The organism is Hymenobacter sp. BT491, from assembly GCF_014349165.1.
Lineage (GTDB): Bacteria > Bacteroidota > Bacteroidia > Cytophagales > Hymenobacteraceae > Hymenobacter > Hymenobacter jejuensis.
Genome location: NZ_JACSJJ010000004.1, coordinates 114,131 through 229,473 on the forward strand (window position 1 = coordinate 114,131; position 115,343 = coordinate 229,473).

Consider the following 115,343-nt stretch of genomic DNA (forward strand, 5'->3'; position numbering starts at 1 on the left):
GCGATGGCACGAGCACCGGTTCCGGCCCCAAGCCCAAAGGCGAAAGAGTGGGCGCGGTTGAACACTTCGAGGAAACCAAGGAATCGACTAAGAAACACGGCACCGAAGATCTGAAGCCCGCTTCCAGCTCGGTTTCCAATACCGATTCTGGCATTTCGTCCCCCGACAGCAGCAATCCCAACCCCAGCCTGACCGGCCCCACCGACCCGGATCCTAACCCCAATGCAAAGATTCACTCGGACGCCGCCTACAATACTGATGGCAGCCGTACCCCCAACAACGGGCCTAATGACACGGGTGGCAATGTGAGATAATTATCTCATAATCAATTAATTACAAAAAAGCCCGTTCCTCATGAGGAACGGGCTTTTTTATTGGCCTATTCTGCCGTGCATGCCAGAGAACCGCGAGGCTGAAAACGCAAACAGTTGTGAGGCCTTATTGCTGAACCAGGGTCTCACAACCGTTTGGGGTTAAGCGGCACGTTCGGCTTCGGGCGTGTGCGTAGCCACGTACGTCACGAAATCGCCGACGGTAGCCAACGGCACCTCATCGGGAATGGTGATGTGAAAGCTGCGCTCCAGTTCCAGAATAATATCCACCACGTCGACGGTGTCGAAGCCCAGCTCGCGGCTCAGGCTGCTTCCGATACGCAGGCGACGGGGCTTAATAGCCTTGCGCTTGCTGATGATGCGCAACACTTGCTGCTCGATGGATTTGGGGGCGGAGGTCGTTGAGGTGATCATAAGGGTAACGACGTTGAACGGATAAGGAAGGGTAAGCAATCGAAAATCGCTGGGCGCTAGCTGTCTTTTGTTAATAACTTGGCTATCAAAGCCTTGTAATTACCCAAAAGACAGCCAGCACTTCAGTATTCATTAGTATTCGGCCAAAATCGGCGGCTGCGCAGCTTCTACTTCTTCAGCGTCGGCAATGGCTTCATCGGTTGTATCGTCGGCGCGGCGGCCGGTGATTTTCTCACGGATGCGCTCGTTGAGCAGGTACATCACGGGCACTACCAGCAGCGTAATCATGGTGGCGAACACCAAGCCGAAGATGATGGTCCAGGCCAGCGGGCCCCAGAACGTTACCGATTCGCCCCCGATGAAGAAGTGCGGCTCAAACGAGTTGAACAGCTCGTAGAAGTCGATGTTCAGGCCAATGGCCAGCGGAATCAGACCCAGCGTGGCAGCCGTAGCCGTCAGGATTACCGGGTTCAGACGCGTGCGGCCGGCCATCACGATGGCCTCTTTCAGCGGCATGCCCTGTGAACGAAGCATGTCGGTGAATTCGACGAGCAGAATACCGTTTTTCACCACGATACCTGCCAGCGCAATGATCCCCACACCGGTCATCACGATGCTGACGTTCATGCCCGTAATGGCCAAGCCCAACAGCACCCCAATAACCGAGAAGATGATTTCGGTGAGGATGATGAGCGGCTTGCTCACGGAGTTAAACTGGGTCACGAGCACCAAGAAAATCAGGGCAATGGCCCCCAGAGCAGCTACGCCGAGGAAGGAGCTGGTTTCCTGCTGGTCTTCCTGGGCGCCCCCCATCCGGATGCTATAGCCGGGCGGTGTGGGGTACGCTTTCAGCGCCGTCTCGATCTGGCGAACCACATCGGGACCGGTGAAACCGGTCAACACATTCGACGAAATCGTGATCACGCGCTTCACGTCTTTGCGCTTAATGCCGCCGTAAGTCGTGCCGTAGTTTACGCTGGCGACCGACGAGATCGGTACCTGACGAATGGCGCCGGTGGCGTCGCGGAAGGTCAAGGGCGAATTCAGAATGGCGTCGATATCATCGCGATACGGTTTGGCGTAGCGCACCTGAATTGGATAATCGTCGTCGGCCGTCTTGAATTTGCTGGCTTCGTAGCCGTAGATGGCCGTGCGCACTTCTAAGCCAATTTGGCCGGTGCTGAGTCCTTCGCGGTTGGCCCGCGTCCGGTCGATGTTGACCGCAATTTCGGGGTTACGGTCTTCCAGATTCGAGCGCAGGTCTTCGATGCCGCCGATTTTCAGCGAGTCGACGTAGCGCTCTACTTTCTTCGAGAGTTTCGCCAACTGCTGGTAATCGTCACCAACCACCTCAATGGCAATCTCTTTGCCCGTGGGCGGACCGCTGGCCTCTTGGTCAACCGAAATCTCGGCGCCGGGGATACCTTTTACGGCTTCCCGAATCTTGTCTAGGTAGGTGCTGGTAGCCGGACCGGTGCGCTCACTGGTTTCTTTGAACGCCACGGCCACTTTTGCCAAGTTCGACTGCGACGTACCCGAAGCCGAAGCTTCGCTGGGGTCGGAAGCGCCGATGGCCACGTTGCTGATCACCGATTCCACGTCGTGGTTGTTGCGGCCGACCACGTTGTAGACGCGCTTTTCCAATTCGCGTGCTACCGAATCGGTTACTTCTACCCGCGTGCCCACAGGCATTTTCAGGTAGGTATAGATGAACTTCGGATCGCCTTTCGGGAAGAAATCAACCTTTGGCTGACGGGCCACTACGGCGAAGATGGACACCACAAACAGCACCACCATGCTCAGCATCACCAACACCGGGTTGCTGATGGCCCAGTTGACCAAGCGCGCGTAGCCGTTCTGGAAGCGCGGCAACAGCTTGGTCTGGAAGCTGGCGATACCTTTGTTAAATACAAATATGTTCAACCAGATAAAGGCTGCTATAAATAGCAGTAGGTTACCAATGAAGTGACCGTGCTCTTTGAAGAACCCTGGAGATTCAGTACTAACCCCAGCTGAGACGCCAGGCGCTACAGCCACGCTGGCTCCTGCAGAACCATTCATACCAATTAGATTGAACAGTACGCCCAACCCAACCAATGCTGCCGTCCAGATCAGCAGGTTACGCGTCACTTTGGGCTTCTCGCCACTGTGATGGTCTTCGCGCTGCATGAACGACACGGCAAACACCGGATTCATGATGAACGCCACCAGCAGCGAGGCCATAAGAGTAACTATCAGTGTTACAGGTAGATAGAACATAAAGCTACCCACGATGCCCGGCCAGAACAGCAGCGGCACGAAGGGCGCAACCGTCGTCAGGGTACCGGCCAATACCGGCACGAATACTTCACCCGCCGCGTACTTAGCGGCTTGCGCCGTTGTCAGGTTGGGATGCTCGTGCAGCAAGCGGTGGGTGTTTTCGATGACCACAATGGCGTCGTCGACCACAATGCCCAAGGCGAGCAGGAAGGCGAACAGTACAATCATGTTCAGCGAGAAATCTAGCACCGGCAACATCAGGAAAGCCAGGAACATCGAGATCGGCACGGACAAGCCCACGAACAGCGCGTTGGTGGTGCCCATGAAGAACATCAGGATCAGCGTCACGAGGATGAAGCCGATGATGATCGTGTTGATCAGGTCGTGGAGCGTTACGCGCGTGTCGTTGGAGGTGTCGCCGGTCACGGTGATGGTCAACTCCTTCGGCAGGGTCTGCTTCGAGTCTTTGATGATTTGCTGAATCTTATCGGAAGCGTCGATCAGGTTTTCGCCCTGGCGCTTAATTACGTTCAGGGTGATGGCCTGCTTGCCGTCGAGGCGAGCGTACGATTCGCGGTCCTTAAAGGCATCTTCCACGGTGGCAATGTCGCCGAGGCGCACGGCCGAGCCGTTGAGGTTTTTCACCTGAATATCAGCGATGTCGGCAGCCCGCACATACTGGCCGGCCACGCGCACGGCGCGTTTTTGGTCACCTACGTCAATGGAGCCACCCGAAACGGTGATGTTCTCGCTCTGGATGGCGCGCTCGATATCCGAGAAGCCCAGGCGCGAAGCCCGTAGCTTGTTCAGGTCCACGTCCACGTTTACTTGCTGCTCCAAGGCCCCAATGATATCGACGCGGGTGATTTCGGGCAGGGCTTCAATCTTGTCCTGGAAGTCGTCGGCGAACTTCTTCAGCTGGGTAATCGGCAGATTACCAGCCAAGTTGATGTTCATGATCGGCATCTCCGACAGGTTTACTTCCTGCACGGTAGGCGGCGTGGGCAAGTCGTTGGGCAGCTCGTTGCCGGCTTTGTCTACGGCATCCTTAATGAGCTGCTTGGCATACTGCACGTCGACGCCCGAGTCAAACTCCACGTCCACGATGCAGTAGTCTTGGTTGGAAGTGGAGTTGATTTTCTTCACTCCGTTCACCGACTTGATCTCTTTTTCAAGCTGGCGGGTCACCAAGTTTTCGATGTCGGTCGGCGACGTGCCCGGATACACCGTAGCCACGATAATACGCGGGATAACGATATCCGGGAATTTCTCTTTGCCCAGCTTGATGTAGGCAAATATCCCCGACACGCACAACAGCAGCGTAATAATATATATGCTGGTCTTGTTATCAATCGACCAGCTGGTCGGCTTGAATTCTTTTTCTATGTCTTGCATGCTGATTTGGGTCGTAGGAACGGCTCACCGCCGCCCGTTATTTAGTCCACAATCATCAGGTTGAAATCGCTCGAAGGGCTTAGGCAAGCAGCCCAGCCAGTCGCTTTACAGCGATACGACCTGCCCTTCATTAACATTCTGATAACCAGCTGAAATCACCTGATCATCCAGTTTCAATCCCTGCGTTACCTCTACTTTCCCGTTGTAAGTAGCCCCGGTCTGGATAATGCGCTTGGTGGCCACCTTCCGATCGCCCTTCTGCTCCACCACGTACACATAACTGTTCTGCTCGTCTTTCTGCACCAGATCAACGGGTAAAACGGTCGCGTTCGGGCGGTCGTAGTTCTCAATGCGCACCGTAGCCACCATGTTGGGGCGCAGCTGCGCGGCTTCTTTGCTGTTCACGCGTATTTCCACGGTGAACGTGCGACTGGTTTGGTTGATCGTGCGGCCTACTACCCGCACCGTCGAAGGCACTTCCTGCGCCCCCAAGTCCGGGATGGTCACCAGGGCTTTATCGCCCGCTTTGATGCGGTTGGCATACGCTTCCGATACGTCGGCCAGAATCTTGCCGCCGCTGCCGCTTACCACACGGGCTACCGGCGTGCCCGGCGACACGGCTTCGCCGAGCTTGGGCAGCACATCGTCGACGGTGCCGCCGAAGGGAGCTACCACGTTGTACATGCTGCGCTGTTGGTTGAGCGTGGCGAGGTTACGTTGCAGGGCTTCGTAGTTATTCTTGGCTTGCAGGTACTGAATTTCGGTGCCAATCTGCTGCTTCCAGAGGCGGCTCTGCTTTTCATAGACGACGCGCGCCAAGTCCATGCGCGTGCGCAGCTCCGCAATGCTGGCATCCAGAATAGAGGCATCGATGGTAGCCAGCACCTGGCCTTTGCCGACGCGGTCGCCGCGCTGCACCCGGATGCTGGTGAGCGTACCGGCAGCGCGGGCCGCTACGTTGGCCGACTGGTCGAAATCGACGCGGCCCTGCACTTCGAGGTAGCTCTTAAAGGTTTCGGGCTGCACCTTGATCACCGATACGTTTACGGCGTTCGGAGCGGCCGCCGCGGTTTTCGTACCCGTTTTGGCTTCCAACTCGGCTATTTTGGCTTGGTTAGCAGCCTGCTCCTTTTTCAGGTTGGCAAGTTCGGCGGCCGGGTCTTTCTGACCGCAAGCAGCCAAGAGAGACAATGCCAACAGAGCCGCGGAAGTAGTGTATTTCATGGGGAAAAAGCTGTTCGCTTTTAAGGAAGAACGGTACATAAGAAAGGGGGCGCGTGCCACTTATTACTTGGAAGTGTAGAGAGTGCCGGCCGCTTTGTCGAAATCGACTTTTGCCACCAGTGCGTCATAAATAGCTGAGTAATAATTAGTTTGCGCTTGGCGCAAATCCGTCTCAGCAGTAATCACTTCGAGGTTGGAGCCTACGCCCTCCTGAAATTTGATTTTGGCTACGCGGGCCACGTTGGTGGCAAGGTCGAGGTTAGCTTTCTGGTTGGCCAAGATGTCCAGCGAGTTTTGCAAGCTGGTTTCGCCCTGGCGGCGCTGGAGGTCAATGCTTTGCTGAAGCGTGGTAAAACCTTTGTTTGCTTGTTCGAGCGCGAGTTTTCCCTGCTGAATCGAGTACTTCTTGCGGAAGCCATCGAACACCGGAATCTGGAGTTGCAAGCCGTAGTTGCCGAAGCCAAACCAGTTTTCGTTGAGAATAGACCGGCCGCTGGGCGACTGATACGTTGAGTTAGGACCACGAAACTCCAACAGGCCGCCGAGCCGGGGGTCCGAACCAATAAAGCCGTAATTCGCCACAAAGTTTAAGGTCGGGAGGTAGCCGGCCTTGCGGTTGCGGATGTCGAGCACCGCCAGATCGCGTTGGGTTTCAAGCACCGAATACTCTATGCGCTTGCTATAGTCGAACTCGTCGCCGGCGCTTTTGAGCTTGTCGCTTGCGGCCTCTACCAACGCCGCATCGAGGCGGTCGGTGAGTTGCACGGGCTGGCGCTGGTCGAGGCCCATCTGAAACTTGAGCAAGGCCACGCTCAGGTCGATCAGGCGCCGGGCGTTTTGCTCTTCAATTTTGAGGTTATTGACCTGCACCTGCAAGCGGTCCACGTCGAGTTTTTCCACAAACCCCTGTTTGAAAGTCTGTTGGGTCTGGTAGAGCAGCGTATCGAGCCGGCGCACGTTGCGGGCAAGCAACTCCAAGCGTTCGCCGGCCACTAATGTGCTGTAGTAGGCTTTCGAAACCTGCTCCACTACGTCAATCTCCGTCTGCTTGGTTTGCCGCACCGACAGTTGCTCGTAGGTTTTGGCAGCCTTTAAGCCAATCAGGTACGAGCCGTTGAACAGCTGCTGCGAAAACGAAGCCGAAGCATTGCCCTGGTAGCGCAAGCCAAACGCCAACGGCGTAGGGCCACTCGATTCGACTTTGGTATAATCGGGCGACAAAATCACCGTTTTGCCGCTGTTTACGTCGGACAGCTGCTGGGGCGTGAGCGTGGCGCCGTTGAGCGTACCGGGCCCGCCGGTGAAGGCACCGAAATCGACCAGCGACTTCTGCAATTTGTAATTGTCTGTAATTGAGCTATTTACATTCAATTGCGGCAAGCCCGAGGCCCGAATCTCACCGACGCGGGCTTCAGCCACCTGCTCATTGATACGCTGGGATTGTAGCGTCGATTTGTTTTGCAGAGCGTAGTCAATGGCCTGTTGGAGGCTCAGTGCCATGGGGGCACCGGTTGCCACCGGCTGACCGGTGGCGGGCGTCTGGGCAAGCAACTGGTGCAGACCTAGAAATCCCAGCACGCCAAGAAGCAGCAGGAAGCGGAGCGAATTTTTCATAAACGACAAAAACGGTAAGCGAAAAGAAGCAAGGAAGGTCATTTGGCCTCCGCCAGGTGGCGGTACTGGGTAATCAGGTTATATCCTTCTAACGTAACCAATCCTAACATAAAGTGCTCAGCATGAATCAGTTGCACCCTACGCGGCTCAAACTGGCTGGCTGGATAAACCTCCGGGTTGAAAGCCAGCTCGATCTCCGCCAAGCGAAGGCGCGCCAATACATCCACGTCGAGGTCGGGGCGGTATAGGCCTTCGCTGATGCCCCGTTGCAGGTTGCTTTCTATCTGATTGAGAATGAACTGGTTCTTAAACCTGAGCCACATCTGCCAGGTAGCAGGGTGGTATTTCTGCAGATCGTAGAAGATGCTGGGATGCACGTCGGCAAATTGCTTTTTCATCCATCCCATCATCACGAAGAGCTCTTCAATGGCCGACGAAGCGCGCTGGCTGAGCACGTCGCACTCGCGTTTGTTGAGCAGAAGGTGATGCTCCATTACACCATATACAATCTGGTCTTTGTTCTCAAACCATTTATACAGCGTCTTCTTGGACATCGCTAGGTGCGAAGCAATGTCGTCCATCGACACACTTTTGATGCCGTTGCGCATGAACAGCCCTTGTGCCGATTGTAAAATGCGGTCTTTGATTTCCATGATTCCGAGGCAAAGATACGGTGGAAACTTTTATTGATCCCAAAGTTTCCATAATCTTTTTACTATCTATTTTCGCCTCGGAATAGTTCCTTATTGCTATAGACGCACAAGCCGCCGCTTTACCCTACGCTCCAGCAATTTTTTCTGAAAAATTTTCGGTGGCAGCGCCGGGCCGTACCTTGTCGGGCAATAGTTGAGTATTCGTCCCCTAGTTCTTCCCGTATGAAAATCCGCACCGGCTTCGGCTATGATGTGCACCAGCTCCGCGAAGGGTTGCCCTTTTGGCTCGGAGGCATCCAAATTCCGCACACCCACGGCGCGCTCGGCCACTCCGACGCCGACGTGCTTATCCACGTCATCTGCGACGCCCTGCTGGGTGCCGCCAACCTGCGCGACATCGGCTTTCACTTCCCCGATACCGACCCGCAATACAAAGGCATCGACAGCAAGCGTCTGCTCTCGGAAGTGGTGCGCCTGCTGCGCGAGCGCGGCTACACCATCGGCAACATCGACTCGACCGTGTGCCTGGAGCAACCTAAGGTGAACCCACACATCCCGGCCATGCAGGCTACACTAGCCGAAGTAATGGGCATTCCGGCAGATGACATTTCCATCAAAGCCACTACTACTGAGAAACTTGGCTTTGTGGGCCGGCAAGAAGGCGTTGCGGCTTATGCTACGGTGCTGATTGTGAAGCCCTAAGCCGTGTGGTTGAGAGCCAGCGGCTGAACCTTACTTTTTCAGGCCCGGTTTTCTGCCTGTATTGGGGTAGCAACCTTCTCTACCCTGGCGTGTCTTTCGCCGAATCACTCCACCCGTTTTTCTTTTGTTGCCAACCTGCTTTTCATGAAAAAATACTCCTTCTACGCCCTGCTGCTGGCCGTCTGCTGCGCCACCACAGCCGGAGCACAGAACGCGCCCGACAAAACCAAAGTCAAAATAAAGCGCAAGTCGGAAGCGGCCACCTCAGCGCCGCAAGCCGCAGTTGCCCCAGCTCCTGCTGCCGACCTGGCCCAAACCTACGGCAACACCATCACGCAGGAAGATCTGCGCAAGCACCTGTCTGTTCTGGCTTCCGACGCGTACGAAGGCCGCGAAACCGGCGAGAAAGGCCAGAAAATGGCGGCCGAATACATTGCGAAGCAGTTTGCTGATCTGGGCCTGACAGGTCCGGTGAAGAACTCCGACAACCCTTACTTGCAGCACTTCACCATGGAGCGCTCGACCTGGACCGACGCGGGCACGCTGAAAGTAGGCAGCCAGACCTACAAATGGATGACCGATTTCTACGGGTATGGCAACTCGCCTTTCCAGACGGCGACCGTGGTGCAGCCCGTGTTTGTGGGCTACGGCATCGAGCAGGATGGCTACTCCGACTATGCTACCGCTGGCGACGTGAAAGGCAAAGACCTCATCGTGTTGCTGGGCGAGCCAATGTCGGCCGACGGCAAAGCGCTGCTGGGCAAAGACGGCAACCCTAGCAAATGGGGCAATGAATACCGCGCCAAAGCGGCCGTAGCTACGCAGAAGGGCGCACGCAGTGTGTTTTTCGTGGATCTGAACCCAAACAGCAACTTCGGCAAAACAGCGGCACGGATGGCTCCTTACTTGGCGCGCCCGAGCATCGCGTTTAAGGATGCAACCCAGCCGGGCCGCGCGGCCATGTTCTTTGTAGCGCCGGCCGTGGCGTACCAGATGCTCGGCACGACCCAAACCAACCTGGCAAAGTACACGGCTGCCGTCAACAAGGCAGGCAAGCCTGTAGCTTCGACTTTTAAGCCCGTCAAATTCACCATCACGGCGCCCAAAAAGAAGGAAGACTTCACGACGGAAAACGTGCTGGGCTTTATGGAAGGCACCGACAAGAAAGATGAGATCTTGGTGTTATCAGCTCACTACGACCACATCGGCATCATCAATGGCCAGGTAAATAACGGCGCCGACGACGACGGCTCGGGTACCGTAACGGTGCTGGAAATGGCCCAGGCGTTTGCGCAGGCGAAAAAAGAGGGTCACGGCCCGCGCCGCAGCATTCTGTTTCTGACCGTGACGGGCGAAGAAAAAGGCTTGCTGGGCTCGGAGTACTACACCGACCATCCGGTGTTCCCGCTGGAGCAAACCATTGCCGACCTGAACACCGACATGGTAGGCCGCACCGACAAAGAGCACGAAGGCAAACCAACCTACATCTACGTCATTGGCTCGGACAAGCTTTCGTCGGAGCTGCACAATATTGTGCTGGCTAACAACGAGAAATACACGAAGATGGACCTCGACTTCCGCTTCAACGACCCGCAGGATCCGAACCGCTTCTACTACCGCTCCGACCACTACAACTTTGCCAAGCACAAAGTACCAGTGGCGTTCTTCTTCAACGGCGTGCACGACGATTACCACGGTGCCGGCGACGAAGTAGAGAAAATCGAATTCCAGAAAATGGAGCCGCGCGCCCGCCTGGTTTTCTACTCGGCCTGGGATTTGGCTAACCGCGACAACCGCATCGTGGTGGATTCGAACAAGCTGTAATTCAGCCGATTACCGCTTTGCTTCGTAATCATTTGACTATCAATACATTATATAAATGAGTAAGAATCTCCTTTACGCTTTGCTCTTCGCGGCAACGTGTGGCGCGGCCCTACCAGCAGCGGCCCAAAGCAAGGTGAAGATCAAGAGCAAGCCGGGAAAAACGCAGGCAGCAACACCAGCGCCTGCTCCCGCGCCTGCCACCGATTGGTCGGAAACTTATGCCCAGACCATTACGCAGGATGACCTGCGCAAGCACCTGTCCATCATCGCTTCAGATGAGTACGAAGGCCGCGAAACCGGCGAGAAGGGCCAGAAAATGGCGGCCGAATACATTGCCAAGCAATTCGCTGCGCTGGGGCTAATAGGTCCGGTAAAAAACTCGGATAATCCTTATATTCAGCATTTTAGCATGGAGCGCTCGCGCTGGAACAACGATATTTCGTTGCGCGTGGGCAAGCAAAGCTTCAAGTGGCTCGAAGACTTCTATTCGATTGCCGACTCGCCTTTCGCCGCTGATACGGAGATTCAGCCCGTGTTTGTGGGCTATGGCATTGAGCAGGACGGCTACTCCGACTATGCTACCGCTGGCGACCTGAAAGGCAAGGATATCCTGATGCTTTCGGGCGAGCCGATGTCGGCCGACGGCAAAGCGGTGTTGGGCACCGACGGCAAGCCCAGCAAGTGGGGCAGCAACCAAGCAAAAATAGCACTGGCCGCCCAGAAAGGCGTTCGCAGCATCTTTGTAATTAACCCCAATGCCGAGGCTTTCTCCAAGGTCATAACGCGCGTGAAGCCGTATCTGCAACAACCGCGCATGACCTTGCCCGGCACTGAAAAGGCGCCGCAAGGGCCTACGCCGGCCATTTTCGTGCTGTCGCCAGCCATAGGCTATCAACTGCTCCGCACCGACGAGGCCGGTTTGAAAAAATACCAAACCAGCATTGCGCAGGCTGCCAAGCCGGTGAAAGTGCCGTTTAAGGTGGCAAAGGCCAACATTAAGGCGGCTCGCCAGAAAGAAACCTTCACGACTGAAAACGTGATGGGCTTTTTGGAAGGCACCGACAAGAAAGACGAGATTCTGGTGCTCTCGGCCCACTACGACCACTTGGGCATCAAGGACGGCAAGGTGTTCAACGGCGCCGACGACGACGGCTCGGGGACGGTTTCGGTGCTGGAGCTGGCCGAAGCCTTCACCAAAGCGAAGCAAGAGGGCCATTGTCCGCGCCGCAGTATCCTTTTCATCACCGTAACGGGCGAGGAAGAAGGGCTGTTTGGCTCGGAGTATTATACCAGCAACCCCGTGTTTCCGCTGGAGCAGACCATTGCCGACCTGAACATTGATATGGTGGGCCGCATCGACACCAACCACAAAGCTGGCGACAACTACGTGAGCCTAGTGGGCTCCGACAAGCTTTCGTCGGAGCTGCACGCCATCAACGAGGCGGCTAATGCCAAATACACGAAGTTGGATCTGGACTACCGCTATAATGATCCGAACGATCCGGAGCGTATTTATTACCGCTCCGACCACTACAACTTCGCCAAACATAAAATCCCGGTGATCTTCTATACCACGGGCGAACACGCTGATTACCACCAAGAAACGGACGAAGTGAGCAAGATTGAATTCCCGCTCATGGAAACCCGCGACCGGCTGGTTTTTCATACGGCCTGGGAGCTGGCCAACCGCGACAACCGCATCGTGGTCGACTCGAACAAACCGTAAACGCAGACGTTAGAGGCGCAAGACTTGCTTGAAGCGTGGCCGTTGGGAAAAAGCACAGTGCTTTACCAGCGGCCACGCTTTATATTTGTTATAATCCCGTTCCGCTTCTTTCTCCGTGCTATGACTAAAGTTGCCCAATTTCTGACCGACGCCGAACGCAAGGCTTTCGACCTCGAGCATCGGCGCAAAATCCGTTTCAACATCGGCAAGTACAATGCGGCTGTTGAAACCGGCATGGGCTGGTACCAGGATCATGAGTTGGCCCGTGCGCGCGCCTCTTATCTTAAGTCTAAGATTGTCAATAACTTAGATCACTACCTGCTAGAGTTTGAGAAGAACTTTACCGCGCGCGGTGGCAAGGTCATTTGGGCACAGGACGCCGACGAAGCCCTGCACGAGATCGGCAAAATCATGCAGCGCCGCAAAGCGCGCACCGTGGTGAAGGCCAAAAGCATGACCACCGAAGAGATTCACCTGAACCATTACTTAGGCAAGCTGGGCATCGATTCGTTGGAAACCGACTTGGGCGAATACATTGTGCAGCTCAACGGCGAACGTCCTTACCACATTGTGACGCCGGCTATGCACTTGAGTAAGAAGGACATAGCAGACATCTTCGTCAAGCATCTGGGCATTGAATACACTGACGACGCCCAAAAACTCGTCCTGACAGCCCGGCACTTGCTGCGCGACAAATACACGTCGGCCGAGGTAGGCGTGACGGGCGGCAACTTCCTGATTGCCGACACAGGCGCCATTGCCGTCACCGAAAACGAAGGCAACGCCCGTTTATCGGCTACGTTTCCGCGCACGCACATTGCCATTGTGGGCATCGAAAAGCTCATTCCGACGATGCAGGACCTGGACTTGTTCTGGCCGCTGCTAAGCACCAGCGGCACCGGCCAGCAGGTGACGGTGTACAACACCATCTACACCGGTCCGCGTCAGCCGCTGGAAAAAGACGGCCCCGAGGAAATGTATGTGGTACTACTCGACAACGGCCGCACCAACCTGCTGGCCCAACCCGACAAGCGCGAAGCCTTGCAGTGCATCCGGTGCGGCGCGTGCCTGAATATTTGCCCGGTTTACAAAAACATTGGCGGCCATACGTACGAGGCAACGTACTCTGGTCCAATTGGTTCGGTGATCACGCCCCACCTTTCGGGCATGGCCGAAAACAAGCACCTGAGCTATGCCTCGTCCTTGTGCGGCGCCTGTACCAGTGTATGTCCGGTCAAGATCAACATTCACGGCATTCTGCTGCGCAACCGCCAGCAAAGCGTCAGCGAACACCTCAACGACCGGGAAGAAAAGGTGGCCATTCAGCTCTGGATGCGCACGATGCTAAGCCGCCGCTTGCTCAACCTGCTGCCGGCCCGCGCCAAAAACTACGCCCTCTTCCGCATGCTAAGCTTGGTAGGCTGGAGCAAGCGGCGTGAGGCGTTGGAAGTCGCCCCGCGGTCATTTAATAAGATGTGGCGCGAACGCAAGAAGTAAGTTGTTGACTGTTAACATTTTATAAAATCCATTGTCGCTGAAGTGACGATGGATTTTTTGCTTTTAGCCCGTGCCTCCTGCGCCAACCCAAGGCGGCTACGCTTGCGCCTCTAACTATTCTGCCGCAATCTTAGTACAAGCTCTGCCGCACGGCGCGGCTCCTATCAGCACTGCTATATGCCTGAGTATCTGTTTCGTTTCCTGGCTTTCGTGGGCGGCGCTTTTCTAATTATCAGCACCGTGCTGGCAGCTGTACGTTCCTTTATTCTACCGCGCAACGAATCGGTGCTGATCAATAATGTCGCTTTCACCGGCGTGCGTTATATATTCAATCTGATGGCCTCGTGGCAGAATACCTACGCCCGCCGCGACCGGCTCATGGCCCTATACGCCCCAATTGGGCTGGTGACGCTGCCCATTGTGTGGCTGGCGCTGGTCTCTTTTGGATACATCTTGATTTTCTGGGCTTTAGGAGAAGAAGACATCATTCAGTGCTACCGCCTGAGTAGCAGCGCCTTGCTCACGTTGGGCGCCGAAAATGCCGAATCAGTCTGGATTAGCGCGTTTTCTTATTCTGAGGCAGGCCTGGGTCTGCTGCTGATTACGCTGCTGATTTCGTATTTGCCCACGATGTACCAAGCGTTTTCGCGGCGCGAACTGGTGGTAGCGCGGCTGGAGCTGCGCGCCGGCGCCGACCGCTCGGCCTGCGACCTAATCATGTGGCTCAACCGCACAGGTTCGCTTACCGACGACGGCGTTCAATGGGAACGCTGGGAAGAATGGTTTGTCGAGATTGAAGAAACGCACACCTCGCTGCCGATCCTGTCGTTTTTTCGGTCGCCGCAGCCCGGCCGCTCGTGGGTGATGGCCGCCAGCATCATTCTGGACGCCGCCGCCGTCATCCTCAGCAGCGTAGACCAAGCCCGCGATCCGCAGATTGAACTGACCTTTAAAGCCGGCTGCGTAGCCATCAACCGGGTATTTCGGTTTTTTCACGTGTCCGCTCAATCCGAGCCCTCCAGCCTTGTCGACACGGATCACACGGTAGAAGACCCGACCCAAGCCGATTTCTTCAAAGTGTACGATCAGTTGGTTAAAAATGGCGTTGGGGTTAAGCCCGACCGCCAAGAAGCGTGGAACCACTACCGGGAATTGCGCTCCCGCTACGCCGAAGCCATTGAGTATATGGCCAAGCTCACTATGGCTCCGGAAATGAAGTCCATTAGCGGCCGGTAAGCTATCCTTCGGATAGAATTTTACCCCTTTGGCATAGTTCAACTGGCAGTTGAGCAACAGACTTCCTAACTTGCGATATTATTTTTTTCCAATTTATCACCCGTCTTTTGCTCTTGCTACCTACTTCTTATAGCAACTACAACTGCGCTATAACGCTTCCAACAACAATACAAGTAGTTAATAATCAATTATTTACATAACTACATCCTGCCTAAGCGGCGAGATCTATACTATTTATGGAGCAATCTTAACGGCTCCGAAAAACGCCCCTAAAACGTTTTATCCTATTTCTTCCTCCACAGCATTAGCTGTGGAGCGCTCCCCCTTGTTTCTCCACACTTACCTATAGTTCATGATAAATTTTTTACCCGCAATTTCTTTCTACAAAACCATCCGTAACCTGCCCCATCCGACTCGCGCTTTGGCGCTTCGAATTGGTATGGGCAGTGTATTCGTCCTAGGCACCTCGGCGGCTTGGGCCGCGCCGCTCAATGGCACCTACACCATCGACAAGACCCAACCAACTGCCGGCACCAACTTCCAGACGATGAATGAGGCCTTCGGCAGCCTGAATTCGGAAGGAATCACAGGCAACGTTGTGTTTGAAGTAACTGCTGGTCAAGTATTTGACGTAACCCCACTTATACTGGCTGCCTCAGGTACCAGCGGGGCGACCATCACTTTTCGCCGGACGGGCAGCGGCACCAATCCCTTGATTCAGGGGAGCAATGGCAGTGGTGCGGCCGATGCCATTATCACACTCCGAGGCAGCGACTATGTGACATTCGACGGCATCGATCTGAAAGATAAGGCGACTAACTCTACCGACGTGCTACGCATGGAGCGGGGATTGTTGTTGCAAGCCATTGCCGCAGACAATGGCTGCCAGCACGTTACCTATAAAAACGGAACTGTAACGCTTACGAAAACCAATGCCAATACTACCACGGGCATCGGCTCGGAGTGGTATGTATCCAACACGGGTGAGGCAACTGTAGCGGCTGGCACCAACAGCTATTTATCGTTTTTGAGCAACACCGTGCAAAGTTGCCAGCGTGGCTATTCGCTGAGTGGTGGCAACGCTACAGTGCCCGACAACAGCAATTATATTGGTACGGAAGGCGCGCAAACCAGCAGCATAACCGATCTGGCTGGCGGTACCTCTGGCGCTAGCGGTGTGGCGGTGGTTGGGGTCAATTATTCCAACCAAACGGAGTTGCAAATCCTGAATACAACCATCAGTTCGGGCACGGCGGCGGGCCATATGTACGGCATCAACAGCGGCGGGGGCGCCAACAACACGGTCAGCATCAAGAACAACGTGATCTCTGGCCTGACCAAAGCCAAAACCAGCGGCGCCGGCGACGTGTGCGGCATTAACCTCGGCTTTGGCTCCGCGGCTATCATTGCCGACAACACCATCTCCGACCTGACTAACTATCACGCCGGCGGCGTGCAAGGCATTTCCGTTACCAAGGGCCGCGCCGACATCTACGGCAACGGCATCCACGATCTGAGCACCAATCTGGCGGGTTCGAACAGCGGAGCACTTGCCGGCATCGAGCACACACTCGTTACGGGGCAAACCAGCAACATCTACCGCAACAAGATTTTCAGCCTGACGCATACAACGACTTCAACCGGCGTGCTCTACGGCATTCAGATCAACAGCGGGGGCGGATCTTCTTCCGCCTTAAATCTGTACAACAACCTGATTTCGGGCCTGCGCAACGATGCTTCGACTGGCGCCCCTTGTATTCGCGGCGTTCAGGTATTAAGTGGCGGAACTAACAACTTGTATTACAATACGATATCCATGAGTGGTACAGCCACCAATACCGGACATCAATCGGCTGCGCTGTATTTTAACAGCTCCGCCAAAACGCTCGACTACAGCAACAACATTTTGGTTAATGCCTATGAATTGCCCGCAGGCGCGGCAGCCACTGCGTATGCTGTAGCCATTGCTCGCAATACTGGTACCAGCATTACCTTGTCGGCTAACATCAACAACAACTTGGTGTACGGACGCAGCAGCGTTTTCTTCGACGGCACCGCGCTCCAGGCCTCTTTAGACAATTACCGTACGGCGATGGGTGGCAACCGCGAGTCGCGGGCCGTATCCGAGATTCCTACTTTTGTAGATGCCGTGACCAATCCGCATTTGAATCCCAAATCAACTAACCTGGCAAAAGGCGGAGCCAAGCCAATTACGGGCTATGAGACTGATTATGACAACGATACACGGGATATCACGACCCCGGACATAGGTGCCGACGAAGTAAAAGCAACCTTACCCGTATCGCTGGTCAGCTTCCTGGCCGTTCGACAAGGCACCAACGCGCTGCTTACCTGGACGACAGCGCAGGAAAAAAACTGCCGCGGCTTTGTTGTGCAAGTTTCTACCGACGGAAACCACTACCACGAGTTAGGCTTCGTTCGCAGCGAATCGGCTAACAGCGGCACGCAACGCTCTTACCGATTTCTTGACACGGAAGCGGGCAAGCAAGGACTGCGCTACTACCGCTTGCGCCAACTTGATGTTGACGGTGCGGAAGTGTTTTACAACCCCAAAGCTGTTGTCTTTCAACTTACTAATAATCAAATTATTGCAACACCGATCCCGTTTAGGCACGATCTGACGCTGACCGTACGAACTCGTTCGGCCGCCACCGTTACGGCAGTATCGCTGACGAACGCGGCAGGTCGCACCGTAATAACCCAGGTGGTTAACCTTCCGCCCGGAGCTTCGCAAGTGACTCTGCAGGATTTAGACAAGCTGCCCAGCGGCGTTTATATCCTGCACCTTGATCTCGACGGCCAGACGCAGCACCTGCGGGTAATGAAAGAGTAAGCAATTTTTATTTCAAGCAAAAAGCCTCCCACTGTGCACAGCGGGAGGCTTTTTGCTTGATGACACCTACAAAATCTATTGCTGACTTTCCTCGTCGGGCAGAATGTCAATGTCCTGCACGAGCACGCGTTTCTCGATTTGGCGACCCATGGGGGTGTTGGCCAGCCCGCCGAGGGCAGTCTCCTTATAGCGGGTTTCCATGCTTTGGCCAACTTCGCCCAGCGCTGCCACGCACTGATCGACGGGAATCACGGGGTTGACGCCGGCAATGGCAATCTGGGCGGACGAAAACGCGATGGCTGCCGCCGAGGCGTTGCGCACCACGCACGGCACTTCCACGAGGCCCGCCACCGGATCGCAGATCAGGCCCAGCATGCATTGAATCGTGATAGCTACTGCCGCAAAAGTTTCCGGCACGCCACCACCTAGGCAGTACACAATAGCCCCTGCGCCCATTGCAGCGGCGCTGCCCGTTTCAGCCTGGCAACCGCCTACCGCCCCGGCCAGCGAAGCATTTTGTTCGATGATAAGGGCAATACCCGCTGCCACCAGCAGGCCTTCCAGAATGCGCTGATCCTCAAGCTTATGTAAATCCTGCAGAGTCACCAGCACGCCGGGCAAGATGCCCGAAGCGCCAGCCGTAGGCGCAGCCACCACGCGGCCCATGCAGGAGTTTACCTCTTTAGCCCCTAAGGCTCTGGTAATGAGCTGCTTGAACTCAGGCGACAGCACCGTAACGGGCGAAGCCGCAATTTTTTTGGCACCGTTGTTAATCATGCCCGAGCGCGAAGTCATGTCTTCGGTCAGGCCGGTATGCACAGCATCGCGCATCACGTCGTAGGCCCGCTGCAACCCCGCCCAGATTTCGGCTTCGGTGCGGCCTTTCTGCTCGATCTCATAATCGAGCACGGGTTGGTACAGCGGCTCGCCAGTTTGGGTGCAGTGTGCTTCCCAGCTAGCAAAATCAGTGAATAGTAAGGACATAGCGGGTGGGAGCTGGTAAAGGGTGGATGTAGAACGAACAAGTTGCGGTGAGAGAGGGTGCTAAAATCGGCATAATTTCCTCGCCACCGCGTTGGCGCTGTGCTTCCTTACTTCTCCGCCTTTATGTACTTCTCTGCTATCGTTAAAATACAAAAGCGACTGGCCGGGCCATTCGCTTTTGTAGTAAATTATTCATAATCAACTACTTATACTAAGCCTCTTTTTCTTCAGCCACCAGCTGAATGGAAGCCGAGTTGATGCACAACCGCAAGCCGCTGGGCGGAGGGCCGTCGGGAAAAACGTGGCCTTGGTGCGCATCGCAGACGTTGCAGAGCACTTCCACGCGGGTCATGCCGTAGCTCGTGTCTTTCTTGTACTTGATGGCGTTTTCCTTCACCGGCTGCGTGAAGCTAGGCCACCCCGTGCCCGATTCGAACTTGGTGCGGGAGTCGTAGAGCGGCGTGCCGCAGCAGATGCAGGCGTAGAGACCCGCTTCGTGCGCCTCGCAATATTCGCCGGTGAAGGCCCGCTCAGTACCGTGCTGGCGGGTAACGTGGTATTGTTCGGGAGTTAGCTGTTGCTTCCATTCGGCATCGGTTTTCTCGACGCGGCGGTCGGGAGCGGGGCTGCCGTGGTTGGCAAGGCGAATGACGTCGTTCCAGGTTTGCATGGTTTGGGGGAAATGAGGCTGGGCAGTATTTCTATGAAAACGCAGATGCTGGACCGGATGTTTTAACGCGCCGTTTTGCCCACACCAGTGATCCTCTTCACTTGCCCAAGCCATGCTGCGCAACTGTTTGCCCGCCGTTCACGCTACACAGCACTATGAAAATCCTGACTGCCGACCAGACTCACCAAGCCGACCAAGCAACCATCCGAGAAGAAAAAATCACGTCGGAGGCCCTGATGGAACGGGCCGCTACGGCTTTCACCGATTGGCTGACGGCTCGGCAATCGCCGGCGGAAGCGGGCGAAATCATGGTGCTGTGTGGCCCCGGCAATAACGGCGGCGACGGGCTCGTGGCGGCGCGGCGGCTGCACGAGCGCGGCTACCGCGTGCAGGTGGGGTTGCTGCCCGCCAGCAACCATTCGGATGACTTCACCAGTAACCGCCAACGTCTGCCCGCCGCGGTACCCGTTACGGATTTAGCGGCGGGCCTCCCTCCTATCCAACCCAATGCACTGGTGCTTGATGCGCTGTTTGGAACTGGCCTGAGTCGTCCGCTGGATGGAGCGGCTGCGGCCATCGTGCAGCAACTAAACGCAGCCCAAGCCCGCGTAATAGCCATAGATATTCCGTCGGGCTTGCTGGCCGATGCGTCGCAACCCGCCGACAGCGCCGTGGTTCGGGCCCGCCATACGGTGAGCTTCGAGCTGCCCAAACTGGCTTTCCTGTTGCCCCAAAACGCCGAATACGTGGGCCACTGGCACTTATTACCCATTGGGCTGAGTCGTGAATTCATTGAGGAAACCGACGTAGCAATGCACTTTGTGGACGCTACAATGCTGGCGGGTTGGCTGCCCGAACGACCAAAATTTGCGCACAAAGGCACGTACGGGCATGCGCTGCTGCTGGCAGGCAGCCGCGGCAAAATCGGGGCTGCCGTGCTGGCTACGAAAGCCTGCCTGCACAGCGGCGCGGGGCTGCTTACGGTACGTGTGCCGGGCATTGGCTACGACATCCTCCAGATTTCCGCCCCCGAAGCCATGACGCTCACCGACCCGGCCACGGACTTTATCACGGAACTGCCGGACCTCAAGCCCTATTCGGCCATCGGCATAGGGCCAGGGCTGGGCAAAGAAGACAGCACTAAAGACGTGTTAGCCAAGTTGTTGAGCGAAGCTCAAGCGCCGCTGGTTATCGACGCCGATGCGCTGAACCTGCTGGGGGAAAACCGCGAGTTGCTAGCCCAGTTGCCCGCCGATTCCATTCTGACTCCGCATCCGAAAGAGTTTGAGCGCCTTACCCAACCGGCCCGCGACGATTACCACCGGCTGGAGTTGCTGCGCGCGTTTTGCCAGCAATACTGCTGCTACACCGTCCTGAAAGGAGCTTACACTTGCCTCGGCGCCCCCGAGGGCACGTTGTATTTCAATAGCACCGGCAACGCAGGCATGGCTACCGGCGGCAGCGGCGACGTGCTGACGGGCGTAATTACGGCCCTGCGCGCTCAGCACCTAAGCCCGCTGCACGCGGCCGTGCTGGGCGTGTACGCGCACGGTCGGGCCGGCGACTTAGCAGCACAGGAAACTGGCGAAGCCGGCCTGCTGGCGGGCGATATTGTTCGGTTTCTGGGCCCGGCTTTTCAGGAGGTCACGACACGAACGGAGTTCTGAAAAGCTTAATTCACAACCTATTAATAATCAAATTGTTATGAATTAAACTTTTCAGAAAGTCAGGTATACGGCGATAAACTGAATGACCATGATGCCGTCGGCTAGGATGGAAAAGTAGTAATCGGGACGGCTTTCTTCGGCAAACCACACCAGGATAGCTGTGAGCAACAAGGGCAAGGTGAGCACCACAATGTGAACGGCGCTAAGCCCTTCGGGGACAAACACCGCCGCCAACACCAACGCCGCCAACGCCAACAACTTAGCCCATTTTACTCCCAGCAATACCGGAAATGTGCGGGTGCCGCCCAGCCGATCTTTGGTGTAATCGCGAATGTCAAATACCACCGCGATGGCCAGAATGAAGAAGAAGCGGCGCGCAAATAGTAGCATCACTACCGCCGAGCCCACTGGTTTGCTTAAGTATAAGGCTGGTACCCAAACGGTTACGGCCGACCACACATAAGCAATCAGGAAGGCCTTGAGCAGGGGCACATCGCGCAGGCCACGCCATTGGCCTTGGCGCTTCACAACGGGCAACGAATAAAAAAGCGAGATAGCAGCTAGGTGTCCCAGAAAGCCCGTGAGGTGCGTCCAGCCATCTCGCAAAAACAGCACGCCCGCCACCCCCAACGACAGCAGCGCCAGCAACAGCAGCTGGCGGCGGTGATGGAGCATCCAGAGCTTGCGCGTGGAAAGCACCTGCTGCTCCGTGTACTTGTAGGGTAGCACGCTGTCGAGGTTATACAGAAACAGCGTAGCCGAAAAGATCATGGCGGCCAGGTGCAGCGGAATGTGCACGTGCCAAAACAGAAACGTTGCCCAAGTAAGGGCCATTGCGGCCGCCGCTACCAGCCCGCTGCTGTACAGCACAGCATCGGTGCAGCTCCTGACGGAGGCGTACGCCGACCTGGCGGACGGTTGGTCGCTGCTGAGGTGCATGGGTACCGGAATGCTAATTGGCGAAGCGTGAGGAGAAAGTAAGCACAACAAATAACGCTAAGCCGCCGCAACAATTCACCCAAGCTTTCGGCCTTGCACACCTTGGCCTCGTTTGGTGCGGGCAGTTAATTACCGGTTTCGTCGTTGGCAGCATCCACCGCCTTGGATTCCGGAGAATGTTGCTGCCGCAGAAAAATAGACAGGACTACAATGGATACAATGGACAAAAATTCGCTCTGCCAGTTCTGAAACGACTCAAACCAGAACCGCGAAGTTCCCATATACTCCAGCGTGGTTACGGTAGGCTTGCCTTCGTGCGCCTGTTCGATGCTGTATACCTCGGCACCGCCCTTGGCATGCAGCCAAACGGAAGCAAAAAAGAGCAAAAAAAACGCCAGGCTCAGCGAGTTTTTGTAGAGGAGCAGCCACAGGCCGCCGGCTTTAACGGGCCACGGCGCATCGGGCTTGTTGGGATCGGGCTCTTTGTCGCAATCCTCATCCTCGTAGAGCTTTTTCGATTCGGAAGAGCCTTTCTGCCGCAGTCCTACCGTGAGCAGCACGTACAGGCCCATTTGCAGAAATTCGCTTTCCCAGTTCTCAAAAGTCGCTTCCAGAAAATGCCCCGAGCCGAGGTATTGCGACAAAGTAAGTTCGGGCAGGTCCATTTCCTGGCGGTCGTCGTTGTTGTCGTGCCAGCCCGTCAGACACTGCCCCAGTAACGTGCTCAATACCAAGACAATACCCACAAGGGTCAGACTATTCTCGTAGAGAAATCGCTTAACGGGCGACGAGGAAGGATGTGTGGGCATGTCGGCCCTTACGCGGGTCCGCGCAAAAAGGTATGGTTGAGCTTTCTGCCCTGAGTACAAAAAAATCCCCTGGCTGCCTTGACAACCAGGGGATTATTGCCAAAAACGGCTATTTATTCGGTAAGCAAACGGTATGCTTTACAATTCCACACCAGCCGTCTGGGTTTCGGGCGAAGCCGAGCTATTTTGGCGGAACGTTTCGTCGTAAAGCTTAATGCTCTTCTCTATGATGCCGTAGGCATCTTCGCGGCCCATAAACCGCTCTACTACTACTTGCTTGTGTTCCAATGCTTTATAGTCTTCGAAGAAGCGCTGCATTTCCAGCAGCGTATGCGGCGGCAGGTCGGCAATGTCGTTGTAGTGGTTGACGGAAATGTCGTTGGCAGCCACCGCGATGATTTTGTCGTCCTCCTCGTTGCCGTCGATCATTTGCATGACCCCGATCACTTTGGCCTCCACCAAGCACATCGGCACGACATCAACCGAGCAGATTACCAGAATATCAAGCGGGTCGTTGTCGTCGCAGTAAGTCTGCGGAATAAAGCCATACGCCGCCGGATAGTGCACAGCCGAAAACAGTACGCGGTCGAGCTTGAGCAGGCCGCTTTCTTTGTCCAGCTCGTATTTGCCTTTCGAGCCTTTCGGAATTTCTATAATGCCTGTAACGGTTTGGGGAGCATTATCGCCAAGTGCTACGTCGTGCCAAGGGTTGAAGTGAGCCATTTTTCTTGAGAAAGTGTAGGGGCGCGTTGTACGCGCCCGCTGTTAAAGATGTTGTGGTAAACTAAATATAACAAGCTCGACGAGTCGGTACCAGTGTCGAGCTTACCGGCCCAAAACTTCTTGGAGCGGTTGGCCCGTGCAACCATTGGGTTCCTGAATGTGCAGCCACCGCGCTACCGTGGGTGCAATGTCGGTAATCTTGGCCGGCGCATTGGATTCGCCCTTGCGCACATGCCACCCCCAGAAGACGAGCGGCACGTGGGTATCATACGTATTCATAGACCCGTGCGTGGTGCCTTTGTTTACGGGATACGAATAAGATTCCAGCCAGCCGGGCTCCAGTACCAGCATCACATCGCCGCTGCGCTTGGGGAAGTAGCCATTTTCAAGGTACATCAACATGCCGCTTTCCCAATGCGATTTCTGCAAATCGTCGGCGGCAATGGCGCGGTTGACGCCCGTGAGCCGAACTGCGGCATCCACGACCTCATCCTGCACTTTACGCAGGTCCAGTTTCCGTTCTGCGATCAGGGGGCGGTTCAGATACACCTGCTGATTTTCGTACGACAGCACCCAATTGCCAGTGCCGTGGCGCCGCACCAGCATTTGCTGCAAGGAGTCGCGCATGAGGGCCGGCCCTACTGAACCAGCCGGAATATGCTTATCGCGCATAAAATCAGGCGATTGCGCCGCCGCATGGTCGGCCGTCAGGAAAACCAACGCATTGCCTTTTCCGACCGTTTTGTCTAGAAACGCCAGAAAGCGCGCCAAATCCTGGTCGAGGCGCAGGTAGGTATCTTCTGTTTCGATGGCCGTGGTGCCAAACTGGTGGCCAACGTAATCGGTCGAAGAGAAACTCAGGGCCAGAAAGTCGGTTTGGCCGCGCTGCCCGAGCTTTTCGGCTCGTACGGTTTCCATGGCAAAGTCAGCCGTAAGGGAATTTCCGAAAGGCGTCGAGCGAATCAGGTCGTAATTGGCCGACTGAGTGGCCGCCGACGCATCGACACCCGCTCGCTCCCCGGCTTTTTCCGCCGCAATGTTGATCCCGCTGAGCAAAGGCAGATTGTGCGGAAACACCGGTTTTGCTTCGCCCTTGAAAGCACCTTCCCAGGCAACATCATCTGCCGAACTTTCTGTGTATTGCTCGATGGGCAACAGCGTTTCCCACGGCTTCGAGAGGTACTTTTCGGCTAGCTTCCGGCTATTGAATTGCGTAACCCACTCTGGCAGAGCATTTTGATAATACGTACTGGTAATAAAGGCGCCGTTGGCACCGTCGTACCAGTACGCAGCATTGGCTGAGTGCCCGGCTGGCAGAATGGAGCCACGATCTTTGATGCAGACACCAATTACTTTGCTCTGGAAGTTTGTAGCCAGCCGCAGTTCATCCGTGATGGTGGTGGTGAGCATGTTGCGCGGCGATTGCTGCCCGGCCAGCGCCGTACCGCCCACAGGCTGTACGGTTTTGTCCTCGGTTACGTACGTTTCTCGGCCTGCTGCGCGCACATACCAGTTATTGCCCACGATGCCGTGCACCGAGGGCGTAGTGCCCGTGTACACGCTCGCATGGCCTGGGCCGGTGTAGGTTGGCACGTAGTTGTAATGCGTGTTTTCGTAGCTAAACCCCTGCCCTAGCAAGCGCTTAAATCCATCGTTGCCGTACTTGGCCCAGTAGCGGTACAGATAATCGTAGCGCATCTGGTCGACAACGATGCCCACCACCAGCTTGGGGCGGTCAACCGCCTTGGGGTTCTTTTGCGCGAGCGCAGGCCCCGCCAAAGCAGCGGCCAGCAGCAGAATCAGGCACTTTTTCAAATCAAAGCAAATTTTAAACGGTCCAACGCCCGGAAGCAGCCGTTGGTAATGGCTGTAAATATAATTCGCCGCCGCTGTACTCACCCCAGCGGCAGCTATTTCCAAAGGGTTCGCGTACAGGATACGAGTATTTTCCTCAGGTTGTCCAGTCCCTTTTTTTGCCTCGCCAATGCCTACAGAACTTCCTTACGCGCTCATTTTCGACATGGACGGCGTGCTGATCGACAACACGCCGTATCAGGCGCGCGCTTTCCAGCTGCTTTTCCGCGACCTTGGCCTCACTACCAACGCGCGCAAGCTGCTGGCCCGCTTAAATGGGATGCCGGCTACCAACATCCTAAAAACGGTTTTTCAGCACCCAGTACCCGAAAAGGACCTGAAGAAGTACGCCGATCAGCGCGAATTTCTGTATCGCGCGCTTTACTGGAGCAAGCGGAAAGAAGTCAAGGGATTAAGTGATTTTCTGCAATCGGCCCGTGATGCGGGGTTCAAGATTGGTCTCGGAACCAGTTCGCCGCCCGAAACCATCAGCTACATCATCGACCACCTGCACTTACGTCGTTTCTTCGATGTGATCACGGGGAAAGAGGACGTCGACAAAGGGAAACCCCACGCCGATACGTTCAGCGTGGTAGCCCAAAAGTTAGGCGTTGGGCCGGAGCGCTGCGTGGTTTTTGAAGATGCCGTTCTCGGAGAACAGGCGGCATATAAGGCCCAAATGCATTGTATCTGCCTGAGCACTTTCGTGAAAGCCGAAAAGTTTCAAGCGCCCCTGCGCGTGATTAACGACTTTACCGCAATTACTCCCCAACAAATACTCGACCTCTTGGCGCAGCATCCCCAAACGCCTAAGCCCAGCAAGCAACGGGCTCAGCGGAACTACATGAAGCTGTAAAGCAGCAAATTGAGCAAAACAAAAAGGTCTGCCCCAAAGCGAGGCAGACCTTTTATAACTATTTGACAGTCAATTGCTTACCTACTAGCAGCCAAAGCTTCCGCGCCGCCTACAATTTCAAGAATCTCGGTGGTAATGGCAGCTTGACGAGTACGGTTGTACGTCAGCTTGAGCGACTTGAGCAATTCACCGGCGTTTTCGGTGGCTTTGTCCATGGCCGTCATGCGGGCGCCGTGCTCCGAAGCGTTGCTTTCCAAAACTGCTTTGTAAAGCTGCACTCGTATCGACTGCGGAATCAACTCACGCACGATTTCTTCCTTTGAAGGCTCAAAGATGTAATCGATGCTTGCGTTGGCCGCAGTAGTGTTAGCGGGTTCTTCTGATGGCAGAATGGGCAACAGTTGCTCAACCCGTACAACCTGCGTTGCCACGTTTTTGAACTCGTTGTACACCAGCGTAACCTCATCGAACTGGCCATTGCGGAAGCCTTGCATGGCTTCTTCAGCCGCTACGCGCACCGTATCAAAGGAAAGTTGCGTGAATACGTGCGTATAATTGCCCAATACCGGCCCGCGCTTCGAGAAATACTCGTGCGAACGGCGACCAATGGCCAACACAGTAAGGTTGCCAGCAGCAGCTTGCGCAGCATAACGCTCCGCAATCAGCTGATTAACACCTTTGAAGATGTTGCTGTTGAATGCCCCAGCCAAGCCCCGATCCGAGGTAACGGCAATGATAAGTACGCGGCGCACTTCGCGTTGCACGGCGTATTCACTGATTACATCGTCGCTTATCTGGCGGGTCAGGTTGCTCAGAATGCTGTTGAGCCGCTGCGCGTAAGGACGCATGCGCAGGATGTTGTCCTGCGCGCGACGCAACTTGGCAGCCGCTACCATTTTCATGGCTTTGGTGATCTGCTGCGTGCTTTGCACCGATACGATGCGATTCCGGACTTCTTTTAAGCTAGCCATTCTTGGGTGGTAATAATATCAGTATCAGCCGTTTGCAATTTTTATGTTGCAAACGGCTGATAGAAGCTTACTTCGCGTAGGCAGCCGACAGGTCTTTGGCTACCTGACGAATTGCGGTAGTCGCCTCGTCGTCGAGCTTGCCAGCCTTCAGCGCCTTCAGCACCTCAGGATAACGGGTGTTCATCACCTGACGGAATTCAGTTTCGAACGTACGCACCTTGTCAACGGGTACGGCGTCGAGCAGGCCGTTGGTAGCCGCGTAGATAATGGCAACTTGATCTTCTACCTTAACAGGCGAAAATTGCGGCTGCTTCAGGATTTCAAGGTTACGACGGCCACGCTCAATGGTGAGCTTGGTCGAAGCGTCGAGGTCGGAACCAAACTTGGCGAAAGCTTCCAGTTCGCGGAACTGTGCTTGGTCAAGCTTGAGTGTACCAGCCACTTTCTTCATCGACTTGATCTGGGCGTTACCACCCACACGCGATACCGAGATACCTACGTTGATCGCAGGGCGAACGCCTGAGTTAAACAAGTTGGTTTCGAGGAAGATCTGACCGTCCGTAATCGAGATTACGTTGGTTGGGATATAAGCCGAAACGTCGCCTGCTTGAGTTTCGATGAGCGGCAAAGCAGTCAACGAGCCGCCACCTTTTACAAGGTGCTTAATGCTCTCGGGCAAGTCGTTCATATCGCGAGCGATGGTGTCCGAAGCGTTGATCTTCGCGGCACGTTCGAGCAAGCGACTATGCAGGTAAAATACGTCACCCGGATATGCCTCACGTCCTGGAGGACGACGCAGAAGCAGCGACACCTCGCGGTATGCTACAGCTTGCTTCGACAAGTCATCGTACACCACAAGAGCCGGACGGCCCGTATCGCGGAAGAACTCGCCAATAGCTGCACCCGTGAAGGGAGCAAAGAACTGCATAGGAGCCGGATCAGAAGCCGAAGCGGCAACTACTACGGTATAGTCCATTGCGCCACCACGCTGCAGCGCACTTACTACCTGAGCTACGGTTGAGGCTTTTTGCCCTACTGCAACGTAAATGCAGAAAACTGGCTCCCCACGCTCAAAGAACTCACGCTGATTCAGAATAGCATCAAGAGCTACCGTAGACTTACCTGTCTGACGGTCGCCGATGATTAATTCACGCTGACCACGGCCAATCGGAATCATGGCGTCGATAGCCTTGATTCCGGTTTGCAGCGGTTCGGTTACCGGCTGACGGTAGATTACACCAGGGGCTTTGCGCTCCAAAGGCATATCGTACGTTTCGCCGGCAATAGGGCCACGGCCGTCGATGGGCTGACCGAGCGTGTTTACTACACGTCCGATGATGCCGTCACCAACTTGAATGGAAGCAATTTTATTGGTGCGGCGCACTGTTGCACCTTCCCGGATTTCGCTGTAGTCGCCGAGCATTACGGCACCTACGTTGTCTTCTTCCAGGTTGAGCACAAGGGCCTGCAGGCCATTTTCAAATTCGAGCAATTCCCCCGACTGGGCTTTACCCAGACCGTAAATACGGGCTACACCGTCGCCAACTTGCAGTACCGTACCAACCTCTTCGAGTTCGGCTTCGGTCTTAAAGTTGGACAACTGCTCCCGCAGGATGGCGGATACTTCATCCGGGCGTACTTCTGCCATGAGAGTTATACTAAAGGTTGGTAGGGGTTCTTCGAAAATTCGTTGCGCAACTTGCGCAAACGATAGCGTACGGAGTCATCAATTTGGCGGTCACCCACGCGTAAGATAAAGCCACCGATTAGGGCTTCGTCCACTTTTTCGTTGAGCGTAACCTGCTGCAAACCGGTTTGTTCGCGCACTAATTTGGTTACTTCGGCACGTAGCTCGGGCGTGAGCGGGGTAGCCGTGATTACCTCTGCCACCTGAACGCCGCGAAGCACGTTGTATTGGCTAAGAAACTCAGTACCAATAAACTCCAGTGCGCTTTCGCGGTTTTTCTGAGTGATGATGGTGAAAAACTTCTCCGTCAGTTCGCTCACTTTACCGCCAAACACGGCGCGCAGGATGGCAAGTTTCTTATCGTGCTGTACGATCGGGTTACGCAGCAACAAGCGCAAGTCACGGTTCTGCTCGAGCGTTTTGCTGAACAGATCCATATCCTGTTTTACTTGTTCCAGCGTTCCACGCTCTTCGGCCAGATCCAGCAACGATTTGGCGTAGCGGGAGGCAACTCGTATTTCAGACATTGGTCTAGGATAGAGTAGCTAGTAGAGGCATTAGTATTTCCGGGACTTCAGAACCCGGCTAACACGCTCTACCCGTTACTAATTCAGTTTAACATCCTTAAGGTAGGAGTCCACCAGTTGCTTCTGCGAGTTAGCGTCCGTCAACTCACGGCGCAAAATGCGCTCCGCAATGTCGATAGAAAGCTGAGCAGCCGTGTTTTTCACTTCGGCCAAAGCAGCATTCTTTTCGTTTTGGATGGCTTCGCGAGCCTGGGTAATCATGCGGCCGCCCTCTTCGGTTGCTTTGGTTTTGGCCTGCTCGATGAGCTTGTTGGCCAAGTCCGTAGCTTCCTTCAACACACGGTCGCGCTCCAAACGGGCTTCGGCTAGCAGCTTCTCGTTGCCAGCTTTCAGCTGTTGCATTTCCAGCTTGGCTTGATCGGCCATGCGCAAAGCGCTTTCGATGGAGTCTTCCCGCTCCTTCAGCGAGCTGAGGATAGGCTTCCAAGCAAATTTGGCCAGCAAAAACAGCACGATGAGAAAAATCACCAGCTGCCAGAAAATCAGACCTGGGTTGGGGGTTATCAGTTCCATAATGGTAGGTAGTGACGCGTACTGCGAGTAGAGGAAGTGAGCAGGCAATCATGCCAAAGCCCGGATTAAAGAACGTAGCCTGGGCTTAGCGCTCTTGCATCCGGCAACTTCGAAAAGCTAAGTCAGCCCGCTACGCCGTGCGCCGAAGCGACGCGCAGCGGGCTGCCAAAGGAATGCCCCTATCCCTAGAGGTTGAAGGAAATCAGCAGGCAGACTACGACTGCGAACAGACCCAGACCTTCAATAAGAGCAGCTACGATCAGCATAGCCGTTTGAATGCGACCTGCAGCTTCTGGCTGACGGCCGATAGCCTCCATAGCGCTACCACCGATACGGCCGATACCCAGACCAACACCAAGTGCAACGAGACCAGCACCGATGCCAGCACCCATTACAGCTAAACCAACAGAATTCGCAACCTGCAACAACAGAGAAAGAAGCATAAAAAAGAATTTGAGGGGAAGTGAAAAACGAAAAAAGTCTGGGTGAGAGAAATGATCTTAGTGACCGTGGGCAGGCGCTGAAGCGTCGCCACCGCCCATCTGCAAGTCGGCGTCGTGGTGCTCTTCTACTGCACCGCCAATGTACATGGCCGTCAGCAGCGTGAAGATATAGGCTTGAAGAATGGCTACCAACAGCTCTAACACGTTGATAAACAGACCGAAAGCCAGCGTTACGGGACTAATAAAAATGCTCTTGAAAATAAAGATCAGGCTGATAAAGCTCAGAATTACAATGTGTCCAGCCGTAATGTTGGCGAAAAGACGAACCATCAGGGAGAACGGCTTCACCACTACGCCAATCAGTTCCACGGGGATCATGATGGGCAGAAGCAACTTCGGTACGCCGGGCGTGGCGAAGATGTGCGCCCAGTAATTTTTGTTAGAGCTAAACAACGTGATGAACAAAGTCATCAGGGCCAGCGTCATGGTCACGGCGATGTTGCCGGTAAGGTTGGCGGCGCCCGGCATCAAGCCCAACAGGTTGTTAAACCAGATAAAGAAGAAAATCGTGAGCAGGTACGGCATATAGCGCTCGTACTTCGGCCCGATGGACTTCTTGGCTACTTCATCACGAATGAAGGTGATAATGACCTCAAAAAAAGACTGAATGCCTTTAGGGGCGCTGCCGTGATTTTTGCGGTAGCCGCGGGCCACAGCCGTAAAGATGAGCAGCAACAGCGCGGCGCTGAGGATCAGCGAAGCCACGTTTTTGGTGATCGAGAAGTCGTATACCTTGCTGCCGTCTTCGGAAATGAGGTGCTCGTGCTCCAGCTTAAGACCGTTGTAAGCCTTGCCTTCGGCAAGATTAGAAGACGAAAATACGCTTAGGCCTTTGCTGGGCTGGTAAGCAATAATGGGCAGCGGAATTGAGAAATGAGTACCGGTTTTCTCATCGCCCAACGTGGCAAAATGCCACTCGTGCGCATCACCAATGTGGTGCAGAATCATTTCGCCGGGGCTGAAAGCCTCCGCGTCGGTAGCTTCGGCCTGGGTGGCGGCTGGTTCTTGAGCAAAAACAGGAAGCGAAAGAATACAGAATAGGAATATCAGTAAACGCTTCATTCAGAGTGGGTTAGGGTGGCGTTCACAAAACCTTCATTTGGGGTTTATACCCGGTTTTGAAAACGGGCGCAAGTTACTCAGAACAGACCAGACTTCAAACCCAGCAAATAGAAAATACAGTACGAAGAAGCTTCCCAGAAAGGTCCAGCGCCCCGGACGCTCGTGTGCGCCTCCTTTATATAAGAAGACCATCACTAGGCCTACCGAAAGCAACAGGCGCACGACCATTGAGCCGAAATAAGCAGCCATGAAATTGTTGGCATCGGCCCGAACGGCGCGCGCAGTGATCCAATAGGTGATCGCGGATATGACCACGAAGAACCCAAACACATAGCCTGTGAGAGGGTGAATCAGGGTCGCCCCGAACTGACTATGCAAGGCGTAAAAAACACCTCCAAGTAACAAAGTGAATATCAATAAATTACGAAAAAAGCGCGCCACAGATAAAAATGATTAATCGCGGGTAACAGAACGAATGACTTGCACCAATGCCCCCACAACGCCCAGCAGCATCAGGCCGATCGTGTACCAGGGCCGAGCATTGTGAAAATGCCCGTCGAGCCACGTACCGGCCCAAGCACACAGACCAATCGTAGCCAGCATCTGAAAAGCGATGCCCGAATATTTGGCAAAGTTGCGCAGCCGATCGGAGTCGGATTTATCGGGCTTCTCAGGTGCTGGCGGATGGGGGGCCATGGGTGGAGGAAAACTTGGGGCTGCGAAAGTATTGATTTTCGGGCCAGTAGCAGAACTTTGGCTTACTTCTGATACGCAGGAAAACGACGGCGGCCAAGAAAATCCCGTAATTTTACCCGACGCGATACGTTATAGATAAGGCATGGCCGAAGCTACCGAACGAATCGGCGGGCCGGGCACGTTTCCGCTGCAACTCTTGCTTTCGACTTTTCTTGCCTTGACGAAACATTCTCTTTTACGTCTGCTTCTTGTTGCCGCCGCGTTTGGGCTGGGCGTTATCGGGATGGTTGCGTGTTCTTCCGAGCGCAAATCCTTTACAGGCCGCGCTTACGAAAATGTGGTAGCCCGCGACAATGGGTATTTCCTGGCCCGCGAAAAGTTACGGGCAGTAGAAGAGATTTTATATAAAGGCCGCGTGAATGACTACAACCGCATTCTGCCGCTTTTCCCAACCCTAGACGATGCCTCGGTAGCCAAAGTCACCGCTGATCTTGACGACATCATCAAGAAAGCTTCCATTCCGATTCAGCACCGCCCCGGTAGTGACTGGACCGACGACAGCTACATCGTGATTGGGAAGGCCCGCTATTATAAAAAAGAGTACGAAGACGCGATCAAAACCTTCAAGTATGTAAATACCACCAGCCAAGATGCCAACGCTAAACACCAGGCGTTGATCTGGTTGATGCGAAGCTTTATTGCTACCAAAGAATACGAAAGTGCCGGCGCTGTTTCAGATATCCTTGATAGAGAGCAAGGTACGGAGCAAAACGCCCGAGAGTTGTTTCTCACACGCGCCGAATATTATCTGGTTACCGGCGATCAGAAACTAGCCATCGATAATCTCAACAAGGCCATTCCTTATATAGAGCCCAAAAACGAGCAGTCGCGTACGCGCTACATCTTGGCGCAGCTCTATCAAGCCAACGGCCAGGATAAAGAAGCGTATGCCGAGCTGAACAAGATCCTAAAGCGCAATCCGCCCTACGAGCTGGATTTCTTTTCGAAACTCATGTTGGGCCAGGTTTCCGACCTAAACACGACGGATCGGGCGCGGTTGAATAAGTACTTCGCGAAGCTGCTGAAGGACACCAAGAACAAGGAATACCGCGACAAGATCTACTACGAGATGGCGCGGCTGGACTACCGCCAGCAGCGCTACGACGACGCGTTGGCCTTACTCCAAAAATCGGCGCGCACCCAGAGCCCCAATCGTGCGCAAAAGGCCTACACTTACTTGTTAGCCGGCAAGATTTACTACGAGAACCTGCAAAAATACCGTCTGGCGGCTGCTTACTACGACAGCACAGTACAGAACATGCCTCGCGAATCTCCTGATTATGTGGCTATTGCGGAACGAGCTGCTATTCTAAAGGACTTTGCCAATCAGATCGGGGTTGTGGAAACGCAGGATAGCTTGCAACTGCTAGCCAAGCTGGATACTGCGGCCCTTCGGGCGCGGCTGACCCACTATGCGCAAGCCGAGCTGGATGCTCGCCAGGCAGCCGAAGCAAAGCTGGCCGCGCAGCAAGAGCGTGCCCAACGGCAGCAATCGTCGCTATCATCGGCGGCCGCTACCAGTGCTTTGCAATCTGGCAATGCTGCCATCGACCCAACGGCTTTTGCCAATGCCAGCACTGGAGCTCAGTGGTATTTTGATAACCCCACGGCACTCACCACTGCCCGCGCTGATTTTATCAGGCGTTGGGGCGACCGCCAATTGCAGGACAACTGGCGCGTAACCAGCCAAGCAAGTGGTTCGCCAGTTACCAACCGAGGTGGCAATGTGCCCGTTTCGGTTGCTGGTGCTGGCACTACCAATGTCAATACGCCGGCGAGCGGTGCGGCACCTGCCGCCGCGACTCCGGCCATGCAGCTTCAGACGCTGGTGGCGCAGTATCGGCAGAATATCCCGCTCACGGCGCCCCAGCTTCAGGCATCTAATAAGCAGGTAGAAGAGGCCTCGTACGCTTTGGGCGGCATCTATAGCCAGCAATTGCGCGAGCCAGTGCGGGCAATCGAAACCTACGAAGGCCTGATTGCGCGCTTCCCGCAGAGTAGCCATTCGGCAGAGGTGTTTTATAGCCTTTATCTGCTGTATAAAGAGCAGAACGAGCCGGCGAAAGCGGAGGTGTACGCGCAACGTTTGCGTCAGGCTTATCCCAATTCCTCGTATGCGCGCTTGGTCGCCGATCCGGAGTATTTACGCCGTACGTCGCTGGCCAACGCCAAGGTATCCGCGATGCTCGACTCGGCTTTTGCGTTTTACAAAAAGCAAGAGTTCACCAAGTCGTCGGCTGTGCTGGCCCGCACACGCAAGCAATATCCGGAGAACGACCTCACAGACCGGGTGGCTTTCCTGAATGCCCTTCTTACCATTCGTACCCAGCCCCCAAGTACGGCCAAGGCTGCTGTGGCGAAGTTTTACAAAGACTTCCCGGAAAGTCCATTGGCCAATCAGGCGGCTACGTTGATGGAAACGTATAAGAAATACGACCAAGGCCAGATTTTCGGCGCTCTGGCTTCCAACGACAAGCCGGTCGTGTCGGTGTTCAAGCCAGGTGAGGTTGACACCCGAATGCGGACACTATATGCCAAACCGGTACTTGATCCGGCTCCTGTAGCCCCAACTAAGCCTGCGCCGGTCACACCGCCGGCCCCAGCTCCAGTTACCAAACCCACCGGCACGGCGCCAGCATCGCTCCCTGCGGTTCCGGCTCCCACTTCAACGACTACCAAACCAACTACGGATTCGGCTGGGGTAGCCAAAACCACATCCCCTGCGGCCCCCACCGTCGATCCGGCGAAAGCAGCTCGGATGGCCGCCGCACAAGCTCGAGCCCGCGGCAAGAAAACGCCAGCACCAACCAAAGGGACTACCGCAGCGCCACCGTCCACTGATACTGCTCAGCCCACTTCGCCAGTGGCAACGACCCCGGTTATTACCCCGCCGGCACCCAACAAGGCACCTTCCAACTCCACAACGCCGGCCCCTACTTCTGCTCCCAATACTGCTCCGGTAGTGACTAGTCCGGCGCCCACCAAACCGGCTACTCCTTACAAGACCGATTTAGCCGCGGCGCACGTTGTAGTACTGGCCTTCCCCAAAGGCGCCGCGCCGCTCGCCGACCTGCCGACCCAGCTTAGTGCTTACAACAACCGCTATTTCAAAGCCAGTAACCTGCAAGTCCAGCAGCAACCCCTGGGCGATGCCTTCGAACTGGTGGTGGTACAGTCCTTGCCCAGTGCGAAAGTAGCTCAGAGTTACGCTCTTAAATTGCGAGGCCCGCAGTCGCCGCTCAACCGACTGCGCGGCGCGGGTTACCAAACCCTTGTAATCGGTATTGATAATCTGCCGCTGTTGCTCCAGAGCAAGGATTTAGAAGAATATCAGCGCTTCTACCAACAAACTTACACGAAGTGAATGACGAAGTAGGATTCCGAAATAAGGATTGATAATTTATTGATTGTCAAATGAATACGTATAATCTATTCAAATACGCCCTATTTCCTACCTTATGATTCAGCATTCATAATTTCATGCATAATGGCTTACCCTGCCACCAAACCCAAGACTCCTTCCCGAAAACCCCAACGCAGCGGTCGTTTTGCTGCCATCACCCGCACGATGTGGGTGCTATTTGGGGGCGGACTGGTAGCGTTTGTCTTTTACATTCTGGCGGTTAGCGTCAATTTTCTAAACCTGTTTGGGCGTATGCCCAACCTCAAGACGCTCGAAAACCCAAAGAGCGAGTTGGCTTCGGAAATTTATTCGGCCGATGGAGTTTTAATGGGCAAATATTTCCGCGAGAACCGGACGCCGGTCGGTTATAAAGACTTGCCTCAGAACCTCATCGATGCTCTTGTGGCGACGGAAGATGCTCGCTTCGAGGAGCATTCCGGCATCGACCCCAAAGCCATGGGCCGCGTTGCGACGGGCTTGCTTACGGGCGGCAGTGGTGGTGGCGGCTCTACCCTCACGCAGCAAGTAGCAAAGGTCTTGTTTCGCACCCGCGCCGACTTGAACGACGGGCTCCTCAACCACGTGCCAGGTCTGCGCATGCTGGTTATCAAAACCAAAGAATGGATTATGGCCGTGCGGTTGGAGCGCAACTACACCAAGCGCGAGATCATTGCTATGTATCTCAATATCAATGACTTCGGCTCCAACGCTTTTGGTATTAACGTAGCCGCCAAAACCTTCTTCAACAAGTCGCCCAAGCAGCTGAACCTTGAAGAGTCGGCGACTTTGGTGGGCGTGCTGAATGCGCCGTCGCGCTTTAGCCCCGTTACGAATCCAGAGCGCTCGAAAAACCGCCGCAATTGGGTGCTGAGCCAGATGAACAAGTATGGCTACATCGATCAGCGCACGTACGAACAGGCAGTTGCCAAGCCCATTGTGCTGCACTACAGCGTCGAGAACGCTAACAAAGGCATTGCGCCGTATTTCCGCACCGAGGTGAGCAAATCGTTGCTGCAATGGGCCAAAGAAACCGACCACGATCTTTATGCCGACGGCCTGAAAATCTATACCACGATTGATTCGCGGATGCAGAAGTACGCCGAAGCTGCCATTGCCGAGCACATGCAGTTGCAGCAGAAATGGTTTATGCAACACTGGAAAGGCCAGTTGCCGTGGCGCGACGAAACCGGCCGGGTCATCCCAAACTTTCTCCAGACATCTATCAGAAGGACAGAGCGTTACAAATCACTCTTCAATCGCTTTGATGGCAATAAAGACTCTATCAACTACTACCTGAACAAGAAGTACAAGATGCAGGTGTTCTCGTGGCAGGGCGAGAAGGAAATGATGATGTCGCCGATGGATTCGCTGGCCTATTACAAGCGCTACCTGCATGCGGGCTTTATGGCTATGAACCCCATCAATGGTCAAATCAAGGCGTGGGTGGGCGGTACTAATTTTAAGTATTTCAAATACGACCACGTAAAGCAAGGCAAACGCCAACCGGGCTCTACTTTCAAACCCATCGTCTATACGGCTGCCATCGACCAAGGCTACTCGCCGTGCTACCAACGCCCCGATGTGGCTACTACTTTCCCGGCGGTAGCAGGTCGCGCACCTTATACGCCCAAAAACTTCGAAGGCGGCTTTTCCGGTCGGAGCTTCACGCTACGCCAGGCCCTGGCCCGCTCGATGAATTCCATTACGGCATGGCTGGTGCAAAAGCTTGGTCCTGAGACAGTTGTAAGCTATGCCAAACGCCTGGGTATCACCTCGCCCATTGAGGCCGTTCCGGCGGTAGGGTTTGGCTCGAGTGATGTAAGCATTCTGGAGCTTTGTGGCGCATACAGCACCTTCGTCAACAAAGGCGTCTGGACCGCCCCAATGATGGTGACGAGCATCGCGGACAAAAACGACAACGTGCTGCGTGAGTTTGTGCCGCAAACCCGGGAAGCGCTGAGTGAAGAAACGGCTTACATCATGACTTATATGTTGCAGGCCTCGACTACCGAGCCCGGCGGCACCTCCGTAATTCTAAAAACAGGCTTCAAGTTTCCCTATGAGATGGGCGGCAAAACGGGTACCACGTCCAACTACTCCGATGCCTGGTTTATGGGCATCACGCCCGACCTAGTGTGTGGCATGTGGGTAGGGGGCGAAGATCGTAGCATTCACTTCCGCACGGGTGCATACGGGCAAGGTGCTCGCTTGGCGCTGCCGATTTATGGCCTGTTTATGCGCAAGGTCTACGCCGATAAGACCATCGGCATCAATACTAACCCGTTCCCCAAGCCGCAGCAACCGCTCAGCATCGAGATCGATTGCTCAAAATACTACGGCGGGCAACGTGATACGATTCCCTACGATCAGAAGCTTAACCAAACGGACCTAAATGATCTGAACAATCAGGATATTTAAGCGCTTTTTGGTGCAAATTAGTGGTGGCAGGTGTTCTTCACCTGCCACTTTTTTGTTGCTATCTACGCAGAAGGGGGCGAACCGTGCCCCTATGCGATCCGCTACTGCTTACCTCCGCGGGAACCCTGTCCTACGCCGTTTTAGTTAGTTTTATATGGCTGCCAACGATTACTTACAAGAACAAATTCGCCAGTTGCCGCATCGGCCCGGCATTTACAAATACTTCGATGATGAAGGCATCATCTACGTTGGCAAGGCCATCGACCTGCGCAAACGGGTCAGCAGCTACTTCACTAAGCAGGACCATAACAAGAAAACCCAACAGCTGGTCAAGAATATCAAGCGCATCGAGTTCACGATTGTGGACAGCGAATCGGATGCTTTTTTGCTTGAAAATAACCTGATTAAGCAACACCAACCCAAATACAACATCCTGCTGAAGGACGGCAAAACTTATCCGTACCTGCTGCTCACCAACGAGCGTTTTCCGCGTCTGATCCCGACTCGCAACAAGCGCCCCGGCGACGGCCGTTATTACGGTCCTTATGCCAACCTAACGGCTATGAACGTGCTGTTGGAGCTCATCCGGGCTCTATACCCGCTGCGAACTTGTACGTTCAACCTATCGCCGGAAAACGTGGCAGCAGGCAAGTTTAAAGTGTGCCTAGAGTACCACCTCGGCAATTGCAAAGGCCCTTGCGAAGCCAAGGAAGACGAAGCTACTTACAACCAATACATTGCCCAGATCAGGCAGATTCTGAACGGCGATTTGCGTTTGCCCAAACAATATTTCCGCGAGCGTATGACCCAAGCCGCTCAGGATCAGCAATATGAACTGGCGCATCAATTCAAGCAAAAGCTGGATAAGCTAGACGACTTTCAGGCCAAGAGCACGATTGTCAACGCAAGTCTCACCAACATCGACGTGTTCAGCATTGCTTCAAATGAGAAGAATGCCTTCATCAACTACCTCAAAGTGATGAATGGCTCCATTATCCTGACGCAATCGCTGGAAGTTCAGAAGAAGCTCGACGAAACCGACGATGAAATATTGGCGCCTTTGGTGATGCAAATGCGCGAGGAATTTGAGAGTCAGTCGAAAGAAATCCTGACCAATGTGTCGCTGCCCGACCTCCCACTGCCAGGAGTTTCAGTAACGCAACCGCAGATCGGTGACAAGCGCAAGCTCTTGGAACTCAGCATCAAGAACGTGATGTACCTGCGCAAGGAGAAGGAAAGCATGAATGATCGTTCCAAGGACCTCAACGAGGTACGGATTATGGAAACGATCAAAAAGGACTTGCGCCTGACGGAGCTACCCAAGCACATTGAATGTTTCGACAACTCCAATTTCCAAGGTGATAATCCGGTGGCGGCAATGGTATGCTTCCGCAATGCTAAGCCCAGCAAAAAGGATTATCGCCACTATCACATCAAAACGGTAGTCGGTCCTAACGACTTCGACTCGATGTATGAAGTGGTAACTCGCCGCTACCGTCGTCTCGTCGACGAAGGAGCCTCCCTGCCTCAGCTCGTCATCGTGGACGGCGGCAAAGGCCAGTTGAGCATGGCCGTAAAGGCGCTCAAAGACCTCAATTTGTGGGGTCAGATCCCAGTCATTGGCATTGCCAAGCGGTTAGAGGAAATCTATGTTCCCAACGATCCGCTGCCGCTTTACATCGATAAAAAGAGCGAATCGCTACGCCTGTTTCAGCGCATGCGCGACGAAGTGCACCGTTTTGGCATCACTTTCCACCGCAGCCGTCGCGATGCGGCTACCCTCAAAACGGAGCTTACAGAAGTCAAAGGCCTAGGCCCTGCTACCGCTGACAAGTTATTGAGCAAGTTTAAGTCGGTAAAGAAAATACGAGAGCTAAGCGAAGCCGAACTAACTGCTGAAGTCGGGAAAGCCAAAGCACGTATTCTGTTGAATTACTTTCAGGAGCAGCCTGCTGAATCTTAAAAACCCTTGATATATAAATCATTGATAACAAAGAATTTACAACAAAAAAGCCCTTCCTGTTTAGGAAGGGCTTTTTTGTTGTAAATTCTCAGAAACTAGAAGCTCCAAAGATTGTATTCGTATTCGATCAGATCAGCGGCGGCTTGCTGCGAGGCCAAAATGCCTTGTTGCTGACTACCGTAGATTTCATCGAGACGGGAATCGTTCGGGTTCGAAATCTTCACTATGTAAGAGTTGAACAACCACAGTTCGAAAGCATCAGCCAGGTTCTTGTGCTGGGCGTCGTTCTGGGGATTAAACCAGATCGCTTTGTCCGGATTGTTACGGAACACGCGGACCAAATCGCTGTACTTAAACGTACCGATAGGCTTCTCAATGCCTGATGTGTTTGAAGCCAGCGTCGAAGGCAACAGCAACGTAATGGTTTTGATATCGTGATACATCCGCGACCGTTTCTTGTCGAAGATCATATCTTCTTTCAATTCCATCTGGTATACATCTTTAGGACGCACCTCATAGCTCGGTGGTACCACCGGCTTAGGTGGTGCTGCCTTGGCAACAGCCTTACCTTTAGCGCCCTTCGCACCTTTTGCAGTGCTCTTTTTCGGAGCACCCCAGCCATCGTCGTTGCCCCATCCGCCACCGGGGTTAGCATCGGCTTCGGTAAAACCAGCTGCTTTTTCCTCTTCGCTTAGGCCTGCAGAAGCTTCGGCAATAGACATATTGCTGGAAACCTCAGTGGGCGTATAAGTAGAAGTCAGCGAGTCGTTTTTATAAGCCTGTAGCTCACCGCGCTTAACCGCATCTAAGATTACTCGGCTTATTTCCTTGCCTTCCGAGAACATGGGCTTGTTCTGCTTTTCACGCAGATCAATTGCGCGCCATATCGTTTTGCGGAACATAATGTCCGAATTCGGAATCGGCCGATACGAGCCGTTGCTGCTCGCGGTGGTAGCTTGCTCCTGAGCCGAAGCTGCCACCGACAGCGTCAAACCAGCCGCGAGTGCGGCGAAGGAAAGAAATTTGTTCATACCGTTGGTAATCAAAAAGCCTCGCGGTTAGTTCGATTCTTATAACGCTTAGAGCAGCGGAATATTGAGTTGCTTAGAAACGTTAACCGTTTCCGTGTTGCCTTGGAAGTTCATGCGCTGAACTTCTTTCACATCTACGAACAGACGGTCGCCTTCACGGGCAGAATTCACAACATCAGTCAGGTTTGCATCCGGACCGCTGATAGTACGAGCGGGCATTGCTGGGCGCTTGCCACGCACGAGCGTGATTTCGTAACGTGTAACGCGGTAACGCGCATCTTCAGGCAAGAAGGTAGCAAAGCCAGCATCCGGAATGGCACGCAAAGACATGTTGCGTACAGCTGTGATAGGCGTACCCTGCTTCTCATTGGCTTCCCGGCCGCCCACGATGCACTTAATGTCTGGCTTAGGAATCGGACGCACCTGAAAGGTTTGTGAACCGATAGCGTTACCACCGCTGCTTACGTTCAGCGTTACTTCCCGACCATTCGGTACCAGAGTTACTTCACCCGTCTTTGATCCCGGAATTACTGAAGCACCCGAAGCTGAGAAACCAGGCTTGTATTGTGCCCCCAGAGCAGGTACTTGCACACTGAGCTTGTTACCACACTTGAAGTACAGGGCCTGTACCGACGCAGATTGAATCTGCATAACAGGTTTAGTCACTGTATAAGGTACGTTCACCTTGAAGGTGGTATCACGGCCGTTCTGCTTGAAGCGAATCGTACCAGTCCACTGCTTTTTAGCGTTACCAGCAGCGTCGAAACCACCAGGAGTAGCGGTGAACTCAATTTTACCATGACCGTCAGGGCCGACCTGTAATGGGCTGCCATTCAAAGTCATGCTAGGACGCAGGTTTGAAGCTGAGGCTGTTAGAAACAATTCTGCTTTGTACTTCGTACCAGCAGCAACCGTGTTAGACTCAGCACTGGCGAAAGCACCTACTTTGTCAAATACGATGATGTTGCCACCTACTTTGCGTGACTGCTCAGCCAGCGCATCAGATTCGTACTTCAGTACTTCAGCTTCCTTCTGTGACAATACAGCCAGCGCCGCTACTAAAGGGGTGTTTTCGAAGTTTAACTCGGCGAAATTTTTGCTGCGCTGAGATTGCTCCGTTACCATTGGATCTTCTTTAGCATCCAATGCAAGCGCAGGAGCGTTGGGCACGTACTGTTTGATGTAAGCAGAGTACTTATTCAACTCGTCCTTCATCTTATAGGCCTCGCCATTGCGGCTTGGTCCCAGCATCGTGATCGCCACCTTATCTTCGGCGCTCATGTTTTTGTATTCGCTCTTGTTCTTGTTTTCAGTAGCAGTCAAGAGCTTTTCCCGTACCTCGCTCATGTAAGCAAGCATTTGCTTGGTACGCTCCCGAATTTCTTCGCTCTGCTTGAGGACATTGACGTCGGCGGCTTGGTTACGGTTCTTTTCGACTTGCGCCTGAATCCCTTTTACCGTCCCCTCGTTGGCCGTCGAAACCTTATTGTTGATGCTCGACAAGCTGTCGTCCAAAAACTTGAACTTGAGCAATATTGCTGAATTCACCTGTAGGGCTAGAAGAGCAGTCAGTACCAAGTACATCATGCCAATCATCTTCTGCCGTGGAGTCTCTTTTGCTCCCGCCATCGTGTTCTTTCCTAATCTATAACTGTGTGGGACAGAAACGTCTCTCTCGTCAAACTAAGCTCTATAATAGCTTAGCTAGTAGCACGCATTGCGTTTAGCATGTTGCCGTACACGCGGTTCAACGAATTCAGGTTCGAAGTGAGGCTTGTTACCTCCTGCTTGAACTGATCGGTTTCTTTGCCTGCTTCGGTCAGGTTTTCCATGGCTTGGCTCAAAGTGCCATAGAATTTGTTCATGGATTTGAGGTGCGTGTTAGCATCCTGCAGCTCCATCTCATACACTGCATTCAGCGCGCCCAAATTTTTGGTTACGTTCTGCACTTGCAGGTGATACGCTTTGGCATCGGCCGTTGCTTCCGACATGGCGCTCATAGCCTGAGCCGTGTTAGCATATGCTTCGTTGATACGCTCTAGCGATTGAGCAGCAGAACGCACTTTCGTAGTATACTCGTCAGTAGCGTTGGTAGCATCACCTAACCCAGCAAGTTGCTGGGTTGTCGTGCTCAAACGGTTCAGTCCTTGGCCAAGTGAAGCAATAGCCTCAGGCGTTACGTTTGCATCCTTAAGCATGTCGTCCAGCTTGCGGGTCAGGCCTTGGCTATTGTTGCTGGTAGAGAAACTATTGCTGTTGGTCGACGGGTCGTAGCCTTCGCTCAGTTCTGGATAAACCAATGACCAATCTGGCTCTTTCGACTGAGGTTGAAACGCACTCAAAAAGAAGATGATAGCTTCTGTGCCTAGACCAGCGATAATCGCTACGTCAGCGAAGGGCCAGTGTTCAATTTTAAATAATGCTCCAATGATTACAACTGCTGCACCGATACCGTATACTTTGGGCATCAATACATCAAAGAGGAAGCTACCGCCTTTTGCTGCCATTTTAATTTGGGATTGTAAAGAGTTTGTTTGAGTAATTAGAGAACGTGAGTTGATGATCCGAAAAGGACTTAGTTCAGTCGATTGTTAGAACCCATGCCAATTTGAATCATGGCCGTGCGGAACCCGATATAAGAACGGGCCGAATCTTGGTACTCGAAGTTGCGGGTACCGGTCTCAAGGAAGTAAGCAATATCTTTCCACGAACCACCACGAACTACTTTGCGGGGTTCGTTATCGTCTGGGTTAGTTGGGTTCATGTCCCATACTACCGGCACAGAAGCTTCCATATAAGCGTCGTCGCACCACTCTGACACGTTGCCAGACATATCGTACAGGCCGAAGTCATTCGGGAAGAAAGCCCCGACTGGCGAAGTATAAGCGTAGCCATCGGAAGCATAGTCGCCACGGCCAGGTTTGAAGTTAGCCAGCATGCAGCCCTTCGAGTTGCGCAAATAAGGGCCGCCCCAAGGGTAAGTAGCTAAGTCACGACCACCACGAGCGGCGTATTCCCATTCTGCTTCGGAAGGCAAGCGGAAGTTTGGAGTAGGAGCAAGACCAGCTTCAGCGTTGGCTGCGTTCTTGTTCTTAGTGCGCCAGTTGCAGAAATATTTTGCTGCGAACCAGTCCACACCAACTACTGGGTAATCATCAAACGCTGGGTGAGTATAGTAGTACTCCATCAGCGGGTCACCCATATGATAAGTAAAGTCCCGTACCCAGACGGTCGTGTCAGGATAGAGTTCCGTCATCACATATTCTTCGCCCAACACGTCAATCGAATCCTGACGGATAGCGTTCATGAACTGCCGATACTCATTGTTGGTAATCTCGGTCTCATCCATGTAGAAGCCGGCAATGGTTACCTGCTTATTCATGTTGACCATTGAAGCAGAAATATCTTGGTCGGTCTGTCCCATATGGAAAGTACCTCCTGGGCAAGGGACCATACCAAAGGGCACTTCCTGCGGATTGAACTCGGGGCGATCCTCCGCTCCGACCAGGTCACCCTGCGGTCCTTTACCAAAACCACAGCCCCCCAGAAACAGCGCAGTCAAGGCTACGAGAGGCAAAACGAGAAACTTGTTCATGTTAGGAAAAAAAAGACGGTTCAGGCGGCGATACCAGAAGATTACAATTTTTCGAGTCTGCAAATCTAACGAAAGTTATGTTCGTGCACAAGCATTTCGCCCAACGCTTTGCGATTGTCTACCAACACCTTCAATTATCCGCTAAACGATAACTCACAGCAAGTTATTACATATTGCTTACAAAGCTATTAACAGCTGTCTGTAAAGCAATTATTAAGCTTATTTAAACTCTTATATCAAAAACTATAGCGAGGAGTATGGACAGCTGGGCGAGTAGTTAGGGATGGTTTTGGGAAGCGATATGAGATCATAATCTCATGCGAACTCAGAGCACGTGCATCTTGATTAAATGCAATTACATCAAAGGCATATCCCAAACGCACAGCGTTGTCTTTGAACAGACTTAAGCCCACCAAGCCCGTGAATGATTCATCGTAACGGTACCCAACGCCAGCCCAATACTTGTCATCAAGAGTGGCTCGAACACCGGCCTCGTACGAATTGTTCTTGAAAGTAAACTTATTGCTGTCGCCGAATTTACCTGGCAATACTATCTTCATCAATACTGTGGGGGTAACCACAACGGAAGAAGAAGCTTCAATATTATAGCCCGCTGTGAGATAGGCGTGGTTCTCATTTAAGAATTTAGCAGTCCCCCCCCCTCCTATGACATTACCTAAACTATCTCTGCTATCATATCTGTATTTAGAGCGTAATAAGTTGTTCACGCTCAGACCAGCATAGAATTTTTCAGATTCATACCAAGCCCCAGCGCCTACGTCGACTTTGTGATCAGACCCATTGCTTGGTACGCTAGGATCATTCGCATCTATTGCTCGATATACACCTTGCCCCACATAACTCAAATCGCCTTGAATGCCTAGGCCTAATTTACCTTCCCCTATCTTAAAGTGCTTAGAATAAGACACTTGCGCGTTAGTGATTTTTAGCTGGGCTATCTGATCGCGAAAAACATGAAACCCTATTCCTCCACCTAATGCTCGCACAGGCATGGACCCTGTTAGCATAATGGTTTTGGGCGATCCCCCGTCGTCGAAGGAGGCGGAGTAATTCAGATATTGAATACGTCCGAAAGAAGAGATTTCAGCCTGCCCCTTAATGCCTGCATAAGCAGGATTTAGGTACATTCCATTGAATCCGTAATGGCTAAACTGAGGCTGTTGTTGCGCGAAGGCGGTGCCAGTTGCTGTGGTGAGCAAAGCAGCGGCAAGTATAATTCCCTTCATAGAGCGACGGCTTTAGAATGCGATACGGACGGCAGAAAATAGAGTTGATATTCTCAAATGTAAAGAAAAAACTCTGCGAAAAATTCCCGCTAAAGCCGGATTTAACGCGTTTATTCCTTCTTTACTACCGCGCCTTAAGCACTCTGCTTGCCGCTCTTATTTTTTTCTTTGCCGGCATCACTTCCGTGATGATACCGTATGTAGGCTTCGATTGCTCCGGTCATGGAAGGAGCGTTAGGTTGCGGAGCTTCAATGTCCAGCTCTAGCCCGGCATCCAACACAGCCTTAGCAGTAGTAGGGCCAAACGCTGCAATTCGCGTGCCGTCTTGTTCGAAATCAGGGAAGTTGATGAATAAGGAGCTAATTCCGGAAGGGCTGAAAAAAGCAATGCAGTCGTACTTCACGTCCGAGAGGTCGGAGAGGTCACTGGCGACCGTACGATAGATAACAGCTTCCGTAAACTTGAAATTATTCGCCCGCATAAACTCCGGGATATCGTCTTTGCGGATATCTGAGCACGGATACAGAAACTTCTCGCCCTTGTGCTTCTTGATCACATCGAAAAGATCAGCCGCAGTACGTTGCCCCACAAATAGCTTCCGCTTGCGCAACACAATGTACTTCTGCAGGTAATTAGCAGTTTGCTCAGAGATGCAGAAATATTTCATCTCGGCTGGCATTTCCAACTTAGCCTCCTGACAGATACGAAAGAAGTGGTCGACGGCATTACGGCTGGTAAAGATGACCGCCGTATGGTCGAGGATGTTTACCTTCTCTTTGCGGAAATCCTTATAAGAAACCGGATCGACCTGGATAAACTCACGAAAATCTACTTTGATGCCGTATTTCTCGGCAATGGCAAAGTAAGGAGAAACGTCGCCCGTCGGCTTAGGCTGGGTGACAAGAATGCTGGAGATGCGCTTGGCGTGTCGGCCCGTCCCCGGTTTGTCTTTGCTCTCGGCCATAAGGTATGAAAAAGGGTAAATCTAGTGCAATAGGGAGCTTCGCGGAAAGCACCAGCGGGCAGCCGGCGCCAATATTCAAAAGGTAAAAACGATAAGCTTTAGCAGAATGATCAACGGGATGACTTCTGTGGCGCAAAGGTAAGAAAACAAATGCAGATTTAGCAGTGATGTCCTACGGTGCAGAGTGCGTGCAATTCGCACTACTGTTCCCACCAACATCAAGGAAACCACTCCGTTGGATACCCACAATACGGTTTCGGGCAACGTCTGATTTAGCCCTAAGTACAGCAGCATTACAAACGGCAGGAATAGTCCCATAAACAGAATGGTGCGCACAAACTCCCGGTACTGCACCATAACTAAGGGCGTAACATCAAAAATGTAACCCATGAGCTCCAAAAACAGATATTTGCCCAGCACGAAGCCCGCTACCAATCCCGCATATAGAAACACCCGAAGAACGATGGCGGATTCCGGCACATCAAAAAGGCGCCGTAAGATTACGATGCTCTGAATATTGGTATGAATGGCCACCAACAACAGCGCAAACGAGAGCGAAAAAACCAGCATCAACAGCAGATTAAGCCAAGTAACCGTCGGCTTAATGAGGAATTCTTGGTCTTTTGAGGTCTTACTCCACAGCCCCTCAAACTGGTAGATACGAGCAAACCCTGGCTGATACGTAGCACGAATGCCCCCGTAAAGCAGGCCGATCAGCAGCAAGAAGCATAGAAATACGTTTTGACCCTGATGCCCTCTCGGTCGGGGCTGCGCTACCAAAGGGTGGGATGCAGCTTTGCCCACGTGAATGACAGGCGAGGGCACAAAATTCGTGAAAGAAGCTAAGTTAGGACTTACTTCCGGATGCCATACGCAGAGTAGGTGGGGGCCTGGCGGAGCGGTAGCGGGTACCAGCTTTGCCAAATCAAGTTTGTAGGAGGCCGGGGCTTTGGCGGTAAACACCAACCGATTATCCAGAAAAATGCTGAAGTCCTTGCGCGCCGCGAAGGTTATCAACAGCGGCCGATCGGGCCGGATGCTGATCCACTGGTAGTAGGTATGAGCCGGCGTGTGGTAGTCGGGCAGATATAAAATCAACCGATTATGAACGGCATCATGAATGAGCCACTCGGAAGATAGTCCGGCTTTGGGCGCGGGAGGCAGAGGGCGATATTCGGCCGCCTGCAAAGCAAGTGGCAACAGTGCTATCCAAAGGCACAATGCCCAAAAGCGCCGGCTTTTTAACTGAACTGCCCGTTTCACGCCGCAATAAGTTAGGACGCTACTCGCTGTTGAGCGCTACGGCTGTGATAGACACCAAGGAAAACGCTCAGCAGCAATGAAAATAAAACTAACACAATGATTAACAAGGTGTTACCTATATAAGAGAAGTTAATCACAAACAGAATTACCACCAGATTGAGCAAGGCCAACAGCATCACGGTGCTGATCTGCTGAAAGCCCATTGCTAAGATGCGGTGATGGATGTGGTTTTTGTCGGGAGAGAAAGGCGAGCGGCCAGCCATCATGCGAACTATGAACACCCGCAACGTATCGAACAGCGGCACGAACAAAATGCCGGCGGCCACCGAAGGAGCAGAAGAAGCAAAGGGACTATCGGCCCGCAGGCCCATCTCCACAAACTGGATGGTCAGGATGGAAACGATGAAACCACATACCAGCGAACCGGTATCGCCCATGAAGATATTGGCCCTATGAAAGTTATAGCGCAAAAACCCCAATATGCCGCCAATCAGACACACGGATACATACACGTAATTGCCATAGCCAGCGCCCCCATATCGGGCAAAGTAAAAGCCGTAAGTACTGGCGATAATCAGGACAATGGTGCCCGCTAAGCCGTCGAGGCCGTCGATCAGGTTGATCGCGTTGGTGATGCCCACAATAGCCAGAAAGGTGACGGCATAGCTGATTCCAACCGGCAGCTCATGAATCCCCAGAATACCCTGAAAACTGGTGATGCGGATGTCGGCCATAATCATGACCACACCGGTCGCCAGCAGTTGGCCCACAAACTTCTTCATCACCGAAATCGTGACGAGGTCATCCTTCAGGCCAACGAAGAAAAGCACAATACAGCCCGCTAACAGCTGCTGAATGCCGTTACTGAGATCGGCGAAGATGGTGAGAGCCGACATGAAGCCTGCAAACACTGCCACGCCCCCCAAGCGGGGCGTCAAAGATTCATGCACTGTACGCACGTTGGGCGTATCGAGCATGTTTTTCAAATGAGCAATGTAAATGATAGATGGCACTGCAAAGAGTGCCACTAAAAATGCCCAAAGGAAGGACAAGCCCAACGGTATAGCGTATGCATTCATCACGTGGGGACAAAATTACACAAATAGCGGTGGAAGTCGCCTTCGAGTTTCGGCAGATTTCCTCAGCTATGCAAAACCCCCTCCCGATTGAGCAGCCCAATGTGAATTAGGTTGGCTGGCACAATGGAATCGGGCACGAAAATGAATTTCTTATCAAAGATTTGAGGGCCGCGGTAGTAGCTCACCCAATACTGGTTGTTGAGGTGAAAAAGGTCGGGGTCGATGGGCTCGACGGGAATGGCGCTCTGCGGTTCGACTTCCAGAATAACGTGGCGCAACGTGGAGGTGCGTACTACTTCGCCGTCGTCTTTGGTGCCGTAGCCATTGGAGCTGATGATGACGTTGCGCAAGGGATAGCTGTTGTGGTTGAGCAGGTACACCTGCCAGCCCGGTTTGCCTTCTTCCGTAGCCGCTGCTTCGTCGGGTACCACAGCCACGGACACCCCTTCTACTGGGTCAAAAGTGATATCTTCTTTCATGCGTTACATAGTACAAAACTCCGCGCCCAGTAGTTCGGCCAGATGCGGTAGCAGGCGCTCCTGCACTTCTTCCACCGAAACGGCGTGACCCAGCTCCTGCTGGAGCGAAGTCACAGCTTTGTCGGTGATGCCGCAGGGCACAATGTGGCCGAAATACGTGAGGTCGGTATTAAGGTTGAGGGCAAACCCGTGCATGGTCACCCAACGGCTGCACTTCACCCCCATGGCGCAAATCTTACGGGGGTTAGGCGCACCCTCTGCAAAGTCGAGCCACACGCCCGTAAGCCCGGCAATACGCCCCGCCGAAAGGCCATAATTAGCTAATAATCTGATAATTGCCTCTTCCAACACCCGCAAATAGCGGTGAATATCAGTAAAGAAATTGTCGAGGTCCAGGATAGGATATCCTACCAGTTGGCCCGGCCCGTGGTAGGTAATGTCGCCGCCGCGGTTGATGCGGTGAAACGTGGCGCCGTGCTGCGCAAGCTGCGCTTCGTCGAGCAGCAAGTGCTCAGGCTTGCCGCTCTTACCCAAGGTATACACGTGCGGATGCTGGCACAGCAGTAAGTAGTTGTCCGTCAAGAGCTTAGCCGAGCCCGTTTCTTCGGCTTGCCGATTCTGCGCTTTGATGGCCAGTGTTTTAGCCAATAGTTCTTCCTGGTACGCCCAAGTCGGTTCGTACGCAACCAAACCTAGCCGCTGCACCAGCACCCGCCGATTTTGCCCGGCCGTAGCCGGTGGCGTTGGAGCTACAGTTAAGGCAGGAAACGTTGCTACTGAAGCAGGACTAGCGCAGGTGTTAGGCAGTAAATCCATCAGAATAAAATTCAGATAATCAAATGGTTAGCTACACAGAAATCGGTGAGCCGTTACGCATAGCAGCCAAGCACAAGCGTAGGGCGTGATGGCGGTAGCCAACCGAATCTTTGAGGGTGAAAAGACGCAGGCGGTACCGAGCGCCGAGTGGTTTCCAAACGCCTCAGAAGACTATCAAATGTACTAGATTTGGGGCCGCTCCCCAATCCCTGAGCTTTCCGCTATGCCTTCGCCAGCCCACCAATTTGGCCATGCCGGCGAAACGGCGGCCGCCCAGCATTTCTTGGCGCAGGGCTTCGAAATAGTCCACCGAAACTATCGCTACCGCCGCGCCGAGGTCGATTTGATCGTGCGTCGCGATCGCTCCCTGTTAGTTTTTGTGGAGGTAAAAGCGCGCTCGTCGGTGCAGTTCGGGTTTCCCGAAGAATTCGTGACCGAACGCAAACGCCAGCTGTTCCGCTTGGCCGCGGAGCACTACCAAGAAGAAATCAACTGGCAGGGCGATATCCGCTTTGATATTCTGGCCGTTACGCCCGCCGCCGATGGATTACGCCTTGAGCATTTTGAAGACGCTTTTTATTAGCTATATTATAAGTTTTTGACTATCAAGTACTTATAACAATCATTATTTGCCTGCCGGTTGATCTGCCGTGGAGGGGCGCTTGTCGAGCTTTCCCTTCTGGTAAACCGGCTTGAAGTCCCGGCTATACTCCTCGATCAATTCGGGCTCCAGTACTTCGGGATCGTAGCCAGATTCGCCGTATTGATACACGTAGTGCGGCCGGTTGCGCGTGCGGAAGCCCCAATACTTGGTCCACTCGCCTACCCGCTTGCCGTTTTCAAACTGGCCCTTCCAGTCGAGCTCGCCGTTTTCGAGGTAGCGCGCATAATCGCCTTCCAGCTTGCCATTGATGTAGGGCACGACCTCCTTTATGTGCTTATGTTCGGTGTCGTAGTAGGTAATGTTGGCGTCGCGCGGAAAGCCCATTTCGTAGTGGGTTTTGCTGAGCAGAATGTTGTCGGGAGTATATTTTTCCCAACGCAAATGTTTGGTTCCGAAGGCGTAAAAGCCTTTTTCTACCACCTTGCCGCCTTGCCGTTTGGTATAAGGCCCGTGCAACACTTTGTCGGTCGCCGGATTCAGTTCGGTAGTAGCCGGCGAAATGCGGCGTTTCCGCGGGTTGAAGTAATACCGGGCCGGCGCGTAGGGGTTGGGCTGCTGAAACGTGCGCAGGTAATAAAACACCTCCACGACTTGGTTGCGCCCCTTACCCCCCGATTTTACATAGCCTTTCTTGATGCGTTCGCCCAAGAAAATATTCTTTTTGCGCTTGGGCTTGCGCTGAGCCGCTTTCTCCTTGGCCTGCGCTATCCGTGCTTGCTCTTTGGTTACGTTGGTGCGCTTGGCCACCAAACCGGTCGTGTCGCGGTTGCTGGTCAGCGAGTCGTTGCTGAGTGCGGCTATGCCAAACTGATCGGGTTTGCTGTTGAAAGAAACTGTCTTCTTAGAACAGCTTCCCAACCACACAGCCACAAACGCAAGCAGAAAAAAAGGCAGACGAAACGAATGCATCGGGAGGTACACAAACAGGGGTTGTAGCAACGAACGTAAAGATAAACCGATTTGGTGCCCAAGGCGAGCCTGTATCATGTGGCTACAGAATGGCTACGTCAAAAAACAACAAAACCTGCCGACTCGTGAGCCAACAGGTTTTGTACTACTTAAAACTACGTATACTATTTAAGACTAACCAGCTGCTTATTCGGCGGCCAGCAAATCAGCGCTGCGCTTTACAAACGCGGTCAGGGCCTCGCCTTTCAGCATATTTTGCGCGAGCAACGCCAAATCGAAGGCTTGGCGGGCAAGTTTCTGGCCGGCTTCGTCTTCGGCGTTCAGCACGCGTTGGGCTACCGGATGGTTGGCGTTCACGCTTACTGTGTAGGTGTCGGGCATCGAGCCGAACATGGCCATGCCACCGCCACCGCCCACTCGCTGCATATCCTTCATGCGGCGCATAAATTCGGGCAGCGTAATGACAACCGGCGCATCCTGCGGAGAAAGCGCATCAACCTGCACGTGCATGTGCTCGTTGTTGATGGACTTGGTGAACAGTTCCTGCAAACGCGTTTTGTCGTCGTCGCTGAGCACGCTTTCGGTGGTTTCTTCCTTCTCGATGAGCTTGCCTACTGTATCAGCATCCACGCGCTTGAAGGTCGTTTTCTCCAGCTTTTGCTCCAGCTGCCCAATAAAGTGCGGATCGAGTACGGCATCGAGTTTCAGCACGTCGTAGCCGCGGTCGGTGGCGGCTACCACAAACGAGTGTTGTGCCTCCGGATCGGTGCTGTACAGGATCACCGTCTGGTCGTTTTTGTCCTTCTGGTTGGCTTGTACATGCTCTTGGTACTCATTGAGAGTGAAGTACTTACCAGCAGTGTTTTGCAGCAGGACGAAGTCCTTGGCTTTGTCGTAAAACTTCTCGTCCGAGAGCATGCCGTATTTCACAAACAGCCCAATGTCACCCCACTTCTCCTCGTAGCCGGCCCGGTCTTTCTTAAACAGCTCGTTGAGCTTGTCCGCGACCTTCTTGGTGATGTAAGTGTTGATTTTCTTAACGCTTGAGTCGGCTTGCAGAAACGAGCGCGACACGTTCAGCGGAATATCGGGCGAGTCGATGACGCCGTGCAGCAGCATCAGGAACTCGGGCACCACGTCTTTCACCTCGTCGGTGATGAATACTTGGCGCGAATACAGCTGAATCTTGTTGCGCTGGAACTGCATCTCGTCTTTCACCTTCGGGAAATATAGAATGCCCGTCAGGTTGAAAGGATAATCGACGTTGAGGTGAATCCAGAACAGCGGCGGCTCCGAAAACGGATACAGCTCCTGGTAGAATTTGGTGTAGTCCTCGTCGGTCAGCTCAGCGGGCTGCTTGGTCCAGATGGGCTGCGTCTGGTTAATAACTTTCCCCTCAAACTCGATCTCGATGGGCAGGAACTTGCAGTATTTGGTCAGGATGGTCCGCAGCCGCGCCTCTTCCAGAAACTCGTCCGAATCGGCGGCTACGTGCAATACCACGTCGGTGCCGCGCTCAGCTTTCTCGGCATCTTCCAGCGTAAACTCCGTGCTGCCGTCGCAGGTCCAGTGCGCGGCCGTTGTGCCTTCGCGGTACGATTGCGACCAGATTTCGACCTGCTCGGCCACCATAAAGGCCGAGTAGAAGCCCAAACCGAACTGCCCGATTATCTGATCTTTAGCAGCGGCATCTTTGTCTTTGTACTTCTCAACAAACTCAGTAGCGCCGGAAAACGCAATCTGGTTGATGTATTTTTTGATCTCCTCGCCCGTCATGCCCAAGCCACGGTCGGAAATCGTGATTTTGCGAGCTTCTTTGTCTACGGTTACCCGCACCTTCAATTCGCCCAAGTCGCCCTTGAACTCACCGAGCTGCGCGAGGCTTTTGAGCTTCTGGGTGGCGTCCACGGCGTTGGACACGAGTTCCCGCAGAAAGATCTCGTGATCGGAGTAGAGAAACTTCTTGATGATGGGGAAGATGTTCTCGGTGTGAATCGAGATGCTACCTGTCTCTTGCATAGCGCCTTAGTAAATGAGTCTTGAAATGTAAAAACGGACAGAATCGCCGGCTCAACGGCCGCAACTCCGTGAAGCCGCCGGTTTCAAAACCTGTTCCACGCTTGCTGCGGCTGTCAGTTTGGCAGCACCCCAACGGCGTCCCCGCGAAGTCAGTTTGCGCAACAAAAAAGGCGACCACTTACGGCCGCCCTTTTCTATATCCGACACAAATAATTGATTATAAACCTGTTATAGCACTATACAAATAACTCTTCCGAAGCTCGGGCCGAGGCAGCTTTGGAGTCGGACCGCAAGGCGGCCACAATACGGCGGAGAACGAAGGCATAGAGGGTTTTCATGGCTTTCCGAGGTCAGTGGAAGTTACGGCACAAACTAACGCACCAACTATTACCCCAGAATTACGGACGCATTATCATTGGGTAAAAGCGTCGCGCAACCTTGGCGGCCCTGATTAGTCCTTAGAGGCAGCGGCAAAAGCGTACCTTTGTGCCGGCGTCATTTTCCTGTTCATGCAAGCCCTCCGCTCCCATCTGGCTCTTTTGCTGCTGCTCTGCTTCGTGCGAGTGTTGCTGCCAGATACCTGGGTTCTGGCCTTGCACTGGCACCGGCACACCACCGAGGAGCCGGCCCAAAACGCCCGCCGCCACTCCTCGAAAGGCAAGGCCCTCCTGACGGCCAAGCACCAACACTGCGGCACCAATCACTTTTACAATGCAGCTTTCCAGGCGGCTCCGCCCCTGGAGCTTCGCTTTTTTGCCCAGTACGCGCCGCTCGCACCGATCACGGCCAAATCGGTATGGCTGACTACGGCCGCTTCCGCCTCGTATCTGCGCGGTCCGCCGGCCCGGTCATAACCGCTTGGCAATTAAAACTTTACTGCTTCATAGTAACTGTTTCCCGCCGCTCAACCCACACATAACGGGCCCGACAAGAGGAAAGAATTAGTTATCACCTCTCCGATCTTTTCTGAGCTGCCGGGGTACGCTTTCTCGTGACAGAAGCGCGGGGCACTCAAGCTGAAGCGACGCCGACAGAACGGCAAGACATTTGTTATGAGGGAGTTAACAAGAAACAACTCCCGCTGATTTCTCCTGGTTTGGTTTTGGAGAATTGATGGGAAGGCACCGGCCGTTGGCTGGTGTTTTCTTCCCGTCGGGCTTTTGCTCGTGCCCTAGCTGCTTACGCGCACTGTCTTCCCGACTATGCTGCTGTGCAGTAACCAGCTGCAACGAGGCAACCAGCGCCCAACCGCTACCCGAGCACCAACTTCAATCGAAAATGAGCGCATCCAAACGCCTCATTTCTCGTTCACTCGCTACTTGCCTTACCTTCTATATGTTCCGATTGCTTATCACGCTTAGCTTGCTGCTTGCGGCGGGCGTAGCGGTGGCCCAGCGACCAGCCGCTAAGCCTGCTTCACCCACTCGCCCACTTGTCGTGGCTGTGCCCGTTACGGGCCGCGTTTTCGACCAAGCTACTCACGAAGCGCTGCCGGGCGCTACTGTATTATTTCCCGATCTGAAGCAGGTAAGCAGCACAGACGTCGACGGCACGTTTCGGTTTGCGAACCTGCCCCGCGGCCGGTTTCTGATGCAGGTCACGTTTCTGGGCTACTCGACGGTAGCCCGCACCGTGGATACCGGCACCGGCCAACCGCTGGAAATTGCGCTCGTGCCGGCCAGCACCGAAATCGGGCAGGTGGTAGTGACGGGCGTGTCGGCGAGCACGGAAATGCGCCGCTCGTCGGTCCCGACCACCGTCGTCAACCGCACGCAACTCAACCAAGCGGCAGCCACCAACGCCATAGACGCCATTGCGCACACGCCCGGCGTGTCGCAGATCACGACTGGGGCCGGCATCAGCAAACCCGTTATCCGGGGCTTGTCGTCGAATCGGGTGATCACGCTTAACAACGGCGCCAAGCAGGAAGGCCAGCAGTGGGGCGACGAGCACGGCATCGAAATCGACGAGTTTAGCATCGACCGCGCCGAGATCATCAAAGGCCCCGGCAGCCTGCTCTACGGCTCCGATGGCATGGCCGGGGTAGTCAACTTCGTGGCCCCCGACCCCGTGGAAAGCGGCAAAGTCGTTGGCTCACTGGCCAGTAACTATCAGTCAAACAATCACTTACAGGGCTATTCTGTGATGAATGCCGGCAACCTAAACGGGTTTAACTGGCTGGTACGCGGCAGTGGCAAAATCGCGGGCGACTACCGCAACCGCTACGACGGCCGCGTGTACAACTCCGGTTTTCGCGAGCTCGACGGCAACGGCTACGTGGGCCTGAACAAAAGCTGGGGCTATTCGCACCTCACCTTTAACACTTTCAACCAGCAAGTAGGCTTGGTGGAAGGCGACCGCGACTCGCTGACTGGGCGCTTTATCAAGCAGACCAGCAACGGGCTGGATGCTGTGGTAGAGGAGCCCGTTTCGGATAGCGACTTGCGCGGATATGGTCTTGCCGTGCCGCAGCAGCAGATCAACCACATCCGCATCGGGACCGACAACAATTTTATTCTGGGCCAAAGCCGCCTTACCCTCAACGTAGGCTGGCAGCAGAACCTGCGCCGCGAGTTTGGCAACGCGTTGGATATCAACGAGACTTCGCTGTTTTTTCAGCTGCGCACCTTCGACTACGCGCTGCGGTATTTCCTGCCCGAAATGAACGGCTGGAACACGACCGTCGGACTCAGCGGCATGGATCAGAGCAACGTCAACAAGGGCGTCGAATTTCTGATTCCGGCCTATCGCCTGCTTGATGGCGGCGTGTTCGGGGTGACCAAAAAGTCGTTTGGCAAGTTCGACGTGAGCGGCGGCCTGCGCTACGACATGCGCCGCATCACCGCCGACCCGCTGTACCTCGATCTCTACCAGCGCCCAACGGCGGCACCGGGTGAGCAGCAGAAATTTGCGGGCTTCCAATCGACTTTCCGCAACGTATCAGGCAGCGTGGGCGGCTCGTTTAGCGCCACCGACAAGCTAGTGCTGAAAGCCAACCTTTCGCGCGGATTTCGGGCGCCTAACATCGCCGAACTGGGCTCCAACGGCAAGCACGAAGGCACGATTCGCTACGAAATCGGCGACCCCACGCTCAAGGCCGAAACCAGCCTACAACTCGACGCCGGCATCAGCTACGTTTCCGACCACGTAAGCCTGAACGTGGACGCCTTCCAGAACAGAATTCATAACTACGTATTTCCCAGAGCGTTGCTAAACACAGCCGGCACAGGCGATTCCATAGCCATCACCGGCGACCGTGCGTTTCTCTACGAGCAAGGCGATGCCCGGCTCTACGGCGGCGAAGCGTCCATCGACATTCACCCGCACCCGCTCGATTGGCTGCACTTCGAAAGCAGCTATTCGATGGTGCGCGCCGTGCAGCTTAACCAACCCGAAGGCCAGCGTTACTTGCCCTTTATTCCCGCCGACCGGGTGCAGTCGGAAGTGCGGGTAAACTTCCGCAAGGTGCCCCATTCGCGGCTGGGCAACCTGTACGCCCGCGCCGGCATTGAGCACACTTTTGCCCAGAACCGCTTCTATTCGGCCTTCGAAACCGAAACGCGCACGCCGGGCTATACCTTGTTTAATGCCGGCCTCGGCACGGATGTGCTCAACGCCAATGCCAAAACGCTGTTTTCGGTGTTTCTGACGGGCACCAACCTGTTCGACGTTGGTTACCAGAGCCACCTGAGCCGCCTGAAATACGCCGCTTATAATGCCAGCAATGGCCGCACGGGCGTATTCAACATGGGCCGCAACCTGAGCGTAAAACTCGTTATACCCTTGTCGTTTAAGTAATTACCAAATCAGAGAGCTGCCCAGAACGACCTAAAATTCTAGGCATAGCGTTAGATAAAGCTCAGTTTTAATTTTTATAAACATTTGATTATCAATATATTACCTAAACAACCAGAACGTATTGTTATTCGTGCGTTGTTAGCGTTACTTACTGCCTGTTAATCATCCTTTCCTATGGCGCACAACCACAGCCACGGTCACGACCATCACCACGCCCCCCCCGAAAATCAGCATTACGGCTGGGCTTTTGGCATTGGCATTGGCCTGAACCTTCTGTTTGTGGCCGCGGAAGCGGCCGGTGGGCTGTGGGCTAATTCTTCGGCCTTGCTCTCCGACGCGGGCCACAACCTGAGCGACGTACTAAGTCTGGCGTTGGCTTGGGGTGCTACGCATCTGGCCCGGCGCCCTTCGTCGGCTCGGTATACGTACGGCTTCAAGGGCGCCACCATTCAGGCGGCGCTGCTAAACGCGGCGTTGCTGTACGCGGCGCTGGGCATTATTCTCTGGGATACCATCGACCATTTGCGCAACCCCGAGCCGGTAAACGGACAGATGGTGATGCTGCTGGCGGGCTTGGGCGTGGTGGTAAACGGGTTCACAGCGTGGCTGTTCCGACACGGGCAGAAAGGCGATGTGAATGTGCGCGGGGCCTTTTTGCACATGCTCACCGACATGCTCGTTTCGGTGGGCGTAGTAGCGGGCGGCGCACTGGTCATCTGGACGGGCTGGCGCTGGCTCGACCCTGCCATCAGCTTCGTGATTCTGGGCATCGTTGCTTATGGCTCGTGGGGTTTGATGCGCGAGACGATGCAGCTCAGCCTGCAAGCCGTGCCGGCCAATATCGACCTGGACGCCGTGCGCGATTTTTTACTTCGGCAACCCGGCGTAACGCAAGTACATGACCTGCATGTGTGGCCCCTTAGCACCCGCGACACGGCGCTCACCGCCCACCTCGTCAGGCCGGGTGGCGACGGGAATAACGCCTTTTTAAAGGAATTACAACACGCTATAAATCATGAGTTTAGCATTGGACATTGCACCGTGCAGCTCGAAGATACTGTGCCGATTGCCGATGAGCAAGGCTGCTGCGACGGCGTAGCCATGAGCAAAACGGTTTCGCACACCTGATTTTAGGAGGGCGGCTGTGCCCCCTCAGAAGCTACGTCCAACGCAAACTTTCCGGGAATTCTGCTTAATCTGCACTCCTACTCACCCGGATTGTCATGCAAACCTCTTCCGCCCCTCCTACTCTTCCCAAAACAGCTTCCCTGTTCAGCGCCATCGTCATTGTAGCGTCGCTGGGCTACTTCGTCGATATCTACGACCTGATTCTGTTCAGTATTGTCCGGGTCAAAAGCCTCAACGAACTGGGCATCACTGCCAACGACGCCGTGCGCGACCTGGGCCTTTACCTCATCAACATGCAGATGGGCGGCATGCTGCTTGGCGGCATCTTGTGGGGCGTGCTAGGCGATAAGCGCGGCCGCTTGTCGGTGTTGTTCGGCTCGATTCTGCTGTATTCGCTGGCCAATATCGCCAACGGTTTTGTGCATACCATCGACCAATATGCTTGGTTGCGTTTGGTAGCCGGTGTAGGCTTAGCGGGCGAACTGGGAGCCGGCATTACGCTGGTAGCCGAAAGTCTGCCCAAAGAAAAGCGCGGCTATGGCACCATGATCGTGGCTACGGTGGGCGTGTCGGGGGCGATGCTGGCCTACTGGGTGGGCGAAGCTTTTGGGTGGCGCAACGCCTACTTCATTGGCGGCGGACTGGGGCTGGCGTTGCTGGCGCTACGCGTCGGCGTCTATGAATCGGGGATGTTTGAGCAGGCCCGCCGCGAAGAAGTCGCGCGCGGCAACTTCCTGAGCTTGTTTACCAACGGGCCTCGGCTGCTCAAGTACCTCAAATGCCTGCTCATCGGGGTGCCGCTGTGGTTTGTAGTCGGCATTCTGATTACGCTGGCTCCCGAGTTTGGCCGGGCATTGGGCGTACAGGGCGAAGTGACAGCGGGCTTGGGCGTATTCTGGTGCTACTTCGGGCTGGTGTTCGGCGATTTCGCCAGCGGCTGGATCAGCCAGATGTGGCGCAGCCGCATTCGGGCGTTGCAGCTATTCTTGGTACTGTGCGCCACGTTGGTCGGCGTGTATCTGTATGGATTGCGCGGCGCTACGCCAACTGTTTTCTACACGGTCTGCTTCATTTTGGGCCTTACGGTGGGCTTTTGGGCACTTTTCGTGACAGTGGCCGCCGAGCAGTTCGGCACCAACCTACGGGCTACGGTAGCTACCACAGCTCCCAATTTTGCCCGTGGGTCGGTGGTGCTGCTTACGCCGCTGTTTAAGGCCATGGTCGGGCCGCTGGGCATCATCGGCAGCGCCACTGCGTTGGGCGTAGTTTCGCTGCTGATCGCATTCTGGAGCGTCAGCACACTACCCGAGAGCTACGGCAAAGACCTGGATTACTATGAATGATAGTTTTGTATTTATCTAATAAACAGATATTTACAATATTCATTTTATGAACATGCTCCTCTGGCCTGCGTATTAGGAGAAACCAACCCCCTACTGCCATGAAAAAGATATTCGGAGCCATATTTTTAGTACTGCTGACGGCCGCCGCAGCTTCCGCCCAAACCACACCAACCGCGGCTGATACCGCCCAAATGCGCTTGCAGCAACAGCAGCAGCGTGCTGCCGACGCTAAAGCCACTTTGGATGCGCAAAAAAGCCAAGCCAAGGATAGCCGCGAGGCTTTGAAAGACAGCAAAGCCCAAATGCGGGATCAGAAACAGCAGCTGCGCACGCAGAAAAGCCAACTCAAGGAGCAGAAGCTAGCCGACCGCGAAGCCCAACGCCAAAAAGAACTGGCCCAAAAGCAAGCCCGCGACGAGAAACGCTTGTTGAAAACACAGAAAAAGATGGCGAAAGAAGCTTCCAACTAAGCGACTCGCCCTTGATTTTCGTACAGCAAAAAACTCCAGCCCGCTAGCTGGAGTTTTTTGTATGCTTTACTTCCGCCTTCAATCCTGCTCTCATGGCTGATCTGCCAACCAAAAACACACCTAAATACTCCGTCTGGCACCATTTCATTTTGCTGCCCGCTGCCTTTATTATTGCTGCTTACGGCGTGCGGCGCTACCTCCACGTAGCCGGCGACGACTCCGAGATTTCGCGGTTGTGGTTTTCGGTCATGGTGCTGGGCGTGGTGGGCCTGGGCGTGCTCTTGCTGCTGCGCCAGCATTACGCTCTCAAGCTCCAAGACCGCCTTATTCGGTTGGAAGTGCGGCAGCGGTACTTCGAGGTTACGGGCCAGAGCTTCCGGCCGCTGGAAAAGCAACTGGCACTGAAGCAAATCCTGTCGTTGCGCTTTGCAGGCGACGCCGAATTAGCTGCATTGGCACAAGCTACTGTCGGTCAGAACCTTACGCCAAAGGACATTCAGGGCCGCATTACCGACTTCCAATTCGATACGATGCGCGTGTGAGGCTTACCTTTGCGGCATGTTCATCCTGTTGCTTACCTACACGGCCGAGCTCGCCGAAATCGAGCCGCTGATGCCCGCGCACATGGCTTGGGTGGAGGCGCATTACCACGACGGCACGTTCCTTATTTCCGGGCGGTTGGTGCCGCGCACCGGCGGCGTTATTTTGGCGCGTGCCGCCTCACGCGACGCCGTAGAGACCTTGGTAGCCGCCGATCCGTTTACAGAAGCAGGCGTCGCTCGCTACGACGTGCTGGAGTTCATGCCGTCGCGCACGGCTACGGGGTTCGAAAACCTGCTGAACTAAGTCTTTCTTTTATTTCTTTTGCGCTCATGATTCTTTACAATGTTACCAGCAGCCTCGACCCCGAAATAGCCGAAGAATGGGTCGATTATATGCTCGATACCCACATGCCCGAAATTATGGCCACGGGTTTTTTCCTGCGCAGCCAACTGTGCCGCCTTCTCAACGAAGAAGAAAATGGCATTACGTATGCCGCTCAGTTTTACTGCATTAGCGTCGAGCAGCTGGAAGAATACCAGCGCGTAATCGGCCCCGGCATCAGCGCCAACTTAGAAACTCGCTTTCCGGGCCAGTACGTTTCATTTCGCACTGTACTGGAAGTAGTTGAATAGCAATTAGTTACAATAAACCATTCTATCTACTATATCCGTCCGTCATCCTTCGCTGCGCTCTGGATAACGGGCACGAAGGTGGGCAACCGTCGAATACCCTTGTTCTTCTATTGAGGAGTAATGTTGGTCACAACGCTTTCGATAGCTGGGTCGCAGGCGTAGGCTTGCAATTGCTCCATCGTGAGGTTGCCGTTGTGCCATTCGGGGTCGAGGTTCGCACCGATTTTTTTGTAAAAGCCAATGGCTGGCTCGTTCCATTCCAGCACCTGCCACTTCATGCGGTTGGCGCCCGTAACGCGCGCTTCGGCCACCACCGCATCGAAAAGCAGCTTGCCGATGCCCATGCCCCGCGCGGCTTCGGTCACGACGAGGTCTTCCAAGTACAGCATTCGCCCTTTCCAGGTAGAATAAGCCGTGTAGAAAAGCGCCAACCCAATAATGCCCTTGTTCTCGCGCTCGGCCACGAAGAATTTGAAGATGGACTCGGCGCCGAAGCCGTCGCGCTGCATGTCGGCGAGCGTGTTGGTGACTTCCTCCGGCGCGCGTTCGTACACGGCGAGCTCCTGAATTAAGCCCAAAACCTGCGGCAGATCGGCCTCTACTCCGCGCCGAATGGAAATAGCTGATTGTGACATTGTTACAAGTAGTTTATAAACCCCTGAGAGCGGTGGCTACTGTCGGGCTGATGGGTGTTAAAGCACATCGCCCGGCCGCGGCTTATGCTACGATCGGGCGATGAAAATTGGGAGCTTACAAACCCAAATTACATCTGGGGCTGCATCTTTTTGATGTCCTGCGTAGCGTTCACCGCGTTGATTTCGCGGGGCTGATTGGTAGCGGGTTTGCCGCCGGTTGTGTCGGCCGCAGCCGGAATGGGTGGCAACGGCTTCACAGTCACGTCGTCGTTGGTTTTGTAATCAGGGTTGCTGCACGAGGTGACGGTCAGCGTTAGCGAAGCGCCGGCCAGCAGACCGAGCAGAAGCGATTTCTTCATATGGAGGTAGCCGAAAAAGAACAGGCAGTTGGGTTTTCGGGCCGCAAGATACGAAGCCGCCCGCGAAAGACTCCTACGTGCTTAACGCCCGGTCGGATACGGATTGATGCCCATATTCTGATACGCAAACGCCCAAATGTCGGCCCACTCCTGAATCTGGAGCGCCGTGCTCTTGCCCGCGCCGTGCCCGGCGTTCACATCCACCCGAATCAATTGCGGGTTGGGGCCGGCATTTCGCCCCTGCAGGGTAGCCGCAAACTTAAACGAGTGCGCTGGCACCACACGATCGTCGTGGTCGGCGGTCGTGATCAGGGTAGCGGGGTAGTCAGTGCCTGCTTTCAGATTGTGTAGCGGCGAGAACTTATACAGATTCTGAAACTGCGCGTAGTTGTCAGACGAGCCGTATTCGGGCACCCAGGCGTGGCCAATGGTAAACTTCTGAAACTTAAGCATATCCATTACCCCTACCGCCGGGAAAGCGACGCGCGCAATGTCCGGCCGCTGCGTCATGGTAGCACCTACCAGCAGACCCCCATTGGAGCCGCCGGCAATGGCCAGCCGTTGCGGATTGGTGTAGTTCTGCACCGTGAGGTATTCGGCGGCGGCAATAAAGTCGTCGAATACATTTTGCTTGTTGGGCGTCATGCCGGCTTTGTGCCACGCTTCGCCGTACTCGCCGCCGCCGCGCAGGTTGGCCACAGCCAGAATGCCGCCGTTTTCGAGCCACAGCATGCGCGCCACCGAGAAAGCCGGCGTCACCGACACATTGAACCCACCGTAGGCATAGAGATACGTAGGGTTCTGGCCGTTGAGTTTGATGCCCCTCTTGTGCACTATGAACATCGGGATCTTCGTACCGTCTTTGCTGGCGTAGAAAACCTGCGTAGTTACATAGTCGTCGGGCTTCACATCGACGGTGGGCGCCCGAAACACGGTGCTCGTGTTGCTGGCAAGGTCGTAGCGGTAAATGGTCGTCGGGTAGGTAAACGACGTGAAGGCGTAATACACTACTTTGTCGGCGCGCCGACCGCCAAAGCCCGAAGCCGTGCCGATGGCCGGCAACGCGACGTCGTGCAGAAACTCGCCCTTCTCAGTGTAAACTTTCACCAGGCTGCTGGCATCTTTGAGGTAACTGGCCACAATGCGGCCGCCTACGTGGCTCACCTCAACCAGCGTATTGTCAGACTGCGGCACCAAGTCTTTCCAATTGGCTTCCTGCGGCTTCTTCGGGTCGACGACCACAATGCGGTAGCGGGGTGCTTTATAGTCGGTGTAAACCAGCAGCTTACCGTCTACATTGCCCACCACGCTAGTATGGTACTCGTAGCTGCTGCCAATGTTGACAAACTTGCCGGCTTGCTTGGGGTCGGTGAGGTCACGGACGGACAAGCGGGTGCCGTCGGTGCCGTTGGCGCGGGTGATAATCAAGAAACGCTCATCTTCCGTAACCCCGGCATGATGCGAGATCAAGGGCATGGCTTTGTCCTCGTACACCAGCTTGTCCGACGACTGCGCTGTGCCCAGCTTGTGGAAGTACACTTTGTGGTACTCATTTTTGCCAGCCAAGCCATTTTCGCCTTTTTTGGGTGCGTCGTAGCTGCTGTAATAGAAGCCGTCTTTCACCCAGGCGGCGCCCGAAAACTTCACCCAGTTCAGTTGGTCCTTTAGTGGTTGCCGGGTTTTCAGGTCCATCACCTTAAAGGTGTTCCAGTCGGAGCCGCCGCTGCTGGTGGCATAGGCCATGTAGCGGTGGTCGTTGGAGAAGAAGGTGCCGGCGAGTGCCGTGGTGCCGTCGGCCGAAAACTTGTTGGGGTCGAGTAGCACTTCGGGCTGGCCCTCTATGCCTTTCTGCACATACAGCACGGCTTGGTTTTGCAGGCCGTCGTTTTTGCTAAAATACAGATAATCACCCTCTTGCTCGGGCACCCCAAAGCGCTCGTAATTCCAGATTTTGGTGAGCCGGTCGCGGATGCGGTCGCGGAATGGTATTTTCTCCAGGTAGCCGAACGTGACTTTGTTTTCGGCCTCTACCCACGCTTTGGTTTCGGGCGAATCGAGGTTTTCGAGCCAAGAATAAGGGTCGGCGACGGGCGTACCGTGGTAGTCGTCGGTGTGGTCGGTTTTGCGGGTTTTGGGGTATTCCACAGAGAGGCGAGGTGCATTAGAAACTGCCGTATACGAGCCCGAAGCGGGTTTTGCCGGGGAAGAGACAGTCGGCTGAGCCGAACGGCAAGCCGCCAGCGCCGAAAGCGCCAGTAGCGGATAGGTGAGTTTTCGCATACAATAGGGTGCAGAGCAGATTTGGGCGAAGATAGCCCCGGCAAAATCGATTGACTCACCTTTAGTGCAAATTAACCCTATTTAGATGCTAAATCAAACTAGCCTTTTAAATGTAACGTTTTGATTATAAGAAGATTACGAACAAGAGCCGAAATCACTTCAGCAACCCTATACTTCACGCTGAAAAGCCGCCGACTTGTTCATCGGCCTCCAATGCGGCCTACCTTGGGGATTACCTGAATCAAAAAGCGCTTGTTTTCGTCTTCGCGGGCGGCGGTGTAGCGACCCGTGCCATAAAAACCACTGCCCCCGATGATCAGCTCAATGCCTTTGTCCTGGCTGAAATTGAGGCCGTTCTGCTTCCACAAGTTCAGCAGGTTGAGGGCGCGGCGGTAGCTGAGCTGGTACGTAAGCTGCTCCTGTGCCCGGTTGCGCGGATCGCCCTGGGGGTAACGCGCCGCCATGCCCTCCACGATCACGAGGTAGCGCACGGGCTGCTCGGTTTTGATGCTTTTCAGCACCGAGCGCAACGTGCGCCCGGCTTGCAACAGCGCCGGCTTGTACTGCTCCTCGATCTCGTCGCGGCCCGCTTTGAACTGCACTGGCACGAGCAACTCGTGCCGCTCATTTACGGGGTCATATTTAAAGTACTTACCCTCAAGCCGTTGCAACGAGCGTCTGATTTTGGTAATCTGCTCTAGTTCCTCGGCTTTGGCCTTCAGTTCGCCGTTGGCGTTCTTCAGGTCGTTTTCTCGGTCTTTAAAAAGCTTGAAGCTGTAGACGAACAACACCAGCATCACCACAAACAGCGACGTCATCAGGTCCACGTAACTGGGCCAGAAAAAGTCGTTGGATTGGCGGTTGTTAGAAGTTGAATTGTTCATGAAAACAGATGAAATGTGGGGTTACTGCGGCCTTACCCCACCAAACAACTGATCCATGAACCGTTGAAAACGGTTTTTGGAAGTAGCCTTCACCAGCACCGTATTTAGGTTGGAAAGCTCCGACAACAGCTTGGCCTGAATCTGCGAGTCCAAGTCAATTTTGCGCATGAGTTCGCGCTGGGTGGCGGTCACGTCGCGCGACAAGGCATCTTGCTGACTATTAAGGCCTTGAAACGGCTCTAGGTACCGCACGATGCGCTCGAATATGTTGTCGTGGTTGAGCTTCTGAAAGTATTGCCCCCACTTTTCGTAGGCCTGCTGGGCATCGCGTTCGTGGTAGCTTAGGCGCTGCTGCATCAGGTCGGTGAGGCGCAGGCTGGCGTCGTCGAAGTATTGCTCGGTGCGGGCCGCAAGGTTGCTCATCTCCTGCTGGTGGCGCTGGAAAAACTCAAGCTGATGCTGGATGAGGTTGTCGTGCTGCCCAATGTACTGGCCCACGTTGTTGATGCCCCGCTCGAAGCCCACTAGCCGGTCTAGGATGCTGCTGACTTGCTGAGCCGTCTGGGTACCGTCGGCCAGCATCTTGTTTAGTTGTTGCTGATAGCCAGTGAATTGCCCAAATAGCTCCGCCGACTCCCGGACTTTCTCAAATACGGCAATGTTGGCCTTAGCCATCTGGTCGTACCCAATTTTGTCGAGCGCTTCCAGGAAGTTGCTTTGCACCCGAATGTTGTCGGTGAGCTTGTCCATGATGGGCTCAAACAACGTGACCTTGCCCACAAAATCCTGATTGAATGCGTCCAGCACTGCCTTCAAATTAGTGAGGCTGCTGGCCATGTCGCTGTGCAGAATGGGCAGCAAGCGCGCTTGCAGGAACGTATAATAATTGTTCTGGCGCTGGTCGAGCTGGTGGCGCGCGGCGCGTACCAAGCCGTTACCGAGCAGCGTGAGCAACAGCCCCACAAAACTACCCGTCATGGCGATGAGCACGCCGGTCAGGAAGGGCGTAAGGGCATTTTCGTCGGTTACGCCGTTGCGCGCAATGCCTACCAATCCCAGAATAACGCCTAAGAACGTGCCCAACAAACCCAGATACAGCGGCGTCGCGACGTTGGCCAACACTGCATTTTCCAATACCTCCGACTGCCGCTCCGAGATGTCCTTCAGAATGCCGAAATCGGCCGCAGCACCCTTGTTGTGGCGCAGGTAGTCGTTTGTGTCAACCAGAATTTCGCGGAACTCGTCCGTGGCAGTATCCGCTTTAATAAGGTCGGCCGGATAGGCATCGGCGGGTGCGTCGGCCGCATAATCGGGCAGATCGTGCCCGTCGGGCGTTACCAGTCGATGCTCAACCCGCAACGTGCCCTTCGGCGGGTACAGTTGGCCTAGTCGTTGGGCATTGGCTTTGGTGCTAAGAAAAGTGCGTACCTGTAGCCCCACCACTACCAGCACAACGACAATTTCGAGCAGGATTTCAATCATGAACGGAAGCTATAACCACGCTAAAGTTAGAGCTAAAAAGCTAGCTCCCCTCCTTTTTTCAAGGAGGGGCTGGGGGTGGTAAAACCCGTTGAACGAAGACTAGCTTTAGTTTCTACTCTAGTATAACCATCCCCAACCCCTCCTTGAAAAAAGGCGGAGAGCTAGCTTTTTAGCTCTTTATATATAATTGATTGTCAATCAATTACTCAAAGTGAATAGCTGCCTTCTGATCGATTTGCCAAGCGCCACTGGACTTGCGCAGGGTTCCGTCTTCATCAGTTACGATGCGCGAAACGGGCGTACTGGGCTGCTGATAACGGCAGGCATCGCGCAACGAATATTGAGCGCTTTGGATGGCGTAGGCATGCACCTGCGGATTGGGATTGACCCGGAACGTAGCCACGTCGGGGCGCTGCGGGTTGAGCGTGATCTCGTAAATGCTGTCGTGTTGGGGTTGCTCCTGCAGATCGTATTCGCTGAAACCGCCGTTTACGGGCACTTTCACATAGAAACGCGCAACCGCAGGTTGTGGCGGAGTGACAGACGGTGCGGGCTGCGTAGCGGCCGACCAAGTATCAGCAGCGGGCAGCTGCACCGGCGGCACAAGACTATCAAACTCATCGCGCGAAGCCGTAGCCGGCGAACCCGCAGGGATGGCGGCAGGAGCTACGCTTGTTTCAGTTAAGGCGGGAGCGGGCTCGGCGTAAACAGGCGCGGCGGGCCGCTCTTCGTAAGCAGGAGTTGGCGAGGGAGCCGGGGCAGGTGTTGGGGCAGTGGGCGCGCTGGTAACTACCGGCGCTTTGGGCACTTCGCGGGCCGGCTGACGCGGCGGTTCGGCTACCGGAACAGGTGCTTTATCCCTTTTTGCAACATATTGATTGTCAGAAAGTTGCTCAGCTACCCGCTGCTGCACCAAGCGCTCGATTTCTTTTTGCAACTCCGGCGTCAGGCTTTTCATTGTTGGGCCGGCCCAAGTGGCAGCCGGAGCCGAGTTGGCCGCCGCTTTCACCGATTCCAACTCGCTGCGATGGCGGTCGGCTCGGGTGCCCAGCGCATTGATGCTGCGGCGCAGCAGCACGTACAGGAATAAGCTCAACAGCGAGAGAATCAGCGAGATCGGTCCGAAGAATTTATTCATGATGCTTTCCCCAGCCGAGCCGCGGCCGGTGCTGGCTACCTGATTGGCATCCGTCACCGGACCCGCATCCGAATCGACGGCCGCTGCTGTGCTTTCGTCGGTGGTAGCCGTGGTATCAACCTGCGCCTCCGTTACCAGATTGGAGCTTACATCGCCGGGCGGAGTGCCGTTCTCCACGTAATTTTTCAGCGATGCCTCCAAGGCGGCCAAGGCCTGCATGCGTGCCGGGCTGGCTTTGCGAGCGGGCGAAGCTTTCAGCTTGGTAATAATCTCATTAGCAAGCTTTTGCAGCCGCGATTTGTCCGAGCCCAAGCCCTTGTACATGACGCCGCGCTTCTCAAGGGGCGTGTACAGTGCGCTATACACCTTCTGGCTATCTGCCTTGATGCTGTTCTCAAACTCTTTCAGCGAACCGCTGCATTGAAGCGAGTTTTTCAGGTTGGGCCGCTTGTTGTCGTCGTACACAAAGCGGGCCGTCGCGCACCAGATCTGCGCCTTCTGCTCGTCGAGCGTAGGCTGGCCGAGCGGGGTTTGGGCGTGTGTTACACTTGCAGACAGCAATCCAGCAAACAGCAAAGTAATGCAGCGGAGAAAAGTCATAGTAGCTTAGAAGGGTGAGCAGGAATGCTGATCAGTATTACAGTTTCGATGAATTTCATTTATCATTTGGCTTCAAATAGCCATTAATTCTGAAAATTCCATCTGCTTCTGAGAATGGTATCGAATGCTGCTGAAGAGACGCTCTGACCCAAGTACTGAAGTCGGTAATTTGATCACCAACCAGCCGACCAATATGAGTTCGTTTTGTCGAGTCAATGTCCATCCACTCGATTACGCGGCTATCTCCATACTTTACCCATTCCCAATCCAAGCCTGCAAACCTAGTTCCTGAGACTTCTTCGTCTAGGTACTTGATGCGCACAGAAGGGTAAAAGTCCGGATTTGATCTTATTGCATCAGCCAACTCTCCCCACTTTGTTCTGTTCATGACGGACGAGAATTGATTGGTGTACAGAAACTCTGTTATCGGGTCTTTGCTGGCTTTGCGCATGAGCTGATGTTTCGCTAGTTATCCAATTCAGAAAATTCACCAACTAGCCAGAATTTGCCCTCTGAAATTAGCCTATATCTGTCGATGAAGTCTTGGCTAACATTGACCTTTTTAGAAAGCCAAGTGTGCATCATATGGTCATATGCTTGCAACAGGTACTCTTGGTCTTGCATGATACCAAAGTGATCAATGCTTTTATGAATGCGCTTAAGCTGAATTAGCTTAAGCAACTTCGACTTTTCAGACAGAGGAATTTTATATGTTCGGGGCTCAATTGAGGAATACCCAGCAGTTTCAATATCAGCAAGTAAATCATCGTAGCTGGCAAAAAAGCTGAATACCGAATTCTTTGGTACCAAGTCCAGTACTTCCGTTAGGAAAGCGGCTTCCTGATCTACCATCAGCCATTGGAAATCAGCTCGCGGCTCAGGTTGTACAGCGACTGCTTCAGCGTATAGAAAAACAGCGTTTCGGGCAGGGTTTCGCCCTGGCTTAGCTGCCTATCGAGCTGGTGCAGGCCGAGGCTGAGGCTGTCTTCGATTTCGCGTAGCAGGAAGTCTTTCACGCGCGTGCGATCCACGTCGACACCCACGTCGCGCATGAGCGGCGCTACTTCGTCGCCGTCGAGCACGAGGTCGAGGAAGCGGCGGGTGTTGTCGAGCACGGTTTGCTTGAGGGCGGCGTCTACCTGCGGCAGCTTCAGGCGCGTGCTTTCGATGTCGTTGCCTTCGATAGCACCGCTGTATTTTACCGTCCGGATGTTGTCGAAATCGGCGTGGCTGGTCGAGCTGTCTTCAAACAGTACGCCGCCGTTGGTGGTAGCTTCCTTGGGGTTATCGGCCAGAATGACGCGGAAGTTGGCGGGCGGCTCTACGCCCGTCGCACCCTTAAACACGGCTTTCGTGATGCGCTCAATCGCAGCCAGGCTGCTGCCTCCACTGAGCAGCCGCAGATACAAGCTGCCTTTGCCCGAGAAGCATAAATAACGCGGTGCCTTAAGCCCCAGATGCTGAACTAGTTGCGCCACATGGTAAATAATAGCCGTGTAATGCAAATAGAACAGCACCCGCAGTTGGCGCCCTTTGCCGAGGCCGAGGCTCTGGGTGAAGCGCAAGGCGTCGTTGTAGGCAAACAGCAGGCTCGTCACGTCGGCGGAGCTGAAATCGGGGTTTTGCAGCGCCGCCCGCAGGTAGCCTTTGTATTCCTGGTTTTCCTCGCTATCGGGCAGACTCTCAACGTATTGCACACCTAGGCGCAGCAAACCGTTTTGCTTAGGCGCGCCTTGCACGCGGGCATAGCCATCGCCCCACAGATCGTCGCCGGCAAAGCGGAACGACGAGCTAAAGGCCGGCCGCTGATCGGCGAAGATGAGCAAGTCGGTAGTGCCGCCACCGATGTCGATGTTGATGACGTTCTCGTCGCGGTTGGGCACCACTTGGTTGGTGGCGGTGAGGTAGTAGTACGGCGCCACCGACTCCGACACAAACTGCGTCGTGCGGCGCGTCCGGAACACCTGCTGGAACGCCTCGTCCCACACCTGCTGAAACTGGTTGCGCAGGAAAGCATCAAAGCTCAGGGGCGCAAACCATACCACGCGGGTATCTTCCAGAATGCCGCCATGCAGCGCCGCTTTGTGCTTCATCAGAAGCAGAATTTCGCGGAAGAAGGCCCCGATGCGCGACACGCCCTGCGGGTCGAGCTCAGCCGTCCACTTCAAGTTCGTTACGAAGCGGTTTTGGGGCGGCTGGTTGGTTTCGGTGTTGATGCTAAAACCTATGTTGATGTTACTGAGCACTTTACTTGGCTCGTTGGCATAGGCATTGGTTTCGCAAACAGCCGTCCGGATCGGGAATTCATACACCGAACCCTGTTCGCCGATAATGCTGGGCACAAATTCCCGGTTTTGGATCAGCGGCACGTCGATGAGCTGGCCGGGGCCGCGCATGTAGCGCTGAAACGCCGAGTAGCCGGTGTCGGGCAGCGGGGCATTGAGCAGCTCCACTTGTACGTCGCTCTCCCCGATCGTAAACGGCCGTGGATGTGCCGCGGGCCCATCGGCATAAGCAACGTGGGTGTTGCTGGTGCCAAAATCGACGGCAAACGTGAAGCGGCGCGTGCCGCGATCCAGCTCACGCCAGCGCGGCACGATAAGACCCCGGGCCGGCTCAGCACCGTGGAAAGCCGGCGGACACGTCAGCTCGGCAATGTCGAAATGGGTGCCGGTAATTTCGTAGTAGGTGCTGCCGGCCGTGGCAACGCTTTTTTGGGTGCGCTCGAAGCGGGTAGCGCGTTTGGAAGCGCCCTGCTCCGTAATCTGGTCGCCACCGGCGAAGAACTTCAGATCGTAGCGCCGCTGGAGCATAGTTGGCGAGTTGTCGGCATCCACGAGCATAACTTTGTAGAAGTCGTTGTACTCGGGTTGCTGGCGCATTTTGTAGAACGGGAACACGCCCAGGCCGATATTGGCCCGTACGATGCGGCCTTTCTCCGGAATCTCGCGGCCCTGCGCATCCTTGGGGTTTTGTGGATTCTGGTAGTAGCTGCGCTCAAACGTGATGAAACGCCCGCCCTGCACCGGAATCCGAAGGGCCACGCGCACGTGGTTCAGGTCGATGGTAAACGTCAGCAACTCCGCCAGATCGTGCTCCGTGAAATATTCGAAGAACGCCTGCCGCAGCGGCAACAAGTATGGGAAGCGCGCCCGACCCTGTGTATCGGCACCGTACTGAAACGTGACTTTGCCTGTATGAAAGCGCTGGGTGTTAAGCTCATAAGGAAGCTCCACCAACGCATCTTCCAGGAAGTCGCCGACGGTGAGGTACGGATATTTGAAGCCTTTGCCGGGCAGCACGCGGTTTTCCAGCGTCAGTTCGTCGGCGTACGGTACGGGGGTGCGGTCATCCCAAGGTTGGCCGTTCAGGTAGTTGGCGCCGGCCATCGTGAGGTTGGGGCGCAACACCAGCGGGCGCAGCTTGCCGTTGCTCAGGTCGCGGGTAGCGGCAATAAATAAGTCGGAGCTCATTACAGCCGACTGGTCGGCACGGCCGGGCAGCGGCACGTTTTTGATGCTGGCCAGGTTGCCCTGCAAATCGGGTAGTGCGGGGTACTTCGTGGCAAACTGGGCCGCGGTGTGTTCGCCCTGCATCTGCATCTGGTTGATGCGCGAGCGGTCGAGGCCGGCAAATACGCTTCCGGCAAACTCCCGGCGCTGCAACTGCGGATACGCCAAAAACAGTTCGTACACAAACTCACGAAAAGCGAGTCCGCGGTCTTCCAGCAGAACTACTTGATTATCAAAGTAATGCCCACGCGACTGAGGACGCTCCAAATCCAGCGGGAATACCGTCGGGGCCGTAAAAAATAGCGTCAGCGGCGAGGTGCCTCCCAAGAGCCGCGGTCCGCCGGGCAGATTCGGCGACTCGTAGAACACCAAATACATATCGGTGAAGTCGCGGAAGCGGTCGTCCTGCAAAAACAGCTGCAAGGTTTCGCCCAGCAGGCGCGTGCCTTCGTCGGCGCGCATGCGTTGCACCTCAGCCTGCGCATTCCAGCGGCGCAACGTGATTTTGCGCCCGGCTTGCGTGTAGAGATGGTAGTTGTAGAGCAGCTCAAATAAGTCCCAGAAGTGCGTTACCAGCTCGTGGTACACGCTGCCGGGGTTGCGCTGCCCTTCGCGGGCCAGAAAATCAAACGCCGTTTCGAACAGGTGCATCCGCGCAAAGGGCGTCGGGATGGACACAGCCACGTTCTTGGCGCGACCACCCGTGGGGTCGGTCACCGTGTTGATTTCGGTACTGGTAATCGGGGCGGTTTTCTGCCAGCCTTCAATCTGCTGGGTACCGTTGTTATGTAAGCGAAGGACTTTGGGCATCCTGATTGTCAGTTGAGTAGTAATCTAATTCCCCTCCTATTTTAAGTAGGGGTGCCCGAAGGGCGGGGTGGTAACGGCGTTGTTTACAGGGGCAACTAAACAAGCTCAGCACGCGGGCCAACCACCCCAGCCGCCGCTTCGCGACGGCATCCCCTCCTCAGCTGAGGCGGGGAGTTGGTCGTTCTTTTTACACCACTTTCACCTTCTCCTCAAATGCCTTATCCGTCACGTCGTAGAACAGCGCCAGCATTTTGCGGAAGCTGTCGGGCTCGGCGATGGTTTTTTCGGCTTTGTTCAGCGAATCCAGTAAATAATTGTGGCTCAGGCCTTTATTAAAGAAGTCGTTCCACTTCTTTTCGACCGGCTTGCCGGCAATCATCACGTTGAAGTCGTCGGTGGTCAGGTCGAAGGGACGGAAGGCGCGGCGGTTTTGCGAAAGCTCTTTCAGCCATTCGTCCACCCCGAATTCGGGGCTGTGCAGGAAATTACTTAACTCCCTGAAAATGGGCTCGTTGCGCATAGCGTAGTCCAGATTCAGGTTGTCGTGGTAGGGAGCTTTGTCGGTGGCTAGGTGTTGCTTGTGGTAGCGCGTAAAGTACAGCAACTGCGTGAGGTGCTTGGCCACAATCTCGCGCGACTCGTCGGGCAGGTGACTAAACTGGATCTCCTGCGCATCGGTGCCGAGGCCGTACTCGTGAAACTGGGTGCCGCTGCCCCGCAACTCCGCATCCGGATATTGCATGAAATCGACGATGCTCAGGGCCGCCAGCAGCTCAATCACGTGGGCTTTGTTGCGCTGGGCCGTGCCGCCGGGCTGGTTTTCGTAGGGCGTATCGGGCGTATCGGCCAGATAATACAACGCATTCAGCCCCTGCAAGTTATGCTCGTAGTAGCTGAGGGCAGCCTTGGTTTTGGTCAGGAAGCTGTTGGAGTCGATAACCGAATTATCCTCCGATTGAAGCGCGAAATACGGCATTACCGTCACGGCGCCCGTGATGGCGTCGCGCAGGTAACGGGCATTGCTGAGGCGGGTGTTTTGGTCCTTCAGGTTTTTGAGCAGCAGCGGAAAACCCGCGGCGCCAGTTCCACCGAAAATACTGGAAATGAAGAAGATACGGTCGCCTTCCTGGAAGTTGTCGGCAAAAAAGCGAATCTCCGGCGACTCCACTACTTTGTTGAGCACTACAGAGCCCACATTCGGCGAGCCACGGAAACCGATGGTCAGCGGGCTTTCCAGGTTGTCCTGCGTGAAGAGCAATTCTACCAGCCCTTTTGAGTCAACGGACAGCTGATCGTAGTGCAGATATTGGCGAAAGCTCTGGTTGATGCCGCCGAAGTCGAACACAAAGGTGTCTTTCACACCGCCGTTGGTATCGGCTGAAATGCTGCTCAACGTGCTCACGTCGGTCTCGAAAAAGCCTTCTTCGCGCGGACCTAAGTGGCTGTAAATCTGCTGGTAGCTCTTGAGCATGTTCACCGTCCGGTTCATGTCGCCGTTGTGGGCATCCGGATCGATGATGATGGGCACCACGCGATCGCAGTTGCGCAGCTTGATGCCCGAGGCCAGCAGCATGGTGAGCGAACGAATCACGCGCGAGCCCGTGCCGCCAATGCCGAAAAGAAAGAGTTTAGCCATTGCGAGTTACTGATTTGAACGAAACTCCCCGCCTCAGCTGAGGAGGGGACGCCGTCGCGAAGCGGCGGCTGGGGTGGTTGGCTCGTTGCTGATGTTGTTTTATAAGAGCGACTTAGAGAACATCCGCTTCAAACAACGCTCGGACCACCCACCCCTAACCCCTCCTCAGCTGAGCAGGGGAATTAGTGCTGGTTTGATCGATTCCGCTTAAAAAGGTGTCGTGCTGGCGTTGGTCGAGCCTTTGCGCAGAATGATCGAGAACAGGAAAAACCACAACAGCCCGTAAAAAGCATTGAGCGTGGCCATCCAGTAGATGTAGGAATGCTCGGCGGCCTGCTGGGCGTGCGCTTGCCAGATCGCCACCACGAACGCCAGCAACGCATTGATTACCAAAAAGATAACCCAATGGCGCACTTTGTTAAAGGTGGCCACGCCCATGGCCCGGTTGATGAGGTAGTAGAAAATCAACACCAGCCCCAGCGAAATCCCGAGCGTGAGCAGGCCCACATTCGGGAAGATGACATCCCGATACAGAGGCGTTTCGGACGGCGGCTGCGGGGTGCCGATGAGTTCGTAGAGAAAGCGGAAGAAGCTTTTCATAAGACGGATGTAGCGCAAAGCACCAGCTTCACGCAGCGTGGAACGATGGTCGTTAGCGTACCGGCTAACGGAGCGGACAATACGCGAAGCAAATGCTGCGCGCCACTATTTGGCAAGTTGCAGGGTCAACGGAAGTGTAAAAACGGGTTTTTCTTCTTCGTTGGTATATAAGCCGGCCACGCCATCGAGTAAGCTGCTCAGGGCGAAGGTTTTAGCACCAACTTGGTTGATGTTGCTGTCGTTTTTAGTGGTCCATTGGCTCACCCAAGCGGGGCGTTGGTCGCGCAGAACCAGCTGCACTGGCCGAGCACCGCGGCCAACACGGGTGACGCGCACCTTCACAAAATGCGTGTACTGCGACTGCGGGCCGCTGCTGTTGCGTGTGTCGTCGGTGGCGGCAAACACATCCAGCACTTTGGCGTCGGTATCCTGAGCTTGCAGCTGAAGATTCGGCTTCAGGTATTTTACGTCGCGGTACAGCGCGGGCAGGGCTTTCATGTTCAGCCCCACGACAAACTCAACAGGCTGACTAACAGATACTTCCTGCATGGCCACAGTATGATAGCTCGCGCCCGCTGTGCGTTTGCTGGCGCCTTGGTCGCCGTAATACCAAGCACCTTTGTTCTGAAACTTATCGAGCAGTGAATATGCTGGCTGTGAATACGTTACGCCAAAGTGTGCTTGCTGAGCCGGCTGGCGTTCGAGCAGCGCGATATCGAAGCGCTGCACAGCGTCGGCCGGACCGATCACCCAGAAATAATACGGAATATCGGTATCGCAGCAGCCGTTGATTTTGTGGGCCGCCGTTTTCATGGCCGGATAGAAAGCGCCGTGAAAATCAGAGGTATAGCCATATACCGACACCGCCAAGTCGGAGCGGCCCGCACGGTTGAGCGCGTCGGTAATGTCGGTTTTGATGTAGGGCATGGCTCCGGCGTTACGCGGCGCGTAAATGAAGTCCGAAATCAGAATGCTGACTGCATTGGGCTGGTAATAATGGCTGACCAACGTATCCAGAATCGTGGGGATGCTGGTGCTGCTGGCCGCCTCCCGAATGCCTTCGCGCACCGTCGTTTCCAGTTGTTGGTACGAGTCGCGGTAGGGCTTCTCCTTGATGCGGTAAAATGTCTTGCGCTGAGCTGCGGGGCTCCGGTTCAGGTCCGACAAAAACTGCGCTACATGCTGCTGAAAGCGGGTATTTTGGGCGTCGGCACCGGGTTTGGGCATGAAGCCTTCCATCGAGCCCGATACTTCCAGAAACACATTAACTGTTGCCAACGGGCCGGCAACTGCCGCTGCCGGCGGCGGTGCCACAGCCGTGCCATCGGCCGGCTCGACGGCGGGTTTTTCGGTAGTTTCGGCGGGCGTTGAACTGGCCGTACCCGAATCGGACTTCATGTCTTCGCGGGAATAGCAGCCGGGCAGCGTCAGCAACGCGGCCGCCAGCAGGGGAAACAGACGGGGCAAAACAGGTATTCGCATCGAAACAAAGTACAGACTACCGGCCGAAGCCGCAACCATGCGTACTGCCATCGGCTCCGTCAGGTTGTGGGTGGAACGCTGATGCGAGTATAAAATTTTATTCCGAAAGCAGGCTTGTAATATCCTTCGCTGCTTTCGCGAATTTATCGTCTTGATACAGAGCCTGTTTTGAATTTCGTACGGCAGCTAGAAATATTAAAATATTTCTAGCTGCCAGCAACGGGTTTTATAACAATTTTAATATCAGCCACTTGCTTTTCAGACTATTGCGCCGGCTTTTTCCAGCAAGCGCTTGGTGGCCCAAATGCCGTCTTCTTCGCTCAAGCCTTCGCCTTCGTACTCCACGCCGATGTGGCCGGTATAGCCGGCTTTTTTTACGATTCGAAGCATTTTGACGTAGTCGATGATTGTTTCATTGCCTTGGCTATCAAAGGCATACGATTTGGCACTGACGCCTTTGGCGTACGGCATCATTTCCTGCACGCCCTTGTAGCGGTCATACGCTTTGGAGCAGCCTTGCGGCGTGCCGTAGTCGGCGCTGAGGCAGAAGTTGCCGAAATCGGGCAGCACGCCGCAATACGGGTTGTTGACCTGCTTGATCACGGAGCTAAGCCATTGGCCATTTGAGGAGTAGCCGCCGTGATTTTCGACGATGACGCCGATTTTATTTTTGGCTCCGTACTCGGTTAGGCGACCCAGGCCGTCGATGGCGGCTTGGGCTACGTCCTGCTCGGTGCCTTCGCCATGGGCATTCACGCGGATGGAATGGCACCCCAGAAACTTGGCCGCATCCACCCATTTGTGGTGGTTCTCAACGGCTTGACTGCGCTTGGCTTTGTCGAGATCGGCTAGGTAGCCTTCGCCGTCGATCATGATGAGCACGTTGCGCACGCCCACGTCGGCGGCGCGCTGCTTGAGTTCGGCGAGGTAGCGCTGGTCGGTAGCCTTGTCTTTAAAAAACTGATTGACATACTCCACCGCGCTGATCTGGAAGTCGTTTTTCGCCTTGGCCGGAAAGTCGAGATTAGTCATTTTGCCTCCAAACAAGGCGCGGTGCAACGACCATTCGGCCAGCGAAAAGTCGAAAAACAGCTTGCCCGTAGGCTCGGCCAGCAATTCGCCGGGCAACGCGGCCAAACCCAGCCCGGCCGCCGCCAGACCCATACTTTTCAGAAACTCTCGACGCGGTTGCAGCATATCTGGCACTGGTTAAAAGGTAAGGTTTCAAGCAGAATTGGGCAGCCGGAAGCAGCGAGCGCGGCTTAGCTGTAGTCGATTTCGGTATTGTCGCCGATGTTGAGGCTGTGGTTCATGCCGCGAAAGGAAGCGTCGGAGCCCACGATGCAGTCGTGTAGCACCGCCTGGAGCAGCTCGCTGTAAGACCCTATGATAGAATCACTTATGATGGTATTCTTCACAATAGTGCGATCGCCGATGGCTACGTTGGGACCGATGATGGAGTTGGAAATCCGGCAATCGCGGCCGATGCTCACGGGCGGCACAATGATGGTATCCGGAAACTCGGGGTACTCGCGGCGCTCCAAAAACTCGGGGCGACCGAGCAGCCTGGCGTTGGCTTCGAGCAGCGTTTCCTTGCGGCCGCAGTCAAACCAATTGTCGACGGGCGTGGTGACCATCTCTTCGCCTTCTCTGATCATAAGCATCAGAGCATCCGTTAGTTGAAATTCGTCGTGCGTACGAATATCTTCGGCGATTATGCGTTCCAGCGCGATGGCTAACCGGTCGGGATGGGCAATTTTATACAACCCCACCATGGCGAAGTTCGACTTCGGAATTTTGGGTTTCTCGACTACTTTCGTCACGTGGCCGCCCGCCGTGGTTTCGACCAACCCAAAAATCGACGGTGTTTTTACCTCTTTCACGGCTAAGATGGTGCCAGGCGTTTGCAGCATCTTGGGCAGATCGATGTCCACGATGGTGTCGCCGAGCAGGATCAGGATGCCGTCTTGGTCGTAGCGAAACTCCTCGCGGGCCAGCCACAGCGCGTGGCCAATGCCCTCGCGGGGCTCCTGTACCACAAAAGTGGCTTTCAGTTCGGGGTATTGGCGCCGGACGTAGCTCTCAATTTTCTCGCCCAGATAGCCGATGATAAACACAAATTCCTTGACGCCGGCTCCAACGAGCCGGTCGATGATGTGACCCAAAATGGTATTGCCCGCCACGGGCACCAGCGATTTGGGCTGGGTGTGCGTGTGGGGGCGCAAGCGGGAGCCTATACCGGCAACGGGGATGACGGCTTTCATGAGCAACGGTGGTAGCGTAAGCACGCAAAATAGCGAATCGGCCGGCAAGGCAACTCCGACACAACCGCAGTGGCGCGAATTCGTACTTTGCAGCGATCTTGTTGAGGTATTAGCAGCAAGTTGTCGGTTGCCGGATGCCTGTTGGCACTACCACCTCAAGGGGCCAATTGTTTTCCGCCGCCGAAAGCCCGCACGCTGATACCGGGTCACAAACCCTTTCTTTTGAAAAACCCTTCACCTATACTCCTTTCTCCCTTATGAAACGTCTTCTTCTGTACCTCGCCGGAATGGTGGTGCTCCTCTCCCAGTCGTCGTGCGGCTACAACAGCATGGTTACCAAAGACCAAGCTGTGAAAGCGCAGTGGGCCAACGTGCAAAACAGCTACCAGCGCCGCTCCGACCTCATCCCCAACCTCGTGAACACGGTAAAAGGTGCGGCTAACTTCGAGAAAAGTACCCTTACCGATGTGATCAATGCCCGCGCCAAGGCGACCAGCGTGCAGGTGTCGCCCGAAAACCTGACGCCCGAAAACATCAAGCGTTTTCAGGAGGCGCAAAGCCAGGTTAGCGCCGGCTTGGGCCGCTTGCTGGCCGTTTCGGAAAACTACCCCGACCTGAAGGCCAACGCCAACTTCCAGGAGCTCCAGGCCCAGATTGAAGGCACGGAAAACCGCATCAACGTGGAGCGACAGAAGTTTAACGCCGTCACCAACGACTACAATACCTACATCCGGTCTTTCCCCAACAACCTGTTTGCGGGTATTTTCAAATTCACGGAGAAGCCTTATTTCGAAGCCGACGCCACTTCGCAAAAGGCCCCAACCGTACAGTTCTAATTTCGTTTGCTAGAAGCTTAAGTTGCTGATAATTTGATGTTTATAAAATCCAGTAAATATCAGCAGCTTAAGCTTTCAAGTTCCCACACTTATGACTAACCCTCTCACGCCGGCGCAGGAAGCGGCTTTGGTAGCAGCAATCAAGCAAGCCGAAGTCACGACTTCGGGCGAAATCCGGGTGCACTTGGAAGATACCTGCCCCACGCCCGAACCCCTCGACCGCGCGGCACAGGTGTTTGCCGAACTCGGCATGCACCAGACGGCCCAGCGCAACGGCGTGCTGTTTTACTTGGCTTGGGAGACTCGCCAGTTTGCCGTGATAGGCGATGCGGGCATCAACGCGGCCGTGCCCGACGATTTTTGGGAAACCACCAAAGAAACCGTACTCGATCAGTTTCGGGCCGGCCACTACGTTACCGGGCTGGAGCGCGGCATTCGCATGGTGGGCGAGCAGCTCCAGCGCTATTACCCCTACAATGCGGCCACCGACCGCAACGAACTCGACGATTCCATTTCGTTTGGCGACTCTGCGCCGCCTCGTCCATGACCTCTCCCCTTATGCCGTCGTCCCGACGCTTACTGACTTCCTTGCTGGGAGTTTTGCTGCTCTTTGTCAGCCTGTTGCAAGCTGCTGTAGCACAAGATGTTCCGCCACGGCCTAATCCGCCACGCCTCGTCAACGATCTAGCGGGCCTGTTGCAGCCCAACGAAGTAGAGGCGCTGGAGCGCAAGCTCGTCGCCTACGACGATTCTACCTCTTCCCAAATTGCCGTTGTGACGGTACCCAACTTGGGCGGCGACGACATTGCCAATTACGCCCAGCGCCTCTACGAAAGCTGGGGCATTGGCCGCAAAGGCCAAAACAACGGCATTCTGGTGCTGGTGGCCAAAGAGGAGCACCGCGCTCGCATCCAGACGGGCTATGGTCTGGAGGGTGCCGTGCCCGATGCTTTGGCCAAGCGCATCATCTCCAATACCATCGTGCCGGCTTTCAAGGAAGAGCGCTACTACGACGGCCTAAATAGCGCCACCGATGAGCTAATTGCCTTGGCGAAAGGCGAATACAAAGCCGATCCGGCCCAAACCCGTACCTCCAACGACTCTTCCGGCTCGGGCTTTCCGTTCTGGATGATCATTGTGGTGCTGGCAATTATCATCATGATCAGCCGGCGGGGCGGCGGCGGCAACAGCGGCGGACGTCGCAACCGTGGCTTTGGCGGCAGCATGATTCCGCCCATCATTTTCGGTGACTTCATGGGCGGCCGGGGCACCTTCGGTGGCGGCGGTGGCGGCTGGGGAGGTGGCGGCGGAGGCGGTGGTTTCGGCGGCTTCGGCGGCGGCTCCTCCGGCGGCGGCGGCGCCAGCGGCAGCTGGTAGCCTCAGGTAAATCAAAAAAGCCCTTCCACATAAGTATTTGATTGTCAAACACTTATGTGGAAGGGCTTTTTTTCGTCATGTGTTTAATGATCGCTCTGCACACCGGCCCGAATGGCTACGGGGAGTCGGTTTTCGGCGGGCGGCACCGGACAGGAATACTTTGGGCTGTAAGCACAATAAGGATTGTAGGCGCGGTTGAAATCCAGCATGAGCACGGGGCTTTTCGGGATGCGCAGATCGATGTAGCGGCCGCCGCCGTAGCTTTCGTGGCCGTTGGTGGGGTCGGTGAATGGCACAAACAGGTAGTCTTCGTAACCGGGCTTGCGCATCAAATCAAGGCTCTGATACACTGTCAGTTGCAGGGGCTGCCCGTTGAGGGTAAAATGCAGCACGCCGTACTTGCGGTATTCGGGCTCGCGGGCGGTGCTGGTTTTCATGCGGAAAGGCAGCGCCGTCGAGTCGCGCTCTAGGGTCGCTTCCACGTAAAAAGCGTAATCTGTTGGGAAGAACGGGAGGCCTTTAAACGCCTTCCGCTCGGCAGGCGGTAGCGGCGACTCCTGCGGATTGCGGTATTCGGCGTTCAGTTCTTGCTGAAAAGCAACCACCGATTGCGCGTGTTCGGCAGGCGCAAGATGGGCCGTTTGGGCATGGGCGCTTGCAAAAACACAAAGCAGCGCCACCAGAAATCCTGAGAACCGGAAGTTAGAAAACATATAACTTACTCTATTACAACCCGTTGTACCACTACACCGCTGGCATATTCTACCCGCAGCAAATATACCCCCGCCGGCAGGTTGTGGATGGGCATGGTAAAGGAGGACTTTGTGACGGGCATTGCAGTCGCAGTTTTGCCTGTAATACTCAGCAAGTGAATGCGTTGCGGCTTAGCCTTTGCATCCAGCTGCACATGCAGCATACTATGTGCTGGGTTGGGGTAAACTTCGGTACGAATACGGGCCTGGGTAGCCGAAGCGTGCAGCACCTCTGCGGCCACCAAGCGCGCTAATCCCAGTACCCGGTGGCCGCCAACATCCGTAAAGCTGCCGCCAATCAGGATTTTGCCGTCGGGTTGCAAGGCTACGCAGTTGGTTTCGTTGTTGGGGCCGTCGGCGGGCTCAAAAGTGGCGTCGCGCGGACCGTTTTCCTGTACCCGCAGCAAATATGGCCAGTTGTTGATGTAGCCGTCGCCGAGCAGGCCAGCTACCAGCAGCCGGCCGTTGGGTTGCACCGCGATGCTGCGTACCACGGCTACCTGCGGAAACTCATTGGCAAAAGTCTGATCCAGAGTGCCGTTAGGCTGCAAGCGCGCCAAGCCACTGACCAGCTTACCTTTTAGGTCCGGGATGCTCCCACCGACCATCAACCGTCCGTCGGGCAGTTCGGCCATGGTGTAGGCGACGCCGCTGTTGCCCCACGCGGCCGAGTAAAAATTGGGGTCTTCGGTACCGTTGGTCAGCAGTCGCACCACGGGTTGTCCGACCGCCATGCCGTTGACGTTGCGAAAAAATGAACCAGCCGCTAGCACCTTCCCATCGCTTTGGATGTGCAGCTTGTAAATATTGCCCTGCGGCGCTGTGGTTTTGAAAGACGGGTCCAGGCTGCCATTGGCGGGGTTAATCCGAATTACGGAAGTATAAAAATTCGTACCCCCGTTGACGTACAAAAAGGCGCCCGCGATCAGGAGCTTGCCATCGGGCTGCTGAGCCAACGCACTCACGCTGGAGCTGCCGCTGCTGTCGTAGAACCCAACGGCGAAAAGCGGATCGAGCTCGCCGGAGGCCTTCAGGCGCGCAACGGCCAAGCGCTTTTGCCCGTCGATGCGGGTGAAGGTGCCGCCAACTACTATTTGTCCATCGGCTTGCAACAGGAGCGTGCGCACTTCCCCGTTGAGGTCGCTCGGCCCACGAAAGGAATTGTCTACCTCCCCGTTGGGCAGCAAGCGGGCTATTTTGTGAACCAGTACGCCGTTTATCTCGGAGAAATCTCCGCTTATCAAAATCCTTCCATCGGGCTGTAGCACTAGGTTGGTTACAATACCCAGTTGCTGCAGCGCCAGCGCAAAGCCGGAAGCTGGCGCGCCAGTAGCAGAAAGCGCCACTAAGCTCGTTGAGCGCGTGGCAAAGCTGCTGAAATTGCCACCCGCCAGTACCACGCCATTGGGCAGCACTTGCAGCGCAGCTACCACGCCATCAGTGAGTTGCGTAGGCGCCCATGCGGCATCTTCGGTGCCGTTGGGCAGATAACACACCACGCTGGAGGTCGGAGTTACATCACTGGAAGTAGAAACCACAACCAGCTTGCCATCGGGCAACACAGCCATGCTGCCGTTGTCGCTGGGGTTGCGGATGAGTGGCGCGCTGCCGCTGGGCACGAAGGTAGGGTCGACGGTTCCGGAAGGCAGCAGGCTCAACAAGCTACCGCGAACTGTGCCCACTTGGTTGGTGATTGCGCCGCCCACCATCATTTTACCATCCGATAACAACTTGATTTCCTGCACGTTCAGTACAGCGCCCGTTGCAAAGGACAAGTCGCGGGTACCATCGGCGTTGAGACGCAACAAACCGCCGACCGACGCTCCGTTGAAGGTTGTAAAAGTGCCGCCGACCAAGATTTTACCATCGGGCTGCACTACCATACTGCGCACGCCTTCCACCGTCAGGCCGGCGGCAGGCACGAACGTGTTATCGCGCGACCCATCGATGTTGTAGCGGACAATGCCCGGTTCGGAACCGGTGCCTGTGTAGCCATAGCCCTTGCCCGCCACCAGCAGGCGGCCATCGGGTTGGGCGGTAGCCACAATGCCTTCGCTCCCGTAGCCGAAAGAGAACGTATTGATAGTAAACGCGTTATCAGGGCTTCCATCGGCGTTGAGCACGATCAGGTTGTTGGCCACCTTGCCTGCTATTGCTAGCGACGAATAGCCCAATAACAAGGCTTTACCGCCCGGCAGCGGCCGCACCCCCCAAAGCCGGGAGCTGGTTTTGCCCTGCAACACCACCCGAAAATCCGGATCAGGCGTGCCGTCGGGACGGTAGCGCACCACATCGGCATGCGGCTCGCCGTTGGCATGCGTGAATGTGCCGAGCACAACAGCGCTCCCATCCGGGTACACGGCCACGCTCTTGACAACGCCCGGTTTATAAAGCTCCGTAGTTTTAAAATTCGGATCTAGAAGTTGCGCTTTACCGCTAAAAGGCAGGAGCCACGTTACAAGTACAAGGCTAAGTAGTAGCTGTTTAATTCGATACACGCGGCGTAATAAGCTAAAAGGACGGGGAAATAGCAGTGGCAATCTACGCAGTTTTGCCCTGACCCAATAGTAAAATTCCGTGTTCTTCCCCGAAGCTTGCGCTATCAGCCTGCCAATGGCTCCTCGTCGGGTTCGGCGGCGAGCACCTGCTTGTAAAACGGCAGCCCGTAGAAGGGCCGCAGCAGCCGGATCACGTCCAATGCATCGGCTACGGCCGTGTGCGCTACGGTGGGGTCTTCTAGCTTTGCCCGCGCCTTACAAATGGCCATTGTTGGTAACCGACTGTCTTTCTTCCAGTTAAGATAAAACACGGCCGGATCGAGCATGGCTGGCTCGGCATACAGCAGCGTTCCCCAGCCCGGCAGTAGGCGCAGAAAACCCAGATCGAACGAGCCAATATTCTTGCCTGCCAGCACCAACCCAAGCCGCCCCCGCTGGTCGGGCTTGTAGCCGTAGGCCAACAAAAACTCCTGTAGCTGCGGCACCAGTTCCTGGATGGTACAGTGATCGGCCCGTGGCTCCTTTTCGGCCAATTCCTGCATTAGCCCGGCATTCAAAGCCAGCGCACCAGCCGTGCCCACGTATTCGGGGTGGCGCACGGCCCGCCGAAACGTAGGCAGCTCTTCGAGCGGCAACGGGCACTTGGTATCTTCGATAATGGCCGCCAGCTCAATAATCTGGTGCCGATCAGGGTTGCCGCCCGTGCATTCGAGGTCGAGGGAAATGTAGCGCATACGGTAAGCAGCTACGCACGGAAGCCGGTTAGCGTTAGCAACCAGTTGTAAATCGGCGGGTTAATTCTTTCTGGCTCCGTATACAGGGCAGGTTTCTTCGCAGAAGTTCAGCACAATTGCGACCAACCAGAATAATCTGGCACGTACTGGTGTTTACGTATTCCAGCGATAATTCTGCGCTCGTATCTGTCCCTACTTATCGTCCCTCCGTACCTTCGCCCTCATGACCGACGCCCCCAAAAAACTTTTCCTCCTCGACGCTTTCGCCCTCATCTACCGCGCCCACTTCGCTTTCAGCAAAAACCCGCGCATCAACTCCAAAGGCATGAATACAGGTGCCGTGCTGGGCTTCACCAACACCCTGGTGGAAGTCCTGCAGAAGGAAAAGCCCACCCACATCGGCGTAGCTTTTGATGCCCAAAAGAAGACGTTCCGCCACGATAATTTTGCCGAATACAAGGCCCAGCGCCAAGCCATGCCCGAAGACATCGGCACGGCCATTCCGTATATCAAGCGCATCATTGAGGCCTTCAACATCCCGATCCTGATCATGGACGGCTTCGAGGCCGATGACGTGATTGGCACGTTGGCCCAACGCGCCGAAAAGGCTGGTTTTGAGGTGTTTATGATGACACCCGACAAAGACTACTGCCAACTCGTGACGGATAAGATCAAGATCTACCGGCCGGCTTTCATGGGCAATGCCGCCGAAGTACTTGATTTACAACACGTTCTGCAGCGCTTCGAGATTGAGCGCGTGGAGCAGGTAACCGATATTCTGGGCTTGCAGGGCGACGCTTCGGATAACATTCCGGGCATTCCGGGCATCGGCGAAAAGACCGCCAAGACGCTGATTCAGAAGTACGGCTCGGTTGAAGGGCTGATTGCCCACGTAGACGAGCTAAAGGGCAAGCAGCAGGAAAACGTGCGCAACTTCGCCGAACAAGGCCTCATGTCGAAGGAACTGGCCACGATTCATGTAAACGTGCCCATTGAGTTCCACGAGGAAAACCTGACCCTGACCCAGCCCAACGAAGAAAAGCTGCGCGCCCTGTTCGACGACCTCGAGTTTCGCCAGTTGGCGGCCCGCGTGCTCAGCGGCGGCGCCCCGGCGGCGTCCGTCACGGCGCCCACGCCGCGGGGCGCCCGCCGGCCCAGCGTACCGGCAGCCCAGGCTTCGCTGTTTGATGCGCCGGGTGCCGTGGCCATTGCCGCTGAAAACGGCGAAGAACTCGGCCACGAAGGCGCCCCGGCTGGCCCGCGGCGCACGCTGGCCGATGTGCCCCACCAATACCACCTCATCGACACGCCTGCTATGCGTAAGTCGTTGTTAGACTTCCTGTTACAACAAAAGGAAGTCAGCTTCGATACCGAAACCACCGGCCTCGATACCATGACGGCGCGCTTAGTAGGGCTTTCGTTTTGCTGGCTGCCAGGCGAGGCCTATTACGTGCCAGTGCCCCACGACGATACCGACGCAGCCCAGGCACTGGTAGACGAGTTCCGGCCGTTTTTCGACGCGGAGCATATCCTCAAAATCGGCCAGAACATCAAGTACGACCTTACCATACTGAAGCATTACGGCGTGCAGATGCGCGGCCAGCTCTTCGACACGATGCTGGCGCACTACCTTCTGGAGCCCGACATGCGCCACAACATGGACGTGCTGGCCGAAACCTACCTGCACTATTCGCCGGTTTCAATCACTGACCTGATCGGGCCGAAGGGCAAGAAGCAGAAAACAATGGCCGACATTCCGCCGGCCGAAGTCAGCGATTACGCCTGTGAAGACGCCGACGTGACGTTGCAGCTCAAACATTATTTCGAGCCGCGCCTACAGGAAGTGGGCTTGCTCAAGCTGCTCAACGAGGTGGAGAACCCGTTGGTGCCGGTGCTCAGCGACATCGAATACGAAGGCGTAAAAATCGATTCGGGCGCCATGAACGAGTATTCGGCGGAGCTACAGGGCTACATCACCGAAATCGAAAAGCAGATCTTTGCGGCGGCGGGACAGGAGTTTAACATTGGCTCACCCAAGCAACTGGGCGAAGTGCTGTTTGACAAACTCCAGCTCGGCGGCGGCAAAATCAAAAAAACCAAAACCGGTCAGTATGCCACGGGCGAAGAAGTACTGAGCGTACTGGCCGCCGACAACCCCATCGCGGCCCTGATTCTGGAGCACCGCCAGCTCACGAAGTTGCGCTCGACATACGTAGAAGCCTTACCGCAGCTCGTATGCGAGCTCGATGGCCGCGTACATACGTCTTTTAATCAGGCAGTTACAGCAACCGGGCGTTTGAGCAGCACCAACCCTAACCTGCAGAACATTCCGATTCGCACGGAGAAAGGCCGGGAGATTCGCAAAGCCTTCGTGCCCCGCGACGCCGATCACATTCTCGTTGCGGCCGACTACTCGCAGATCGAGCTGCGCATCATGGCTGATTTTTCGGGCGACAAAACCATGATTGAGGCTTTCCGACAACACCTTGATATTCACGCCAGTACGGCCAGCAAAGTATTCCACGTCGGCCTCGACCAAGTGGATGCCGAGATGCGCCGCAAAGCCAAAACAGTCAATTTTGGTATCATCTACGGCATTTCGTCTTTTGGTTTGGCGCAGCGCCTGGGCATTTCGCGCAAGGAAGCCCAGGAGATTATTGAGGCATATTTCGTGGAATTTGCTTCGGTAAAACGCTTTATGGACGACAGCATTAACCGCGCCCGCGAGCTAGAGTACGCTGAAACGCTTTTGGGCCGGCGCCGCTACCTGCGCGATATCAATTCGCGCAATGCCACACTGCGCGGCTACACCGAGCGCAACGCTATTAATGCGCCCATCCAAGGCACAGCCGCCGACATCATTAAGAAGGCGATGATCAACATTCACGAGTGGCTCATTCAGGAAAAGCTCGGCACCAAGATGATCCTGCAAGTGCACGACGAATTGGTCTTCGATGCGCCTAAGGAAGAAGTTGAGTTCATCACGCCCAAGATCCAAGAACTGATGATCAATGCCCTGCCCCTGCCCCACGGTGTGCCCATGGAGGTAGAGGTGGGCACGGGCCAAAACTGGCTGCAAGCTCATTAGGGCTTGTAAACAGTAGGTAAAAAGCCGTTGTCGGCAATCCCTTTACAAGAAAGCGCCGCTCCTGCATTAGGAGCGGCGCTTTCTTGTAAAGGGATTGCCGGAGTTATTTTTTCGTAAACGTCAGAGTAGCCGGAACGGCGATGCCTGAGTAAGTATATGTAGATGAGATCTTTAGCGAAGTAGTGGTCAACTCCAATACATCTTGCGTGGTGGCAGTGCTGCCTTGGCGCGCTGACGTTTGGGTGAGCTTGGTGCCATCGGCACTCAAGCTCCAGGTACCGTTGTCGGTATCGGGAGGAGTGCAACTGGTGGCACCTTCGCTGATGGTGTACGTGTTATTGCTGTTATAGCGCAGCAGATCGTCTTTCTGACACGTCTGCAAGACGGTTGCGTACACATCAACTGGCTGCCCGAGAACAGTTGCGGTAGCGCTCGTGAGCAGCCAATCCTTGTCGCTCAACAGTTCGGCTTTCGTAGGCGGCGCGGGGTCTTCGCTTTTGCTACTACTGCCACAAGCAGTAAGGCCGCCTAACAAAGAGAAGGACAGCGCGATTGCAACTAATTGATTCATAAATATTTAATTACAGAGACCCAAGAGACATGGTTGAATGTACTGTGCCGGTTTTAAGCGACGGCCGTGATGGCAAACGCGCGCCATGCTTTACTCAACGTCGTAGCGGCGGATCAAGTATAAGAGTTTTCAATCCTGATTGACGCTGTAGCCCGTGGCTTACGTTCACCCGAAGACAGGCAGGATCATCGGGAATGAACCTACGGGTACGCCAATGGTTTAGTGTACAATCCTCCATTTCTTTTTGCTGTGCAACAGATTCTTTCTTACGATGCCGTGGTTATCGGGGCTGGCCCGGTGGGGCTCGCCAGCGCTATTGAAGTGCAGCGCCGTGGCCTCTCGGTGTGCGTGATCGACAAAGGGGCTTTGGTAAATTCCATTGTGGGCTACCCCACCAATATGGAATTCTTTTCCACGCCCGAGCTGCTCGAAATCGGTGATTATCCCTTTCCTACGGCGCACTACAAGCCCTTACGCGAAGATGCCCTCGACTATTACCGCCGGGTGACGGTAGCCGAAAAGCTTACGCTCCGCCTCTACGAGCGCGTAGTACGGCTCGAGGGCGATGCCGGAGAATATACCGTCGTTACCGACAAAGCGCAGATTGCCACGCGACACGTCATTATCGCCACAGGATTCTTCGACATTCCTAATAAGCTGGAGGTGCCCGGTGGCAACCTTCCCCACGTAAGCCATTACTACAAAGAGCCTTACGCGCACGTCGATCGGCCGGTGGTGGTGATCGGGGCAAAAAACTCGGCGGCGAAAGCGGCGTTACAGATGGCGCGCGCCGGTGCCCACGTCACGCTGGTGGTGCGCGGCGCTGAGATCTCCGAATCGGTGAAATACTGGATTCGGCCTGATCTGATCAACCGCATCAAGGAAGGCCGCATTAAGGCGTATTTTAATACTCTGGTGCAAGCCGTCACGCCTGAAGCCGTAGAGTTGCTCACTCCCGATGGGCCGGTGTCGGTGCCGGCTACTTACGTATATGCGCTTACAGGCTATCGCCCTGATTATGCGTTGCTTATGGCTTTGGGGATTACTACCCAGAACGACGCTGCCAGCACGCCTTCGCACAACCCGGAAACCTTCGAAACCAACCGGCCCGGCGTGTATCTGGCCGGGACCGTCTGCGGGGGCTTGAACACGAGTCGTTGGTTTATTGAGAACGGTCGTTACCACGCGCAGGTGATTGCCGAGCACATCGCGGCTACCACCAACGTGCCACAGCCTTCTTAGGCAGTCCTATTAAAACGGTATTGTATATTACCAAAAAGCCCCGTTTCTGAATCAGAAACGGGGCTTTTTATTGAATTTGCTAACGCTACGAGCTTATGGGAAGGTTACGCCGCGGTAGTTGTTCGGATCGACGCTCGGGATAGAGGCACCGTACTGCTGGTTGATCACGCGGATCATTTCGTTGGCCAGTACCGCATAGCCACGCGGCGTAGGATGCACCCCATCGAGGCCAAACAGATTGCCCGAGATGAAGGAAGCCGTGTTGTTTACGCCATTCGTCACAAAGCCGCCAGTTGCCACGCGCGAGAAGAACCCGTTGGCATCGAAAATAGCAAGGCCTTTAGCCGTAGCCTTAGCCGTGATGGCACTGTTGAAAGCCGTAGTAGCTGTGGCAACTAGTTTCTGCTCAGCATCGTCGAGCACCAAGGTGCTTGGGATTGGGTTTTTAACATCGGCTCCGAATGCTTTCGTAGTGTCGATGCCCTGCAGCGCCAAGAACACACTCAGGGTTACCGTTGGAGGCAAAGAAGCTTTGGCTTGGGTATAGACATCGCGCCAAGGCTTGCCCGTATTTGGTCGACCAAAGAGGGGCAGATAAGGAGCGGAAGTAAGCGTAAACAGTTGTTTGCCGCCTGTAGCATCCTTGATGTCCGTAGTAGGAACGGTTATCGTTTTGATCGTGGTACCAGGCGTAGTAGAGAGGCCGCCCGTGTGCACAATGATAGCCGGCACTTTGTTTTCCGTCAGAGTAGCCTTAAATGAAGGACCAACCGTGGTAAAGAACGGAATACCTGTTACATCGGGGATGGTGCTTACCAAACCTTTTGCGCCATTGGCCGTCAGGGCGTCAATGACTTTGTTGGTCTTATCCGTAAAGTCTGCTACTGGAGTAAGCGAGCTGGCCGCGCCGCCGGCGGTAGCAAAACCCAGCACGTCGTTGTTGCCCAACCATTCGGTGAAGAAGGTAGGGTTAGAGGCAGCTACCCGTTGCAGATAGGTTTGGGTCGGCGTGGCATCAGGGGTAATGCGCTCGAAATAAGGGTTGCCTTGCGTACTGCCGTAACCCGCCGTTTCAATATCCGACATCCGAATACCGGGTACACCCAAATTCTGAACCGGATCTAAGTATTTGGTATACAATGGTTTAGCAGCCGTAGCACCAGCGCGCAGAGCCAGTTTGTCGGTAACCGGTGTCGTGATGGGAGAGCCGGAAGCCGTGAAGCCGGTTAGGCGCAGGTAACCCGACCCATTCTCTTGGCCGCTAGCAAATAAGGGCTGCGTAAAGTCGCCGCCGCCTACTTTCTTAAACTGCTGAGCCAACAGGTTTGGATACGAGTTCAGCTGTCCTTCTAAGTACAGGCCGCCATCGGAGTAGCCCGCGGTCAGGGAATTGCCGACTGCGATGTAGCGCGAGAAGTCGGCAGTGCCTTTGCTGGCTTTGAGGTCTTTCTCCAGATCGGGTTGGCAACCACCTAGTACTAAGCCCATTAGCGCTAACGCCGGGGCAATTTGTTTATAAATCTTGTTCATATGAAAAAGGCTTTCGCAGAGCTTAGAAGTTGTAGTGCAGACCCAATCCTGGAACAAAGATGAAAGTCTTGTAGGTCCCGGCTACGCGGTCGGTAGTGCCGTTGGTGATCAGATCACGCTGGGTTTGCGAACGCTTCTTGAAATCTTCAAACAGGAAAGAAGCATCCACGCCAAAGTGTTCGCCTACGTCGTAGGAAGCACCAGCTGACAGAAGCACGCGGTCAGCGTCCGGCGTTTCCGGCGTTACGTAGCCGTCTTTCACGGGCGAAAAGTCATACCCTACGCCGGCACGAAGTGCAAGTGCATCCGAAACTTTGTACTGACCGCCCAAGCGGAAGGTAAGGGCGTCTTGGTATGAGCGCTTGGAAGAGCTGAAGTTGGCACCGCCTACTTGGCCATCGACACCGCTAGTACCACCTTGGCCGTTGTTGCCGCTAAAAGCGAAGTTCAGCGTCTGGTACTTGCTCCACTGCACGTAGTTGGCATCCAGACCGATGGTTACTTTATCGTTTGGCGTAACCCCGACGCCGAAGCTAAACGTAGCTGGCAGGGGCAGCGTAACGTCGAACTTGGTAGCCGTGAAACGCGACCCAAACGACGAAGAGATGTTGTTGAAGCTTACGTCGCCGCTCTTGACGTGCGCATCAACTTTCGAGCGGTAGCTGAAGCCCAGGCTAACGTTGTCGGTTGGCTTAAAGTAAATGCCAGCGTTGTAGCCCAGCTTGTGTTCGGCTTTGCCGTCCAATTCAATGCTGCCATTGGAGCTAGGCAACGGGATGTCTTTCTGCAGATTAACGGCGCCGTACGCCAGCACCACCAGCCCGGCACCCACACTGATCTTGTCGGTAAGTGCGTAGCTTATTGTGGGTTGCACAAAGATAGATTGTAGGTCAATCTGAGTGAGCGAATAGCGGCCTTCCCAGCCGCTGGCATACTCCAGCTTGCTGCCAAAAGGCGTGTACACCGCAATACCCGCCCGGAATTTGCCTTCGGCGGGGCCAAAACTAGCGTAGAGGTTAAAAGGGGTTACGACGTTATGCTGCAACTCGCGCTGCGTGCCTCCGCCTGGCTGGACGTACGATACGCGGGCCAAAGCAGCGTTCACACCTACCTGAACGCCGTTTTGACGAATCATGGCCAGCGCACCAGGGTTATAGAACATGGCCGCGTGGTCCAAGGCCAGGCCTACTCCGACCCCACCCATGCCGACGTTCTTTTGCCCGGCTAGGTTCACTTGGAAGCCACCCGCAGTAGCCGCCGTGCCTGTAAGCAGCGCACCACCCACGAGGAGTAGAGATTTTAACTTCATAAGAAAGAAAAAAGAGTGAAAATTGGGGATTTTGGGACTAAATGTAACGAAAAAACACAGGAGTAGTCGGCTTGCCGAGTTTTTTATGCGTTGGCTTGGGACGCGGTAAAATGCCCTAAGCCGGCCCGATCTTAAAACCGGTATAATATTAGAAAAAAACGCCGCCCTTTCCCTCCTCTTCGGCATTTTCTCCATTTAGTACTTGCCGGTTTTGCAAGTCAAAGCGCTGGCCGCTTACCAGCAGATGCACCCGCAGATCCTGCCCCGATACGGGCTCGCCGCGCCCGATGCGCCCAAGGTTGCTGCCTTGCAGGTGTTGCCCGTCCACGGCAATCACGACGCCGTCGCCGAACACCTCGGCTTCCGTCCCACCCCGGATGATCAGTCCAGTTTCCTGGCCCAGCCCCAACCCTAGTCGCGTGGGATGTTGTAGCACGGCGTGTGCCAGCCGGCTAAACCGGCCTCTTTCGGCAAAGTGCTGATCTATATACAGTTCCGACAGCAGGCCCAGCCCCGGACCCGTGCGCAGGCCGCCTTTCGTGAGCGACCGGGCGCCGTGGCCTTCCACAATCATGCAGTTGGGCATCACGGCAGCACCGGCACTGGTGCCAGCCACGATGAAGGAAGCATCGCGGCGGTAACGATCGGCGAGCGTAGCCAGGGCGCGGGTGCGCTCCCAAAACTCCGTAATGCGCTCTTGGTCGCCGCCCGTGAAGAACACGAGACCGGCCCGCTCCAGCCGCTCCAGATACGGGGGACTGTCGGCGTGGTGACGCTCATCGACGCGCATGTGGCGGGCAGCCCGGCACCCCAAATCGCGGAAGGCATCGACGTAGGCCGGGCCGGTTTTACCCGGATTGGGTGCCGCCGTGGTCACGATTTCGACGTGCGTCGTGGCGGGATCAGGCAACATATCGGTGAGCCGCGCCAGCAGCTCGTCGTCGTCGCCGCCGCCCAGCGCCACCAACGTACCCAGCGGAAATGTATCGGACATAACGTTCTATATCTAGCTAAACCAAAATGGTGCGAAACGGCCGGCTGACAGCTTAAGGTCAAGCTGTTGTAAGGGAGAAATAAACGGACAGTTCGACTAGCGAGCAAACTTACGCCTCCAAAGCGCGGCCTTCTGCCTAGGCTGCATACGGCTAAAATGCTCGGGGCGGCATTGCATTTTAGCATCTACCTCACCTTGAGCCGCTTACATAATAAGCGAATTTCTACCGATTGCTGTTGCTTCCAAGATCAGTCTGGCAAGGCACACAAGCATATTCCGAGCAAAAGACTAGGCCGAAAGTCGGATTTGCCGAAAAAATCCAACTGGAATGGCCTCGGCGGCGAACGAATCGGGCGCGGCTATGAGTTAAAGAGAAAAGCGCACGTACGGTGGCGGTTACGCCGGTTTTTTCGGCTACTTTTGCGCGCCCGTTTGGACCAAAATCTTCTGCCTAGCGAGAAAATCCCTCCTTTCTTAGTTCATGAATCAGCACCCGACTACCGACCAAATTACGTCCCTGATTCAGGAGGGCGAGTTTTTCAAACTTAAGGAAGTGCTCAAGGAATTTGAGCCGGCCGAACTCGTGGAGCTTATCGAGGCCGAAGAGGAGCGCGAGCAGCTGATTATTTTTCGGCTTTTGCCGCTGCGCCTCGCCACGCAAGTGTTTGAGTATCTGGACCTTGACATTCAGAAACATTTTCTGGTCAATCTGTCGCAGGACAAGATCACGGACATTCTGAACGAGATGTCGCCCGACGATCGGACGGCGCTGCTGGAGTTTCTGCCCGATGACTTTGTCAAAAGCCTGATTCAGACGCTTTCGGAGCCCGAGCGCAAGGTGACGCTGGAACTGCTCGGCTACCCCGAATACAGCGTGGGCCGCCTGATGACGCCCGACTACATCGCGATCCGGGAGAACTGGACGGTGCAGCAAGTGCTCGACTACATTCGGCAGCACGGCGGGCAGTCCGAGACCCTGAGCGTGCTCTACGTCACCGACAGCCGCGGTGTGCTCATCGACGACATCCGCATCCGGGAGTTCCTGCTCGCCGACCCCGCCATGCGCGTCAACGAGCTCATGGACCGCCGCTACGTGAGCCTGCGCGCCATGCAGGACCAGGAAGAAGCCATTGAGGTATTCCGCAAAAACGACCGCATCGCGCTGCCCGTCGTCAACGACGACGGCGTGTTGTTCGGCATTGTTACCATCGACGACATCCTCGACATTCGGGAAGAAGAAGACACCGAGGACATCCAAAAACTCGGCGGTTCGGAAGCCCTCGACGAGCCTTACCTGATTATTTCGCTGGCGCGTATGGTGCGCAAGCGGGCGGGCTGGCTGGTAATTCTGTTTCTGGGTGAGATGTTCACGGCTACGGCCATGGGCTTTTTCGAGGGCGAAATCGAGAAGGCCGTGGTGCTGGCGCTGTTCGTTCCGCTGATCATTAGCTCGGGCGGCAACGCCGGCTCGCAAGCTACTTCTTTGATTATCAGGGCGATGTCTTTGGGCGAGGTAACGCTGGGCGAATGGTGGCGCGTCATGCGGCGCGAAATCCTGTCGGGGCTGGCGCTGGGTGCCATTCTGGGGCTGGTCGGGTTTATCCGCATCGTGATTTGGCAGCTTTCCGGTTTTAAAGACTACGGCACGCACTGGACCCTGATTGGCTTTACCGTAGGCTTTTCGCTGGTGGGCATTGTGCTGTGGGGTTCGCTCGCCGGCTCGATGCTGCCGCTGCTGCTCAAAAAGCTCGGCTTCGACCCGGCTACCTCGTCGGCGCCGTTTGTGGCTACCCTTGTGGACGTAACGGGCCTGGTCATTTACTTTTCCGTAGCGACGCTTTTTTTGAAAGGAACAATTTTATAAGTTCCCCAGCATAAGCGTGTTATGGTATGCATCAGCTGGCCTGCTTACGACGAATGGTATGGGTTGGCCTGGGCTGGGCGCTGGGCGGCTGCGCGGCCGTGGGGCACGTAACGCAGCTAGACGACAACTGGTATCATGTGCTGCACGTGGGCGGCGACGACTCGCTGGCCCGCGCGGTAGCGAAGCACAACGTCTTTGTGCAGCAACACGGCGACACGCTGGTATTCACGCCACCGGCCACGACCGAAGCGGCGCGCCCGGTATCATGGTACTACCGGTTGCAGCCTGAGCACCATGTATTGCTGCTCAAGCGGCACTTCGATGTGGACGTGTTTACCCTGCCCTTCAAAGTGCGACCGCCACGGGCGGGCGTCCCGGTGCAGCTCAACACCAATTTCAACGCGGCGCTGTATGTGGGGCAACGACTTGATTTCTACTACCTCAACAGCCGCCGGGCCACGCCTTGGCGGCAGGCGCCGCGCATCCGGGCCACGGGCTTGGGCTACGGGCTATTTTTGGGCTTGGGCTCAGCCGACATCTCCGAATACGTGACGCAGCAACAAAACACGTTCGAATACGAAGGCATGGTGTTGCACGCAGGAGCTGCTACTATATACGATGCGCTCAACTTTAACGTGGGCTTAGCCGTCGGCTTCGACCACCTGCTCGGCGCGGACGGCCGCTATTGGGTCTATCAGCACCGTCCGTGGTTTGGGGTGTTGTTTGGCCTAGACCTAAATTAATCTTGCACAAGTATTTGTTAGACAAATACTTGTGCAAGATTACTGTATATCGGGGCGGCTGCGGCTTGCCTTTTTCTCGCTGTGTTTTTTCTTGGAAGCAAGCCGCTCGCGTACAGCGCCGGCACTGGGCTTGGTGGCCCGCCGCGGCTTGGGTCGGCGCAGGGCGCGTTGCAGCATATCGTAAAATTTTCGCAGCGCCGTTTCCTTGTTGCGCAGCTGGCTGCGGTCTTCTTGGGCCGTAATGAGAAGAAACCCTTCGGCCGTGAGCTGCTTGCTGAGCTTGTCCAGCAAGGTTTGTTTTTGCTCCTCGGTCAGGAGTTGCGACGAGGCGACGTGAAAGCGCAACTCCACCTTCGACTCTACTTTGTTCACGTTTTGCCCGCCCGGACCGCTGCTGCGGGCGGTTTGGAGCTGAAGTTCGGGCAGGAAAGCGGAGGCCGGAGGAAGCATGGACAACAAAACGGGCGATAAGGCTCCGAAGTTATGCACTTCGCTACAGTCAACTGCGCACCGCATTAAGACCAGCAAGCCCCAAAAACGCAAGCAACTGATTTACAACCAACTACAACGACCCTGAGCGCACCGATACCCTGGTGGACTCGGGGTCATTGTAGTTGGGTTATGGCTTCGAAACGGGCTAACTACCGAGGGGTACCTGGCGGACCAGGCCGGTAATGCCGCGCTGCTGAAGCTTGCGCCGCACGGCTTCGGCAGCGCCGCGGTCGGCAAACTGACCTACTACCACCCGCTTCAAGGCACGGCCGTTGATGGTTTCTTCGGAAATAGTCACAACCAATTGATTATCAAGCGCTTGTATTTTAGCCTGAACAGCTTGCGCATTGAGGGCATTGCTGAAAGTGCCGGCTTGCACAATGTAAGCGGGTGAATCGAGGGTTTTGGGCACTTCGCTTAGCACGGACGCATCGGCCGCCGACACGTCCATGGTAGCGGAAGTGGCCAGTAGGTTCATGTCGTCCTGCAGCACATCGAGGTCGTCGGGAGCATCGGTCGGGCCAAGCGGAATGTTGTTTGGCACTACTTCGGCTACCACGTCAACGGCGCCCTGCTGCACAATGCCCAGCGGACGGGCGGCTACTTCGGCCAAATCCAGAATGCGGGCGTGGCGAAACGGGCCGCGGTCGGTAACGCGCACGACTACCGATTTGCCGTTTTCGGGATTGGTCACCCGCACATGGGTGCCGAAAGGCAACGTTTTGTGGGCGCAGGTGTATTTAAATCGATCGAACCGCTCGCCGCTGCTGGTGCGCTGGCCTTGGTGCTCCCGACCGTACCACGAGGCGCGGCCTCGCATTACGGCTATTCTGCGGGAGGTGGTGGTGGCGTTTTCGTCCTCGCTGCTTCGCATGGCACTGGCTCCTTGCGGGATGGCCAGCAGCAGTGTGAAAAGCATAACCATCATCAAGCCGGAAACATGCAGTCGTGGGGGTAACGTCATTCGGTTTCTGTGTTGTTGAACGGAACAAAACTATTACCGAGATACAAACTGCTCCTGTTATTCCAAGCACTTTGCTCCATCAGAGGACAAAAAATTATCTTTTACCAATAAAATTTGCACAAAATATATAGAGGTCATTCTTGGCAAAATGTGCATTTGTGTTTGTTTAAGGCACATTTTGCACTATAGAAAGACATCATTTACAGCCTCAAGAAATGCGATTATGAGCTGGGCAAAAAATTTTGTCATTCTGCCGGCCGCTACCTTTGAAAGGCGGTTGGTAAAGTCCCGGAAATTTCCTAAGGCATAAAGCAATCATACTACCTCATTTAACCGTAAGCAGAACATGGATTTTGGTCGTCTTTCCGACTTGCGCTACGTCGATTTCCGGCTGCCCCCCGATCATCCGGATACGGCGGCTGTATTGGCACGCGGCGCTATTTCCGCCTCGCAGACTCGAAATGTGTACGTCGGCTGCCCAATATGGACGAATAAAGCGTGGTTAGGCTCTTATTTTCCGGCCGGAATTAAGGAAAACGAATACCTGCATTACTACGCCCGGCAGTTCAATAGCATTGAACTGAACACCACGCATTACCGCATTCCGGACGCCACGACGGTGCGCAAATGGCGCGACGCAGCACCTGTGGGATTCCGGTTTTGTCCTAAAATGCCGCAAAGCATCAGCCATGAGCGCGAATTGTACAATGCCGACGACCTTACACTAACATTCTGTCGAGCTATCAGCGAGTTAGGCGATCGGATGGGAATGGCTTTTTTGCAACTTCCGCCTACTTTCGGCCCTGAAAACCTGCCGCGCCTGGAACGGTATTTACTTGATTTTCCCGATTACGTTCCCTTAGCCGTCGAACTTCGTCACCCGGCTTGGTTTGCCGATGCTGGCCTGCGCGATGCCGTATATGCGTTGCTGGAAGCGTTGGGCAAAACACTGGTTATTACGGATGTAGCCGGCCGCCGCGATGTGCTCCATCAACGCCTGACGACTTCTACTGCCTTCGTCCGCTTCAACGGGCACGGGCTAGTGCCGAGCGACTACAGTCGCGCCGATGCGTGGGCTGAGCGGCTGGCGGCTTGGCTGGCGGCGGGCTTACAGACGGCGTATCTCTTTATCCATCAGAAGGATATCATGCATTCGCCCATCTGGACGCAGTATTTTCTGGATAAGCTCAACAAGCTGACTGGCCTAGCCATTGCGCCACCCAAGATCATTGTGCAACCTGTGCAGGGAAGCTTGTTTTAGAGCGGCCACAGGACCGACGCGCAGAATTTGAGAGTGAGCCCCGGCCACAACGGGGAGCGCTAGCTATCCGAAAAGTGGCTTTGACGTGGAATAGCCTCGGCCAGAGGTGGTGAAAAATCGTACTTTGTTGAAGTCTTCTTCGCTGTTAACTCCTGTATGAAGTTTGTTACTGTTCTCCGGCTGGCAGCTAGTCTGCTGGCAGTGGCTTCCGCTACGCTTAGTTATGCCCAAACCACCCAACCTGCCCTGCCCGAGCTTCGGTGTTTGATGGTGCCACTGGAACCCGAACGCCGGGCCCAAAAAGCTACGCTGGTGGTAGAAGGCGAAGTACTGGACGCCCGTAGCTTCTGGAATGCCCAGCACAGCCGCATTTACACGGCCCATCGCGTGCGAGTGTACAAGTCTTTCAAAGGCAGCGCCACCGCCGAGCTGACCGTGCTCACGGAAGGCGGCGTAGTCGGCCTTGAGCAGCAGACACTTACCAATACCCTGGCCTTGCGGCCGGGTCAGCAAGGCATTTTCTTTCTGTATCCTTCTCCTTTTGAAGGAGTTACTGCGGCTGGACCGGCCTGGGCGGCTTACGGCAGCCAACAGGGGTTTATTCGGTATGATCTGGCGGAAGCTACGGCTACCGAGCCTTTCCGGCAATATCCGGTGGTGGATGGGGATTTTTACGCTGAGCTTTCCGCCACCACGGGCCAGCCGCTCCGTGAGCTGACGGCCAACCCCGCCCTCAGAGCGGCCGTGGCACGACGCACGCAACGGCCAGTGGCCGCCCGGGCTACGGCTCCGGTGGTGGCTACCTTGGCACCCACTACCATCACAGCCGGCACGGGCTCGGTGCTTACCATCACCGGAATAGGCTTTGGCAACGACCGCGCAACGGGCTTTGTCGAGTTTAAGAATGCCGACGACGGCGGCGCTACCTACATCAAGCCCTTGGATACCGACTACGTGCAGTGGACCGACACGCGCATTCAGGTGCGGGTGCCTTCGTACGCGAGCGCGGGCAATCCGGCGGGTAGCGGCCAAGTGCGCGTAACCAACAACGACCAACTGAGCTCTACCAGCCCCACAACCATTACGGTGGTGTACGCGCTTTCCAACGTGCAGGAATCGACAACGAAGCTCATTTACCCGGCTGGCCACATCAACCAGAACCAAACCGGCGGCTATACCTTCCATTTCGACCCTACGTTCGCGGCCAACACGGCCGCTTCGCAGAGCTGGCAACGGGCGCTGGCAACCTGGCGCTGCCAGACCGGCATGAACTGGGAAGTCGGGACGACGCGCACCAAGCGGGGCGCCGAAAAAGACGGGGAAAACGCCGTCGGTTTCGACCAAGGGGCCGAGCTGCCCGACCGGGTTTTGGGCCGCACGACGAGTTATTATTCGGGTTGTCGCCTGAGCAACGGCACGGTCCGGTTCTACGTGACTGAAATCGACATGCAGTTTGACGAGGCCACGAACTGGCAATATGGCACGAATGCACCCACAACGCAACAGGTTGATTTTGAATCAGTTGCCGTACATGAATTAGGTCACGCCCATCAGCTCGCCCACCTGATTCTGCCGTCGGCAGTGATGCACTATGCCGTGGCCCGCGGGCAGGTAAGCCGCCAAATCAGCGGGCTAAGCGACATCCCGGGCGGACGGGTGGTGTTGCGTAACTACAGCTTTACGCTGAGTGGCTGCGGCCCGGCGGCCATGCTGCCGGCCCCGCTCGTGACGGTGCAGGCCAACAACATTGAAGGAGCCGGTTCGCAAGTCATCTGGACGACGCGCGACGAATGCTTCGTGAACGCCTTTGTGGTGCAACGCGCTACCTCCGATACCACCGTGTGGCAAACCCTAACGACTCTGCCCGCAGGCGCGGCCACCAACGGCTACCGCTACCTCGATGCGCAGGCGCCCAGCGGGCTGATCTATTACCGCTTGCGGCTACGGCGCCCCGACGGCAGCTTCGACACCACGGCCCCCATCGCCGTAACCGACGCCAACACCGACGGCCTGCAACTCTACCCGAATCCTTGGCAGGACGGGCCGCTGCGGCTGCAATACAGCGCTCAGGCCAGCGGCACGCTCACGGCGCGCATCTACGACGTCTTGGGGCGCACGCACGGCCTGTATGCCATCGACTACCAGATTGGGCTCAACATCTTGGGCATCAACCCCGGCAGCCTGCGGGCGGGCTGGTACATCCTGCGGTGGCGCGATTCGTCGGGCAAGAGTGGCTCCGTGCCATTTCTTCGCCTAAATCCTTGATGCAGCTATACAAAAAGGGCCGCAACGCGAGGTGTTGCGGCCCTTTTGAAAAAGCCATTATTGCTAAATGATTGACTATCAAATGTTTAGCAATAATGGCTTTTTTAGCGTTCTAATAGCATAGCGCCGTACGAATAGCCGCCACCAAATACGGTGATGACCACTTTGTTGCCCGGCGTAAGCTGCTCGCGCGTGTCGGCAAGGGCAATGGCCGCGCCTGCGCAGCCTGTGTTGCCAAGGTCCTGAATATTCGACACGGCGCGTTCGGTTGGCAAGCCCAAGCTTTCGAGCACGTTGCGCGTGATGCGCAGGTTGGCTTGGTGCGGAATCAGGTACGTTACGTCCTCGACGCCCAATTGATTGCGTTCGAGCAACTGGCTCGTGACGCGGGCCATATGCTGGCAGGCGTGCGTGAATACATCACGGCCGTGCGGCATCACCAAGCCGCGCTCGACGGGCTTGAGCGTGACCGCTGTGTTGGCTTTGCCCACCGTGGCAGCGCCGCCCGTGATGAGGTCCACCATGCGCAGGTCGGTTTCGGCGAGGCGCTCTTTGCTGATAAGCAAGGTAGCCGCCCCGTCGCCCCAGAGGTGGCCGGCGATGGTGTCTTCCTCATTGTTGTACGCCGTGTTGTGTTCCGACACTACGACCACCGCCCGCGAGGCTTTTCCCATGGCAAAATAGCCTTCCACGATCTCAATGGCGTTGAGCAGCGACGAGCAGGCCGAAGAAATGCTAACCACCGGAATATCAGCCACATCCAGAGCATGCTGCACGGCGTGGGCAACCGTAAAAATAGTATCGTAGGGCGTGTAGGTAGCCCCCACAATCAGGTCGAGGCCGTGGATAAATTCCGGAGCCGCCGCCAGGGCCCGTTGCGTGGCCTCGATGGCCATCGTGTTGGTGTTTTCGCCCACGGCTGCTTTGCGCCGCTCCCGAATGCCGGTACGCTCAATGATCCAGTCGTGCGAAAGGCCGTTGAGGCGGGTAAAGTGTTCGTTGGTGACAATGTGGGCGGGCAAATAGGCCGCAACCTGATGGATATACACGGGTGGAACTAAGCGAAAACGAAATGTAGGACTGGAACAGCGGGCGGGGGCAGAAAATGCAAATTACTGCACTTTTATGGAAGCGGCCCGTACTTTGCTCGGCAACCTTCGTTCAAACGGCGTCCAACGCATCAGGTTCAATCCGCTACTTACAAGATTATGACGCTCTCCCCTGCCGCTCGCCGGCTTGCCGCCGTCGCGGCTTTCGTATTGGCCGGCTGCTGGCTGTCGCCGGTCGCTTACGCCCAAAAATACCGCACCGCTACGGGCCTGCGCCTGGGCAAAAACAACTTTGGCGTAACCGTGCAGCAAAAGATTTTTGAAAAAACCACGCTGGAAGGCCTGGGCATCGCTTCCAACCGCGAGGTAAGCGCCACCATACTGGCCGAGCAGCATTTCCGCATTCTGGGCCCCAGCCTTAATTATTACCTGGGCGCCGGCGGCCACCTGGGCAACCACAAAGACAACGGGACTTTCGGCGGCCTCGATGCCATTGCCGGCGTCGAATACAAAGTTGCCCTGACGCGCCTGGTGCTATCGCTGGATTTTAAGCCGACGGTGGAATTCAACTCCGACGATTGGGCGCGGTTTCCCACGGCCATTTCGGTGCGCTACATTCTGGTGAAGGAAAAAAATAACGGCTTCCTCAACGGTGTATTCGGCGGCGATGACAAAGACAAGTCGAAACGCAAGAGCAAGGCCAAGAAGGACTCGCAGCGGCGCGGCTTGTTCGACTTTTGATATAAACATTTGATAATCAGATATTTATATCAAAACAGAATAAAACCCATTGCCAGCGCTGACACCACGGCAAACAGCAACGTGAAAGTATAAGTAAGGCCCAGCAGCAAGGATTTGCCGATGGTTTTGCCCCACGACTGTTGGTAAAACCCGTGCAGCGCCACGACGAAGTAAACGGGAATCAGCCACAGCAACCACGCCGAATACTCTTCGAGAAAGGGCGCGTAGCCCAAAAGCAGCACCGCCAGAAACAGCAGGAACAGAAAGCAATGCAGGTGGACCGTAAAAATCAAGTGCGCCACGTAGTTGCGGTGCTGCCGGAAGTACACGCCCTTCAACAAAAGCGCGGCCAGGGGCAGGAGCAAAAACAGGGCAATGGACAAAGCGCGCAAGCCCTGATGGATTTTCTCTGCGCGGGTCGTATCGCGCCAGTAGATAAACCGCCGCACCGATAGCCGGCCCCAGAAGCTGGACTTTTCGCCTTTGCTGCGCAGCACCGAATCGAGCTGAGCGTTGGTGGGCTCCGCGGGCAGGCGCTTGATTTCGTCGGGTCCTAGGTGGGTCTTGCCGATGGTGAACCCCACTCCCGGTTCATTTTTCGGTGCTGGCTTGGCCGTTGCGCGCGCGGGCACTCGCGCCGCGACGCCGGGTGGCACGAATCCCGCTTTTTGGAGGGAATCGAGTTGGCGCAAGCCTTGGTCGCGCTGTCGTTGCTGCTGGGCCGTGAGCGCTTTCTCCTGCTTTTTTTCTTCGTGGCCAAACCGCAGGGAAAGCACAAAAAAGAAGACAAAGCTGATGAAGATGTACAGCCGAATCGGCGGCACGTAAGGCACCCGGTGGCCAGCCAGAAACCGTTTGGTTAGCTCGCCCGGATGAAAAAGCAGCAACCACGCGGTTCGAAATACCTTACCGTCGAAGTGAAAAATGCCTTCAAGCGTTTCCTCCACCACGTGTCCAAACCCGATGTTGATGTCGTGGTTTTGCTGGCCGCACCTGGGGCAATAGTCGTCGGGCCCACCTTCCGGGAAGGCGTAGTAGCAATTGGCACAGACCGGAAGCTTTGTGTGCAGGTGAGCCATGAAAGGAGTGCTGCGTAACGGTGCGTCTATACTTTCTGGATTGCGCCGCAAGTAAGCATTTTCACGCCTGATGGCGATTTAGAATTTCGGCAACCTCCTCATAATCAACGAAAAAGGCGACTCGTAGTGAGTCGCCTTTTTCGTTGTTGGCCAGAGCTGAAAGCGCGTTAGCTGCGATGTACTTTGCCGCTGCCGATGATGGACGTGCTGATTTGCGGGTTGCCGTTGACGTACACATCGCCGCTCCCGATGATGCTGGCTTTCAGGGTTTTGGAAGCACTTATTTTACAATCGCCTGACCCGCTGATACTTACAGTAGCCTCATCGGATTTCAAATCCGTAGCGTTTACGTCGCCTGAGCCACTGATGCTGATCTCGTGCGTAGGGCAGGCGCCGGCCAACGTAATGCTGCCCGAACCTGATAGCGACGAGCTGAGTCGGGAGGCTTGCAGCGTCGGCAACTCCAGCCGGCCCGAGCCCGACACCGACAGATTTAGGGTGCTGGCCTTAATGCTCGTAGCGGCCTTCATCATTCCGGAGCCACTCACACTCAAGGCGTTGATGGTCGGCGCGGTGATGTACACCGTAATTTTGCCCAGGTTTCCGTGCCAGTTGTCTCGGGTACGGATGCGCAGCTTGTTGCCGTTCACTACCGTTTCGAGTTGGGCCAGATCGGCGGGTTCGCCTTCTACCTCCACCTTCTGTGGGCTACCTTGGCGCAGCACCACATTGCCGGACGTGGCAAACCCGATTTCAGTGAAAGACGCCACCTGACGCACTTCCCGAGTGGAAGCCAGCGCCCAGCCGGGCAACAACAGCAGCGCGGGCAACAGCAGTAGAAACAAACGAGACAAGGTTTTCATAGAGAATCGCAAGTTTGAGGTGAGGTAGTAGCCCTAAGATGCCGCAATGCCGACAACCGTTGCTCAACAGAAGTTACGAAACTATTCGTAAGCACACCGCCGCGCGGGCTTGTAGTCGGCAGTTGTAAGTGGCAAACTGCGCTGCGCTAAAAGGCCACGTGCAAACGCACTGCCACTACATGCACCGGCCCGCGGTCGCGGTTGTAAGCAGGGTGCAGCACAAACTGATAATCGGGGCTGACGGTAGCGTGCTGCTTCGGAAAATTGAGGCTGTAATAGGCTTCGGCAATCATTTCCGGCGCATAAGTAAGCCGGCCATCGCCGATGATGAAGCCGTGACCGCCCGCCGCCAGATAGTCGCGGTGGGCCGTAGAAAGCCCGTTGCCGACCACGGCCAGCCCCAGGCGGTCGTCGGGGCGCTGCCAGGTGGCGCCGGTGCTGGAAAGCCCGGCGCTCAGCGAACGATCAATTTCGGTGAACGCCCACGTTTCGCGGCGGCCGTCGTTGTAGCTGAGGCGAGCGAAAGCGCCGATCTGTTCGGTGAGTTCCTGCTCGGCATTCAGGCCAAAGCCGGTTTTGGTGCGTCCGTTTACGCGGGTAGCCGTGATATCACGATCGTCGCGCAGCATGGCCAAATGGTAGTCGCCCATGTCGGCTACCGTGCGGAAGCCCAGCATGCGCACCGTGCCGGCGCGGCCGCCCACGGCGTAAGTACGCGACAGCTCCAAGGTTTCGGAATGGGCGGTGTGGTAGTGCTTGTTCAGGATGGGACCATTGGCTTCCAGCGGCACCAGCGAGGTGGCAGCACGCAGCGCAAAGCTTGGCGTAACATACTCGCCCACAGCCCCTACCGTATAGCCGCGTGTATTGGCCGGATAATCCCAAGCGCCGTTGCTCATCAGGCCCCAGTTCATAAACTGGCTGCGCGGATCGTGGCTGTAGCTGTTCTGATCGAAGTAGTCGGAAAGGCTGAACTTGCCCACGTTCAACGCAAAAAACCGCGTTGGCGCCGCCCCCGCGATCTGGTTGGGAGCGTCGTCGGTGGGCGTAGTAGAGGCGTCCAGCGCCCAAACTTGCCGCAAAAACAAGCGCGCCAGATACAGCTTGGGCGCCGGATCGCCGATGCGGAACGTTTCGCCGTTGGTGAAGCCCGCAATGCCGCGCGCCGCGCTCAGCCCGCTGCCGCCCGCCAGCTCGGGGTTGAAATAAATGCTGGCCCCGCGCCACAGCTGGCGGCCAATGAATACGGTGCTGGTCAGGGAGGTTTTGGCGCTTTCGCGGGGCCGCAGGCTGTATTCGCCAGTATATGGCGCCGAAAAATTGGCGTGCCATTGCGTGATGACGGTCTGCTGAAAATGCAGGCTCCAGGAGCGGGTCCGGGTAGTGTCGGCGGGAGTTGTTTGGTCGGGCGCCGGAGAAGGGGCTGCGGAAGGAGGCGCTGGCGGCGTATTGGACTGCGCGGGCACGGTTTGCGCCTTCGCATGTATCGCATTGATTATCAATAATATACAAAACAGTCGCCGAAATGCGGAAAAAGGAAGCATAGCTGAAACAGAGGGTGCAGGCAATAGATCTTCGCGAAGCACACCCCGCCACTATGTATAATGCATGAACGCCCCGCCGGGCTGTCTCCGACAAGACTCATTTTTTCCCATCTTTAGCCCACCCTTGCCCTACCGCCATGCACCCACACGAAGAACTTCTGCACCGCTTCTACCAAGCCTTTCAGCGCCGCGACGCGGCGGCCATGGCGGCCTGCTATCATCCGGAAGCGACCTTCGAAGACCCTGCTTTTCGCGTTTTGGAAGGCCGCCAGATCGGGGCGATGTGGCACATGCTGTGCGCCCGCAGCAAAGATTTGCGCTTGGTTTACAACGGCATCCGGGCCGACGACCAGCAAGGCCAAGCCACTTGGGATGCGCACTACACGTTTTCGCAAACCGGGCGCTTCGTGCACAACCACATTCAGGCTCGCTTTACCTTCCAAGACAACAAAATCTTGACCCATCACGACCGGTTCAGTTTCTGGCGCTGGTCGCGGCAGGCACTGGGGCTCATGGGTTGGCTGCTGGGCTGGACGCCGTTGTTGCGCAACAAAGTCCAAGCCACCGCCCGCCAGAATCTGGAAAAGTTCATGGCCAAGCATAGCTAACAGCAAAAACGCCCCCTCCTTGAAGAAAGAGGGGGCGTTTTGATTTTTTACAACTATCTGATTACCATATTTTTACACGCGAGCTATCGGCGCGCCAGAGCTTCTCGCCTTGCTTGATATTGAAGGCTTGATAGAACTCCGGCACGTCGGCGAAGGGGCCGTTTACGCGCAGATTAGCTGGCGAGTGTACATCGGTGAGCACGCGCTGGGCGAGTACTTCGTCGCGCTGGTGGTTTTGCCAGCCAAGCGCGTAGCCCAAGAAATAGCGCTGCTCCGGCGTGAGACCGCCGATTTTCTCGCCTTTCTTGTACTCGTCGGTTTTCTTAAAGGCGTCGAGAGCAATGACGATGCCGCCCAGGTCGGCAATGTTTTCGCCCGCGGTAGCCTTGCCATTAATATGCAGACTATCAAGCACTTGATAGCCGTTAAACTGCCGCACAATCCCGTTGACACGCTGCTGAAACAGCTTGCGATCCTGCTTGGTCCACCAATTGCGCAGGTTGCCTTTCTCGTCAAACTGGCTGCCTTCATCGTCGAAGCCGTGGGTGAGTTCGTGGCCGATGGTGCTGGCGCCCGCATAGCCGTAGACGATGGCATCGTCGGCGTCCTCGTCTTTGAGGCCGGGAATGGCGAAAATGGCGGCCGGCAACACAATTTCGTTGTTGCTGGGGTTGTAATAGGCATTATACGTCTGGGGCGTCATTTCCCACTCGGTGCGGTCGACGGGCTTGCCCAGCTTGTTGATATTGTAGTTGTACGACCACTGGCTGGCCCGCATCATGTTGGCGGCGTAGGAGCTACGGTCGATTTTGAGGTTGGAAAAGTCCTTCCACTTATCGGGGTAGCCTACTTTCGGGGTAATCTTGCTGAGCTTCACCAAGGCCTTTTGCTTGGTTGAGTCGCTCATCCAGTCCAGCTTCTGAATGTGGTCGCGGAACGACGAAACTACGTTGGTAACCAGTTTCTCGTAGCGTTCCTTGGTTTCGGGCTTAAAGTATTCTTTTACAAATAGTTGACCCAGCATCTCGCCCATTGCGCCTTCTTCGTCATCGAGGACGCGCTTCCAGCGGGCGCGCTGCTCTTTGCGGCCCTGCAGAATGGTGCCGTAGAAATGGAAATGCTCGTTGTCGATGGCGCGGCTCAGGTTGCTGGCGTACGCATTGACCAGTTGCCACTGCAAGTAGGCTTTCCAGTCATCGATCGCCGCGGTTTTCAGCAGCTGGCCCGCCGTTTTGTAGAACTCCGGCTGGCCCACAATCACGGTGTCGGCTTTGGCAAGATTCATCTTGCCAAGCCACGTTTTCCAATCGAGACCGGGCGTGAGCTTGTCTAAGTCGTTCACGGCCATCTTGTTGTAGTTGGCGTACGGGTCGCGCAAGGCTTCAAGCTTTCTCGACGAACCGGCCAGCGTTGTTTCCAGCTTCACTACGCGGGCGCTGCTGGCTTTGGCGGTCACCGAATCCTGTCCCATTAGCTGGAACATCTTGGCGACGTGCTTGCCGTATTCCTTGCGGATGTTGGCCGTGCGTGTGTCTTTGTTAAAGTAATAGTCGCGGTTGGGCAGCCCCAGGCCGGTTTGCCAGAGTTGCAGCGCCATTTTATCGCTGTTTTTGGCATCCTGCGCTACAAACGGCCCGATCAGAGCGTTCACGCCCAGCGGTTTGAGGCGGGCAATTTCGTCCTGCACATCCTGCGAGGTGCGCATGGCAGCAATGCGATCTAGCTCTGGCTTTAGGGGGATAATACCCTGTTTGTCAGCCTTTACCGAATCCATGCCGGTGGCCCAGAAGTCTCCGATCTTCTGCTGGTTGGTGCCGGCCGCTGCATTAGCCTTGGCCGCCTCTTCGTTGATGGCGCGCAGGCGGGCATATATCTCGTTCTGCACCTCTTTGCCAATGCCCCACGAGCTTTCGGAGGCCGGAATAGGGTGCTTCTTAAGCCAGGCGCCGTTGGCGTAGGTGAAAAAATCGTCGCCGGGGCGCACGGTGGTGTCGAGGTTGGCTTGCAGCAAGTCGCCCTGGGCAGCCCCAGATTTGCCGTTCGGCTGGCAACCTGCCAGCGCAGCAGCCCACAAAGCACTCATCAACAGCCATTTACTGGCAGCAGAGGTATTGTTCATAAAAGTAGAATGGTGGAAAGAGAAGTCTGCCACGAAAGTAGGTTTTCTGGCCAGATGATAGGACTACAGCAGCGCCTCAGGGTTGCATTTCCGTTAGTACCTTCCCGGAGCGCATTGCGCTCTTCGTCTTAAGTACCTGCCTCTTATGTCGCTTCTGCATCTTCTAGTGCTCAACTTTGCTTTGGCTGCTTACCTCACCGGTGTCATCTGGACCATACAGTTGGTGCATTATCCCAGCTTCGCCGACGTGGCGCAGGACCGATTTGTGGCTTTTCATCAAAAGCACTCCAACCGCATCAGCTGGGTCGTGATGGCGCCGATGGTGCTGGAATTGGGCTCGGGCGCGTGGCTGGCGTGGCAAGGACGCAGCTTGGGCCAAAGTGTTTGGTGGGCGCTGGGACTGGTTATAATCGTCTGGTTGTCAACCTTTTTCATTACAGTGCCTTTCCACAACCGTTTGGGTCAGGGATATAATTACATCGCCATCGACGGCTTGGTGCGCACCAACTGGATCCGCACTTTGGCGTGGACGGCGCGAACCGTGCTATTGGGATGGCTGCTGTGGCCGAGGATATAGCGCATTCGATACTGCTACAATTTTAGGGTTCTATGACCTGCTTAGCGCCAAATATTGTCTACTTTCCGAAGCTTAAATGCCGTGTATGATCAAGTGGACAAAAGCTGTGCTGGCGCTGGCCATCAGCGGCGCGCTTACCTGGGTACTCAACACCAAACAGGGTGATGTTCCGCCGTTTGGGAAGTTTTTGAGTCCCTTTGAAGGTTTCTGGCAGAACGGGGAAGCGGCCGATGCGTTTCCGGCTCAGCAAAACCTGACGCTGCCCGGTTTGCAGGCGCCCGTGCAGGTGCGCTTCGACGACCGGCGCGTGCCCCACATTTTTGCCCAAAACGACCACGATCTGTACTTCGCCCAAGGCTACCTCACGGCCCGCGACCGGCTCTGGCAGATGGATTTCGTTACACACGTGGCGGCCGGGAGGCTGGCCGAAATTGTGGGGCCGAGCCGCCTGGAGACGGACCGCTTTTTCCGGCGCATGGGCATGGTATACGGCGCCCAGAAGTCGCTCGACATGATGATGGCTAACCCCGTCACGCACAATGTATTACAATCGTATTCCGATGGTATAAATGCCTATATCAGTTCGCTTTCCGCGAAGGAGTATCCCTTCGAATACAAGCTCCTGAATTATGCGCCGGAGCGGTGGGAGCCGCTGAAATGCGCGCTGCTGCTTAAGTACATGGCCTTCGACTTGAGCGGACGCTCCGACGATTTGCGCATGTCCAACGCCCTGAATAAGTACGGGCCAGCCGTGGTGAAAGACTTATTTCCGGATTACCCGCAGCGCGAGGACCCGATTGTACCCGTTGGTACCCCCTTGGATTTCAAGCCGTTGCCGGCCCCACCTACGCCCCCCTCGTTTCAGGCGGCGATGTCGGAGAAGGTGCCGGCGCACGAGCCCAATCCGGAATTGGGCTCCAACAACTTCGCGGTGAGCGGCGAAAAATCGGCGTCGGGCTTTCCGATTTTGGCCAATGACCCGCACTTACAGCTGAACTTGCCCAGCATCTGGTACCAGATTCAGCTGACGGCGCCGGGCGTGAACGTGTACGGCGTGACCATTCCGGGCGCGCCGACGGTGATTATTGGCTTCAACCAGCAAGTGGCCTGGGGCGTAACCAACGTGGCCGCCGACGTGATGGACTGGTACCAGATCAAATTCCGCGACCACACACGCCGCGAATACTGGCACGACGGCCGCTGGAAACCGATTCGCCGCGTGGTGGAGCGCATTAAAGTGCGCGGCCAGCCTGATCGGCTCGACACGGTGCTCTACACGCACCACGGCCCCATCGTGTACGACCGCGACGAAAAACCCTTCCTCAGCGAAACGCCCATTCGGCACGCCATGCGCTGGACGGCCCACGACGCGGCCAATGAAGTGCTGGCGTTTTACCAGCTCAACCGCGCGAGTAATTATCAGGATTACACGGCCGCCTTAGCCAACTATGGTTCGCCGGCGCAAAACTTCATTTTCGCGGATAACCAGAAGGATATCGCGATTTGGCCCAACGGCAAGTTTCCGCTAAAGTGGCGCGATCAGGGCAAGTTTATCCTCGACGGCACCGACCCCGCTTACGATTGGCAAGGCTGGATTCCGCAGGCACAAAACCCGCACGTGAAGAACCCGGCGCGCGGTTTTGTGAGCTCCGCCAACCAGTCTTCCACAGGCCCCGACTACCCGTATTATCTCAACTGGACGTTCGGCAGCTACGAGCGCGGTCACCGCATCAACGAGCGACTGGCACGCATGACCCGCGCCACGCCCGACAGCCTGCGCGTGCTGCAAAACGACAATCTCAACCTCAACGCCCAACTCATGCTCCCGCGAATGCTTGCCCTGCTGGATTCGCAGCCGCAGAACGTGGCCAGCCGCGGCGCGCGGCAGCAGGTCCGCACCGAAATGCACCGCTGGAAGTATTTCTACGAGGCTAACGCCATCGGGCCGAGCATCTTTGAGCTGTGGTACAGCAACTTAGTAAGGCGCATCTGGGAAGACGATTTCAGCAAAAAAGGCACTGGCATAGAACTGCGCTGGCCCGGCCGCGACCGCACCAACACGCTCATTTTGCAAGAGCCTGATTCTAAATGGATTGACGACCGACGCACGCCGGCCAAAGAAACGCTGCCCGATCTGGTGCGGCTGTCGTTTGAGTTTGCTGCCGATTCGTTGCAGCGCAAGTTTGGCGAGTTTGGGCCGAAGTGGCGCTGGGCCAACCAAAAGAGCACCGACATTCTGCACCTGGCGCAGCTTCCCGGCTTCGGCCGCATGGACCTCGACGTGGGCGGCGGCGCGGGCATCGTGAATGCGACTTCCGAGCGCAATGGCCCGTCGTGGCGCATGGTGGTGGCTCTTGGGCCGCAGGTGCAGGCCTACGGCGTGTACCCCGGCGGGCAAAGCGGCAATCCGGGTTCGCCGTTCTACGACAACATGATCGAGACGTGGCGCGTGGGGCAGCTCTATCCGCTGGTGTTTCTGCACAATGCCACCGAACAGAATAAGCGCGTGCAGGCTACGTGGACGCTGAACAAGTAGCAGAGGCTTATTCACAAGTATCTGTTTATCAAATAATTATACAACCGTATGAATCGAGGGATCTGGCCGCTTTTTCTGGTTATTCTGGTGGCAGGCGCTGTTGCTCAGGTGTTTCTGCCGTGGTGGAGCGTGGCGGTGGTTGCATTCGCGGCTGCGCTGTGGCTGGGCACGCACGGCGGCTGGGCTTTCTTGGCGGGCTTTGAGGGGGTGGGCTTCGTTTGGTTTGCCTTGGCTGCGTGGCTCAACGTTCAGAACCAAGGCCTGCTGAGCCACCGCGTAGCGCAATTGTTGCCCCTGGGCGGCAACGGCTGGGCGCTGGTGGTGGTCACCGCGATTTTGGGCGGCTTGGTGGGAGGATTAGCGGCGCTGGCTGGCTGCTGGGTTCGGCAGGCGGTTTCACCAAAGCCAGTCGCGCAGCCTGTATCTTAATTGCTTCGCAGCATCAAATAATATTTGGTATAATAATATGATAATCACCTAATTAAAAAGGCCAGCTTCGTACGAAGCTGGCCTTTTTAATTAGGTGATTGCCTTTAGTAGTACTGCGAGATGAACCCGAGGGCTTGTAGCGTATAGCTGACTACCGAGGTAAAGTGATTCCCGCCGGGCACCGGGTGCAGCTCTACCTGTTTGGCGCCGCGCGCCTGCATGGCTTTGTAGGCGTCTTCGGAGTTGAAATACGGCACGTAGTCGTCGGCGGTGCCGTGGAAGAGGGCGAGCGGAGCTTTGGGCTGCCAGTCGTAAATGTCGTTGTCGCGGAAGGCAGCGGCCATTTGCGGATCCGTATTAGTCAGAATGCTGGTCCGGAAAGAGGCCGTAAAAAGCTGCTTGGGCTGGTCTGGCACCGAGCCGAACGAGTTTTTTTCCAGTTGCGCGGCCCAAGGCGGGTTGAAGTAATACGCAAATGGCCGGTTGATGCCGTACACGCGATTGTAGGTATCGAGTACCCACACGTAGGTGCTGAGGAAATTCAGGGGCTTATCGGAGCTCAGAATATAGTTGGCAAAGGCCGACTTGTGGTAGGCCCCGGCGCCCGGCGCGCTAGCCGTGACGGTGAGCTCGTTGGCGTATTTTTCCTCGATGAGCTTGTGCAGCGCCATCGTGGCAAAACCGCCTTCGGAGTAACCGAGCAGGAAGTTTTTGTCGTTGAGCGGAATGTTTTCGCGCCGGCAGAATTCGCGGGCGGCGCGCATCATGTCCAGCGACGCCGAGGCCAACGACGCCGCGTGCTCGTAGGGGTGCGGCAACGCCTTGGAAGCGCCGTAGCCAATGTAATCGGGTGCCGACACGATGTAGCCCGTGGAAGCCAGCACCGAAACCGCCGAGTACACCTCGCTATTGGTACTGTAGTGCGACGGCGCCCGGTCTTCATCGGAAGGCCGAATCGTGCCGTGCTGGTAGCTCAGGAGGGGCAAGGGCTGCGGCACGGTGGGTACCAGCAACGCCCCCGAAGCCGTGACGGGCTTGCCGTCGGTGTTGGGCGTGGTATAAGTCAGGTGATAGACTCGGATGGGATATTTGGCCAGCGCGCCGGCAACCGGAGCTTCGGCAACACGACTGGCCAAGTCAGTCGCGCTGTATTCGCCTATCAGTGAGCTATTTACTAAAAGACTATTGGGTGTGGGCGCAGGAGGCGCCGGAGTAGGAGCGCTCGGCGTAGGGATTGCGGGTGACGATACTTCCGAAGCGTCTTTGGTGCAGCTCATGCTCGGCGCCGTGAGCAATACGGTGCTGAGCAGCAACGTCAGGCGCGCCAGCCGGGAGCTGATTTTATGCAGGATCACGATATGTTCGACAGGAATGATGGGCTTGCATAACACTTGCTAGGTCAAAAAATTTCGTTTTGAGCCGCGAAAAACGCGCGTGTCAGCTTCGCTCACTTCTCAGAAGCCGAAAGTTTATTTTCGCTTCACCTATCTATTTAGTTGTATAACTAAATTATTAGTTAT

The 115,343-nt window shown here is 55.4% G+C and carries 94 protein-coding genes; 34 read left to right on the forward strand and 60 right to left on the reverse strand.

Annotated features, from left to right (window positions below; all coding sequences use genetic code 11):
- Positions 1–473: 473 nt before the first annotated feature.
- From H9I52_RS17245 to H9I52_RS17265, 5 genes are all read right to left on the reverse strand, one after another.
- The gene (locus H9I52_RS17245; protein WP_139514954.1) at positions 474–746 is read right to left on the reverse strand and encodes an acyl carrier protein; all 273 of its coding nucleotides are present in this window, start codon (positions 744–746) and stop codon (positions 474–476) included.
- A gap of 132 nt (positions 747–878) precedes the next feature.
- Positions 879–4,400 carry an efflux RND transporter permease subunit gene (locus H9I52_RS17250; RefSeq protein WP_187454900.1) on the reverse strand — a complete coding sequence of 1,174 codons (3,522 nt, stop codon included), beginning with the start codon at positions 4,398–4,400 and terminating at the stop codon, positions 879–881.
- A 105-nt stretch (positions 4,401–4,505) separates the two neighbouring features.
- Positions 4,506–5,624 carry an efflux RND transporter periplasmic adaptor subunit gene (locus H9I52_RS17255; RefSeq protein WP_187454901.1) on the reverse strand — a complete coding sequence of 373 codons (1,119 nt, stop codon included), beginning with the start codon at positions 5,622–5,624 and terminating at the stop codon, positions 4,506–4,508.
- Between the two features lie 63 nt (positions 5,625–5,687).
- The gene (locus H9I52_RS17260) at positions 5,688–7,238 is read right to left on the reverse strand and encodes a TolC family protein (protein ID WP_187454902.1); all 1,551 of its coding nucleotides are present in this window, start codon (positions 7,236–7,238) and stop codon (positions 5,688–5,690) included.
- Positions 7,239–7,276: 38 nt separating this feature from the next.
- A complete protein-coding gene (locus H9I52_RS17265) occupies positions 7,277–7,891 on the reverse strand; it encodes a TetR/AcrR family transcriptional regulator (RefSeq protein WP_187454903.1) in 615 nt (204 codons plus the stop codon).
- Between the two features lie 222 nt (positions 7,892–8,113).
- Here H9I52_RS17265 and ispF point away from each other — a divergent pair, with 222 nt between their 5' ends.
- From ispF to H9I52_RS17295, 6 genes are all read left to right on the forward strand, one after another.
- Positions 8,114–8,593 carry a 2-C-methyl-D-erythritol 2,4-cyclodiphosphate synthase gene (gene ispF, locus H9I52_RS17270; RefSeq protein ID WP_139514959.1) on the forward strand — a complete coding sequence of 160 codons (480 nt, stop codon included), beginning with the start codon at positions 8,114–8,116 and terminating at the stop codon, positions 8,591–8,593.
- A gap of 144 nt (positions 8,594–8,737) precedes the next feature.
- A complete protein-coding gene (locus tag H9I52_RS17275; protein WP_187454904.1) occupies positions 8,738–10,417 on the forward strand; it encodes a M28 family peptidase in 1,680 nt (559 codons plus the stop codon).
- Between the two features lie 55 nt (positions 10,418–10,472).
- Positions 10,473–12,143 carry a M28 family peptidase gene (locus H9I52_RS17280; RefSeq protein WP_187454905.1) on the forward strand — a complete coding sequence of 557 codons (1,671 nt, stop codon included), beginning with the start codon at positions 10,473–10,475 and terminating at the stop codon, positions 12,141–12,143.
- Positions 12,144–12,263: 120 nt separating this feature from the next.
- Entirely contained in the window at positions 12,264–13,640 is a 1,377-nt protein-coding gene (locus H9I52_RS17285; protein WP_139514962.1) for a LutB/LldF family L-lactate oxidation iron-sulfur protein, read from the forward strand.
- Positions 13,641–13,817: 177 nt separating this feature from the next.
- On the forward strand, positions 13,818–14,876 hold the full coding sequence (locus tag H9I52_RS17290; protein ID WP_187454906.1) for a hypothetical protein: 1,059 nt from the start codon (positions 13,818–13,820) through the stop codon (positions 14,874–14,876).
- Between the two features lie 352 nt (positions 14,877–15,228).
- Positions 15,229–17,730 carry a T9SS type A sorting domain-containing protein gene (locus tag H9I52_RS17295; protein WP_187454907.1) on the forward strand — a complete coding sequence of 834 codons (2,502 nt, stop codon included), beginning with the start codon at positions 15,229–15,231 and terminating at the stop codon, positions 17,728–17,730.
- Positions 17,731–17,805: 75 nt separating this feature from the next.
- Here the strand turns inward: H9I52_RS17295 and sdaAA are convergent, their stop codons facing one another.
- Together sdaAA and msrB are read right to left on the reverse strand one after the other, a co-directional pair.
- Positions 17,806–18,714, reverse strand: coding sequence for an L-serine ammonia-lyase, iron-sulfur-dependent, subunit alpha (gene sdaAA / locus H9I52_RS17300; RefSeq protein ID WP_139514965.1), 909 nt, complete (start codon positions 18,712–18,714; stop codon positions 17,806–17,808).
- A gap of 211 nt (positions 18,715–18,925) precedes the next feature.
- Entirely contained in the window at positions 18,926–19,384 is a 459-nt protein-coding gene (gene msrB, locus H9I52_RS17305; protein WP_187454908.1) for a peptide-methionine (R)-S-oxide reductase MsrB, read from the reverse strand.
- Between the two features lie 155 nt (positions 19,385–19,539).
- Between msrB and H9I52_RS17310 the strand changes: the two genes are divergently transcribed.
- Entirely contained in the window at positions 19,540–21,051 is a 1,512-nt protein-coding gene (locus H9I52_RS17310; RefSeq protein ID WP_187454909.1) for an NAD(P)H-hydrate dehydratase, read from the forward strand.
- Positions 21,052–21,102: 51 nt separating this feature from the next.
- Here the strand turns inward: H9I52_RS17310 and H9I52_RS17315 are convergent, their stop codons facing one another.
- From H9I52_RS17315 to pafA, 4 genes are all read right to left on the reverse strand, one after another.
- Complete coding sequence (locus H9I52_RS17315; protein ID WP_187454910.1) at positions 21,103–21,990, reverse strand: UbiA family prenyltransferase; 888 nt, start codon at positions 21,988–21,990, stop codon at positions 21,103–21,105.
- 125 nt (positions 21,991–22,115) lie between these two features.
- Positions 22,116–22,799 (reverse strand): DUF6766 family protein, encoded by a 684-nt coding sequence (locus tag H9I52_RS17320; protein WP_187454911.1) that lies wholly within the window; start codon positions 22,797–22,799, stop codon positions 22,116–22,118.
- 138 nt (positions 22,800–22,937) lie between these two features.
- Positions 22,938–23,522 (reverse strand): inorganic diphosphatase, encoded by a 585-nt coding sequence (locus tag H9I52_RS17325; protein ID WP_187454912.1) that lies wholly within the window; start codon positions 23,520–23,522, stop codon positions 22,938–22,940.
- Between the two features lie 102 nt (positions 23,523–23,624).
- A complete protein-coding gene (pafA, locus tag H9I52_RS17330) occupies positions 23,625–25,337 on the reverse strand; it encodes an alkaline phosphatase PafA (protein WP_187454913.1) in 1,713 nt (570 codons plus the stop codon).
- Between the two features lie 169 nt (positions 25,338–25,506).
- On the opposite strand from pafA, the gene H9I52_RS17335 reads away from it, so the two are divergent.
- Positions 25,507–26,232, forward strand: a complete 726-nt coding sequence (locus tag H9I52_RS17335) for an HAD family hydrolase (protein WP_187454914.1) — start codon at positions 25,507–25,509, stop codon at positions 26,230–26,232.
- Between the two features lie 77 nt (positions 26,233–26,309).
- On the opposite strand, the gene atpG is transcribed toward H9I52_RS17335, so the two are convergent.
- The 8 genes from atpG to H9I52_RS17375 form a co-directional block, all read right to left on the reverse strand.
- Positions 26,310–27,203, reverse strand: a complete 894-nt coding sequence (atpG, locus tag H9I52_RS17340; protein ID WP_139514973.1) for an ATP synthase F1 subunit gamma — start codon at positions 27,201–27,203, stop codon at positions 26,310–26,312.
- Between the two features lie 67 nt (positions 27,204–27,270).
- Positions 27,271–28,851 carry a F0F1 ATP synthase subunit alpha gene (gene atpA / locus H9I52_RS17345; protein WP_139514974.1) on the reverse strand — a complete coding sequence of 527 codons (1,581 nt, stop codon included), beginning with the start codon at positions 28,849–28,851 and terminating at the stop codon, positions 27,271–27,273.
- A 5-nt stretch (positions 28,852–28,856) separates the two neighbouring features.
- The gene (gene atpH / locus H9I52_RS17350; RefSeq protein WP_187454915.1) at positions 28,857–29,417 is read right to left on the reverse strand and encodes an ATP synthase F1 subunit delta; all 561 of its coding nucleotides are present in this window, start codon (positions 29,415–29,417) and stop codon (positions 28,857–28,859) included.
- Positions 29,418–29,495: 78 nt separating this feature from the next.
- Positions 29,496–29,990 (reverse strand): F0F1 ATP synthase subunit B, encoded by a 495-nt coding sequence (locus H9I52_RS17355; RefSeq protein WP_187454916.1) that lies wholly within the window; start codon positions 29,988–29,990, stop codon positions 29,496–29,498.
- Between the two features lie 185 nt (positions 29,991–30,175).
- The gene (atpE, locus tag H9I52_RS17360; protein ID WP_139514977.1) at positions 30,176–30,433 is read right to left on the reverse strand and encodes an ATP synthase F0 subunit C; all 258 of its coding nucleotides are present in this window, start codon (positions 30,431–30,433) and stop codon (positions 30,176–30,178) included.
- Positions 30,434–30,490: 57 nt separating this feature from the next.
- Complete coding sequence (atpB, locus tag H9I52_RS17365; protein WP_187454917.1) at positions 30,491–31,555, reverse strand: F0F1 ATP synthase subunit A; 1,065 nt, start codon at positions 31,553–31,555, stop codon at positions 30,491–30,493.
- Between the two features lie 33 nt (positions 31,556–31,588).
- A complete protein-coding gene (locus H9I52_RS17370; protein ID WP_187454918.1) occupies positions 31,589–31,996 on the reverse strand; it encodes a hypothetical protein in 408 nt (135 codons plus the stop codon).
- A 12-nt stretch (positions 31,997–32,008) separates the two neighbouring features.
- Complete coding sequence (locus H9I52_RS17375; protein WP_187454919.1) at positions 32,009–32,251, reverse strand: AtpZ/AtpI family protein; 243 nt, start codon at positions 32,249–32,251, stop codon at positions 32,009–32,011.
- Positions 32,252–32,393: 142 nt separating this feature from the next.
- On the opposite strand from H9I52_RS17375, the gene H9I52_RS17380 reads away from it, so the two are divergent.
- The 3 genes from H9I52_RS17380 to uvrC all read left to right on the forward strand — a co-directional run bounded on the left by H9I52_RS17380 (position 32,394) and on the right by uvrC (position 40,095).
- Positions 32,394–35,675 (forward strand): tetratricopeptide repeat protein, encoded by a 3,282-nt coding sequence (locus H9I52_RS17380; protein ID WP_187454920.1) that lies wholly within the window; start codon positions 32,394–32,396, stop codon positions 35,673–35,675.
- 204 nt (positions 35,676–35,879) lie between these two features.
- Positions 35,880–38,132, forward strand: coding sequence for a transglycosylase domain-containing protein (locus tag H9I52_RS17385; RefSeq protein WP_187455280.1), 2,253 nt, complete (start codon positions 35,880–35,882; stop codon positions 38,130–38,132).
- A 154-nt stretch (positions 38,133–38,286) separates the two neighbouring features.
- Complete coding sequence (gene uvrC, locus H9I52_RS17390) at positions 38,287–40,095, forward strand: excinuclease ABC subunit UvrC (RefSeq protein ID WP_187454921.1); 1,809 nt, start codon at positions 38,287–38,289, stop codon at positions 40,093–40,095.
- Positions 40,096–40,190: 95 nt separating this feature from the next.
- Here uvrC and gldN read toward each other — a convergent pair whose 3' ends face one another.
- From gldN to lipB, 10 genes are all read right to left on the reverse strand, one after another.
- The gene (gldN, locus tag H9I52_RS17395) at positions 40,191–41,126 is read right to left on the reverse strand and encodes a gliding motility protein GldN (protein ID WP_187454922.1); all 936 of its coding nucleotides are present in this window, start codon (positions 41,124–41,126) and stop codon (positions 40,191–40,193) included.
- 48 nt (positions 41,127–41,174) lie between these two features.
- The gene (gene gldM / locus H9I52_RS17400; protein ID WP_139514984.1) at positions 41,175–42,755 is read right to left on the reverse strand and encodes a gliding motility protein GldM; all 1,581 of its coding nucleotides are present in this window, start codon (positions 42,753–42,755) and stop codon (positions 41,175–41,177) included.
- A 71-nt stretch (positions 42,756–42,826) separates the two neighbouring features.
- Positions 42,827–43,633 carry a gliding motility protein GldL gene (gene gldL, locus H9I52_RS17405; RefSeq protein ID WP_139514985.1) on the reverse strand — a complete coding sequence of 269 codons (807 nt, stop codon included), beginning with the start codon at positions 43,631–43,633 and terminating at the stop codon, positions 42,827–42,829.
- 68 nt (positions 43,634–43,701) lie between these two features.
- Positions 43,702–44,721, reverse strand: coding sequence for an SUMF1/EgtB/PvdO family nonheme iron enzyme (locus H9I52_RS17410; RefSeq protein WP_139514986.1), 1,020 nt, complete (start codon positions 44,719–44,721; stop codon positions 43,702–43,704).
- A gap of 236 nt (positions 44,722–44,957) precedes the next feature.
- A complete protein-coding gene (locus H9I52_RS17415) occupies positions 44,958–45,968 on the reverse strand; it encodes a PorP/SprF family type IX secretion system membrane protein (protein ID WP_187454923.1) in 1,011 nt (336 codons plus the stop codon).
- Between the two features lie 134 nt (positions 45,969–46,102).
- Positions 46,103–46,933, reverse strand: coding sequence for a uroporphyrinogen-III synthase (locus H9I52_RS17420; RefSeq protein ID WP_139514988.1), 831 nt, complete (start codon positions 46,931–46,933; stop codon positions 46,103–46,105).
- A 75-nt stretch (positions 46,934–47,008) separates the two neighbouring features.
- Positions 47,009–48,133 carry a DUF4271 domain-containing protein gene (locus H9I52_RS17425; protein WP_222940553.1) on the reverse strand — a complete coding sequence of 375 codons (1,125 nt, stop codon included), beginning with the start codon at positions 48,131–48,133 and terminating at the stop codon, positions 47,009–47,011.
- Between the two features lie 74 nt (positions 48,134–48,207).
- Positions 48,208–49,173, reverse strand: coding sequence for an MraY family glycosyltransferase (locus H9I52_RS17430; protein WP_230471370.1), 966 nt, complete (start codon positions 49,171–49,173; stop codon positions 48,208–48,210).
- A 164-nt stretch (positions 49,174–49,337) separates the two neighbouring features.
- On the reverse strand, positions 49,338–49,754 hold the full coding sequence (locus H9I52_RS17435; protein ID WP_139514991.1) for a hypothetical protein: 417 nt from the start codon (positions 49,752–49,754) through the stop codon (positions 49,338–49,340).
- A gap of 3 nt (positions 49,755–49,757) precedes the next feature.
- Entirely contained in the window at positions 49,758–50,570 is an 813-nt protein-coding gene (gene lipB / locus H9I52_RS17440; RefSeq protein WP_187454925.1) for a lipoyl(octanoyl) transferase LipB, read from the reverse strand.
- Positions 50,571–50,793: 223 nt separating this feature from the next.
- On the opposite strand from lipB, the gene H9I52_RS17445 reads away from it, so the two are divergent.
- Complete coding sequence (locus tag H9I52_RS17445) at positions 50,794–51,153, forward strand: YraN family protein (RefSeq protein WP_187454926.1); 360 nt, start codon at positions 50,794–50,796, stop codon at positions 51,151–51,153.
- A 42-nt stretch (positions 51,154–51,195) separates the two neighbouring features.
- Here H9I52_RS17445 and H9I52_RS17450 read toward each other — a convergent pair whose 3' ends face one another.
- Positions 51,196–52,173, reverse strand: coding sequence for a toxin-antitoxin system YwqK family antitoxin (locus H9I52_RS17450; RefSeq protein WP_187454927.1), 978 nt, complete (start codon positions 52,171–52,173; stop codon positions 51,196–51,198).
- Positions 52,174–52,329: 156 nt separating this feature from the next.
- Complete coding sequence (gene htpG, locus H9I52_RS17455) at positions 52,330–54,162, reverse strand: molecular chaperone HtpG (RefSeq protein ID WP_187454928.1); 1,833 nt, start codon at positions 54,160–54,162, stop codon at positions 52,330–52,332.
- A gap of 509 nt (positions 54,163–54,671) precedes the next feature.
- Here htpG and H9I52_RS17460 point away from each other — a divergent pair.
- The 8 genes from H9I52_RS17460 to H9I52_RS17495 all read left to right on the forward strand — a co-directional run bounded on the left by H9I52_RS17460 (position 54,672) and on the right by H9I52_RS17495 (position 62,076).
- Positions 54,672–55,016 (forward strand): hypothetical protein, encoded by a 345-nt coding sequence (locus tag H9I52_RS17460; RefSeq protein ID WP_187454929.1) that lies wholly within the window; start codon positions 54,672–54,674, stop codon positions 55,014–55,016.
- 481 nt (positions 55,017–55,497) lie between these two features.
- Positions 55,498–57,960, forward strand: a complete 2,463-nt coding sequence (locus H9I52_RS17465) for a TonB-dependent receptor (RefSeq protein WP_187454930.1) — start codon at positions 55,498–55,500, stop codon at positions 57,958–57,960.
- A 174-nt stretch (positions 57,961–58,134) separates the two neighbouring features.
- Positions 58,135–59,088 carry a cation diffusion facilitator family transporter gene (locus H9I52_RS17470; RefSeq protein ID WP_187454931.1) on the forward strand — a complete coding sequence of 318 codons (954 nt, stop codon included), beginning with the start codon at positions 58,135–58,137 and terminating at the stop codon, positions 59,086–59,088.
- A 95-nt stretch (positions 59,089–59,183) separates the two neighbouring features.
- The gene (locus H9I52_RS17475) at positions 59,184–60,431 is read left to right on the forward strand and encodes an MFS transporter (protein ID WP_139514999.1); all 1,248 of its coding nucleotides are present in this window, start codon (positions 59,184–59,186) and stop codon (positions 60,429–60,431) included.
- A 98-nt stretch (positions 60,432–60,529) separates the two neighbouring features.
- Positions 60,530–60,901, forward strand: coding sequence for a hypothetical protein (locus tag H9I52_RS17480; RefSeq protein WP_139515000.1), 372 nt, complete (start codon positions 60,530–60,532; stop codon positions 60,899–60,901).
- Positions 60,902–60,993: 92 nt separating this feature from the next.
- Positions 60,994–61,443, forward strand: coding sequence for a DUF6526 family protein (locus H9I52_RS17485; RefSeq protein ID WP_187454932.1), 450 nt, complete (start codon positions 60,994–60,996; stop codon positions 61,441–61,443).
- 16 nt (positions 61,444–61,459) lie between these two features.
- Positions 61,460–61,747: a YciI family protein gene (locus H9I52_RS17490; protein WP_139515002.1), complete on the forward strand. Its 288-nt coding sequence runs from the start codon at positions 61,460–61,462 to the stop codon at positions 61,745–61,747.
- A 26-nt stretch (positions 61,748–61,773) separates the two neighbouring features.
- Positions 61,774–62,076, forward strand: coding sequence for a DUF4286 family protein (locus tag H9I52_RS17495; RefSeq protein ID WP_139515003.1), 303 nt, complete (start codon positions 61,774–61,776; stop codon positions 62,074–62,076).
- Positions 62,077–62,183: 107 nt separating this feature from the next.
- Here H9I52_RS17495 and H9I52_RS17500 read toward each other — a convergent pair whose 3' ends face one another.
- From H9I52_RS17500 to H9I52_RS17565, 14 genes are all read right to left on the reverse strand, one after another.
- Entirely contained in the window at positions 62,184–62,711 is a 528-nt protein-coding gene (locus tag H9I52_RS17500; RefSeq protein ID WP_187454933.1) for a GNAT family N-acetyltransferase, read from the reverse strand.
- Between the two features lie 128 nt (positions 62,712–62,839).
- Positions 62,840–63,070 carry a hypothetical protein gene (locus H9I52_RS17505; protein WP_187454934.1) on the reverse strand — a complete coding sequence of 77 codons (231 nt, stop codon included), beginning with the start codon at positions 63,068–63,070 and terminating at the stop codon, positions 62,840–62,842.
- An 81-nt stretch (positions 63,071–63,151) separates the two neighbouring features.
- Complete coding sequence (locus H9I52_RS17510) at positions 63,152–65,350, reverse strand: prolyl oligopeptidase family serine peptidase (protein ID WP_187454935.1); 2,199 nt, start codon at positions 65,348–65,350, stop codon at positions 63,152–63,154.
- Between the two features lie 200 nt (positions 65,351–65,550).
- The gene (locus tag H9I52_RS17515) at positions 65,551–66,234 is read right to left on the reverse strand and encodes a hypothetical protein (RefSeq protein ID WP_139515006.1); all 684 of its coding nucleotides are present in this window, start codon (positions 66,232–66,234) and stop codon (positions 65,551–65,553) included.
- Between the two features lie 21 nt (positions 66,235–66,255).
- Positions 66,256–67,716 (reverse strand): hypothetical protein, encoded by a 1,461-nt coding sequence (locus H9I52_RS17520; protein WP_187454936.1) that lies wholly within the window; start codon positions 67,714–67,716, stop codon positions 66,256–66,258.
- Positions 67,717–67,918: 202 nt separating this feature from the next.
- The gene (locus tag H9I52_RS17525) at positions 67,919–69,454 is read right to left on the reverse strand and encodes a hypothetical protein (protein ID WP_187454937.1); all 1,536 of its coding nucleotides are present in this window, start codon (positions 69,452–69,454) and stop codon (positions 67,919–67,921) included.
- Between the two features lie 55 nt (positions 69,455–69,509).
- The gene (locus tag H9I52_RS17530; RefSeq protein WP_187454938.1) at positions 69,510–69,905 is read right to left on the reverse strand and encodes a DUF6678 family protein; all 396 of its coding nucleotides are present in this window, start codon (positions 69,903–69,905) and stop codon (positions 69,510–69,512) included.
- Positions 69,906–69,919: 14 nt separating this feature from the next.
- Positions 69,920–70,306, reverse strand: coding sequence for a hypothetical protein (locus tag H9I52_RS17535; RefSeq protein ID WP_187454939.1), 387 nt, complete (start codon positions 70,304–70,306; stop codon positions 69,920–69,922).
- Positions 70,306–73,776 (reverse strand): hypothetical protein, encoded by a 3,471-nt coding sequence (locus H9I52_RS17540; protein WP_187454940.1) that lies wholly within the window; start codon positions 73,774–73,776, stop codon positions 70,306–70,308. The genes H9I52_RS17535 and H9I52_RS17540 overlap by 1 nt, the downstream gene beginning before the upstream one ends.
- Before the next feature lie 187 nt (positions 73,777–73,963).
- Entirely contained in the window at positions 73,964–75,412 is a 1,449-nt protein-coding gene (locus H9I52_RS17545; protein ID WP_139515010.1) for a hypothetical protein, read from the reverse strand.
- 207 nt (positions 75,413–75,619) lie between these two features.
- Complete coding sequence (locus tag H9I52_RS17550) at positions 75,620–76,012, reverse strand: hypothetical protein (RefSeq protein WP_139515011.1); 393 nt, start codon at positions 76,010–76,012, stop codon at positions 75,620–75,622.
- A gap of 105 nt (positions 76,013–76,117) precedes the next feature.
- Positions 76,118–77,545, reverse strand: a complete 1,428-nt coding sequence (locus H9I52_RS17555) for a hypothetical protein (RefSeq protein WP_187454941.1) — start codon at positions 77,543–77,545, stop codon at positions 76,118–76,120.
- A gap of 207 nt (positions 77,546–77,752) precedes the next feature.
- On the reverse strand, positions 77,753–78,691 hold the full coding sequence (locus tag H9I52_RS17560; RefSeq protein WP_187454942.1) for a sugar phosphate isomerase/epimerase family protein: 939 nt from the start codon (positions 78,689–78,691) through the stop codon (positions 77,753–77,755).
- A gap of 65 nt (positions 78,692–78,756) precedes the next feature.
- Positions 78,757–79,758 carry a sugar phosphate nucleotidyltransferase gene (locus tag H9I52_RS17565; protein WP_187454943.1) on the reverse strand — a complete coding sequence of 334 codons (1,002 nt, stop codon included), beginning with the start codon at positions 79,756–79,758 and terminating at the stop codon, positions 78,757–78,759.
- A 257-nt stretch (positions 79,759–80,015) separates the two neighbouring features.
- Between H9I52_RS17565 and H9I52_RS17570 the strand changes: the two genes are divergently transcribed.
- From H9I52_RS17570 to H9I52_RS17580, 3 genes are all read left to right on the forward strand, one after another.
- Complete coding sequence (locus H9I52_RS17570; protein ID WP_139515015.1) at positions 80,016–80,594, forward strand: LemA family protein; 579 nt, start codon at positions 80,016–80,018, stop codon at positions 80,592–80,594.
- Positions 80,595–80,685: 91 nt separating this feature from the next.
- Complete coding sequence (locus H9I52_RS17575) at positions 80,686–81,141, forward strand: TPM domain-containing protein (RefSeq protein WP_139515016.1); 456 nt, start codon at positions 80,686–80,688, stop codon at positions 81,139–81,141.
- Positions 81,138–81,971 (forward strand): TPM domain-containing protein, encoded by an 834-nt coding sequence (locus H9I52_RS17580; protein WP_187454944.1) that lies wholly within the window; start codon positions 81,138–81,140, stop codon positions 81,969–81,971. The genes H9I52_RS17575 and H9I52_RS17580 overlap by 4 nt, the downstream gene beginning before the upstream one ends.
- Before the next feature lie 83 nt (positions 81,972–82,054).
- On the opposite strand, the gene H9I52_RS17585 is transcribed toward H9I52_RS17580, so the two are convergent.
- The 3 genes from H9I52_RS17585 to H9I52_RS17595 all read right to left on the reverse strand — a co-directional run bounded on the left by H9I52_RS17585 (position 82,055) and on the right by H9I52_RS17595 (position 85,955).
- Positions 82,055–82,684 (reverse strand): DUF1684 domain-containing protein, encoded by a 630-nt coding sequence (locus H9I52_RS17585; protein ID WP_187454945.1) that lies wholly within the window; start codon positions 82,682–82,684, stop codon positions 82,055–82,057.
- A 5-nt stretch (positions 82,685–82,689) separates the two neighbouring features.
- Positions 82,690–85,221 (reverse strand): T9SS type A sorting domain-containing protein, encoded by a 2,532-nt coding sequence (locus tag H9I52_RS17590; protein ID WP_187454946.1) that lies wholly within the window; start codon positions 85,219–85,221, stop codon positions 82,690–82,692.
- Positions 85,222–85,325: 104 nt separating this feature from the next.
- A complete protein-coding gene (locus H9I52_RS17595; RefSeq protein ID WP_187454947.1) occupies positions 85,326–85,955 on the reverse strand; it encodes a hypothetical protein in 630 nt (209 codons plus the stop codon).
- Between the two features lie 223 nt (positions 85,956–86,178).
- On the opposite strand from H9I52_RS17595, the gene polA reads away from it, so the two are divergent.
- Complete coding sequence (polA, locus tag H9I52_RS17600) at positions 86,179–89,043, forward strand: DNA polymerase I (RefSeq protein ID WP_187454948.1); 2,865 nt, start codon at positions 86,179–86,181, stop codon at positions 89,041–89,043.
- A 103-nt stretch (positions 89,044–89,146) separates the two neighbouring features.
- Here the strand turns inward: polA and H9I52_RS17605 are convergent, their stop codons facing one another.
- Complete coding sequence (locus H9I52_RS17605; RefSeq protein ID WP_187454949.1) at positions 89,147–89,614, reverse strand: lipocalin family protein; 468 nt, start codon at positions 89,612–89,614, stop codon at positions 89,147–89,149.
- Between the two features lie 249 nt (positions 89,615–89,863).
- On the opposite strand from H9I52_RS17605, the gene H9I52_RS17610 reads away from it, so the two are divergent.
- The gene (locus H9I52_RS17610; protein WP_187454950.1) at positions 89,864–90,856 is read left to right on the forward strand and encodes a YpdA family putative bacillithiol disulfide reductase; all 993 of its coding nucleotides are present in this window, start codon (positions 89,864–89,866) and stop codon (positions 90,854–90,856) included.
- Between the two features lie 93 nt (positions 90,857–90,949).
- Here the strand turns inward: H9I52_RS17610 and H9I52_RS17615 are convergent, their stop codons facing one another.
- The 3 genes from H9I52_RS17615 to H9I52_RS17625 form a co-directional block, all read right to left on the reverse strand.
- A complete protein-coding gene (locus H9I52_RS17615) occupies positions 90,950–92,386 on the reverse strand; it encodes a G-D-S-L family lipolytic protein (protein ID WP_187454951.1) in 1,437 nt (478 codons plus the stop codon).
- A gap of 22 nt (positions 92,387–92,408) precedes the next feature.
- Positions 92,409–93,695, reverse strand: coding sequence for an OmpP1/FadL family transporter (locus tag H9I52_RS17620; RefSeq protein WP_187454952.1), 1,287 nt, complete (start codon positions 93,693–93,695; stop codon positions 92,409–92,411).
- 148 nt (positions 93,696–93,843) lie between these two features.
- Positions 93,844–94,689, reverse strand: coding sequence for a cyanophycinase (locus H9I52_RS17625; protein WP_187454953.1), 846 nt, complete (start codon positions 94,687–94,689; stop codon positions 93,844–93,846).
- Positions 94,690–95,170: 481 nt separating this feature from the next.
- On the opposite strand from H9I52_RS17625, the gene mgtE reads away from it, so the two are divergent.
- Both mgtE and H9I52_RS17635 read left to right on the forward strand, forming a co-directional pair.
- Positions 95,171–96,553 (forward strand): magnesium transporter, encoded by a 1,383-nt coding sequence (mgtE, locus tag H9I52_RS17630; RefSeq protein WP_139515027.1) that lies wholly within the window; start codon positions 95,171–95,173, stop codon positions 96,551–96,553.
- A 53-nt stretch (positions 96,554–96,606) separates the two neighbouring features.
- Positions 96,607–97,296, forward strand: a complete 690-nt coding sequence (locus H9I52_RS17635) for a hypothetical protein (protein WP_187454954.1) — start codon at positions 96,607–96,609, stop codon at positions 97,294–97,296.
- A 39-nt stretch (positions 97,297–97,335) separates the two neighbouring features.
- Here the strand turns inward: H9I52_RS17635 and arfB are convergent, their stop codons facing one another.
- Together arfB and H9I52_RS17645 are read right to left on the reverse strand one after the other, a co-directional pair.
- Positions 97,336–97,746, reverse strand: a complete 411-nt coding sequence (gene arfB / locus H9I52_RS17640) for an alternative ribosome rescue aminoacyl-tRNA hydrolase ArfB (RefSeq protein ID WP_187454955.1) — start codon at positions 97,744–97,746, stop codon at positions 97,336–97,338.
- Between the two features lie 187 nt (positions 97,747–97,933).
- Positions 97,934–98,707, reverse strand: a complete 774-nt coding sequence (locus H9I52_RS17645; RefSeq protein WP_187454956.1) for a septal ring lytic transglycosylase RlpA family protein — start codon at positions 98,705–98,707, stop codon at positions 97,934–97,936.
- A 391-nt stretch (positions 98,708–99,098) separates the two neighbouring features.
- Between H9I52_RS17645 and H9I52_RS17650 the strand changes: the two genes are divergently transcribed.
- Complete coding sequence (locus H9I52_RS17650; RefSeq protein ID WP_187454957.1) at positions 99,099–100,013, forward strand: DUF72 domain-containing protein; 915 nt, start codon at positions 99,099–99,101, stop codon at positions 100,011–100,013.
- A 156-nt stretch (positions 100,014–100,169) separates the two neighbouring features.
- Positions 100,170–102,278, forward strand: coding sequence for a matrixin family metalloprotease (locus H9I52_RS17655; RefSeq protein ID WP_187454958.1), 2,109 nt, complete (start codon positions 100,170–100,172; stop codon positions 102,276–102,278).
- 104 nt (positions 102,279–102,382) lie between these two features.
- Here H9I52_RS17655 and H9I52_RS17660 read toward each other — a convergent pair whose 3' ends face one another.
- Entirely contained in the window at positions 102,383–103,327 is a 945-nt protein-coding gene (locus H9I52_RS17660) for a 3-oxoacyl-ACP synthase III family protein (RefSeq protein ID WP_139515033.1), read from the reverse strand.
- Between the two features lie 159 nt (positions 103,328–103,486).
- Here H9I52_RS17660 and H9I52_RS17665 point away from each other — a divergent pair, with 159 nt between their 5' ends.
- Positions 103,487–104,068 carry a hypothetical protein gene (locus tag H9I52_RS17665; protein ID WP_187454959.1) on the forward strand — a complete coding sequence of 194 codons (582 nt, stop codon included), beginning with the start codon at positions 103,487–103,489 and terminating at the stop codon, positions 104,066–104,068.
- A 29-nt stretch (positions 104,069–104,097) separates the two neighbouring features.
- On the opposite strand, the gene H9I52_RS17670 is transcribed toward H9I52_RS17665, so the two are convergent.
- The 3 genes from H9I52_RS17670 to H9I52_RS17680 all read right to left on the reverse strand — a co-directional run bounded on the left by H9I52_RS17670 (position 104,098) and on the right by H9I52_RS17680 (position 107,476).
- Complete coding sequence (locus H9I52_RS17670) at positions 104,098–105,147, reverse strand: DUF3667 domain-containing protein (protein WP_187454960.1); 1,050 nt, start codon at positions 105,145–105,147, stop codon at positions 104,098–104,100.
- Between the two features lie 167 nt (positions 105,148–105,314).
- A complete protein-coding gene (locus H9I52_RS17675) occupies positions 105,315–106,010 on the reverse strand; it encodes a head GIN domain-containing protein (RefSeq protein ID WP_187454961.1) in 696 nt (231 codons plus the stop codon).
- A 146-nt stretch (positions 106,011–106,156) separates the two neighbouring features.
- Positions 106,157–107,476 carry a carbohydrate porin gene (locus H9I52_RS17680; protein WP_222940554.1) on the reverse strand — a complete coding sequence of 440 codons (1,320 nt, stop codon included), beginning with the start codon at positions 107,474–107,476 and terminating at the stop codon, positions 106,157–106,159.
- A 215-nt stretch (positions 107,477–107,691) separates the two neighbouring features.
- Between H9I52_RS17680 and H9I52_RS17685 the strand changes: the two genes are divergently transcribed.
- Positions 107,692–108,162, forward strand: a complete 471-nt coding sequence (locus tag H9I52_RS17685) for a nuclear transport factor 2 family protein (protein WP_187454963.1) — start codon at positions 107,692–107,694, stop codon at positions 108,160–108,162.
- Positions 108,163–108,223: 61 nt separating this feature from the next.
- Here the strand turns inward: H9I52_RS17685 and H9I52_RS17690 are convergent, their stop codons facing one another.
- Positions 108,224–110,281, reverse strand: a complete 2,058-nt coding sequence (locus H9I52_RS17690; protein ID WP_262386125.1) for a M13 family metallopeptidase — start codon at positions 110,279–110,281, stop codon at positions 108,224–108,226.
- Between the two features lie 145 nt (positions 110,282–110,426).
- Between H9I52_RS17690 and H9I52_RS17695 the strand changes: the two genes are divergently transcribed.
- The 3 genes from H9I52_RS17695 (at position 110,427) to H9I52_RS17705 (ending at position 113,823) form a co-directional block, all read left to right on the forward strand.
- Complete coding sequence (locus H9I52_RS17695; protein ID WP_187454964.1) at positions 110,427–110,858, forward strand: hypothetical protein; 432 nt, start codon at positions 110,427–110,429, stop codon at positions 110,856–110,858.
- A gap of 85 nt (positions 110,859–110,943) precedes the next feature.
- Positions 110,944–113,394 (forward strand): penicillin acylase family protein, encoded by a 2,451-nt coding sequence (locus H9I52_RS17700; protein WP_187454965.1) that lies wholly within the window; start codon positions 110,944–110,946, stop codon positions 113,392–113,394.
- A gap of 48 nt (positions 113,395–113,442) precedes the next feature.
- A complete protein-coding gene (locus tag H9I52_RS17705; protein WP_139515040.1) occupies positions 113,443–113,823 on the forward strand; it encodes a hypothetical protein in 381 nt (126 codons plus the stop codon).
- 104 nt (positions 113,824–113,927) lie between these two features.
- Here H9I52_RS17705 and H9I52_RS17710 read toward each other — a convergent pair whose 3' ends face one another.
- Positions 113,928–115,178, reverse strand: coding sequence for an alpha/beta hydrolase family protein (locus H9I52_RS17710; RefSeq protein WP_316248049.1), 1,251 nt, complete (start codon positions 115,176–115,178; stop codon positions 113,928–113,930).
- Between the last annotated feature and the right edge of the window lie 165 nt (positions 115,179–115,343).

Bases quoted from the DNA above. Each gene is read 5' to 3' on its own strand.
- H9I52_RS17245 (WP_139514954.1), bottom strand. From the start codon at position 746: ATGATCACCTCAACGACCTCCGCCCCCAAATCCATCGAGCAGCAAGTG.
- H9I52_RS17250 (WP_187454900.1), bottom strand. From the start codon at position 4,400: ATGCAAGACATAGAAAAAGAATTCAAGCCGACCAGCTGGTCGATTGAT.
- H9I52_RS17255 (WP_187454901.1), bottom strand. From the start codon at position 5,624: ATGAAATACACTACTTCCGCGGCTCTGTTGGCATTGTCTCTCTTGGCT.
- H9I52_RS17260 (WP_187454902.1), bottom strand. From the start codon at position 7,238: ATGAAAAATTCGCTCCGCTTCCTGCTGCTTCTTGGCGTGCTGGGATTT.
- H9I52_RS17265 (WP_187454903.1), bottom strand. From the start codon at position 7,891: ATGGAAATCAAAGACCGCATTTTACAATCGGCACAAGGGCTGTTCATG.
- ispF (WP_139514959.1), top strand. From the start codon at position 8,114: ATGAAAATCCGCACCGGCTTCGGCTATGATGTGCACCAGCTCCGCGAA.
- H9I52_RS17275 (WP_187454904.1), top strand. From the start codon at position 8,738: ATGAAAAAATACTCCTTCTACGCCCTGCTGCTGGCCGTCTGCTGCGCC.
- H9I52_RS17280 (WP_187454905.1), top strand. From the start codon at position 10,473: ATGAGTAAGAATCTCCTTTACGCTTTGCTCTTCGCGGCAACGTGTGGC.
- H9I52_RS17285 (WP_139514962.1), top strand. From the start codon at position 12,264: ATGACTAAAGTTGCCCAATTTCTGACCGACGCCGAACGCAAGGCTTTC.
- H9I52_RS17290 (WP_187454906.1), top strand. From the start codon at position 13,818: ATGCCTGAGTATCTGTTTCGTTTCCTGGCTTTCGTGGGCGGCGCTTTT.
- H9I52_RS17295 (WP_187454907.1), top strand. From the start codon at position 15,229: ATGATAAATTTTTTACCCGCAATTTCTTTCTACAAAACCATCCGTAAC.
- sdaAA (WP_139514965.1), bottom strand. From the start codon at position 18,714: ATGTCCTTACTATTCACTGATTTTGCTAGCTGGGAAGCACACTGCACC.
- msrB (WP_187454908.1), bottom strand. From the start codon at position 19,384: ATGCAAACCTGGAACGACGTCATTCGCCTTGCCAACCACGGCAGCCCC.
- H9I52_RS17310 (WP_187454909.1), top strand. From the start codon at position 19,540: ATGAAAATCCTGACTGCCGACCAGACTCACCAAGCCGACCAAGCAACC.
- H9I52_RS17315 (WP_187454910.1), bottom strand. From the start codon at position 21,990: ATGCACCTCAGCAGCGACCAACCGTCCGCCAGGTCGGCGTACGCCTCC.
- H9I52_RS17320 (WP_187454911.1), bottom strand. From the start codon at position 22,799: ATGCCCACACATCCTTCCTCGTCGCCCGTTAAGCGATTTCTCTACGAG.
- H9I52_RS17325 (WP_187454912.1), bottom strand. From the start codon at position 23,522: ATGGCTCACTTCAACCCTTGGCACGACGTAGCACTTGGCGATAATGCT.
- H9I52_RS17335 (WP_187454914.1), top strand. From the start codon at position 25,507: ATGCCTACAGAACTTCCTTACGCGCTCATTTTCGACATGGACGGCGTG.
- atpG (WP_139514973.1), bottom strand. From the start codon at position 27,203: ATGGCTAGCTTAAAAGAAGTCCGGAATCGCATCGTATCGGTGCAAAGC.
- atpA (WP_139514974.1), bottom strand. From the start codon at position 28,851: ATGGCAGAAGTACGCCCGGATGAAGTATCCGCCATCCTGCGGGAGCAG.
- atpH (WP_187454915.1), bottom strand. From the start codon at position 29,417: ATGTCTGAAATACGAGTTGCCTCCCGCTACGCCAAATCGTTGCTGGAT.
- H9I52_RS17355 (WP_187454916.1), bottom strand. From the start codon at position 29,990: ATGGAACTGATAACCCCCAACCCAGGTCTGATTTTCTGGCAGCTGGTG.
- atpE (WP_139514977.1), bottom strand. From the start codon at position 30,433: ATGCTTCTTTCTCTGTTGTTGCAGGTTGCGAATTCTGTTGGTTTAGCT.
- atpB (WP_187454917.1), bottom strand. From the start codon at position 31,555: ATGAAGCGTTTACTGATATTCCTATTCTGTATTCTTTCGCTTCCTGTT.
- H9I52_RS17375 (WP_187454919.1), bottom strand. From the start codon at position 32,251: ATGGCCCCCCATCCGCCAGCACCTGAGAAGCCCGATAAATCCGACTCC.
- H9I52_RS17380 (WP_187454920.1), top strand. From the start codon at position 32,394: ATGGCCGAAGCTACCGAACGAATCGGCGGGCCGGGCACGTTTCCGCTG.
- H9I52_RS17385 (WP_187455280.1), top strand. From the start codon at position 35,880: ATGTGGGTGCTATTTGGGGGCGGACTGGTAGCGTTTGTCTTTTACATT.
- uvrC (WP_187454921.1), top strand. From the start codon at position 38,287: ATGGCTGCCAACGATTACTTACAAGAACAAATTCGCCAGTTGCCGCAT.
- gldN (WP_187454922.1), bottom strand. From the start codon at position 41,126: ATGAACAAATTTCTTTCCTTCGCCGCACTCGCGGCTGGTTTGACGCTG.
- gldM (WP_139514984.1), bottom strand. From the start codon at position 42,755: ATGGCGGGAGCAAAAGAGACTCCACGGCAGAAGATGATTGGCATGATG.
- gldL (WP_139514985.1), bottom strand. From the start codon at position 43,633: ATGGCAGCAAAAGGCGGTAGCTTCCTCTTTGATGTATTGATGCCCAAA.
- H9I52_RS17410 (WP_139514986.1), bottom strand. From the start codon at position 44,721: ATGAACAAGTTTCTCGTTTTGCCTCTCGTAGCCTTGACTGCGCTGTTT.
- H9I52_RS17415 (WP_187454923.1), bottom strand. From the start codon at position 45,968: ATGAAGGGAATTATACTTGCCGCTGCTTTGCTCACCACAGCAACTGGC.
- H9I52_RS17420 (WP_139514988.1), bottom strand. From the start codon at position 46,933: ATGGCCGAGAGCAAAGACAAACCGGGGACGGGCCGACACGCCAAGCGC.
- H9I52_RS17430 (WP_230471370.1), bottom strand. From the start codon at position 49,173: ATGCTCGATACGCCCAACGTGCGTACAGTGCATGAATCTTTGACGCCC.
- H9I52_RS17435 (WP_139514991.1), bottom strand. From the start codon at position 49,754: ATGAAAGAAGATATCACTTTTGACCCAGTAGAAGGGGTGTCCGTGGCT.
- lipB (WP_187454925.1), bottom strand. From the start codon at position 50,570: ATGGATTTACTGCCTAACACCTGCGCTAGTCCTGCTTCAGTAGCAACG.
- H9I52_RS17445 (WP_187454926.1), top strand. From the start codon at position 50,794: ATGCCTTCGCCAGCCCACCAATTTGGCCATGCCGGCGAAACGGCGGCC.
- htpG (WP_187454928.1), bottom strand. From the start codon at position 54,162: ATGCAAGAGACAGGTAGCATCTCGATTCACACCGAGAACATCTTCCCC.
- H9I52_RS17460 (WP_187454929.1), top strand. From the start codon at position 54,672: ATGCAAGCCCTCCGCTCCCATCTGGCTCTTTTGCTGCTGCTCTGCTTC.
- H9I52_RS17465 (WP_187454930.1), top strand. From the start codon at position 55,498: ATGTTCCGATTGCTTATCACGCTTAGCTTGCTGCTTGCGGCGGGCGTA.
- H9I52_RS17470 (WP_187454931.1), top strand. From the start codon at position 58,135: ATGGCGCACAACCACAGCCACGGTCACGACCATCACCACGCCCCCCCC.
- H9I52_RS17475 (WP_139514999.1), top strand. From the start codon at position 59,184: ATGCAAACCTCTTCCGCCCCTCCTACTCTTCCCAAAACAGCTTCCCTG.
- H9I52_RS17480 (WP_139515000.1), top strand. From the start codon at position 60,530: ATGAAAAAGATATTCGGAGCCATATTTTTAGTACTGCTGACGGCCGCC.
- H9I52_RS17485 (WP_187454932.1), top strand. From the start codon at position 60,994: ATGGCTGATCTGCCAACCAAAAACACACCTAAATACTCCGTCTGGCAC.
- H9I52_RS17490 (WP_139515002.1), top strand. From the start codon at position 61,460: ATGTTCATCCTGTTGCTTACCTACACGGCCGAGCTCGCCGAAATCGAG.
- H9I52_RS17495 (WP_139515003.1), top strand. From the start codon at position 61,774: ATGATTCTTTACAATGTTACCAGCAGCCTCGACCCCGAAATAGCCGAA.
- H9I52_RS17500 (WP_187454933.1), bottom strand. From the start codon at position 62,711: ATGTCACAATCAGCTATTTCCATTCGGCGCGGAGTAGAGGCCGATCTG.
- H9I52_RS17505 (WP_187454934.1), bottom strand. From the start codon at position 63,070: ATGAAGAAATCGCTTCTGCTCGGTCTGCTGGCCGGCGCTTCGCTAACG.
- H9I52_RS17510 (WP_187454935.1), bottom strand. From the start codon at position 65,350: ATGCGAAAACTCACCTATCCGCTACTGGCGCTTTCGGCGCTGGCGGCT.
- H9I52_RS17515 (WP_139515006.1), bottom strand. From the start codon at position 66,234: ATGAACAATTCAACTTCTAACAACCGCCAATCCAACGACTTTTTCTGG.
- H9I52_RS17520 (WP_187454936.1), bottom strand. From the start codon at position 67,716: ATGATTGAAATCCTGCTCGAAATTGTCGTTGTGCTGGTAGTGGTGGGG.
- H9I52_RS17525 (WP_187454937.1), bottom strand. From the start codon at position 69,454: ATGACTTTTCTCCGCTGCATTACTTTGCTGTTTGCTGGATTGCTGTCT.
- H9I52_RS17530 (WP_187454938.1), bottom strand. From the start codon at position 69,905: ATGCGCAAAGCCAGCAAAGACCCGATAACAGAGTTTCTGTACACCAAT.
- H9I52_RS17535 (WP_187454939.1), bottom strand. From the start codon at position 70,306: ATGGTAGATCAGGAAGCCGCTTTCCTAACGGAAGTACTGGACTTGGTA.
- H9I52_RS17540 (WP_187454940.1), bottom strand. From the start codon at position 73,776: ATGCCCAAAGTCCTTCGCTTACATAACAACGGTACCCAGCAGATTGAA.
- H9I52_RS17545 (WP_139515010.1), bottom strand. From the start codon at position 75,412: ATGGCTAAACTCTTTCTTTTCGGCATTGGCGGCACGGGCTCGCGCGTG.
- H9I52_RS17550 (WP_139515011.1), bottom strand. From the start codon at position 76,012: ATGAAAAGCTTCTTCCGCTTTCTCTACGAACTCATCGGCACCCCGCAG.
- H9I52_RS17555 (WP_187454941.1), bottom strand. From the start codon at position 77,545: ATGGCAGTACGCATGGTTGCGGCTTCGGCCGGTAGTCTGTACTTTGTT.
- H9I52_RS17560 (WP_187454942.1), bottom strand. From the start codon at position 78,691: ATGCTGCAACCGCGTCGAGAGTTTCTGAAAAGTATGGGTCTGGCGGCG.
- H9I52_RS17565 (WP_187454943.1), bottom strand. From the start codon at position 79,758: ATGAAAGCCGTCATCCCCGTTGCCGGTATAGGCTCCCGCTTGCGCCCC.
- H9I52_RS17570 (WP_139515015.1), top strand. From the start codon at position 80,016: ATGAAACGTCTTCTTCTGTACCTCGCCGGAATGGTGGTGCTCCTCTCC.
- H9I52_RS17575 (WP_139515016.1), top strand. From the start codon at position 80,686: ATGACTAACCCTCTCACGCCGGCGCAGGAAGCGGCTTTGGTAGCAGCA.
- H9I52_RS17580 (WP_187454944.1), top strand. From the start codon at position 81,138: ATGACCTCTCCCCTTATGCCGTCGTCCCGACGCTTACTGACTTCCTTG.
- H9I52_RS17585 (WP_187454945.1), bottom strand. From the start codon at position 82,684: ATGTTTTCTAACTTCCGGTTCTCAGGATTTCTGGTGGCGCTGCTTTGT.
- H9I52_RS17595 (WP_187454947.1), bottom strand. From the start codon at position 85,955: ATGCGCTACATTTCCCTCGACCTCGAATGCACGGGCGGCAACCCTGAT.
- polA (WP_187454948.1), top strand. From the start codon at position 86,179: ATGACCGACGCCCCCAAAAAACTTTTCCTCCTCGACGCTTTCGCCCTC.
- H9I52_RS17605 (WP_187454949.1), bottom strand. From the start codon at position 89,614: ATGAATCAATTAGTTGCAATCGCGCTGTCCTTCTCTTTGTTAGGCGGC.
- H9I52_RS17615 (WP_187454951.1), bottom strand. From the start codon at position 92,386: ATGAACAAGATTTATAAACAAATTGCCCCGGCGTTAGCGCTAATGGGC.
- H9I52_RS17620 (WP_187454952.1), bottom strand. From the start codon at position 93,695: ATGAAGTTAAAATCTCTACTCCTCGTGGGTGGTGCGCTGCTTACAGGC.
- H9I52_RS17625 (WP_187454953.1), bottom strand. From the start codon at position 94,689: ATGTCCGATACATTTCCGCTGGGTACGTTGGTGGCGCTGGGCGGCGGC.
- mgtE (WP_139515027.1), top strand. From the start codon at position 95,171: ATGAATCAGCACCCGACTACCGACCAAATTACGTCCCTGATTCAGGAG.
- H9I52_RS17635 (WP_187454954.1), top strand. From the start codon at position 96,607: ATGGTATGGGTTGGCCTGGGCTGGGCGCTGGGCGGCTGCGCGGCCGTG.
- arfB (WP_187454955.1), bottom strand. From the start codon at position 97,746: ATGCTTCCTCCGGCCTCCGCTTTCCTGCCCGAACTTCAGCTCCAAACC.
- H9I52_RS17645 (WP_187454956.1), bottom strand. From the start codon at position 98,707: ATGCTTTTCACACTGCTGCTGGCCATCCCGCAAGGAGCCAGTGCCATG.
- H9I52_RS17650 (WP_187454957.1), top strand. From the start codon at position 99,099: ATGGATTTTGGTCGTCTTTCCGACTTGCGCTACGTCGATTTCCGGCTG.
- H9I52_RS17655 (WP_187454958.1), top strand. From the start codon at position 100,170: ATGAAGTTTGTTACTGTTCTCCGGCTGGCAGCTAGTCTGCTGGCAGTG.
- H9I52_RS17665 (WP_187454959.1), top strand. From the start codon at position 103,487: ATGACGCTCTCCCCTGCCGCTCGCCGGCTTGCCGCCGTCGCGGCTTTC.
- H9I52_RS17670 (WP_187454960.1), bottom strand. From the start codon at position 105,147: ATGGCTCACCTGCACACAAAGCTTCCGGTCTGTGCCAATTGCTACTAC.
- H9I52_RS17675 (WP_187454961.1), bottom strand. From the start codon at position 106,010: ATGAAAACCTTGTCTCGTTTGTTTCTACTGCTGTTGCCCGCGCTGCTG.
- H9I52_RS17685 (WP_187454963.1), top strand. From the start codon at position 107,692: ATGCACCCACACGAAGAACTTCTGCACCGCTTCTACCAAGCCTTTCAG.
- H9I52_RS17690 (WP_262386125.1), bottom strand. From the start codon at position 110,281: ATGAACAATACCTCTGCTGCCAGTAAATGGCTGTTGATGAGTGCTTTG.
- H9I52_RS17695 (WP_187454964.1), top strand. From the start codon at position 110,427: ATGTCGCTTCTGCATCTTCTAGTGCTCAACTTTGCTTTGGCTGCTTAC.
- H9I52_RS17700 (WP_187454965.1), top strand. From the start codon at position 110,944: ATGATCAAGTGGACAAAAGCTGTGCTGGCGCTGGCCATCAGCGGCGCG.
- H9I52_RS17705 (WP_139515040.1), top strand. From the start codon at position 113,443: ATGAATCGAGGGATCTGGCCGCTTTTTCTGGTTATTCTGGTGGCAGGC.